Source organism: Hymenobacter sp. YIM 151858-1 (assembly GCF_025979705.1).
GTDB lineage: Bacteria > Bacteroidota > Bacteroidia > Cytophagales > Hymenobacteraceae > Solirubrum.
The window spans coordinates 115,344-230,686 of the sequence record NZ_CP110136.1 but is presented as its reverse complement, the minus strand read 5'-3'; the positions used below and the strand labels follow the sequence as shown (position 1 = coordinate 230,686).

99 protein-coding genes and 1 tRNA gene (2 of these 100 cut by a window edge) are annotated in these 115,343 nt (G+C 62.0%); 50 read left to right on the top strand and 50 right to left on the bottom strand.

The window, feature by feature from the left end; genetic code table 11:
* The 4 genes from OIS50_RS00920 to OIS50_RS00905 all read right to left on the bottom strand — a co-directional run.
* Positions 1-427, bottom strand: partial view of a serine hydrolase gene (locus OIS50_RS00920; protein ID WP_264692461.1) — the beginning only. The gene continues 851 nt to the left of window position 1, outside the view; the window shows 427 of its 1,278 coding nt (coding positions 1-427); it begins with the start codon at positions 425-427; the stop codon falls past the left edge of the window.
* 167 nt (positions 428-594) lie between these two features.
* Complete coding sequence (locus tag OIS50_RS00915; RefSeq protein WP_264692460.1) at positions 595-1,035, bottom strand: hypothetical protein; 441 nt, start codon at positions 1,033-1,035, stop codon at positions 595-597.
* Positions 1,036-1,047: 12 nt separating this feature from the next.
* Positions 1,048-1,272 carry a hypothetical protein gene (locus OIS50_RS00910; protein WP_264692459.1) on the bottom strand — a complete coding sequence of 75 codons (225 nt, stop codon included), beginning with the start codon at positions 1,270-1,272 and terminating at the stop codon, positions 1,048-1,050.
* 104 nt (positions 1,273-1,376) lie between these two features.
* Entirely contained in the window at positions 1,377-1,736 is a 360-nt protein-coding gene (locus OIS50_RS00905) for a hypothetical protein (RefSeq protein ID WP_264692458.1), read from the bottom strand.
* Between the two features lie 135 nt (positions 1,737-1,871).
* Here OIS50_RS00905 and OIS50_RS00900 point away from each other — a divergent pair, with 135 nt between their 5' ends.
* The 3 genes from OIS50_RS00900 to OIS50_RS00890 all read left to right on the top strand — a co-directional run bounded on the left by OIS50_RS00900 (position 1,872) and on the right by OIS50_RS00890 (position 5,031).
* Positions 1,872-2,657 (top strand): rhomboid family intramembrane serine protease, encoded by a 786-nt coding sequence (locus OIS50_RS00900; protein WP_264692457.1) that lies wholly within the window; start codon positions 1,872-1,874, stop codon positions 2,655-2,657.
* A 116-nt stretch (positions 2,658-2,773) separates the two neighbouring features.
* Complete coding sequence (locus OIS50_RS00895; RefSeq protein ID WP_264692456.1) at positions 2,774-3,694, top strand: T9SS type A sorting domain-containing protein; 921 nt, start codon at positions 2,774-2,776, stop codon at positions 3,692-3,694.
* Between the two features lie 245 nt (positions 3,695-3,939).
* On the top strand, positions 3,940-5,031 hold the full coding sequence (locus OIS50_RS00890; RefSeq protein WP_264692455.1) for an esterase/lipase family protein: 1,092 nt from the start codon (positions 3,940-3,942) through the stop codon (positions 5,029-5,031).
* Between the two features lie 6 nt (positions 5,032-5,037).
* Here the strand turns inward: OIS50_RS00890 and OIS50_RS00885 are convergent, their stop codons facing one another.
* From OIS50_RS00885 to OIS50_RS00875, 3 genes are all read right to left on the bottom strand, one after another.
* The gene (locus tag OIS50_RS00885; protein WP_264692454.1) at positions 5,038-5,901 is read right to left on the bottom strand and encodes a tetratricopeptide repeat protein; all 864 of its coding nucleotides are present in this window, start codon (positions 5,899-5,901) and stop codon (positions 5,038-5,040) included.
* On the bottom strand, positions 5,873-6,328 hold the full coding sequence (locus tag OIS50_RS00880) for a hypothetical protein (RefSeq protein WP_264692453.1): 456 nt from the start codon (positions 6,326-6,328) through the stop codon (positions 5,873-5,875). Before OIS50_RS00880 ends, OIS50_RS00885 begins: the two co-directional genes overlap by 29 nt.
* Positions 6,329-6,492: 164 nt before the next feature.
* Positions 6,493-8,952, bottom strand: coding sequence for a glycoside hydrolase family 31 protein (locus OIS50_RS00875; protein ID WP_264692452.1), 2,460 nt, complete (start codon positions 8,950-8,952; stop codon positions 6,493-6,495).
* A 157-nt stretch (positions 8,953-9,109) separates the two neighbouring features.
* Here OIS50_RS00875 and OIS50_RS00870 point away from each other — a divergent pair, with 157 nt between their 5' ends.
* Positions 9,110-10,141 (top strand): glycosyltransferase family 4 protein, encoded by a 1,032-nt coding sequence (locus OIS50_RS00870; RefSeq protein WP_264692451.1) that lies wholly within the window; start codon positions 9,110-9,112, stop codon positions 10,139-10,141.
* 15 nt (positions 10,142-10,156) lie between these two features.
* Positions 10,157-10,645 carry a YdeI/OmpD-associated family protein gene (locus OIS50_RS00865; protein WP_264692450.1) on the top strand — a complete coding sequence of 163 codons (489 nt, stop codon included), beginning with the start codon at positions 10,157-10,159 and terminating at the stop codon, positions 10,643-10,645.
* A gap of 279 nt (positions 10,646-10,924) precedes the next feature.
* Here the strand turns inward: OIS50_RS00865 and OIS50_RS00860 are convergent, their stop codons facing one another.
* Both OIS50_RS00860 and OIS50_RS00855 read right to left on the bottom strand, forming a co-directional pair.
* Entirely contained in the window at positions 10,925-12,982 is a 2,058-nt protein-coding gene (locus OIS50_RS00860; protein WP_264692449.1) for an alpha amylase C-terminal domain-containing protein, read from the bottom strand.
* Between the two features lie 441 nt (positions 12,983-13,423).
* Positions 13,424-15,511, bottom strand: a complete 2,088-nt coding sequence (locus tag OIS50_RS00855; protein WP_264692448.1) for an OmpA family protein — start codon at positions 15,509-15,511, stop codon at positions 13,424-13,426.
* 129 nt (positions 15,512-15,640) lie between these two features.
* On the opposite strand from OIS50_RS00855, the gene ggt reads away from it, so the two are divergent.
* The gene (ggt, locus tag OIS50_RS00850; protein ID WP_264692447.1) at positions 15,641-17,395 is read left to right on the top strand and encodes a gamma-glutamyltransferase; all 1,755 of its coding nucleotides are present in this window, start codon (positions 15,641-15,643) and stop codon (positions 17,393-17,395) included.
* A 349-nt stretch (positions 17,396-17,744) separates the two neighbouring features.
* On the opposite strand, the gene OIS50_RS00845 is transcribed toward ggt, so the two are convergent.
* Together OIS50_RS00845 and OIS50_RS00840 are read right to left on the bottom strand one after the other, a co-directional pair.
* Positions 17,745-19,226, bottom strand: a complete 1,482-nt coding sequence (locus tag OIS50_RS00845; protein ID WP_264692446.1) for a beta-lactamase family protein — start codon at positions 19,224-19,226, stop codon at positions 17,745-17,747.
* Between the two features lie 181 nt (positions 19,227-19,407).
* Complete coding sequence (locus OIS50_RS00840; protein WP_264692445.1) at positions 19,408-19,752, bottom strand: hypothetical protein; 345 nt, start codon at positions 19,750-19,752, stop codon at positions 19,408-19,410.
* Positions 19,753-19,956: 204 nt separating this feature from the next.
* Here OIS50_RS00840 and OIS50_RS00835 point away from each other — a divergent pair, with 204 nt between their 5' ends.
* Complete coding sequence (locus OIS50_RS00835) at positions 19,957-22,878, top strand: TIM-barrel domain-containing protein (protein WP_264692444.1); 2,922 nt, start codon at positions 19,957-19,959, stop codon at positions 22,876-22,878.
* A gap of 244 nt (positions 22,879-23,122) precedes the next feature.
* On the opposite strand, the gene OIS50_RS00830 is transcribed toward OIS50_RS00835, so the two are convergent.
* Positions 23,123-23,632, bottom strand: a complete 510-nt coding sequence (locus OIS50_RS00830; protein ID WP_264692443.1) for a hypothetical protein — start codon at positions 23,630-23,632, stop codon at positions 23,123-23,125.
* A gap of 308 nt (positions 23,633-23,940) precedes the next feature.
* Between OIS50_RS00830 and OIS50_RS00825 the strand changes: the two genes are divergently transcribed.
* Positions 23,941-24,396 carry a hypothetical protein gene (locus OIS50_RS00825; RefSeq protein ID WP_264692442.1) on the top strand — a complete coding sequence of 152 codons (456 nt, stop codon included), beginning with the start codon at positions 23,941-23,943 and terminating at the stop codon, positions 24,394-24,396.
* Between the two features lie 50 nt (positions 24,397-24,446).
* On the opposite strand, the gene OIS50_RS00820 is transcribed toward OIS50_RS00825, so the two are convergent.
* Positions 24,447-25,361, bottom strand: a complete 915-nt coding sequence (locus OIS50_RS00820) for a bestrophin family protein (protein ID WP_264692441.1) — start codon at positions 25,359-25,361, stop codon at positions 24,447-24,449.
* A 213-nt stretch (positions 25,362-25,574) separates the two neighbouring features.
* On the opposite strand from OIS50_RS00820, the gene chrA reads away from it, so the two are divergent.
* Positions 25,575-26,771 carry a chromate efflux transporter gene (gene chrA / locus OIS50_RS00815; protein ID WP_264692440.1) on the top strand — a complete coding sequence of 399 codons (1,197 nt, stop codon included), beginning with the start codon at positions 25,575-25,577 and terminating at the stop codon, positions 26,769-26,771.
* 68 nt (positions 26,772-26,839) lie between these two features.
* Here chrA and OIS50_RS00810 read toward each other — a convergent pair whose 3' ends face one another.
* Positions 26,840-28,849: a sensor histidine kinase gene (locus OIS50_RS00810; protein WP_264692439.1), complete on the bottom strand. Its 2,010-nt coding sequence runs from the start codon at positions 28,847-28,849 to the stop codon at positions 26,840-26,842.
* A 139-nt stretch (positions 28,850-28,988) separates the two neighbouring features.
* Here OIS50_RS00810 and OIS50_RS00805 point away from each other — a divergent pair, with 139 nt between their 5' ends.
* Positions 28,989-30,428 carry an alpha-amylase family glycosyl hydrolase gene (locus OIS50_RS00805; RefSeq protein ID WP_264692438.1) on the top strand — a complete coding sequence of 480 codons (1,440 nt, stop codon included), beginning with the start codon at positions 28,989-28,991 and terminating at the stop codon, positions 30,426-30,428.
* Between the two features lie 25 nt (positions 30,429-30,453).
* On the opposite strand, the gene OIS50_RS00800 is transcribed toward OIS50_RS00805, so the two are convergent.
* Positions 30,454-32,100, bottom strand: coding sequence for an N-acyl-D-amino-acid deacylase family protein (locus tag OIS50_RS00800; RefSeq protein WP_264692437.1), 1,647 nt, complete (start codon positions 32,098-32,100; stop codon positions 30,454-30,456).
* Positions 32,101-32,265: 165 nt separating this feature from the next.
* On the opposite strand from OIS50_RS00800, the gene OIS50_RS00795 reads away from it, so the two are divergent.
* The 3 genes from OIS50_RS00795 to proC all read left to right on the top strand — a co-directional run bounded on the left by OIS50_RS00795 (position 32,266) and on the right by proC (position 35,241).
* Entirely contained in the window at positions 32,266-33,216 is a 951-nt protein-coding gene (locus OIS50_RS00795; RefSeq protein WP_264692436.1) for an aldo/keto reductase, read from the top strand.
* A 223-nt stretch (positions 33,217-33,439) separates the two neighbouring features.
* Positions 33,440-34,165, top strand: a complete 726-nt coding sequence (locus tag OIS50_RS00790; RefSeq protein ID WP_264692435.1) for a DUF421 domain-containing protein — start codon at positions 33,440-33,442, stop codon at positions 34,163-34,165.
* Between the two features lie 257 nt (positions 34,166-34,422).
* A complete protein-coding gene (proC, locus tag OIS50_RS00785) occupies positions 34,423-35,241 on the top strand; it encodes a pyrroline-5-carboxylate reductase (protein WP_264692434.1) in 819 nt (272 codons plus the stop codon).
* 5 nt (positions 35,242-35,246) lie between these two features.
* On the opposite strand, the gene OIS50_RS00780 is transcribed toward proC, so the two are convergent.
* The 3 genes from OIS50_RS00780 to OIS50_RS00770 all read right to left on the bottom strand — a co-directional run bounded on the left by OIS50_RS00780 (position 35,247) and on the right by OIS50_RS00770 (position 37,501).
* Positions 35,247-35,924, bottom strand: a complete 678-nt coding sequence (locus tag OIS50_RS00780) for an alpha/beta hydrolase (protein WP_264692433.1) — start codon at positions 35,922-35,924, stop codon at positions 35,247-35,249.
* A 109-nt stretch (positions 35,925-36,033) separates the two neighbouring features.
* Entirely contained in the window at positions 36,034-36,435 is a 402-nt protein-coding gene (locus tag OIS50_RS00775; protein ID WP_264692432.1) for a DUF3224 domain-containing protein, read from the bottom strand.
* 148 nt (positions 36,436-36,583) lie between these two features.
* Entirely contained in the window at positions 36,584-37,501 is a 918-nt protein-coding gene (locus OIS50_RS00770) for a transglutaminase-like domain-containing protein (protein ID WP_264692431.1), read from the bottom strand.
* A 316-nt stretch (positions 37,502-37,817) separates the two neighbouring features.
* On the opposite strand from OIS50_RS00770, the gene OIS50_RS00765 reads away from it, so the two are divergent.
* Both OIS50_RS00765 and serA read left to right on the top strand, forming a co-directional pair.
* Complete coding sequence (locus tag OIS50_RS00765) at positions 37,818-38,150, top strand: hypothetical protein (protein WP_264692430.1); 333 nt, start codon at positions 37,818-37,820, stop codon at positions 38,148-38,150.
* 143 nt (positions 38,151-38,293) lie between these two features.
* The gene (serA, locus tag OIS50_RS00760; protein ID WP_264692429.1) at positions 38,294-40,201 is read left to right on the top strand and encodes a phosphoglycerate dehydrogenase; all 1,908 of its coding nucleotides are present in this window, start codon (positions 38,294-38,296) and stop codon (positions 40,199-40,201) included.
* A 181-nt stretch (positions 40,202-40,382) separates the two neighbouring features.
* On the opposite strand, the gene OIS50_RS00755 is transcribed toward serA, so the two are convergent.
* The 5 genes from OIS50_RS00755 to OIS50_RS00735 form a co-directional block, all read right to left on the bottom strand.
* A complete protein-coding gene (locus tag OIS50_RS00755) occupies positions 40,383-41,909 on the bottom strand; it encodes a PA14 domain-containing protein (RefSeq protein ID WP_264692428.1) in 1,527 nt (508 codons plus the stop codon).
* Positions 41,910-42,085: 176 nt separating this feature from the next.
* Positions 42,086-42,208 carry a hypothetical protein gene (locus OIS50_RS00750; RefSeq protein ID WP_264692427.1) on the bottom strand — a complete coding sequence of 41 codons (123 nt, stop codon included), beginning with the start codon at positions 42,206-42,208 and terminating at the stop codon, positions 42,086-42,088.
* 261 nt (positions 42,209-42,469) lie between these two features.
* On the bottom strand, positions 42,470-43,426 hold the full coding sequence (locus tag OIS50_RS00745) for a T9SS type A sorting domain-containing protein (protein ID WP_264692426.1): 957 nt from the start codon (positions 43,424-43,426) through the stop codon (positions 42,470-42,472).
* 362 nt (positions 43,427-43,788) lie between these two features.
* On the bottom strand, positions 43,789-44,598 hold the full coding sequence (locus OIS50_RS00740; RefSeq protein WP_264692425.1) for a ParA family protein: 810 nt from the start codon (positions 44,596-44,598) through the stop codon (positions 43,789-43,791).
* An 88-nt stretch (positions 44,599-44,686) separates the two neighbouring features.
* Entirely contained in the window at positions 44,687-45,367 is a 681-nt protein-coding gene (locus tag OIS50_RS00735; protein WP_264692424.1) for a metal-dependent hydrolase, read from the bottom strand.
* Between the two features lie 249 nt (positions 45,368-45,616).
* On the opposite strand from OIS50_RS00735, the gene OIS50_RS00730 reads away from it, so the two are divergent.
* Positions 45,617-47,314, top strand: coding sequence for an ABC transporter substrate-binding protein (locus tag OIS50_RS00730; RefSeq protein WP_264692423.1), 1,698 nt, complete (start codon positions 45,617-45,619; stop codon positions 47,312-47,314).
* Between the two features lie 85 nt (positions 47,315-47,399).
* Here OIS50_RS00730 and OIS50_RS00725 read toward each other — a convergent pair whose 3' ends face one another.
* From OIS50_RS00725 to OIS50_RS00715, 3 genes are all read right to left on the bottom strand, one after another.
* The gene (locus OIS50_RS00725) at positions 47,400-47,990 is read right to left on the bottom strand and encodes an urea carboxylase-associated family protein (protein WP_264692422.1); all 591 of its coding nucleotides are present in this window, start codon (positions 47,988-47,990) and stop codon (positions 47,400-47,402) included.
* A complete protein-coding gene (gene gntA / locus OIS50_RS00720) occupies positions 47,959-48,651 on the bottom strand; it encodes a guanitoxin biosynthesis heme-dependent pre-guanitoxin N-hydroxylase GntA (RefSeq protein WP_264692421.1) in 693 nt (230 codons plus the stop codon). The genes OIS50_RS00725 and gntA overlap by 32 nt, the downstream gene beginning before the upstream one ends.
* Before the next feature lie 301 nt (positions 48,652-48,952).
* The gene (locus OIS50_RS00715) at positions 48,953-49,444 is read right to left on the bottom strand and encodes a DUF6438 domain-containing protein (protein ID WP_264692420.1); all 492 of its coding nucleotides are present in this window, start codon (positions 49,442-49,444) and stop codon (positions 48,953-48,955) included.
* 301 nt (positions 49,445-49,745) lie between these two features.
* On the opposite strand from OIS50_RS00715, the gene OIS50_RS00710 reads away from it, so the two are divergent.
* The gene (locus tag OIS50_RS00710; protein WP_264692419.1) at positions 49,746-50,027 is read left to right on the top strand and encodes a hypothetical protein; all 282 of its coding nucleotides are present in this window, start codon (positions 49,746-49,748) and stop codon (positions 50,025-50,027) included.
* Between the two features lie 332 nt (positions 50,028-50,359).
* Here OIS50_RS00710 and yidC read toward each other — a convergent pair whose 3' ends face one another.
* Both yidC and OIS50_RS00700 read right to left on the bottom strand, forming a co-directional pair.
* The gene (yidC, locus tag OIS50_RS00705; protein WP_264692418.1) at positions 50,360-52,201 is read right to left on the bottom strand and encodes a membrane protein insertase YidC; all 1,842 of its coding nucleotides are present in this window, start codon (positions 52,199-52,201) and stop codon (positions 50,360-50,362) included.
* A gap of 333 nt (positions 52,202-52,534) precedes the next feature.
* Complete coding sequence (locus tag OIS50_RS00700; protein WP_264692417.1) at positions 52,535-54,193, bottom strand: CTP synthase; 1,659 nt, start codon at positions 54,191-54,193, stop codon at positions 52,535-52,537.
* 125 nt (positions 54,194-54,318) lie between these two features.
* Between OIS50_RS00700 and OIS50_RS00695 the strand changes: the two genes are divergently transcribed.
* The 5 genes from OIS50_RS00695 (at position 54,319) to lepB (ending at position 59,587) form a co-directional block, all read left to right on the top strand.
* On the top strand, positions 54,319-55,623 hold the full coding sequence (locus tag OIS50_RS00695; protein ID WP_264692416.1) for a D-alanyl-D-alanine carboxypeptidase/D-alanyl-D-alanine-endopeptidase: 1,305 nt from the start codon (positions 54,319-54,321) through the stop codon (positions 55,621-55,623).
* Between the two features lie 244 nt (positions 55,624-55,867).
* Positions 55,868-56,809, top strand: a complete 942-nt coding sequence (locus OIS50_RS00690) for a ParB/RepB/Spo0J family partition protein (protein ID WP_264692415.1) — start codon at positions 55,868-55,870, stop codon at positions 56,807-56,809.
* A gap of 65 nt (positions 56,810-56,874) precedes the next feature.
* Positions 56,875-57,495: a DUF5683 domain-containing protein gene (locus tag OIS50_RS00685; protein ID WP_264692414.1), complete on the top strand. Its 621-nt coding sequence runs from the start codon at positions 56,875-56,877 to the stop codon at positions 57,493-57,495.
* A gap of 4 nt (positions 57,496-57,499) precedes the next feature.
* Positions 57,500-58,219 carry a 4-hydroxy-tetrahydrodipicolinate reductase gene (gene dapB, locus OIS50_RS00680; RefSeq protein WP_264692413.1) on the top strand — a complete coding sequence of 240 codons (720 nt, stop codon included), beginning with the start codon at positions 57,500-57,502 and terminating at the stop codon, positions 58,217-58,219.
* A 207-nt stretch (positions 58,220-58,426) separates the two neighbouring features.
* A complete protein-coding gene (gene lepB, locus OIS50_RS00675) occupies positions 58,427-59,587 on the top strand; it encodes a signal peptidase I (protein WP_264692412.1) in 1,161 nt (386 codons plus the stop codon).
* 364 nt (positions 59,588-59,951) lie between these two features.
* Here lepB and OIS50_RS00670 read toward each other — a convergent pair whose 3' ends face one another.
* Entirely contained in the window at positions 59,952-60,614 is a 663-nt protein-coding gene (locus OIS50_RS00670; RefSeq protein WP_264692411.1) for a uracil-DNA glycosylase, read from the bottom strand.
* A gap of 128 nt (positions 60,615-60,742) precedes the next feature.
* Here OIS50_RS00670 and apaG point away from each other — a divergent pair, with 128 nt between their 5' ends.
* Both apaG and OIS50_RS00660 read left to right on the top strand, forming a co-directional pair.
* The gene (gene apaG, locus OIS50_RS00665) at positions 60,743-61,129 is read left to right on the top strand and encodes a Co2+/Mg2+ efflux protein ApaG (RefSeq protein ID WP_059072616.1); all 387 of its coding nucleotides are present in this window, start codon (positions 60,743-60,745) and stop codon (positions 61,127-61,129) included.
* Positions 61,130-61,141: 12 nt separating this feature from the next.
* Positions 61,142-61,951 (top strand): O-methyltransferase, encoded by an 810-nt coding sequence (locus OIS50_RS00660; protein ID WP_264692410.1) that lies wholly within the window; start codon positions 61,142-61,144, stop codon positions 61,949-61,951.
* A gap of 135 nt (positions 61,952-62,086) precedes the next feature.
* Here OIS50_RS00660 and kdsA read toward each other — a convergent pair whose 3' ends face one another.
* Both kdsA and OIS50_RS00650 read right to left on the bottom strand, forming a co-directional pair.
* Positions 62,087-62,914 (bottom strand): 3-deoxy-8-phosphooctulonate synthase, encoded by an 828-nt coding sequence (gene kdsA / locus OIS50_RS00655; RefSeq protein ID WP_264692409.1) that lies wholly within the window; start codon positions 62,912-62,914, stop codon positions 62,087-62,089.
* A gap of 27 nt (positions 62,915-62,941) precedes the next feature.
* The gene (locus OIS50_RS00650; RefSeq protein ID WP_264692408.1) at positions 62,942-63,553 is read right to left on the bottom strand and encodes a TPMT family class I SAM-dependent methyltransferase; all 612 of its coding nucleotides are present in this window, start codon (positions 63,551-63,553) and stop codon (positions 62,942-62,944) included.
* A 125-nt stretch (positions 63,554-63,678) separates the two neighbouring features.
* Between OIS50_RS00650 and OIS50_RS00645 the strand changes: the two genes are divergently transcribed.
* Positions 63,679-64,626, top strand: a complete 948-nt coding sequence (locus tag OIS50_RS00645) for a hypothetical protein (RefSeq protein ID WP_264692407.1) — start codon at positions 63,679-63,681, stop codon at positions 64,624-64,626.
* A gap of 118 nt (positions 64,627-64,744) precedes the next feature.
* Here OIS50_RS00645 and cphA read toward each other — a convergent pair whose 3' ends face one another.
* The 3 genes from cphA to rpsA form a co-directional block, all read right to left on the bottom strand.
* A complete protein-coding gene (gene cphA, locus OIS50_RS00640; RefSeq protein ID WP_264692406.1) occupies positions 64,745-67,390 on the bottom strand; it encodes a cyanophycin synthetase in 2,646 nt (881 codons plus the stop codon).
* Positions 67,391-68,140: 750 nt separating this feature from the next.
* Positions 68,141-68,211: transfer RNA gene (locus OIS50_RS00635), tRNA-Cys, on the bottom strand.
* 178 nt (positions 68,212-68,389) lie between these two features.
* Complete coding sequence (rpsA, locus tag OIS50_RS00630; RefSeq protein ID WP_264692405.1) at positions 68,390-70,219, bottom strand: 30S ribosomal protein S1; 1,830 nt, start codon at positions 70,217-70,219, stop codon at positions 68,390-68,392.
* Positions 70,220-70,398: 179 nt separating this feature from the next.
* Between rpsA and OIS50_RS00625 the strand changes: the two genes are divergently transcribed.
* Positions 70,399-70,941, top strand: coding sequence for a hypothetical protein (locus OIS50_RS00625; RefSeq protein WP_264692404.1), 543 nt, complete (start codon positions 70,399-70,401; stop codon positions 70,939-70,941).
* A gap of 37 nt (positions 70,942-70,978) precedes the next feature.
* On the opposite strand, the gene OIS50_RS00620 is transcribed toward OIS50_RS00625, so the two are convergent.
* Positions 70,979-72,052, bottom strand: coding sequence for a fatty acid desaturase family protein (locus OIS50_RS00620; RefSeq protein WP_264692403.1), 1,074 nt, complete (start codon positions 72,050-72,052; stop codon positions 70,979-70,981).
* A gap of 256 nt (positions 72,053-72,308) precedes the next feature.
* A complete protein-coding gene (locus OIS50_RS00615; RefSeq protein WP_264692402.1) occupies positions 72,309-73,538 on the bottom strand; it encodes a DUF3298 and DUF4163 domain-containing protein in 1,230 nt (409 codons plus the stop codon).
* Positions 73,539-73,823: 285 nt separating this feature from the next.
* Here OIS50_RS00615 and OIS50_RS00610 point away from each other — a divergent pair, with 285 nt between their 5' ends.
* Positions 73,824-74,729 (top strand): alpha/beta fold hydrolase, encoded by a 906-nt coding sequence (locus OIS50_RS00610; RefSeq protein WP_264692401.1) that lies wholly within the window; start codon positions 73,824-73,826, stop codon positions 74,727-74,729.
* A 125-nt stretch (positions 74,730-74,854) separates the two neighbouring features.
* On the opposite strand, the gene OIS50_RS00605 is transcribed toward OIS50_RS00610, so the two are convergent.
* The 5 genes from OIS50_RS00605 to tsaD form a co-directional block, all read right to left on the bottom strand.
* The gene (locus OIS50_RS00605; RefSeq protein ID WP_119443264.1) at positions 74,855-75,349 is read right to left on the bottom strand and encodes an HNH endonuclease; all 495 of its coding nucleotides are present in this window, start codon (positions 75,347-75,349) and stop codon (positions 74,855-74,857) included.
* A gap of 136 nt (positions 75,350-75,485) precedes the next feature.
* Positions 75,486-76,289 carry a C40 family peptidase gene (locus OIS50_RS00600; protein WP_264692400.1) on the bottom strand — a complete coding sequence of 268 codons (804 nt, stop codon included), beginning with the start codon at positions 76,287-76,289 and terminating at the stop codon, positions 75,486-75,488.
* A gap of 73 nt (positions 76,290-76,362) precedes the next feature.
* Positions 76,363-76,833, bottom strand: coding sequence for an SsrA-binding protein SmpB (gene smpB / locus OIS50_RS00595; RefSeq protein WP_264692399.1), 471 nt, complete (start codon positions 76,831-76,833; stop codon positions 76,363-76,365).
* A 74-nt stretch (positions 76,834-76,907) separates the two neighbouring features.
* Positions 76,908-77,315: a thioesterase family protein gene (locus tag OIS50_RS00590; RefSeq protein WP_264692398.1), complete on the bottom strand. Its 408-nt coding sequence runs from the start codon at positions 77,313-77,315 to the stop codon at positions 76,908-76,910.
* A gap of 243 nt (positions 77,316-77,558) precedes the next feature.
* Positions 77,559-78,569 carry a tRNA (adenosine(37)-N6)-threonylcarbamoyltransferase complex transferase subunit TsaD gene (gene tsaD / locus OIS50_RS00585; protein WP_264692397.1) on the bottom strand — a complete coding sequence of 337 codons (1,011 nt, stop codon included), beginning with the start codon at positions 78,567-78,569 and terminating at the stop codon, positions 77,559-77,561.
* Positions 78,570-78,722: 153 nt separating this feature from the next.
* Between tsaD and OIS50_RS00580 the strand changes: the two genes are divergently transcribed.
* The 12 genes from OIS50_RS00580 (at position 78,723) to OIS50_RS00525 (ending at position 92,533) form a co-directional block, all read left to right on the top strand.
* On the top strand, positions 78,723-83,291 hold the full coding sequence (locus tag OIS50_RS00580) for a translocation/assembly module TamB domain-containing protein (RefSeq protein WP_264692396.1): 4,569 nt from the start codon (positions 78,723-78,725) through the stop codon (positions 83,289-83,291).
* Positions 83,292-83,415: 124 nt separating this feature from the next.
* Positions 83,416-84,309, top strand: a complete 894-nt coding sequence (locus OIS50_RS00575; RefSeq protein ID WP_264692395.1) for a cell division protein FtsX — start codon at positions 83,416-83,418, stop codon at positions 84,307-84,309.
* Positions 84,310-84,338: 29 nt separating this feature from the next.
* Positions 84,339-84,728, top strand: a complete 390-nt coding sequence (locus tag OIS50_RS00570; RefSeq protein WP_264692394.1) for a four helix bundle protein — start codon at positions 84,339-84,341, stop codon at positions 84,726-84,728.
* Positions 84,729-84,781: 53 nt separating this feature from the next.
* Entirely contained in the window at positions 84,782-85,087 is a 306-nt protein-coding gene (locus OIS50_RS00565) for a DUF3098 domain-containing protein (RefSeq protein ID WP_264692393.1), read from the top strand.
* Between the two features lie 9 nt (positions 85,088-85,096).
* The gene (locus OIS50_RS00560; RefSeq protein ID WP_264692392.1) at positions 85,097-85,885 is read left to right on the top strand and encodes an undecaprenyl-diphosphate phosphatase; all 789 of its coding nucleotides are present in this window, start codon (positions 85,097-85,099) and stop codon (positions 85,883-85,885) included.
* A complete protein-coding gene (gene truB / locus OIS50_RS00555) occupies positions 85,882-86,709 on the top strand; it encodes a tRNA pseudouridine(55) synthase TruB (RefSeq protein ID WP_264692391.1) in 828 nt (275 codons plus the stop codon). Before OIS50_RS00560 ends, truB begins: the two co-directional genes overlap by 4 nt.
* A 124-nt stretch (positions 86,710-86,833) precedes the next feature.
* A complete protein-coding gene (locus tag OIS50_RS00550) occupies positions 86,834-87,787 on the top strand; it encodes a bifunctional riboflavin kinase/FAD synthetase (RefSeq protein ID WP_264692390.1) in 954 nt (317 codons plus the stop codon).
* 182 nt (positions 87,788-87,969) lie between these two features.
* Positions 87,970-88,665 carry a CoA transferase subunit A gene (locus OIS50_RS00545; RefSeq protein WP_264692389.1) on the top strand — a complete coding sequence of 232 codons (696 nt, stop codon included), beginning with the start codon at positions 87,970-87,972 and terminating at the stop codon, positions 88,663-88,665.
* A gap of 107 nt (positions 88,666-88,772) precedes the next feature.
* Entirely contained in the window at positions 88,773-89,159 is a 387-nt protein-coding gene (locus OIS50_RS00540) for a four helix bundle protein (protein ID WP_264692388.1), read from the top strand.
* Positions 89,160-89,179: 20 nt separating this feature from the next.
* Complete coding sequence (locus tag OIS50_RS00535; RefSeq protein ID WP_264692387.1) at positions 89,180-89,836, top strand: CoA transferase subunit B; 657 nt, start codon at positions 89,180-89,182, stop codon at positions 89,834-89,836.
* Between the two features lie 305 nt (positions 89,837-90,141).
* Entirely contained in the window at positions 90,142-91,782 is a 1,641-nt protein-coding gene (locus OIS50_RS00530; protein ID WP_264694435.1) for a bifunctional GNAT family N-acetyltransferase/carbon-nitrogen hydrolase family protein, read from the top strand.
* Positions 91,783-91,834: 52 nt separating this feature from the next.
* Positions 91,835-92,533: an energy transducer TonB gene (locus OIS50_RS00525; RefSeq protein WP_264692386.1), complete on the top strand. Its 699-nt coding sequence runs from the start codon at positions 91,835-91,837 to the stop codon at positions 92,531-92,533.
* A 101-nt stretch (positions 92,534-92,634) separates the two neighbouring features.
* On the opposite strand, the gene OIS50_RS00520 is transcribed toward OIS50_RS00525, so the two are convergent.
* Entirely contained in the window at positions 92,635-93,030 is a 396-nt protein-coding gene (locus tag OIS50_RS00520; RefSeq protein WP_264692385.1) for a hypothetical protein, read from the bottom strand.
* 99 nt (positions 93,031-93,129) lie between these two features.
* Entirely contained in the window at positions 93,130-93,879 is a 750-nt protein-coding gene (locus tag OIS50_RS00515; protein WP_264692384.1) for an RDD family protein, read from the bottom strand.
* A 56-nt stretch (positions 93,880-93,935) separates the two neighbouring features.
* On the opposite strand from OIS50_RS00515, the gene OIS50_RS00510 reads away from it, so the two are divergent.
* From OIS50_RS00510 to OIS50_RS00460, 11 genes are all read left to right on the top strand, one after another.
* Positions 93,936-94,958, top strand: coding sequence for a stage II sporulation protein M (locus tag OIS50_RS00510; RefSeq protein WP_264692383.1), 1,023 nt, complete (start codon positions 93,936-93,938; stop codon positions 94,956-94,958).
* A 56-nt stretch (positions 94,959-95,014) separates the two neighbouring features.
* Complete coding sequence (locus OIS50_RS00505; RefSeq protein WP_264692382.1) at positions 95,015-95,713, top strand: hypothetical protein; 699 nt, start codon at positions 95,015-95,017, stop codon at positions 95,711-95,713.
* Positions 95,701-95,901, top strand: coding sequence for a hypothetical protein (locus OIS50_RS00500; protein ID WP_264692381.1), 201 nt, complete (start codon positions 95,701-95,703; stop codon positions 95,899-95,901). Before OIS50_RS00505 ends, OIS50_RS00500 begins: the two co-directional genes overlap by 13 nt.
* Positions 95,902-95,940: 39 nt before the next feature.
* Positions 95,941-96,888 carry a DUF7847 domain-containing protein gene (locus tag OIS50_RS00495; protein WP_264692380.1) on the top strand — a complete coding sequence of 316 codons (948 nt, stop codon included), beginning with the start codon at positions 95,941-95,943 and terminating at the stop codon, positions 96,886-96,888.
* Positions 96,889-97,019: 131 nt separating this feature from the next.
* Positions 97,020-97,670 (top strand): DUF4129 domain-containing protein, encoded by a 651-nt coding sequence (locus OIS50_RS00490; RefSeq protein ID WP_264692379.1) that lies wholly within the window; start codon positions 97,020-97,022, stop codon positions 97,668-97,670.
* Positions 97,670-98,914, top strand: a complete 1,245-nt coding sequence (locus OIS50_RS00485) for a DUF4350 domain-containing protein (RefSeq protein WP_264692378.1) — start codon at positions 97,670-97,672, stop codon at positions 98,912-98,914. Before OIS50_RS00490 ends, OIS50_RS00485 begins: the two co-directional genes overlap by 1 nt.
* Positions 98,915-98,985: 71 nt before the next feature.
* Positions 98,986-100,005, top strand: coding sequence for an AAA family ATPase (locus tag OIS50_RS00480; RefSeq protein WP_413617032.1), 1,020 nt, complete (start codon positions 98,986-98,988; stop codon positions 100,003-100,005).
* Between the two features lie 153 nt (positions 100,006-100,158).
* A complete protein-coding gene (locus OIS50_RS00475; protein ID WP_264692377.1) occupies positions 100,159-101,538 on the top strand; it encodes a DUF58 domain-containing protein in 1,380 nt (459 codons plus the stop codon).
* Between the two features lie 66 nt (positions 101,539-101,604).
* Positions 101,605-103,641 (top strand): beta-N-acetylhexosaminidase, encoded by a 2,037-nt coding sequence (locus OIS50_RS00470; protein ID WP_264692376.1) that lies wholly within the window; start codon positions 101,605-101,607, stop codon positions 103,639-103,641.
* A 331-nt stretch (positions 103,642-103,972) separates the two neighbouring features.
* Positions 103,973-104,749 (top strand): hypothetical protein, encoded by a 777-nt coding sequence (locus OIS50_RS00465; protein WP_264692375.1) that lies wholly within the window; start codon positions 103,973-103,975, stop codon positions 104,747-104,749.
* An 89-nt stretch (positions 104,750-104,838) separates the two neighbouring features.
* Positions 104,839-105,456, top strand: a complete 618-nt coding sequence (locus OIS50_RS00460) for a 3'-5' exonuclease (protein ID WP_264692374.1) — start codon at positions 104,839-104,841, stop codon at positions 105,454-105,456.
* Between the two features lie 20 nt (positions 105,457-105,476).
* Here the strand turns inward: OIS50_RS00460 and OIS50_RS00455 are convergent, their stop codons facing one another.
* The 7 genes from OIS50_RS00455 to OIS50_RS00425 form a co-directional block, all read right to left on the bottom strand.
* Complete coding sequence (locus OIS50_RS00455) at positions 105,477-109,076, bottom strand: hypothetical protein (protein WP_264692373.1); 3,600 nt, start codon at positions 109,074-109,076, stop codon at positions 105,477-105,479.
* A gap of 206 nt (positions 109,077-109,282) precedes the next feature.
* Positions 109,283-112,984: a sensor histidine kinase gene (locus OIS50_RS00450; protein ID WP_264692372.1), complete on the bottom strand. Its 3,702-nt coding sequence runs from the start codon at positions 112,982-112,984 to the stop codon at positions 109,283-109,285.
* 250 nt (positions 112,985-113,234) lie between these two features.
* Positions 113,235-113,489, bottom strand: a complete 255-nt coding sequence (locus tag OIS50_RS00445) for a hypothetical protein (protein WP_264692371.1) — start codon at positions 113,487-113,489, stop codon at positions 113,235-113,237.
* 42 nt (positions 113,490-113,531) lie between these two features.
* On the bottom strand, positions 113,532-114,095 hold the full coding sequence (locus OIS50_RS00440; RefSeq protein ID WP_264692370.1) for a DUF420 domain-containing protein: 564 nt from the start codon (positions 114,093-114,095) through the stop codon (positions 113,532-113,534).
* Positions 114,082-114,714 carry an SCO family protein gene (locus OIS50_RS00435; protein ID WP_264692369.1) on the bottom strand — a complete coding sequence of 211 codons (633 nt, stop codon included), beginning with the start codon at positions 114,712-114,714 and terminating at the stop codon, positions 114,082-114,084. The genes OIS50_RS00440 and OIS50_RS00435 overlap by 14 nt, the downstream gene beginning before the upstream one ends.
* A 45-nt stretch (positions 114,715-114,759) precedes the next feature.
* Complete coding sequence (locus OIS50_RS00430) at positions 114,760-115,110, bottom strand: cytochrome C oxidase subunit IV family protein (protein WP_264692368.1); 351 nt, start codon at positions 115,108-115,110, stop codon at positions 114,760-114,762.
* Between the two features lie 87 nt (positions 115,111-115,197).
* Positions 115,198-115,343, bottom strand: partial view of a cytochrome c oxidase subunit 3 gene (locus OIS50_RS00425; RefSeq protein WP_264694432.1) — the final stretch only. The gene runs 613 nt beyond the window's last position; the window shows 146 of its 759 coding nt (coding positions 614-759); its start codon lies beyond the right edge, outside the window; its stop codon occupies positions 115,198-115,200.

Below are 115,343 nucleotides of genomic sequence, written 5' to 3'. Positions count from 1 at the left end.
GGATGTACTGCCCGATGGTGGGCCGGTAACCCAGGGCGCTGCTATCGAGCAGCACGCGGGTTTGGCCGGCAAAGGCCGAATCGATACGCAAGGGGGTTTCGCGCTCCAGTTTGGCCGCGTTCAGCCGGCGCATTTTCTGCAAGGCAACAGCTGCGGCGGGCAGCTTCACGGTGCTGGCCGGGTAAAAGTACTCGCTGGGCTTCAGCCGGTACGCGTACGATTTGAAGTGCGGCTTGCCCGCGGCATCGCGCCGAATTTGCGTGTAAATGATTTGCACGCGGTGCGCATCGGGGTTGGCCATTACGCGGCGCACGGCGGCCGTGGTGTCGCGGCGCAGCAACTGCTTGAGCGGGTTGCCCAATTGAGCCTGAGCGGCCGCCGCGGGCCAGGCTGCCAGCAACGGCAGGAGCACAAAAAACCGGTTCATCGTGCCGGAAGATACTTCATGGCGCCGATGAACCGGACCCGAGAGAGTTAATGAATTAAGGAGTTGGGAGTTTAAGAGTTATTGTCGTTTGTGGGCTAAACGCTTCAGCACAGCATTTCGCAATAACTCCTAAACTCCCAACTCGCTAACTCACCAACTCCATTCGCTTACTGATTCTGCGAGTCTTCAATGGTGCCGCCGTCGTTGGCGGAGCTGCGCGAGAGGCTGCCGTTGGCGTAGTAATCCGACTCGCCTTTGGCCTGGCTTTGGTTCTGCTTTTTCTCCGAATCCTGCCCGCCGCCTTGGTTGCGTTGGTCGGCTGAGGGCTGCCCGCCGCGGTTGGAGCTGCCTTTGGCGTTTTCGCCCGAGGCTGGCTGCTCGTTGCGGTTGTCGCGGTCGTTGCCGTGGTTGCCGCCGTGCTGGCCGGTGGTGCTGCGGTTGGCCTCGGGGCTGCCGGTGCTGCTCGGGCTGGCGCCGCCCACATGCTTGGCCTCGCTGCGGTTGATGTTGCCGTCGGGGCTGGTTTTATCGATGGGGGCCGAACCCGGCGCTACTTGCCGGTTGGCGTTCGGGTCGTTGCCCGACTGGTTTTTCGATGCGTTGCTCATGGTTGCGGTACGTTACTGATTGCCTTGGTTGGAATCGTGCCTGCCGCTGTTCACCTGCTTGGCTTCGTCGCGCACCTGCGAACCTGCGCTGGCCGGCCCGTCCTGCTTGTTCTGCTGCTCGGTGTCCTGCTGCGCGTCTTTTTTCAGGGGAAACTGGTTCTGACCGCTGTTGGCAACGCCTACTTTATCGGCGCCGCTGCTCTCCTGGTTGGTCGAATTGCCTTGTCCTTTGTTCATAGCTGTAGGGGTGGTTGGGGTAGGTTGAAAGAAACACCGGGAAGCTGTAAGCACAGCGGCCTTGTGGCCAACTAATTACAGGCTTGGCCCCGGTAGATGTTGGTTTACAGACCGGGTACTTGCCCTGGTTGGCCGGCCGAGGTGCCAGTGCCGGCCGAGGCCGTGCTGCCGCCCACATCGCCTTCGGCGGCGTTGCCGGGGTTGTGGTGCTCGGTGCTGCGGCTTACGTTGGGGCCTTTGGTTGCCTGGCCACCCACGTTGCCGCCGCTGCCGGAGTTATCGTCGGCGTTTTCGCCCGTGAGCACGCCCATCCGGTCGCCCATGCCAAAGCGGCCCTGCGGGTCGCGCTCCTGCTCGGCCGGCGACTGGCCCGAGGCTGTGGCCTGCGCGTCGTACTCGGGTCCGGCTTCGCGGGCGTTCATCTCCTGGTTGTAGGGCTCTTGCTGAATTGGATCCTGTTCCATGGTGTATTCGGTTCGGGTGGTGTGGCTCTGGCTATACGGCAGGCTGGCGCCGCGGTTCAGCCGTAGTTCGCCCCGCGGGGTTGCCAAGTTGTCGGGCTTCAGCTACTTGGCCTGCTTGTGGCGGGGCGCTTTGGCATGGAACCAGGTTCGCCTTTGGCCGAGGCCTTTGCCCGCAAAACCGACGCCGAGCTGCTCTACCTTACGCAGCACCCTAGGTCGTTTGCGCCCCAGCTGGTGCAGGCAGCCTGGGCCGAGCTGCAGCGCCGCGGCCAAGTGCCCAAGCCCGAACCTGCCCGCCCCACCCCACCCGCTACCCTGCCCGGCATTGGCGTAGTAGCCGTAACGCTGGCGCTAGCCGGCCTGAACGTGCTGGTGTACCTGCTGATGGTAGCCAGCGGCGTAGATGCCGTGCAGCCCGCCGGCCGCGACCTGATCCTGTGGGGCTCCAACTTTACGCCGCTTACCCTAGGTGGCCAGTGGTGGCGGCTGCTCACGGCCTGCGCCCTGCACGGCGGCTTGTGGCACTTGTTGCTGAATACCTATGCCCTGCTGTTTATCGGGGCTTTGCTCGAGCCGCTGGTAGGCCGCTGGCGCCTGCTGGTGCTGTATTGGCTTAGCGGCCTGGGTGGCAGCCTGGCGAGCTTGTGGTGGCACAGCGCGGGCGTAAACAGCGTAGGCGCATCGGGGGCCATTTTCGGGCTGTACGGGGCCATGCTTACGCTGGCGGCTACCAACGCGGCGCGCCTCAGCCGCTCGGCCCGGGCCGCTTTGTTTGTGCACACGGTGTACCTGGTGGGCACCAACTTCGCCAGCAACCTCAACCCCAACGTCGACCACGCGGCGCACCTAGGGGGTTTGCTGGCCGGGGCGCTGCTGGCGTGGCCGCTGCTGCAACCGCGCGCCGCCAAAACGCATCCGTAATTTATTCAACCTCAGTAACGGAGGTCATTGAGAATGTCGGGCCGAAACCAGACCTTCCGTTTACGTATATCCGCCCGAGCCCGACCGCCGCTCGCCTAGCCCAAGCCCCGCACGCTATGAAAAAACTCTTACTCTTACTCGGCCTGCTTGCTCCTGTTGCCCTGCAAGCCCAAACCCTGCCCAACAACGGCTTCGAAACCTGGACCACCACCGGCCTGCGCGAAAGCCCGAACGGCTGGTACTCGCTGGATGATTTGGTGGCCACGCAGCTGCCCATTTCCCTGGGCTTCGCCACCAAAACCACCGACCGCCACGCGGGCAACTTTGCCGTGCAGCTGCAAAGCAAGCAGGTTGCGTTTCCGGGCTTGCCCTTCACGGGGTACGTGCCCTCGGTGCTGTTCGTGGGCGCCAAAATCAACCCGCAAAACCCCGAAACGGCGGGCGGCATCCCGTTCACCAGCCGCCCGGGCAGCGTGCGTTTCTGGTACAAGCTCACGCTGGCGCCCAACGATTCGGCCGTGGCTTTGGCGGCGCTTTCGCGCGGGCCGCGCTCGGCGCAGGGCAATTTCATCGGCACCGGCGGCCTCGATTTGCCCGCTCGCAGCACCTTTGGGCAAGCCGCCTACAACATGGAGTACGCGCCCGGCACGCTCACGCCCGACACCCTGCGCCTGGGGTTTGTGGTGGGCACCGGCAGCGTTTCGGCCGGCTCCACGCTGATTGTGGATGAGGTTACGTTTGGCGCGCGGGTTACCTCCAACAAGCAATCGGCCGCACTGGCCGCAAGCCTCAGCGTGTACCCCAACCCCAGCAGCACCGGCGAGTTTGCCCTGGCCTCGCTCGATAACCCGGCCGTAGCTACGGCCCCGCTCAGCGTAACCGATGCCCTGGGCAGGGAGGTGTACCGCGAGGGCGCCGCCCCGCGCAGCCTCTACAACGGCCGGGCCCTGCGCCTGCAAAACCAACAGCCGGGCCTGTACCTGCTGCGCCTCGAAACGCCGACCGGCCTGGTTACGCGCCGTTTGGTAATTCGCTAGCGAGCCACGCGTTAGGCTGATGGGCTTTCGCTAACCCTGCTCAGGTGCAAATGACACCGAGGTGACCTAGGGTAAAGGAAACCCCGAGGCCAGCTAACAAAGGGAGCTGGCCTCGGCGTTTTTGTCATTTGGCCACCGGGGCAAACACGGCAAGCGGCTTATTCAGAGCGCTCAGATGCAAGCACTTACCCGAACGGAATATTGGCAACCCACGTACCTTTGCATGCCCTCAAGCTCCTCCGTACATGGCCAGCCTCAACCGCAGCTCTTCCGAGTATGACTCAGCCGACGATAAGCCGCGCTGGCGCCGAGCCGCATCGGCACTGCGCCGTGCCGCTACCGCCCCGCTTACCGGCGCCGAGGCATTGTACCAAACCGGCCGGAGCTACCGCCACTTTCTGCTGCCGGCCCTCAACGGCGCCATCGGCGACCAGCTCGAAGCGCGCGGCGACCACCGCGCCATTCGCCTGAGCTTCCGGCGCCAAGGCACCGATGTAGCCGTGGCCGATCTAGGCCTCACCGACGGCCTTAAGCGCACGGTGGTGTGGGTGCACGGCCTGATGGGCGACGAGCACATCTGGCAAACCGGCTCGCCCGAGGTGCCCCGCTACGGCCCGCGCCTCGAGCACGACCTGGGCGTGCGCAGCCTGTACGTGCGCTACAACTCGGGGCGCCATATTTCGCAGAACGGCCGCGAGCTGAGCCAACTGCTTACCGCGCTGGTTACGCACTGGCCCGAGGCCATATCGGAGCTGGTGCTGGTGGGCCACAGCATGGGCGGGCTGGTAATCCGGAGCGCCGGCTACTACGGGCAACAAGCGCAAGCCCCCTGGCTTAGCCAACTGCGCCAGGTGTTTTTGCTGGCTGTGCCCAACGAGGGCTCGTTCCTGGAGCAGCACAGCTTTCTGACGGCCCTGATGCTCCGCCGTTTCGATTTGCGTCTGGCGCGCCTGCTGGCCGATACCATCGACCGACGCAGCAATGGCATCCGCGACTTGCGCCACGCCCGCTTAGTTGACGAAGACTGGCTGAACCCGCACGCCGACGACCTGCTGCCCCCGCGCACCGAGGTACCGCCCCTACCCGGCGTGCAGTACCACGTGCTGGCCGCTTCGCTGCTGAAAAATGCCGAATCATGGCTAACGCAGTACTTCGGCGATGGGCTCGTAGGCAGCAACTCGGCCACGGGCAGCGTGTTCAAAACAATGCCTTCCGACCTGGGCCAGGTGCGCGTGCAGGTGTTTTCGCGGCAGCACCACGGCACCCTGCTGGCCAACCCCGAGGTGTACGAGTACCTGCGGGCGCAGCTGGCAGCTGCCCGGCCACTGCCGCAGTAAACCAACCTAGGGCGCCTGTTTGGCAACTAGTGCCTGCTCGGCCTCGTGGGCTGTAATTTGGTGCGGATAGTTGACGTAGAACAAGTTATCCTCGCTCATGCTGTAGCCCTGCTGCAGATACCGGCGTGCCTGCGCAAGGTGCTTCCTGGCGCTGCCGGTTTTGCTAAGTGCCTGCTCGGTTAGCCCTAGGTAGTAATGCGCATCGGGGTGCTGGGGGTACTGTTGCAGCGCACGCCCTAGGTAGTCGGCTGCTTTGGGCAGTTGCTTGGCCTCGTACGCCACTACGCCGAGGTAAAACAGCGAGTTGAAGTGCGGCGCAGTATTGGTTTTGCCTTGCTGCTGCGTGGCTACGTCGCGGAGCAAATCAGCTTCTGCGGCTTTCAGGTCGCCCAGCTCCAGGTGGCACAAACCGCGGTAAAACCAGTAGGTGTGGTCCATCTGGTAGCCGCCTGGCACCAGCTTTTCGGCTTGCTCGAAGTCGCGCAGAGCGGCCGGGTAGTCCTTCGTGAAGATGCAGTACAGAAAGCCGCGGTAGGCCGTCCAGGTTTTGGGGTCGAGGCTTACGGCTTTGTCTTCGAGGGCGAAGGCTTGGGCGTAGTCGCCGTTTTTAAGGTACGGAATGGCCTTCTCCTGATACGCCACGGCAATATTCGGGCAAGCGGCAATCAGGCTGTCGCAGTACACTTCCCAGTTGGGGTGGTTGTAGCCGTAGCGCTGCGCGCCATTATCAATGTAGCGCTCGATAAGCTTGGCCTGGTACGCCCGATCGAGGCACGGGTCGGCAACGGCGGTGGGCCTGGCTTCGGTCTGGCAGCTGCCCAGGCTCAGCAGGCCACCTAGGCTAAGGAGTAACGGCCACAACTTTTCCATCCCGAATGCGGAAGCTTAGCAGCGTGAGGTAGTTGGCCGGTTCGCGGTTGGCCCCGGAGGCCCGGGGCCAGTTGGGCAGCGTCTGCAGAAAGGCATAGAGCTCCTCAACCAAAGCCGGGGCGAAATGCGTCGGTCGGTAAGCCGCGTCGGTCTGGAATACTTTGGTCCAGGGCAGCCGCTTGCCTTCGCAGTCGATGGCAAAGCGAAAAGTTATCAGCCCCGAGCCGGTGTAATTGCGCTTGCGCTGCTGCAAAAAGGCCTGCGCTTGTTGTGCGAGCGTGCCCGAACTAGCCGGATACTTGCCCTTCACTTGATAGTACTGGTAAAAGGGCGCACCGCACCTAGGGTTTCGCAGGCTGGTGGTATCCATGTACTCGCCTTTGGGCAGCACTATGCGTTGGGCTGCAACCGGTGCAGCAGTCCACATCAGCGCACACAATGCTGCTGCGGATAGCCTCAGCCATTGCTTGGGCGCATCCGTATTTTGCTGTTGCAAGAGCCTGTATGGTTTAGCTTATCAGCACAACAATAAGCAAAAAGCCCTAGGTGCGGCGTCGCACCTAGGGCTTTCTTGTTCAGCGGGAGCAATACTTAGGCCGTGCGCACCACTAGCTCGGCAAAGCCGGCCGGCACTACCACTTGGGGCAGGTCCTGGCCGCCGTTGGCCGAAGGAGCTACTTCTACTTTCAGCTCCTGGCCATCGGCCGTCACGGCAAGCAGTTCGGCGCCTAGGGGCAAGCCGTGCAGCACCACGCGGCAGGTGGCCCAGCTGGGCGTCAGCTCGCCTTCGGTTTCCTGCTGCAGCTGCAGGCTGGTAGCGTTGCCGGTTACGGTGTAGCGGCGCAGCGTGTACTGGCCTTGCTGGTAGCCGTAGCCTTCGCCGCCGTCGTCGTAGAGGGTGCTGGTTTCCTTGCCGTTTTTGTAGTACACGTGCAGCGTGAGCTCGGTTACGGGCAGCTCCTCCACGTACTGCATCACGGGGCGCAGCGGAATTACGGCACCGGCGCGCACGTACAGCGGAATGCGGTCGAGGCCGGCCGAGGCCCACACTTCCGAGCCGCCGTCGCGGGCTTCGTCGGTCCACCAGTAGTACCACTGGCCTTTGGGCAGGTACATCCAGCGGCCATCCACGCCGGCTTGCGTTACGGGGCACACCAGCAGGTGGTCGCCGAGGGCAAACTCGGCCATGCGCTGGTACGTCTCGATGTCGTTTTGGTCGAGGAAAGCCAAGGGGCGCAGCATGGGCGTGCCGTGCTGCACGTACTGCCAGAATGTGGTGTACATGTAGGGCAGCAGGCGGTAGCGCAGCTCGATGAACTGGCGCGCCAGGTCGGTAAACTCCTCGCCGAACGACCAGGGCTCCTGGTCGCCGTGGTCGCCGGAGCTGTGCGTGCGGAAGAACGGGTGGAACGCCGCCAGGGCTACCCAGCGCACATACAGTTCGCCATCGGGTGTGTTGATGAAGCCGCCCACATCGGAACCGATAAACGAGAAGCCCGAAATGCTCAGGCGCTGGCACTGGATGTTGGCCAGCCAGAGGTGCTCCCAGGAAGCCACGTTGTCGCCGGTCCAGCCGGAGGAGTAGCGCTGCCCGCCCGAATAAGTGCTGCGCGTGATGGTGAAGGGCCGGTTGGGGTAGCTGAAGCGCTTCACGCCCTCGTTGGTGGCGCGGGCCATTTGCATGCCGTACACGTTGTGCGCCTTTTTGTGCGTGCAGGGGTTGCCGTCGTAGTCGAAGCGCACGTCGTCGGGGAAGGTGCCTTTCTCGAACACGGCCGGCTCGTTCATGTCGTTCCACACGCCGCGCACGCCCACGTCTTCAATCAGGCCCTTAAACAGGCCGCTCCACCACTCGCGCACCGTGGTGCGCGTGAAATCGGGGAAGTGGCACAGGCCAGGCCACACCGAGCCTTTCATCAGCGGCCCGTCGCCGCGGCGGCAGAAGTAGTCGTTCTCGAAGCCCTGCTGCCACACCGGGTACTGCGGGTCGATTTTGATGCCCGGGTCGATAATGACAATGGTCTTGAAGCCGTCGTTGGCCAGCTCCTGCACCATCTTTTTGGGCTCGGGGAAGTGCTCGGGGTGCCAGGTAAAGCAGCGGTACCCGTCCATGTAGTCGATGTCGAGGTACAGCGCGTCGCACGGAATCTGGCGCTTCCGGAATTCCTCGCCGATGCCGCGGAACAGCTTTTCGGGGTAGTAGCTCCACTTGCACTGGTGGTAACCCAGCGCCCACAGCGGCGGCAGTTCGGGCGTGCCCGTGAGGCAGTGGGTGTACTGCTGGGTTACTTCGAGCAGCGTGGGGCCGTAGATGAAGTAGAAGTTCATCTCGCCCCCGTGCGCCCAAAACGAGGTTACGTCGGCGCGCTCGGCGGCAAAGTCGAAGTAGCTCTTGAAGGAATTGTCGAAGAACAGACCGTAGGCCAGCTTTTGGTGCAGGGCCATGAAGAACGGAATGTTCTTATAGAGCGGGTCGGAGCCCTTAACGTAGCCGTAGGTATCGGAGCCCCAGTTGCAGAAGCGGTGCCCGCGCAGGTTCATGTTGGCGGGCTTGTCGCCGAGGCCGAAGTAGTGCACGCCGGGCTGCACCTGCTGGCTCATCTTCACGATGTCGTTGCCGGTCTCGTAGTCGTACTCCCAGTGGAAGCCCTTCTCGTACTCGCACAGCACCACGCCCGAGCGGTTGAGCAGGCGCACGTGCATGCCCTCTTTGCCCACAATGCAAATGAGGCGGCCCGTGGTGAGGCGGTAGTGGTCGTCCTTTTCCACAAACTCGAGCAGCGCGGGGGTTTCGCGCGGCGGCACGCCCCCTTCGAAGGCGTAGCTGAAATCGGGCGCGAAGTAGCCGTCGGTGCTGTAGCGGAAACGAATTATTTTGTCGGTGATAACCTGCACGAGCAGCACCACCCCGTTGTCGGCCGAGAAACGAAAATCGGCGGTACCCGGAACGACTTCGGCACTTACGACTTGGCCAGGCGTAAAATCCTGCTTAGCCTTTTGGGCCAAGTCGTTAATCATGTAATTGTTTTCCTGAATCGTGGTATTGTCCATGTCAGTTCAGGGTTGCGGCAAACTAGGTGAAGAAAGACGCCCGACCAGAGGACTCTGGCCGGGCTAGCCTGCAAGGTAAGCAGGTTTCGGCCGATTTATGTTGTTTGCCCACCTCCCGGGTGCTAGGTTAGCGCTGCCTCGTACACTGCTCATGCCTATGCTCAACCCCGCTTCTGCTTCTGTGCTGCTACTGGGCTGGGACGCCGCGTCCGAAGCGCTGCCGCTGGCCCACGCGCTGCCCGCTACTACAGGTGTTCAGCTATGGCTTGCCGAGCCGGTTGCGGCCGCTGCCCTGCCCGGCAATGCCACCGCCCAGCACCTAGGCGGCGCTTTGCCCCCGGCTCCCGATTTCGCCACCCTAGGTACCGCCGCCCCGGCCTACCCCTACATCGGGAGCAGCACCTACACCACGGCCCGCAGCAACCTGGCCAACGAGCAGCGAAACGGCTTTCAGGTACCCGCCACGCCCTACATCGGCAGCACGCCAACCACCGAATTGCTGGAGCGGCAACCCGCCTCCGAACCCGGCGTGCTGGAAGCCGCCGAGCTAAGCAGCCAGTACACTACCGTCGATGAGCAAGCCGACGACTTGCCCCTAGGTGCGCCGGCCGACAACGCCGCACCGGAGGCAGCCGCATCGGCCCCCGAACCCGAAACCACCCAAGCCGACGCACCCATTTTCGCTTCGGCAGTACCCGGGCAATTGGCGCCAGCTGAGGTGCCAGCCGTGGAGCCCACTCCGGAGCAGCGCAACGAGTCGGTTTCGGCGCAGCCTGAACCCCTGCTGAGCTGGGCCGCCGACCTCGACGGCATGAATTTCCGCATCATTCAGTACGCCCGCCACGCCGTGCGTTTGGCGCACAGCGCTACCTTTGATGTGGTTTTCGCGCCGGATTGGCCGGTGTGGCTGGCCGGCGTCGAAATCCGGCATATCACCCACCGCCCGCTGGTGTTGCGCGTTACGCAGCTGGCCTCCGACCGTCCGTCGCCCGTCGATAGGGGTTGGGGCGAAGCGCTGGAACGCCTGGCCCTCCCCCATGCCGACCGCGTGCTGGTGCCCGATCAGCATACCGCTGAGCGCCTGCAAGCCATGTACCGCATACCCGCCGAGCGCCTGCACGTGCAAGCCCCCGGCTCGGCCCCCGACCTTACGGCCGCCTTGGTGCTCGACCCTCGCCTTTTTGCTTAATTGTACCTTTGCCCCATGTCCAACGTACCCGCTTTCACCCCCGAACACACCTTCGACGCCCAGCTTGAACTTGATAGCGAAAGCGGCGGCGTGTTTGTGCTTATGCCCTTCGATGTAAAAGAGGTGTACGGCACCCGCGGGCAGGTGAAAGTGCTGGCAACGTTTGATGGTTTCCCGTACCAAGGCAGCCTTATGCCCCTCGGCGACGGCACGCACGTGCTGGTGGTGCCCAAGCAAGTGCGCGGTGCCATCGACAAAACCTGGGGCCACGAAGTACACGTGGAGCTTGCCCGCGACACCAACCCGCGCGTGGTGGAAGTATCCGAAGAGTTTGCCCGCGTACTGGCCGCCGAGCCCGGCGCCCGCGAGAAATTCGACCTGCTCTCCTACACCCACCAAAAAGAATACACCCGCTGGATTGAGGCTGCCAAGAGCACCGAAATCCGGTACGAACGCATGCGCAAAGCGGTGGGCATGATTAAGGCTGGTAAGAAGCGCAGCTAACCGTTCCCCACGCTGTCATTGCGAGGAGGCACGACATTCCGCGCATCAAGCGGCGTCAATCGGTCCTGGGCTAGGCACAACTCTTCACCCAGCATTAAGCGAAAACGACCTAGGGGCCGCCCGCACGAAGTAGCGCGGACTTTGTAGTCCGCGCTACTTGTTTTTCGGTTGCTGCTCACTTAGGAGTTGTGCCCAACCCAGGACCGATTGACGCCGCTTGATGCGCGGAATGTCGTGCCTCCTCGCAATGACAGCCTGAAGGAACGGTGCCCTAGGCCCCTACTTCACCCGCTGCAGCACTTGGGCGGTGCGGGTGGGCAGGTACAGGCTCAGGAACGGCGTGCCGTGCTCGTCGGGCTGGGTGAAGTGCTTGATGCCCGCTGTGATGCGCCCGAAGCCGCCGAACTGCGACTCATCGGAATCAAGAACGGGTACGTAGGTGCCGGCGGTACCGGCAAAGAAGCGGTAATCGGGCAGGCTGCGCTCGGGGTGAAAGTTGAACACAAACACCAGACTGCCGCGCTCAAAGGCCATTACTTTGTTATCCTCGTCGATGTGGAGCAGGCGGGCCGGGCCGGCATTCAAGAAACGCGTACGGCGCTCCAAGGCAATCATGGCGTGGTCGAACTGCAGCCAGGCGTGGTAGTACAGGTCGGGGTTATCGGCCAACGACCACTGCCGGCGGGCGTGGTGGTGGCTCCAGTTGTTGCCTTCACGCGGAAAGTCGACCCATTCGGGGTGCCCGAACTCGTTGCCGATAAAGTTCATGTAGGCCTCGCCGCCGGCACCTAGGGTTACCAGCCGAATCATCTTGTGCAGGGCCACGCCGCGCACGGTTTCGATGTCGGGCGAGTTGAGGCGCGACATGCTGCTGTACACCCGCGCATCGAGCAGCCAGTGCGAGAGGGTTTTGTCGCCTACTAAGGCTTGGTCGTGCGACTCGGCGTAAGCCACCGTTTTTTCGCCGGCGCGGCGGTTGCTCAGCTGGTGCCACAGGCCACCTAGGTTCCAGTCCTCGTCGCGTTGGTGCTTCAGGGTCTTGATCCAGAAATCGGGCAAACCCATACCCAGGCGGTAGTCGAAGCCAATGCCACCTTCTTTTAGGGGGCGCGCCAGGCCGGGTAAGCCGCTCATGTCTTCGGCAATCAGTAAGGCCGATTTCTTGCATTCCTTCACCAGCGCCGTAGCCAATTGCAGGTACAAAATGGCATCGTCGTCGGCTTCGGGGCCGAAGTACTGCCCGTACTCCGTGAAGGCCGTACCCTCGCCGTGGTGGTGGTACAGCATGCTGGTTACGCCATCGAACCGGAAGCCATCGAAGTGGAACTCCTCGAGCCAGTAGCGCAAGTTGCTGAGCAGGAACTGCTGTACCTCGGGCCGGCCGTAATCGAACAGCAGCGAATCCCAACCGGGGTGACGGCCCCGCTCGCCTTTGTGGAAGTACAGGTTATCGGAGCCATCGAGGTTGCCCAGGCCTTCGGCTTCGTTTTTCACGCTGTGCGAGTGCACCACGTCCATCACCACGGCCAGGCCGCGGCGGTGCGCTTCGTTTACTAGGTACTTCAGGTCTTCGGGGGTGCCGAAGCGGGCCGAGGGCGCGAAGAAGTTGGCCACGTGGTAGCCAAACGAGCCATAGTACGGGTGCTCGGCCACGGCCATCAACTGCACCACGTTGTAGCCATCGGCCTGAATGCGGGGCAGAATGTAGTCGGCAAACTCGCGCCAGGTGCCTACGCGGCCTTCTTCGAGGGCCATGCCTACGTGCGCCTCGTAAATAAGCGGCTCCTTTACGTAGTTGTTGACGCGGAACTGCTGGTCTGTCCACTGGAAGGGCTGCTCGGGGCGCCACACTTGGGCCGCAAAATCCTTGCTGTGCTCATCTTGCACCACGCGGCGCACGGTGGCGGGCAGTCGGTCGCGCGAGCCGTTGGCGGCCACTATGTGCACTTTGTAGCGTGAGCCGTGCACCAGGTTCGGAAAGGTTTGCTCGCTCAGAAATACCTCCCACACGCCATCGGCGCGGCGCGTGAGCGGGGTGTAGTGCCGGTCCCACTGGTTAAAGTCGCCCATGATGGAAACGGCTTCGGCGGCCGGCGCCCACTCCCGGAACCAATAGCCGCGGCGGCGGACATCGTAGTGCAGCCCAAACTGCTGGTGACGGCAGGCGTAGCGCGCCAAGGAGCCGCATTCGGCCTGAATTTCGGCCAGCCGCTGCTCAAAGCGCGCAAGGCGCCGCTGAATTACGTCGGCAAAAGGAGCCAGCCAGGGGTCTTGTTGCACCAAGGGCAGTTGCGGTTCGGCAGCAGTAACCGGGGCAGTAACTTCGGCAGTATCCATCAAAGCAGGCGTTTGGTTTCGGGCAAAGGTAAGCCAGCGGGGGCGGGTGAATTTGTTAAATAAATGACGCAAATAAAAAGGGCCTCACCCCCTCTCCCTCTCCGAGGGAGAGGGGGAGCCTGGCATCAACAACGATTTAGTAAGGCTGGCGCGAGTCTTAGCGCGTGAGCGCGCGACTCGTGCCAGCAGCATGGGCGGGAGTCTCCAGACTCCCGTCGCCCGCGCGGCACCTAGGGGACGGCTTACTGGCGTGAGGTGCCTGACGCTTCAGACGCCACCGGCACCTAGGCCGCGTCGTTCCCGGCACGGGAGTCCGGAGACTCCCCTCCATGCTGCGGCACGAGTCGCGCCCTGCGGGCTAAGACTCGCGCCAGGTTATGGGTTGGGGCTGCGCGGTTCCGGATGGCGGCTGTCTGCCGCCGCGCCGAGTATCACTCAGCGCTACTGCACTACCACTAGCTCCACACGGCGGTTTTTGCGGCGGTTGTACTCGTTGTCGTTGGGCGCTACGGGTTTGCTGCCGCCAAAGCCCATGGTTTGCAGGCGCGTGGCGGCAATGCCCTGCCCTACCAAGTACTGCTGCACGTGCTGCACGCGCTCTTCCGAGAGCTTTACGTTCAGCTTGGGGTCGCCTTGGTTGTCGGTGTGGCCTTCGAGGCGAATTTTTAGCTCGGGATTGTCCTTGAGCACCTGCACCAGCCGGTCGAGCTCGGGCTGCGAGGTGGGCAGCAAATCGGGCTTGCTCTGCTGAAAGAAGAGGTTGTTGAGCGCAATGCGTTGCCCGGCCGATAGCGGCGTGAGCAGAATATCGCGGCTGATTTCGGTGTACTGGGTGTTGCTCGTAAGGTCGAGCGGCTCGTTGGTGGGCAGGTAGCCGGGGGCGGTGGCGCGCACGGTGTAGGTGGCGCCGCCGGGCAAGGTCAGCTGAAACTTGCCAGCGGTAGCGGCGCGGGCTTCGCCGGCGGCGGTGCCTTTGGGCTGCAGCTCTACTTTGATATCGGCCACTATGGGCTGGTTGGTGCGGGCATCGAGGGTGCGGCCCCGCACCAGAATGGTGGCTTTGGGGCGCAGGGCAGGTGGCAGGGCCACGCGGTAGAGGTCGTAGTTGCCGCGGTCGTTGGTGCCTACCAGAAAGGCGTAATCGCCGGAGGCCGTTACCGAGAAGTAGCCGTCGTCCTGCAGGGTGTTGATGCCGGGCCCTAGGTTCAGCGGCTGGCTCCACTTCGTCCAGGTTTCGTCGAGGCGCGTGGTCACGAAAATATCGTCGCCGCCGAAGCCGGGGTGGCCGCTGGAGGCGAAGTACAGCGTGCGGCCATCGGGCGCCAGAAAGGGCGCGTAGTCGTCGCCGGGCGTGTTGATGGTGGCACCCAGGGGCTTGGGCTCGGTCCAGTCGCCGCGCGGCGTGAGGTGGCTCACGTACAGGTCGCACTTCTGGGGGTGCGTGGGCGCATCGAGGGCCAGCAGCATTACGTTGCCCGAGGCGGCCAGAAAGTAATCGGCGCGCTCGGCGCCGGGCGGCAAAGCCCGGAAGCGCACCGGCTCGGGCGTACCCCACGTGCCATCGGGCCGGCGGCGCGCCACGGAGGCGCCGCGCTCGGGCCGGCTGCTGCCATCGGGCTGGTACAGGTTCATGAGCAAGGCCGTGTTGCCGTCGGGCGTAATGCTTTCCACGGCGTTGTTGCCCTCGTTGTTGAGCGGCTTACCCAGGGGCTGCACGTCGGCGTAGCGGCCATCGGGCTGGCGCTGCGCCACAAACACGTCGAGGCTGAGGGCGGGGCCCTGGCGCACGTCGCGGGCAAAGTACAGCTGGCGGCCATCGGGGCTGACGCGGGGGTTGGTTTCGCGCACGTCGGGCTCGTTTATCACCACGCCCAGGTGTTCGCGCTGCATGGTAAGCGGCAGATCGGGCGCTAGCCGGATGCTGGCTTTGTGCCAGGCGCGCAGCCGATCGAGGCGCAGCTCGGCCTGGCGGCTGGCGTAGGGACCTAGGTCGGTGCCGTAGGTGCGCAGGGCGGTTTGCTTCCAGACTTCGGCGCCATCGATGTAGTAGCGGGCTTCGTTGCCGTGCACCAGCACGCGCAGGGTGTGCGGCTTGCCCGCGGCGTTGCCCGGCACGGCGGTGGCGGGGCGCAGCTCTTCCCACTTGCCTTTCTGCCAGCGGCCAATTACGTAGCTGCGGCCGTCGTTTTCGAGGGCGAATACGTTGCCGTTGTCGTCATCAGCAGCGCCCCAAAACAGGCCGCCGCGGCCCGCGCCCTGCTGCTGCACCGTAGCCTCGAGGGCGTAATCGGCTCCTAGGTTCAGGGGCAGGGTTTTCAGCTCGAGGCTCACGCCCTGCTGGTTGCGCACGCGGTAGGTTCCGGCCTCCAGGGCAAAGCTACCGTTGGCATCGGAGCCCACGCGCCAGCCCTGCCGGTTGTCGTCGAAAGAATCATCGAGCAACAAGTTGGGCGGCAGCGTTTGGGCCGAAGCGGCCGGCGCCAGCACGCCAAGCAAAAGCACAAAGGGCAGGCAGAAACGGTGGGGCATGGAGGCAATTAGCTTTTAGCTATTGGCTGTTAGTGGTCCGTTGCTGGCTTTCGACCTAGGCCTGACCACTGACAGCTAACAACTGACAACTAATAGCTATCCAGACACCAACAAACGTAATTTAGCTGCATGCTCCACCGCTCCTTACTTGCTCTGGGCCTGGCCGCCGTGCTGGTTGGCTCGCCCGCTTGCCAGCGCCAGCCGGCCACCCATACTGCTGCTGCCGATGCTACTGCCCTGCCAGCACCTAGGGCCGCGGCGCCCGTTACGGCCCGCCAGGCCATGGTGGTTTCGGCGCACCCCGAGGCCACGCGCATTGGCCTGGAGGTGCTGCAAAAAGGCGGCAATGCGTACGATGCGGCGGTGGCGGTGCAGTTTGCCTTGGCCGTGGCGCTGCCTGCGGCGGGCAATATTGGCGGCGGCGGCTTTGTGGTGTACCGTAATGCCGATGGCTCGGTGGGCGCGCTTGATTTTCGGGAGAAGGCGCCTTTGGCGGCCAGCAAGGATATGTACCTCGATGCCCAAGGCAACGTGCGCGCCGGCCTGAGCACGCGGGGCCACTTGGCCGCCGGTGTGCCCGGCACGGTGGCGGGTATGGTAGCGCTGCATCAGAAACTGGGTAAGCTGCCGTGGGCCGATTTGGTGCGCCCCGCCGCCGAGTTGGCTGCCCAAGGCTTGCAGCTAACGGCTAAGGAAGCCGCAGGGCTGAACTCGGTTCGGCCGCATATGCTAAGCGTGAACAAGCACGTGCCGGCCTATGCCCACCCCGAAGGCCGCCCTTGGCAAGCCGGCGACGTTATCAAGTACCCTGAGCTGGCCGCGGCCCTAGGTCGGATTCAGCAAAACGGCCGCGCGGGCTTTTACCAGGGCGAAACTGCCCGCTTGTTGTTGGCCGAAATGCAGCGCGGCGGGGGCATCATCAGCCAGGCCGACCTCGACCAATACCAACCCGCGTGGCGCGAGCCCGTGCGCGGCCGCTACCGCCAATTCGACATCATTAGCATGCCACCGCCCTCGTCGGGGGGCGTGGCCCTGCTCCAAATGCTGCAGATGCTGGAGCCCTATAACCTAGGTCGCCTGGGTTGGCACTCGACTGAGAGCGTGCATCTCATTACCGAGGCCGAGCGCCGCGTGTACGCCGACCGCGCCACCTACCTCGGCGACCCGGATTTTGGCCGGGTGCCCGTGGCGCAGCTCCTCGATGCCAAGTACCTCAAACAACGCATGCAAGGCATCACGCCCGGCGGCCCGGCCACTCCCTCATCGCAGGTAACAGCCGGCGCGGGCCTGCCCGGTTACGAGTCGGACCAGACGACCCACTACAGCATTGTGGACGCGCAGGGCAACGCCGTGAGCTGCACCACCACGCTCAACGGCGGCTACGGCTCGTTGGTGGTGGTGCAAGGTGCAGGCTTCCTGCTGAATAACGAAATGGACGATTTCTCGGTGAAAGCCGGCGTACCGAATATGTATGGCGTAATTGGCGGCACGGCCAACGCCATTCAGCCCGGCAAGCGCATGCTTTCGTCGATGACGCCCACCATCGTTACCGAAAACGGCCAGGTGCGCCTGGTAGTGGGCACGCCGGGCGGCAGCACCATCATCACCTCGGTGCTGCAGGCGGTGCTCAACGTGCTCGACTACGGCTTCGATCCGCAGCAAGCCGTGGCGGCCCCGCGCCTGCACCACCAGTGGCTCCCCGACCACATTGATGTGGAAGAAGGCGCCCTCTCCCCTGCTGCCCGCACCGAGCTGGAGCGCCGCGGCTACAAGCTAAACCCACGCAACCCCTGGGGCCGCATCGACATGATTGAGCGGCGCAAAGACGGCACGCTCGTAGGCGGCGCCGACCCGCGCGGCGACGATACGGCGGCTGGGTATTAGGCTTGTGTGCGCCCAAGTTCGGCGGAAGCATTACCCTGGCGCGAGTCTTAGCCCGCAGGGCGCGACTCGTGCCGCAGCATGGCGGGGAGTCTCTGACTCCCGTCGCGTGAACAGCGCCTAGGGAACCACTTGCTGGCGTAAGCTCCTTGACTGCTCTGGCCCCAACGGCACCTAGGCCGCGTCGTTCACGGCACGGGAGTCTGGAGACTCCCCGCCATGCTGCGGCACGAGTCGCGCCCTGCGGGCTAAGACTCGCGCCAGTGGCCAGTAGCCAGGGCAAGGTTCAGGAGGCAAAAGGCCTCACCGGCTGTCGGTGAGGCCTTTTGTTGGTACGCGTGCTTGTGCTACCTCAGTTCTTCAGGTACTCGGCGGCGGCTTTGTTCTGCGGGTTTAGCTGCAGGGCGCGGGCGTAGTTCTGGGTTGCCAGCTTTTTGTTGCCCATCTCGGCGTAGGCTTCGGCCAGGCTATCGTAGGTGTTGGCGCTGTTGGGGTACAGGCGTACGTTCAGCTGAAACACAGACAGGGCATTGGCTATTTGACCTTGCTGCATCAGCATATAGCCCCAGGTATTCACGTCGGCTTCGGTTAGCTGGTAGTTGGGGTTCTGGCGCTTGGCTTTGCGTACCTCGGCCTCGGCGTGCTGAAAACCGCGCTGGCGCAGCGTGCGGTGCAGGGTGCGGACTACGGGCGGTAAGCCGAAGCCATCGGCGGCGCGCATATCGGGGATGTAGCAAGCAGCCAGCTCGTCGATGAACCGCTCGGGGCTGGCGCCTTGCAGGTTGGTGAGCACAACAATGGCGAGGTCGTCGTGGGGGTACACGAACACGGCGGAACGGCCGCCCCCTACGGGCGCCACGGCCGGGTGCTCGGGCCGATCGACCGTGGGCCAACCTAGGGCGTAGCCGGTGAGCTTGCCGCCGAAGCTGCGCTGCGAGCCGTCGTTGAGGCGGCCGGGCGTCCAGAGCACGGGCAGGCTGGCGGGTTGCAGCAGTTTGCCTTGTTGCAGGGCAATTACCCAACGGGCCATTTCCTCGGCCGTGGAGCTCATGCCCGCTGCCGTGCGCAGCGAGGGCGGAAACACCTCGAACAAATTGCGCATCTCCTTGCCGCGACGCACCTGCCCATCGACGTACTGCGTGAAGGTGTAGCCACGGGCCATGCGAGGCAGCACATCGTGGGCGTCGCCGGCGCTGGTGCGGGGCATGCCCACTACCTCGAGCTGGCGCTGCCGAATGAACTGTGCAAAGGGCTGCCCGCTGAGCTTGTCGATGAGCTTACCCAGGAGCAGGTAGTTGGTTTGGTTGTAGGCAAAGCGCTGGCCGGCCGGGAAGTCGAGCGGTTGGGTTTGCACCTGCGCCCAGGCGGCTTTTTCGTTGTTTTCGGTTACCAACGCGTCTTCGGGCATGATATCGGGCAGGCCGGAGGTGTGCGTAAGCAGCTGCCGCACCGTAACGGGGTGCCAGGCGGCGGGCAGCTCGGGCAGGTAGCGGCCCACCGGCGCGGCCACATCGAGCTTACCGGCCTCGGCCAGCTGCATTACGGCCACGCCCACAAAGGCTTTGGTAATGGAGTTCAGGAAAAAGCGCGTTTGCCTGGTTACCGGCACCGAGTCCTGCACGTTGCTCAGGCCGTAGTTGCCCAACTTCACCACTTGCCCGTGGCGCACCACGGCCAGTTGCAGGCCAGGTATGCGCAATTGCTGCATGGCTTGCTTTACCAGCATATCAACGCTGTCGGCGGGTGCTTGGGCCTGCGCGGCGGCAGGGCTGCTCAGCAGCAGTGCAACAGCGCCACTGATTACAAAGGAGAATAAGCGGAAACGTTTTTTCACGAGGTTGGTGATAAGTAAGACTAAGGATGTAAGCTGATTTGCAGGTGCTGAAGCGCACTTGTAGCTGGGCAGATGCTTGCCGATGGCGCACAGTTGCCCTAGCCGAATAATATATTATCGGCTTAATATTCACTTAGTCTACCGGAACACCAGCTCCGTATACCAAAATCCCTAGGTGCTGCTACCGCAGCTTATCGGCCGCACTGCTAAGCGCCTGGCTGAGCTGCTGAATGTCGCCGCCCGAACCGCCGATGCTTTCGGCGGCGCGCTCGGTGTACTCGGCCAGGGTTTGCAGCGATTGGCGCACGCGGGCTTTGTCGGGCGCGGCGGTTTGCAGCAGGTCGTTGAGCCGGTCGAGCTCGGAGGCAATATCGGAGAGCTGCGTGTTGGCGGAGCGACGCAGGGCCTGTGCCCATTCGCGAATGTACTGCTGGGCTTGCGGGCCTTGTTGCAGCAGGTCGGCCGATTGCAGCGCTTGCACAGTGGCGTTTAGTTGCGGAGTATTTTCACTTCCGGATGCTTGCATAACGGCGGGTGTGGTTTGGTTGCAGAACGTACCTAAGGCGTACGCGGGACCGGCTTTATCGTTGTTACTGTTGTGGTTATGCCAGCCTGGCAGCAGCTAGGTGCGGTATCGGCAGCAAGGGCAGCCCAAAGCCTTTTTGCGCGCAACTCTGCCCAATGCTTCCCGAACACGTATTTTGCTAGCTCAAGTATTTCTGCTCTGCCAATGCCCGCGCATTTCCGCCGCCTGTTGCCCTTGCTGTTTTTGTCAGCCGCCACCGCTGCCGTGGCCCAACGCGAAGGCGGCGGCCCGCCCGCCGACGACCCGTTTCAGCGGCCCGAAGCGCCCATCAGCAGCATTGGCAACTACCAAAGCCACGCGTTGCAGGGCCGGGTGCTTACCATCCGCACCACCACCGGCGCCACCGTGCGCGTGCAGCCGTGGTTTGCGCCCGGAGCGGGCTTTAGCGGCGAGGCCTACCGCGTCGATTTTTACCCTAGCGGCTCGCCCGCACCCCGCGACTCTTCGGTAAGCCTGCGCCTGCAGCGGCCCATTACGGCATTCAGCTCGGCGCCGGGGCGCGGCCAGGCCATTACGCAGCAGCCCAAGCTGCAGCAATCGGCCAACTCGCTGCGCGTAAACCCGCAGCCCCTAGGTGGTTTGCTCGAAGTGCTGGTGCAGAAGAACCCGTTGCGCATCAGCTTTATGCGCGGCGCCGATACGCTGCTGGCCGACGCCGGCGGGCTGTATACGCGCCAGGCCAACCTGGCTACCGCTGCCGGTGGCGCGGGCGCCAGCTTCCGCCTCAGCCCCACCGAGCACCTGTACGGCACGGGCTCGCGCGCTTTGCCCGTCGACCGCCGCGGCCGCAAGCTGGCGCTTTACAACGTGGCGCACTACGCCTACCAAAACGGCGACCCGCAGCTGAATACCACCCTGCCGGTGGTGCTGTCGTCGCGCGGGTATGGCCTGTTCTTCGACAATCACGCGCCCGGCACTTTCGATCTAGGCGCTACCGAGCCCAACGTGCTGCGCTACGACGGCGAAGGCCTCGAAAACCTGACCTATTACCTGCTGGTAGGCGAAGCGCCGCGCCCCAACCAGGGCGGCACCGCCGATGTAGAGTCGCAGCCTTTTCAGCAGGTGCTCGAAGCCTACACCACCCTCACGGGCACGCAGCCGCTGCCGCCACGCTGGGCGTTGGGCCTGATTCAGAGCCGCTTTGGCTACCGCACCGAAGCCGAAACCGAAGGCATTGCCCGCAAGATGCGCGCCGGAGGTTTCCCCATTGATGGCGTGGTGCTCGACTTGTACTGGTTTGGCGGCACCAAGCGGCAGGGCGACTTTGCCTGGGACCAGCCCAACTTCCCGAACCCCGCCCGCATGATGCGCCGGCTCGACTCGGTGGGCGTGAAAACCGTGCTTATTTCGGAGCCCTACGTAATGCGCACCTCCCGCAACGATGCGCTGGTGCGCAGCCAGGGCCTGGTGGGCCGCGACAAGGCAGGTAAGCCCTACACCGTCGAGTCATTCTGGGCCGGGCCGGCCACGCTGCTCGATATGTTTCGGCCCCGCACGCGCCAGTGGATGTGGGAACAGTACGACCGCCTGAAGCGCGACGGCGTGGGCGGCTGGTGGTTCGACCTGGGCGAGCCCGAAAACCAGCCTTTTGATATGGTGTACGACGGCGGCACCACCCGCCAGATTCACAACGCCTACGGACAGGCCTGGGCCTCGATCCTGAGCGAAAACCACTACGCCAAATACCCCGAGGAGCGCCTGTTTTTGCTGGCGCGCTCGGGCTGGGCGGGCATGCAGCGGCACAGCATCTTCCCGTGGTCGGGCGACATTAACCGCTCGTGGAGCGGCTACCAGGCGCAGGTGCCCATTATGCTGGGCATGGGCCTTTCGGGCGTGGGCTATATGCACTCCGATGCGGGCGGCTTTTGCGTAGGCCCCTACGATGCCGAGCTCTACACGCGCTGGCTGCAGCACTCGGCCTTGTCGCCCATCCTCAGGCCGCACGGCGAAGGCGTGCCGCCCGAGCCCATTTACTACCCCGAGCCTTACCAAAGCATTGTGCGCCGCTACGTGCGCCTGCGCTATTCGCTGCTCCCCTACCTCTACACCCTCGCCCACGACAACACCATTACGGGTGCGCCGCTGGCCCGCCCCATGAACTACGAGCACCCCACCGACGAACGCCTGGCCAACCTCAACGACCAGTACCTGCTCGGACGTGATTTGCTGGTAGCGCCCGTAACGCAGCCCGGCCAGCGCCGCCGCAACGTGGTGCTGCCCGCCGGCACCTGGGCCGATTACCGCACCGGCACGCCCGTGCGCGGCGGCCAAACCATCGGCGCCTCGTCGCCCCTAGGAGATATTCCGCTGCTGGTGCGCGCGGGGGCGCTGCTGCCCATGGCACAAGTGGGCCCCAACACCACGCAAGCCCCCACCGATACGCTGTACGTGCGCTACTACGCGGCTCCGGGCGTCAAATTCACGGAAAGCAAGCTGTACGAAGACGACGGCAAAAATGCCCAAGCCCTTGCTGCTGAGCAGTACCGCCGCTGGGCCCTGCGCGCCAACAACACCGGCACCGAGCTGCAGCTGACGCTGGGCACCGAGCTGTACCCCGGCAAAGGCTACCCCAACGAGCCCGCCCGCCGCACCGTGCAGTGGTGGATACCTAGGGTAGCCGCCGCCCCCACCGCGGCTACGCTGAATGGGCAACCCCTGGCCTCGTCGGCGTGGCAGTACGATGCCGCCACGCGCACGCTGCGCATCAACACGCCGCAGCAGCGCGGCCAAAACGTGGAGCTGGCCCTGCGCGGTGTGCGCCTGCTGCCCACCGAAACCGCCCAACCCGACCGCTCGCCCGTGGCCTTTACCCTAGGTGCCGTAGCCGACCGCAGCACCAACGGCGGTACCGAGGTGCAGTACCAGGTGCATACGCCCGGCCAGTACGCGGTGCAAGTGCGCAACGCCGCCGGCCAGGTGGTGCGCACCCTGGCAGCCGACGGCACCAAGCCCGGCGAGCGTACCCTGCGCTGGGATACCCAAAACGACCGTAAGCAGCCCGTGCCCGCCGGCGTGTACTACTTCGAGGCCCAGGGCCAGCGCCAGCGCATTCTGGTGATGCGCTAACCGCTTAACTCCGCCAACTGCAGCAGCCCCGCCCCCGGTTACGTACCTAGGGCGGGGCTACTTGCTTTGTTGTAGCGTGGGCTTGGCTACGCCTTCCTTCGGTTTAGCCCGCGTTTGCCAGCACGACTGGTGCCGCGCGGTTTTGCCCCAACGATTTCGTTCTGGCAAACGCGGGCTAAACCGAAGGAAGGCGTAGCCAAGCCCACGCTACAGGCTCGTCCAGCACCATCATCTTAGCAATGCCCTATAATGAATCTATTAATTCAATAATATACTTATTTTTTATGGCGGGTAGTTTAGCGCATTCAATTCGAAAATTATTTAAGAATACTCTGTCAACAGGCTTGCATTGACTTAATATTAAATACAAATATGGTAGATTAAAATTGGGGTATCGAATCAATAAATTTAACATAATATCATTACTACTATATTCTATGTAATTCAATTCTTCTTCTAAGTGAACTTTCCAAAATATAAATTCTGGATTGTCCGGAAACTTATCAAGTCCATGATCGAGTATCTCCATGGCTTTTTTGCCGTATTCAACAATGTTATGCTCGCTGACTACACCTTTTTTTTCATAATATGAATAAACTCCGAAATCAAATGTTATATACCAGTATATGATCGATAGATTTAAGAATGATCCGGATATGTTTTCCCCTGATTCAATAGAATGGTTGTAACACTTTATTGCAGACTTAATATCATCAAGTAACTCAAATCTTAAGCCTTCTTGAAAAAAAGACATGGAGTAGTTCTTTGTTAAGGGTTTATTCCAGCATCTACGATCTTGCCTGCCATTGTCTCGACCCAAATTTGTCCTGCTCTAAAACGTTGCTTGACCCTCTGTATGCCTTGCCGTATTTTTTCAGGATGTATAACGGGAACCTTGCTCCCGGGATTTGATGCTACTCTATGAAACAGGGACAAGTATCGATCTACGAATGCGTCCGTGGCAGGTGGAGCGATATGCCCCTTCTTTGCTCTAAATATATAAGTCAATCTATTGTCATCGTGTAGGTATAAAAAGCCCCAATAGCCCTGCCCACTACCGGCATGAAGCAAAAAGTAAAAGAATGGCTGCGCCGCTACCTGCCCGCCGAAATACTCTCGGTGGTGGCTACGCTGGCGTGCGCGGCCTGGGCGCACTGGGCCACCGGCAACCGCATTACCACGGCACTGGCGGGCACCTGGGGCGGCAACGTGGCCTACTTCGGCTACATTTTGCTGATTGATGTGCTGTATGCCCGCCGCACCCGCCACGCCCACGGCCAGCGCTACACCGGCCGCACTTTCCTGAAAAACCTGCGGGCTTTGTTCGTAGAGTTTGGCGTGGCCGAGCTGGCCGACAGCTTCGTTATCCGGCCGGCGCTGATGTACACGTTGCCAGCCATGGTGGGCAGCCTGTCGGGTGGCATACTGCTGGCCAAGCTACTGGCCGATGTTACGTTTTACGTGCCGGCCATCATCAGCTACGAGCTCAGCAAAAAGCGCCTGCGCAAATTTCATTGAGGCAACCGCAGCGCGGAACCGAAGGCCAGCGTAGCCAACGGATTTCCGCGCTACATCAGGTAATACGGGCCGGGCTGGAGCGGCTTGGGCACGTCGGTTTCGTTGAGCAGCTGGCGCAGGTTTATTTCGATGGTGCGCGCAATGGCCGTCACGGGGGTGTCGGTGGGCTTGTTGTTGAAGGGGTCTTGCAGGTAGCGGGCGGTGCGCTCGAGCAGGAAGTACGTGGAGGCCGTGAGCAGCAGCACGGGCACCTCCCACAGCCCGATGGTTTCTACCAGACCTAGGGACAACGTCAGCAGAAACAGGTAGATAAAGTAGTACACCATCAGGCGGTAGCTCGTCGGGAAGATGGTGCTGTTGATGCGCTCGGCCGCCCCCATCGATTCGGTGAGGCGCACCAGGGTAGCATCGAGCTGAATTTGCTGAAACGAGTTGAGGAACTGGCCGTTGGCCAGCTCGCGCAGCTGCTGCACGTGCAGCGCCATCAGGGCCAGGGGCTTGTTGTTGTGCGCTTTGATGTAGGTCAGCTCGTGGTCGGTAAGCAAGTGCTGCAGGCCCTCGAGCGGATCGAGGCCGCGCAACGCCTGGCCCAGGCAGTAGGCCCAGGCAATTTGGCGGTAGGCCACGGCCTGCACCGGCGTGCGTGCGTCGGGGCCGGGCACCTGCGCTTCGGGCTTCAGAAAGCTGCTGAGCTGCAGCACCAACGAGCGGGAGTCGTTCACGATGGCGCCCCAAATGCGGCGGGCCTCCCACCACCGGTCGTACGACTGGCTGATTTTAAAAGCCAGCAGCAACGAAATCGAGCTACCCAAAATGGTGGGCAGCTGCAGCGGCACGGGCGGCAAGTACGGCCCGAATACCTCCTTAATCAACTGAAATACAATGGATATAAACAACACCCGCAGCACATCGGGCATGATGCGCCGGAAGATGTAACGGATCGGCAACCTGGTTTCGAGCAGCATAACAAACGGGCGTAAACTTGCCCTCCCTCAGGGCACCTGCAAACCGCAGGGATTAAAACGGACTTCGGCGTATAACTACGTACCCTTGGGCCTTGTTGGTGGCCCCGGCGCGGCTGCACCCGGCCAACGACACTGGTAACAAACTGATCCACAACCACTAATGCAGCCGCTTTTTCGGGAATGCATATTACTGACCGAAGCAACTCACGCCGCATGCCCCAGCCTCCCGAAGCGCGCACCTCGTTGGCCGAACTGGCTTTCCTGTTCTTACGCCTAGGTGCTACGGCGTTTGGGGGGCCGGCGGCGCACGTGGCGTTGATGGAGGAAGAAGTGGTGCGCCGTCGGCAGTGGCTTACGCAGCAGCGTTTCCTGGATTTGCTGAGCGCGGCCAACCTTATTCCGGGGCCCAACTCCACCGAGCTGGCCATTCATCTGGGCTACGAGCGGCGGGGCTGGGCCGGGTTGCTGGTGGCGGGCAGCTGCTTTATTCTGCCGGCTATGCTAATCGTGATGGCGCTGGCCTGGGTGTACGTGCGCTTTGGTACGCTGCCGGCTTTTAGCGGAGTGCTCTACGGCGTAAAACCCGTGATTGTCGCCGTGGTGGCGCAGGCGCTCTGGAGCCTGGGGCGCTCGGCGCTGCGTACCTCCGGGCTGCAGGTGCTGGCCGTAGCGGCGCTGGCCGCAAGCCTGCTCGGCGCCAACGAGCTGCTGGTGCTGTTTGCTACCGGCGCGGTGGCCGTGGCCCTGCGCTGGCCGCAACTGCCCACGCGCACCGTGCCAACAGCGTTGCCGATTTTGTTTGGGGCGGTGGCGGTGCTGGCGCTGCTGCCGTGGGCCTTGGGCCTGCGCGCTGCGCCTGCCGCCGCGGCGGCCCCGCTCAGCCCAGGTGCCCTGTTACTGGCCTTCGGCAAAATAGGCTCGGTGCTGTACGGCAGCGGCTATGTGCTGCTGGCGTTTCTGAACGCGGACCTGGTGCTGCGCTTTGGCTGGCTTACGCACGGGCAACTGCTCGATGCCGTGGTGGTGGGCCAGGTTACACCGGGGCCGGTGTTTACCACGGCTACGTTTATCGGCTACGTGCTGCTGGGGTGGCGCGGGGCGCTGGCGGCCACCGTGGGCATATTTCTGCCGGCGTTTGTGTTCGTGGCGCTAAGCATTCCGCTGCTGGCCGAGCTGCGCCGCTCGCCCGTGGCCGCGGCTTTTCTGGATGGCCTGAACGTGGCCTCGTGGGCGCTGATGGCGGCCGTATCGGTGGGGCTGGCGCGCACGGCCGTGGTTGATGCGCCCTCCCTGCTGCTGGCCGGGCTGGCGGCGGTGCTCCTGCTGCGCTACAAGGTAAACTCGGCGTGGCTGGTGCTGGGCGGTGCCGCCGCGGGCTACGCATTGCAGCACCTAGGGCTGCTGGCCTAGGGCAGCCTGGCGCGCCGATTACAGGCAAGCATTACGGGCAGTTGCCGGGCTGGGCAGGCGCGCGGCACCTAGGCCACGTGCAGATACACCCTGAACGTGGTGCCCTGCCCCACAGCGCTTTCTACCTCAAGCCGCCCGCCGGCTTGCTCTACCAGGCGCTGCACCAGGTACAGGCCCACGCCGGTGCCGGGCACGTGGTCGTGGAACCGGCGAAACAGGTGGAACAGCTCGCGCCCGTGGCGCCCTAGGTCGATGCCGAGGCCGTTATCCTGCACCACCAGTACGGGCACGCCATCGGCCACCTCCGTGCGCACCGCAATTACCGGCGGGCGGCTGGGGTCGGCGTACTTCACGGCGTTGCTGAGCAGGTTGTAGAGCACCGAGCGCAGGTTGGCGCGCACAAACACCACGGCCGAAAGGGCCGAGAAATCGAGCTGCCAGGTGGGCGGCGTGGTGCCTAGGTCTTGCACGGCCCGGATTACCTCCTCCACCAAGGGCTGCAGCAGCACGGGCTCGGGCGGCAGCTTCTCTACCTGGCGCTGCACGCGCACTACTTCGCCCAGGGCTTGCACCGTGCTTAGCAGCTGGGTCAGCGAGTCATCCACCATGGCTTGCATGCGTTCGGCGTCGGGGTCGCTGAAAGTAACGGTGCGTTTCAGCTCGGCAAAAAGGCCCGTGAGGTTTTGTACCGGCTGCTTCAGGTCGTGCGAGGCGGCGTACACAAAGGTGTCAAGCTCGCGGTTGGTGCGGGCCAGCTCGGCGTTTTGCACCTGCAGGGCCTCGCGCAGCGTGTGCTGCTCGTGCACATCGGTGCAGGTGCCAAACCACTGGCCCGTGGCCTCCGGGGCCGTGCTGCCCAGCAGGCGCGCCTGCACCAGAAACCAGCGGTACTCGCCGGTGTGGCGGCGCAGGCGGTACTCGCCCGCGAGCAGGCCCGAGGTTTGGCGCGCCTCGGCCCACTGGGCAAGGGCAGCGGTTTGGTCGTCGGGGTGCAGCAGCGTGTGCCAGGCCTGGCCGCGCAGCTGCTCCGGGGTTTGGCCGGTGTAGTCGGTGGTGCGGCCGTCGCAGTAGGTAAGCTGGCCCTGCGCATCGGCCGACCACACCAGCTGCGGAATGCTTTCCATGAGCACGCGGTACTGCGCCTCGCTGCGCTGCACCTGCTCCTGCAGCTCGCGCATGTCGGTTACGTCGGTGTTGGTACCAAACCAGCGCACAATCCGGTTGTGCTCGTCGCGGATGGGCACCGCGCGCGACAGAAACCAGCGAAAAACGCCGTCGTGGCGCCGCAGCGGAAAGGTGTCCTCCCACGGCTCGCCGGTGGCCAGGTGGCGGCGCCACACCTCGAGCACATGCCCTAGGTGCTCGGGGTGGTGCACTTTTTCCCAGCCCCAGCCGCTCATCTGCTCGAAGTTGGTACCGGTGTACTCGTACCAGCGCTGGTTGTACCAGAAAATATCGCCGGTGGCTTCGGCCATCCAGGCCAGCTGCGGAATGGCGTTGGCCAAGGTGCTGAACTCGGCCTCGCGCTGGCGCAGTTGCTCGTTGGCGACGCCCAGTTCGGCGGTGCGGGCTTGCACCACCTGCTCCAGCTCGGTGGGCGTTTTCAGCAGCAAGGCCCTGGGCAGCACCAGCACCAAGGCCCACACCGTACCCCACGAGGCCACGGCCGTGAGCAGGCGCACCAACCCGCTGAGGCGGTACACCGGCACCCAAAAAATCATGGCATCAATCAGGTGGGTGGCCCCGCACGCGAAAATGAACAAGCCGAAGGCCCAGAACAGCCGGTCGAAGGGGATGTCGCGCCGCTGCCGCACAAAGTTGATCAGCAGAAACGGAATGGTGAAGTACGCCGCCCAGATCAGCAGATCGGACAGGATGTAGAGCCAGCCGTGAAAGTCCGTCCAGCGGCCGCAGCGCCACCGCGCCGGAAAGCCCGTCGGATCGAGCAGGAGCGCAAAAAACTCTACTACCTGCCCGCCCAACGTAGCCGTAGCGGCCGGCTCGGGTGCCGGCACCAGGGCCCACATTACGAAAGCCAGCAGCACTGTTCCGGCCAAAAGCCAATAGAGGTATTTCATAAGCAAACAACCGAAAGCGCCCCCAGCCTGCCCGTAGCGGCTGAGGGTGTGCTTTAAAGGTACACTTCCAAACGATTGCTGCCAGTGCCGCGGCAGCAGGGGCGGCGGCACAACAAGCGCAACCGCGTATGTTTAGGCCATGCGTTCCGTCACCGTTCTTTCGCTGGGGCTGCTATCGGCCGCTTTGCTCGGCGCCTGCCAGCAGCGCCAACCCGAAACCTCCGCCCCCGCCAGCTGCGCCCCCACCCCGCCGCAGTACACCATTAAGCACCCCGAGTGGGCCCGCCAGGCCAGCATCTACGAGGTGAACATCCGGCAATACACGCCCGAGGGCACGTTTCGGGCCTTCGAGCAGCACCTGCCGCGCCTGCAAAAAATGGGCGTGGGCATTTTGTGGCTGATGCCGGTGCACCCCATTGGGCAGGAAAAGCGCAAGGGCAGCCTGGGCAGCTACTACTCGGTGCAGGATTACCGCGCCGTGAACCCCGAAATGGGCACCCTCGACGATTTGCGCCACCTGGTGCGGGAGGCGCACAAGCGCGGCATGCACGTAATCCTCGACTGGGTGGCCAACCACACCGCCTGGGATAGTAAGCTGGCCCAGGAGCACCCCGAGTGGTTTACGCGCAACGCGCAAGGCCAGCCCGTGCCGCCCGTAGCCGATTGGCAGGATGTAATCGACCTCGATTTCAGCAAGCCCGAGCTGCGCCGGTACATGACGGAAAGCATGGCCTACTGGGTGCGCGAGGCTGATGTCGACGGTTTCCGGTGCGACGTGGCCGGGCTGGTGCCCATGGAGTTCTGGAACAACACGCGCCAGGAGCTCGAGAAAATCAAGCCGGTGTTTATGCTGGCCGAGTGGGACGAGCTGCACAACCCGCCCTTCCTGAAACCGGGCGAGTTCGACCCCAACACCCGCATGCTCGAAAAGGCTTTTGATGCCACCTACGCCCTGCGCCTGCGCTACCTGCTCGATAGCGTAGCCCGCGGCCAGCAGCCCGTAGCGGCCATCGATACGTACCTGCAGGCCGAGCGCGCCAGGTACCCGGCCTCGGCGTACCTCATGTACTTCACCACCTCGCACGACATCAACACCTGGGACGGCACCGAGTACGAACGCCTGGGCCAAAACGCCGTGCCGCAGGCCGTGCTCACGGGCCTTCTGCCGGGCATTCCCATGGTGTACAGCGGGCAGGAGTCGGCCCTGAAAAAGCGCCTCAAGTTTTTCGACAAAGACCCCATTGCGTGGGGCAACTACCCGCTGCAGGATTTTTACACCCGCTTGCTGCAGCTGAAAAAGCGCAACCCCGCCCTGGCCAACGGCGACGCGTGCGGCCAATTCGTGCGCCTGGCCTCGCCGGCCTCGGTGTATGCCTTCGTGCGCCGCAAAGGCCCCGATGCCGTGCTGGTAGCCGTGAACATGGGCAACGAGCTGCAGGAGGTGAAAATACCCCGGCAGTGGGCGGGCAACTACCAGGATGTGTTCGTGGATCAGGCCTATACCATTGCGCCCGATGTAACGCTGCCCGTACCGCCGCACAGCTACCGCGTGCTGGAGCGCGGCAAGGCGGCTCAGTAATGTAGCCCTTTGTAGCGCCACTGCGCTACTGCTTGCCGGGGCCGTACAGCACCCGCCCGGCGCGGGTGCCTAGGTGCTTGCCTTGCACCACCGTCAGGCGGCCATTCACGAGCACGTAGTGCATGCCGGTGCTGTACTGGTGCGGCTGCTCGAAGGTGGAGCGGTCTTGCACCGTGGCGGGGTCGAACACCACGATATCGGCGGCCATGCCGGGGCGCAGCAGGCCGCGGTCGGCGAGGCCGAAGGTTTGCGCCGGTAACGACGTCATGCGGCGCACGGCTTCTTCGAGGCTGATGACGCGCAGCTCGCGCACGTAGCGGCCCAGCACGCGGGCGTTGGAGCCGTAGCCGCGGGGGTGCGGCGCCCCTTCCTGCCACACCCGCACGCTGGCATCCGAGGCCACCATGTTGAAGGGGTAGCGCATGATCTGCTGCACATCCGGCTCGCTCATGCCATGGAACACCATGCCCGCGTCGTGCTGCAGTACCAGATCCAGAATGGTGGCGGCTTCGGCGGCGGCTTTGTGCTTGCGGCCTAGGCGCTGGTTTACCTGCTCGATGCTCAGGCCCTGGTAGCTGGGTTGGGGCGGGAAGCTGGCTACCACGGCGTAGTCGTAATGCTTCAGGCCACGTTGCCGCAGGCGGCGCACCATCGCGGCTTCCACGGCGGCCCTCACGGCGGGGCGCTGCAGCCGGGCGCGCAGCGAGTCGCGGCCATCGGCCTGCACATCGTCGGGAATAATGGTGCTGAGCGAGGTAGAGCTGGCCGTGTACGGATACTGATCGATGGTAACCTCCTGGCCTGCTTGCCGGGCCTGCTCAATCAGTGCCAGGGCCTGCGGAGCGCGGCCCCAGTTCTGCTGCCCGCCGATTTTCAGGTGCGAAATCTGCACGGGCAAGTTTGCCTCGCGGCCGATCAGCAGGGCCTCCTCAATGGCCTGCAGCACGCTGTCGCCCTCGTTGCGCATGTGCGTGGCGTAGAGGCCGCGGTACTGGCCGGCCACGCGCGCCAGGCGTATCAGCTCGGGCGTGCGGGTGTAGGTGCCGGGTATGTAAATCAGCCCCGTGGAGAGGCCCATGGCGCCGGCCTGCATGGCGCGGGCTACCAGCTGCTCCATCTGCTGCAGCTCGGGCTCGGTGGCCTGGCGTTTGGCGCGACCCAGCACGGCCTTGCGCACATCGCCGTGGCCTATTAGCGAGGCCACATTTACCGACAGCTTCGCGCTATCGAGCACCTGAAAGTAGCGGCCCAGGTCGGGGCGCGAGGAGCCGCAGTTGCCGGTAATCACGGTGGTTACGCCGTCGTAAATGAAGTTGTCGGCGGTGGGTTGGCGCAGCTCGTCGTCCTCGATGTGGGTGTGCACATCGATAAACCCCGGCGCTACTACCAAGCCCTTGGCATCGATAACCGTATCGGCCGGAAAATCAGCCGGCAGGCGCCCCACGGCCACAATGCGCCCTAGGCGCACGGCCACATCGCCCCGCAACCAGGAGTTGCCGGAGCCATCGAGCACGCGCCCGTCGCGGATGATGAGTGAAGCCCTAGGTGCCTGCTGGGCCCGGGCGTTGCCGGCAGCAAAGAGGAGCAGCGCGGCCGCCGCCCCGGGCAGGCAGGCCCGGCAGCCGTAGGCAAAGCGGCGGGGCAGGAGCGCAATGGCGTTATCGAAGGGCATAGGGCCCAAGATACGGCACGGTGCGCATGGCCCGGCAACTTATCGGCGCGGCCGGCGTGGTTTGCGTATGCACAAGCCCGCCCGCTTGGCCAGCCGGTGCCGCGGCTGCTTAAACCTTGCGGTTTCCGGCGGGTTGGTACTACTTTGTTTTCCTCTGATTCGACTATGCAACAACGCGAACTAGGCCACTCGGGCCTCTCCATTGCGCCGCTGGTACTGGGCACCAACGTTTTCGGCTGGACGGCCGACGAAGCCACCTCCTTTCGGGTGCTCGATGCTTTTGTCGACGGTGGCGGCAACGCCATTGATACGGCCCACGGCTACTCGGTGTGGGTGCCGGGCCACAACGGCGGCGAGTCGGAAACCGTGATTGGCAAGTGGCTAAAGCAGCGCGGCCGCCGCGACGATATCGTGATTGCCACCAAAGTAGGCTGGGAAGTAGCCCCCGATCAGAAAGGCCTCTCCAAAGACTACATCCTGCGCACCGTGGAAGGCTCGCTTAAGCGCCTGCAAACGGATTACATCGATTTGTACCAGTCGCACAAAGACGACCCCACGGTGCCCGTATCGGAGCCGCTCGAAGCTTACGCCCAGCTTATCAAAGAGGGCAAGGTGCGCGCCATCGGGGCCTCCAACTTTTCGGCCGAGCGCCTCGCCGAAGCCCTGCAGGCCAGCGAGCAACACGGCTTGCCGCGCTACGAAAGCCTGCAGCCCCTCTACAACCTCTACGACCGCGCCGATTTCGAAACGCACCTGCTGCCCGTGTGCCAGCAGCACGGCCTGGGCGTAATTCCGTACTACGGCCTGGCCGCGGGTTTCCTTACGGGCAAGTACCGCTCCGAGGCCGATCTGCAGAAAAGCGCCCGCGGCGGCGGTGTAGGCGCTAAGTACCTCAACGAGCGCGGCCTGCGCATTCTGGCCGCGCTCGACGAAATAGCGGGCCGCCTGGGTGCCACGCCGGCCCAGGTAGCCTTGGCCTGGATTATGGCCCAACCCGGCCTCACCGCCCCCATTGCCAGCGCCACCAGCCCCGAGCAAGTGCGGGAGCTGCTCAAGTCGATGCACCTGGAGCTGAGCGGCCCGGATTTGCGCCAGCTAAACCAGGCCAGCGCCTAGGTGGGGAGGCGGCGTGCGGTGGCCGGCAGGCACCTTGCCCGGCTAGCCAAGCTCCCCTGCCGGGCGGGCCGCCGCGCCACCTAGGGCCGAGGCCCCCGGGCCAAAATGCAGCTTAACGGCAGCCGCGCGAACCGCGGCCGCGTACAAGAGCGCAGCACCGCCACACCGGTGCTGCGCTTTTTTTGCTACCGCCTGGCCACACCCGGGCTCCATAGTTGCCGCTATGCTTTTGCTTTCGTCCATCGAGCCATTCGACTGGCAGCGCGTGCTGTTGTCGGAGGAGGCTCCGCCCGCTTATCTGCTCGAAGTAGTTTTCCGCTGCTTTGTCGCCTACCTACTCACCCTCAGCGTGTTGCGCCTTACGGGGCGCCGCGGGGTGCGCCAGCTCTCGATTTTCGAGCTAAGTATCATCCTGGCCCTGGGCTCGGCCGCCGGCGACGCCATGTTTTACGACGACGTGCCCTTGCTGCACGTGGCCGTGGTGTTTGCCATGGTTGCCGGGTTGTACGCGCTGTTCAACCGCCTCACCGAAAAGCTGCCCCGCTTCAGCGATTGGCTCGAGGGCGCGCCGGTGTTGCTGATTGAGGAAGGCCGCGTGCACCTGCCCAACTTTCAGCGCCAAAACCTGACGCAGAAAGAGCTGTTCGGCGAGCTGCGCCAGCTCCAGGTAGAGCACCTGGGTCAAGTGCGACGCGCTTACATCGAGGCCACCGGCAACATCAGCGCCTATTTCTACCCACCCGACGAAGTGCAGCCCGGTTTGTCCATTTGGCCCGAGCGGCTGGGGCAGGAGCGCAAACGCATCGAAAAAACGGGCCTGCATGCTTGCTGCCGGTGCGGCTACGTGCAGCACCTAGCGCGCGGCGCCGCAGCCATTTGCCCCGAGTGCCAGGCCGATGCCTGGATACCCGCCTGCACGGCGTTGCGCCAAAGCGAACCGGCGAGCTAGCCCGGCCCCCAACGCAAAGCCCCGGCGCCGGGCGCCGGGGCTTTTCAGTATAGGCTATGCCCGCAGCTCAGAAGCGGGCAATCCTCGCGGCAAAGGTCTGGCACGGAGCGCGCTTGCACGTTACGGCAGTATTAAGATTGCACCGCAAAGCCCGGGCCGGGCTGCAACCTTCGGCGGCCGGGCTGCATTTTTACCGGGAGCCCGCGCTGTTGTGGGCCCGTTGCCATCGGCGGCACCCGTAACGGCTTTACTCCTGCATGAACAGCACCAACCCCAACATTGCCATTCTGGGCAGCGGCAACATCGGCCTTTCGCTGGCCAAAGGCCTTGTGAAAGCCGGTATGGCTGCGCCCGGCAACATTACCCTCACGCGCCGCAACACCGCTGCCCTGGCCCCGCTGGCCGCTGCCGGCTACGCCACCACCGCCGACAACCTAGGGGCCGTGCAGGGCGCCGATATCGTGGTGCTGGCCGTGCTGCCGCAGCAGCTGAATAAGCTGCTCGATGAAATAGCCCCGGCCTTGCAAAGCCGGCAGCCGCTGCTGATTTCGGTGGTATCGGGGGTGAGCTGCGCCGACATCCGCCAGCACCTGGGGCGGGCGGTGCGGGTGGTGCGCGCCATGCCCAACACGGCCATTGCCATCGGCCAATCGATGACGTGCGTGGCAGCCGACGAGGCCACCGACGAAGACCTGGCCCTGGTAGAGCGCCTGTTCGATACGGTGGGCGTGAGCATCCGCATCAACGAGGAGCTGATGACCTCGGCCACGGCCCTGTGCGCCTGCGGCATCGCGTTCTTTTTGCGCTCCATACGGGCGGCTTCGCAGGGCGGCACCGAAATCGGCTTTCATGCCCACGACGCCCTGAAAATGGCTGCCCAAACCGCCAAAGGCGCCGCCGATTTGCTGTTGCAGCTGGCCTCGCACCCCGAGCAGGAAATCGACAAAGTGACCTCGCCCAAGGGCTGCACCATTGCCGGCCTCAACGAAATGGAGCACCAGGGCTTTAGCTCGGCCATGATCAAGGGCATTAAGGTGTCGGCCGAAAAAGCAGGCAAGCTCTACAAAGAAGGCTAAGCCGCCTAGGTGCTGGGCTGCATCAGGTGGTGGGTGAGCCAGGCCGCCACGTCCTCGTCCACCTGGTCGCGGCACTCGTCGAGGCCGTGGCGGCAGCCCGGGTACAGCAGCAACTGCTTCGGCTCGCCGGAGCGGGCAAAGATGTTTTCGGAGCAGGCGGGTGGCAGTACTTCGTCGTCGGTGCCATGCAGGAGCAGCAGCGGCTTGGGGCTGAGCCTGGGCGCCAGGTTGGTGCCGTAGGTTTGGCTGCTCATGGCTACCACGGCCGTTACCTCATCGGCTACGGCGCCGGCCGAAATCACCACTGCTCCGCCAAACGAATGCCCCACCAGCGCCACCCTGCCGAGGGCACGCTGCTGCACAAGGTACTGCACGGCCATCAGCACATCGTAAACGCAGGCTTCCAGATCGTTGGGGAAGCGGTAATGCAGGCGCATCGAGGCTATGCCATGCAGCTGCAGCTGCGCCGCCAGCCGGGGGTACATGCCCCAGGCCGGGCCATCGAGGCCGCCGCCCGCGCCGCCCACCCACAGCACTACGCTGGCATAGGGGCCAGCCGCATGAAAGCGCGCCGGCATGTCGCCGGCGTTGGTATGCAGGGTTAGTTCTTCGACCCCGTGTACTTCTTGGTGCAGGGTTACTGTGCGGAGGATAAACGCGTGGGGCAGGCGCTGGCTGGGCATGTTGGCGGAGGTACCTGGTTGGCCTCCGTTGTACTGCCAGCGCCGCAAATGGGTATTGCCCAGCTGTTGCTTGCCCGGCACGGCTGCTGCACCTAGGGCGGGGCCGGGGCTACCCCTCGAAGCTGTACTCCAGCGTAATAGCGCCGGGCTTGCCTGCGGGCCGCACGCACCAGCCGTGGCCATGCAGGCCGTTGAGCTCGTGCGTACCCGAGCCGGGCACCACCGCCAAGTTGGCCTTGGTTACGCCGTCCTCGAGGCTGCCGCTGTGCTGCAGCACAAAGCTGCCGGCCCGCCCTCCTACCCGACCCACCACGCGCTCCAACCCCACCGAGCTGGCCGAGCCATCGGGGTGGTAGGTCATGAGCATTTCGAGCCGGCTTTCGCCTTCAATGTCGCCGCTGAACACCTGGGTTGCGGTGGCCCGGGCCATAGCCGGCGCATCGGCCGCTCCCTGGTAGGTTTCCTCCGACCAAGCCCCTAGCTCGAGTGTACTAACCGCACGTATATCCATGAGCTTTACCCCTTTGCTGTTGATAAACCGAAGATAATATAAGCTAAAATATATAGCTATTACCCGCTAAGTTTTTTAGCTGATTATGGCATAAATCACCCTCCGGCAACTGCTCCCGAAGCGTACTGCGGCAGCCACCCCAGCGGTGTTACTCGGCTGCGTCGCGGTAGCGGTATTGGTAGCTCACGCCGCTGTAAGGCTTGCCGTTGAGCTCGGCGTACGGAAACACAAAGTAGTTGAGCGGTTCGCCCTGCTGCGCGGGCGTCAGCACCAGGTCGCGGCCGCGGCTGAACTCCACGCGGTTTTCGTCGTGGGTGCCAAAGTAGTACGCGCGCTTATCGGGGTTCTTGGCGGCTTCGGAGGCATCGATGGGCACCCAGCCGGTTTGCTTGGTGTAGAACTCGGCCCAGCAGTGGTAGCCTTTTACCTCGCCGGTGCCGCGCTCCGGGGGCAGTGGCAGCCCGATGCTGAACCGCGCCGGGATACCTAGGGCCCGGCAGTAGCCGATAAACACCGCATGAAAATCGGTGCAGTTGCCGCGGCGCGCATCGCAGGCGTAGTAAATGTCGCCGCGGCCCCAGCCCTGCCCGCTTTTGTCGTACTGCACGGTGCCTACCACGTGCTCGTACACGGCGCGGGCTTTTTCGAGGTCGGTTTTGGCGTTGGCTTGGGCGGCCACCTCGTGCGCCCACAGCCGGATCTGGTCGTCGAGCGGTACCAGGCGGTCGGGCCCGAGCCAGCGCTTCAGCTCGGGGTCGGGCGGCGGTTTCGGCAGCTTGCGCATGGCGGCCCTGGGCAGCAGCGGGTTGATGTGCTCCTGCCGGCTTACCCGGCAGCGTAGCATCACGGTAAACTCCGCAGCCGGCGGCTGTGCCAGGCGCATGTGCAGCATGCGGTTGCCGTAGCGGCCCTCTACCAACTCGTACGGGTAAGCGGTTTCTACCTGCAGGGCCGTGATTTGCTGCGAAGCATCGGAGTGCGGCACGGGCACCCACAGCTCCAGCGCGCCACCACTGGCAGGGCTTACGGTGGTTTTGCACTCCAGCCCAAAAGTGCGCGTGCGCACCGGCTGCCCGGTTGCAGCCTGCGGCTGCGCTGCTGAACCCAGCAATGCCGACAACGCGAGTAGTATTCTTTGTACAATCAAAACAACGACAAGATAAAGGACCAGCGGCCCTGGCTGCATGTGCCCGCGCTTCGCGACAACCGATTTATTGCCTGCCGCTGCCTTGAGGCCCCACCGTATACGGGCCACAGGCGCCAGCCCGACAAATAATCAGGCGGCTTTGTAACCCCGCTTACCAAATATCGTTAAAGGCTAATCTAAAGAGGAGCTTCGCGCCGGAGCTTCTTATGTGTGAGCGTTTTTTAACCCCCTACCCATGAAAAAGTTTGTTGTTCTTGCCGCCCTGCTTGTAGGTGGTGCCTATGCTGCCAATGCCCAAACCAGCACTACCACCACTACCACCAAGCAATCGACCACGACTCCGGCCCAAACGGCACCGCAAACCCCGGTAACAACGCCCACCACCACGCCGGCTACCACCGAAACCACTACCACCACGGTAGAATCGACCACCACCGGTGGCTCGATGACCACCCAGCCCGCCGCCGGCACCACCGATGGCACCTCGGTAATGACGGCCCCGGGCGCTAAGGCCGATGCCAAAATCAAAAACAAGAAGAAGAAGTCGAAAGCCAAAATCGACGACTAAGTCGCCCTGCTTCGGCACTTCAAAGCCTAGCCCGCCGGCACTTGTTGCCGGCGGGCTTTTTTGTGCCCGCTGCTGCCTTGCCCGTTTGGCTGGCTCCGGCAGCAGTAGCGGCCTAAACGTTTCTGCCCTACCTTGCCCGCACCATGAGCAACACCGCCCCGCCGTTTCCTTACATCGTTATCGATTTCGACAGCACCTTTACGCAGGTAGAGGCGCTTGATGAGCTGGCTGATATTGCCCTGCGCGGCCGCCCCGAGCGCGAGCAGGTAGTGGCCCAGATCAAGGCCCTCACCGACGGCGGCATGGATGGCTCCGTGTCGTTCAGCGAGTCGCTGCGGCGGCGCATCGAGCTGCTGCCGGCCCGGCGCGAACACCTGCACGAGCTGGTGCAGCACCTGCGCACCAAGGTTACCGAGAGCATCCGGCGCAACCAGGCGTTTTTTCAGCAGCACGCCGACCGCGTGTACATCGTGAGCAGCGGTTTTCGCGAGTTCATCGAGCCGGTGGTGGCCGAGTTCGGCATTCCGCCCGAGCAGGTGCTGGCCAACACGTTCACCTTCGATGCCGAGGGCCGCATCACCGGTTTCGACCCCGAAAACCCGCTGAGCCAGGACGGCGGCAAAATCCTGCAACTGCACCTGCTGGGCCTCGACGACGCGCCGGTGTACGTGCTCGGCGACGGCATTACCGATTACCAGATTCGCGAGGCCGGCCTGGCCGCCCGCTTCTACGCCTTCACCGAAAACGTGGCCCGCCCGGCCGTGGTGGCCCAAGCCGATGAGGTAGTGCCTTCCTTCGACGAGTTTCTCTACCAAAACAAGTTGCCGATGACTCTCTCCTACCCCAAAAACCGCATCCGCGCGCTGCTGCTCGAAAACATCGAACCTACGGCCGAGCGCCTGTTTCGCGAGGAGGGCTACCAGGTGGAGGTGGTGCCCGGCGGCCTCGATGAGGAGGAGCTGATGGAGCGCATCGAGGGCATCAGCATCCTGGGCATCCGGTCGAAAACGCAGGTTACGCCCCGCGTACTGGAGCGCGCCAACCGCCTCATTGCCGTGGGCGCCTTTTGCATCGGCACCAACCAAATTGATTTGCTCGGCTGCATGCAGCGCGGCATTGCTGTATTCAACGCGCCTTTCTCCAACACCCGCTCGGTGGTGGAGCTGGCCCTAGGTGAAATCATCGCCCTGGCGCGCCGCCTGCCCGTGAAGTCGGAGCAAATGCACCGCGGCGTGTGGGACAAGTCGGCGCGCGGCGCGTTCGAAATCCGGGGCAAAAAGCTGGGCATTGTGGGCTACGGCAACATCGGGTCGCAGCTTTCGGTGGTGGCCGAAGCCGTGGGCATGCAGGTGCTCTACTACGACATTGCCGAAAAGCTGCAGCTCGGCAACGCCACCAAGTGCCGCACCCTGGAGGAGCTGTTGCGCCAGGCCGATGTGGTAACGCTGCACGTGGATGGCCGACCCGAAAACACCAACCTCATCGGGGCCGCTGAGTTGGCCCTGATGAAGCCCGGCGCGCTGCTGCTCAACAACGCCCGCGGCCACGTCGTCGATATCACGGCTCTGGCCGATGCCTTGCGCTCGGGGCACCTAGGCGGTGCTTCGGTGGATGTGTTTCCCTACGAGCCCAAAACCAACGACGAGCCTTTCGAAAGCCCGCTGCGCGGCTTGCCCAACGTGCTGCTTACGCCGCACGTGGGCGGCAGCACGGCCGAGGCGCAGCGCAACATTGCCGAGTTTGTGCCCGAGCGCATCATGGGCTACGTGAACACCGGCAACACCCTGCAGAGCGTGAACCTGCCCAACATTCAGCTACCGCCGCAGCAGCAGGCCCACCGCCTCATTCACATTCACCACAACGTGCCCGGCGTGCTGGCCCACATCAACAACGTGCTGGCAGCGCACGCCGTCAACATCCTGGGTCAGTACCTCAAAACCAACGAGCACATCGGCTACGTGATTACCGACGTGAACCGCGAGTACGACCAGGAGGTGATTAAAGCCCTCCGGCAGGTAGAGCAGACGATTAAGTTCCGGGTGCTGTATTAAGTCGCGGCTGTAGGGTCATTTGGGTTTCTTGACCCTCATGCCGGGCTTGTCGACCCCTAGGTCGTCGCAAGGGCTCAACATGACCGTTTCGTACTTTCCAGACATAACCTAATCCGTACTAACGCAAAGGGCTGGCTCCGAGTAGGAGCCAGCCCTTTGGTGTTCATTGGCCTAACCCGACCTAGGGCTGCTTGGCGCCCGAGGCCGAAGCTTCGTCGGCTGTTGCGGCCTCGCCGGCCGACGGCTTGCGCAATTGCAGTTGCACACGCGTAGTGTTGGCACCTACTGTCATGCGCAGGTTGTAGTCGCCGGCGGGCAGGCCCGTGAAATCGAGCGTCTGGTGGTGGGCACCGGCGTTTTTGCGGCGGTAGTCCGACACGCGCACCGGGGCGCCGTTCTGGTTGTAAAGCACCCAACCCATCGGAATTTCTTCGGGCAGCGAGTAGCGCAGCTGCACCACGCCGTTGCTGGGGTTGGGGTAAATGCTCATGTTGTACGAGCCGGTGCCTTTGAGGTCGGCCGGTGCGGCGGCCGCCACGGAGGCTACTTCGTCTTCGGTAGCTACGGCCTCCAGTTTCCACTGCTGATCGACACGCGCGCTGTAGCGCCACTGCTGCAAGCCGCCTTCGATGGAGTCTTTGGCCGTCAGGGCTTTGTTGCTGTGCTTGGCAATCAGCTTGTAGTAGCTGCCTTCGGCCGGCTCGATGCGCCACAGCTGGTTGTTGCCGCTGTAGTACGTCCAGAGGCTCATGGGCGTGCCGTTGGAGGTGGCGCTGCCCAGCACTTCGAGCACTTTGTTGCTGCCTTGCACGCCGATGCGGTAGAAGCCGTTGCCCAGGCTCTCGATGCGCCACTGCGGGGCCGTGCTGCGGCCTTCCACGGTGGGGCCGCCGGCGCCGGCTTCGGAGTAAGCGCGGCGGTTGGGGCGGCCGGGCTCAATTACCTCCAGCGGCTTGTTGCCCGCCCGCGAGGTCAGAATGTATACACCGGCCGGCAGTGCGGCCGCGGTTTCGGCCGCTTTGGCGTCGGCTTTGCTTTGCTTGGGCTTGGCCTCAGCTTTGGGGGCTTCGGGCTTCGGGGCCGCTTTGGCTACGGGTTTGGTTTCGGCTGGCTTGGCGGCTGCCGTTTTGGGAGCCGGCTTGGCAGCCGCGGGCTTCTTTACCGGCGTGGGCTGCGGTTTGGCAACCGGCGCGGCCGCTACGGCCGCGGCGGGGTTTACCGGGTCGGGCGTGGTGGGCGAGCCGAGCGGGTAAAGGTAGCTCGTGCCGATAACCTGCGCCGCCTGGCCCGGTGGCACCCACTGCAGCTGCAGGCGGGCATCGCCCTCGGAGTCGGCATACTCAATCCGGATGCTGGTTTTCTCGCCCGCAGCCAGCTCCACGTAGCCTTCACCCGCGCTGGGCTTGCGTCCATTCCAGGTGTCGAGCATTTGCTTACCGTTTACCCACACGCGTACTTCGTCCTCGGTGCGGGCCAGAAAGCGGTAACGGCCGGTGCTGGGCGCGGCCAGCAGCCCCTCCCACCGCACCGAAAAGTTATCGGTGGGCAGGCCTTCGGCGGGGGCGCCGGTGCCCCAGTTAAAGTCAATGGCTGCATCGATGCGGCGTACGCTCGGAGCGCCAGCCAGCGTGCCGTTGGCAAAGTAGCTGGCCGTAAGGCCGCTGCCGGCGCCTTGCACGGGCAATGCCGCCGGGCGGGCTATCCGCATTGCTGCGTTCCCGAACATCCGAGCTGCCCCTTCCCCTCTCATTGCGTGTGCCTCAGCGCCAACCAACCCAAACGGGCCGGCAGCAAGCCCGGCCAGTACTGTGCAGAATATCAGACTACGCATCGTGTTATGATTAAGAGTGATATTACCGGCAAAGTACCGGATAGTGCACAAAATTACGGTTTATAGCCGAGCCAGCGGCAACCTACTGGCTTGCCGCCGGGTTTGCCAACAGCGCGTGTCCTATCAAAAACCCGCATCAAGGCGCTTAAAAGCTGTTTTTCAACTGCTTTTGCCATGCGGGTAAATTTTCAGCATCCCGCTACCCAGGGTACCTCACTAAGCTGACACTCGCCATCAGAGGCTCTGGAGTGAGCATTTCCCAATAAGAAAAATTATAATTAATGTTTTTCTATCTAGGTTACCAACAGCCGGTAGCACCTCGGCCAATAGGCAACCTGGCCTAAAATACCAAGCGGGGGCCGGAAACACATAGGTGTTCCCGGCCCCCGCCAGACACAAGAATTCGTGGTCTTAGCCCCCTGGGTGGCGGGCCGGGCCTACTCTTTTAGCAGGCGCAGGGTGTGGCTGTTTTTGCCGCCGCGTATCCGCACCAAATACGTGCCCACGGGCAGGTCGCGCAAATCAATGGCCTGCATTTCGCCGCCCAGGTGTTGCTCGGTGCGTACCCACCGCCCCACCGCGTCGATAAACATAACCTCGTACTTGCCCAAGGGCAGGGTGCGCAGGTCGAGCCGGGTAGAGCGCACGGCGGGGTTAGGAAACAGCGCCAGCCCGCTGGGCGCGGTGGCCCGAATAATTTCTTCCTTGGTAGCCTGGTGCAAGTCCAGGGCGGTAAGGGCCAGGTCGTCGCCGTTGCTATCGGTGGCCAGGTCAATAATCTTCAGCTCGATGCTGGTAGTGGTGGGCCCGGTTTGAAAGTGCACTACGCGCCGGTCCCAACCGTCGCGGCCGTTGTGGCCCGAGCGCGGATCGGCCTCGTCGTACACCTGCATGTCTTTTCCTACCTGCTTGCCATCCACCTCGATGCGCAGCACCGGGTCCGACTTCAGGTCGCGCTCCGAGCTGATGGCGTTGGAGGTATAAAAGCTGAACAGGTAATCGGCATTGGGCTTCACCTCCACGCGCTGAATCCACACCGTCATGGGCAAGCCGCTGATATTGCCGTTGGAGTACAGCCAAGTGCTGGACGGCGGCACGCGGTTGGCCGGGTCGCCGGGGAAAGTACCTTGGCGCACCATGTTGTAGTAGTAAACAACGGAGCCCGTTTGCACCGATATCTTGGTATCGGGCGGGTACATGCTGGTGCCGGCATACCCCAAACCACTGCTCCAGCCGCCTAGGTCGGTTCCGGGCGGCAGTTCGGCGGCAGTGGCCGAGTGCGCCGGGTACTTGCTAAAGGTTCCGTTCTGGATCAGGTTTTGCCCCGAAGCCGAACTCTGTAAGTATCCCACCTGCCCTACCGACAGGAGGAATAACAGTAAAGCATGCTTCATAGCGGGTGGAGAAGAGGTGGGCGGGTAATAGCGAAGAGCACGAGTGCGCCACGGCGGAAAAGCAGTAGCTGTAGGGAGCCATACCTTGTACGGTTTGATGTTTTGTTTAGATAATTTAATCTTTAAATTTTATTTCATCAAGGAATAATATAACAAATACAATACCTCTACAATAAATCATAATTGCCTACTGATGAGATGCTTGATCGTGGGTTTTCGGCTAATCGGCGCACCACCAACACCCGATAATCCCAGCCGCACGCTGTCCGGCTTCGCACTCCCCGGCGCGGGTTTTTGAGGCAAAGCAAAAGGGCAGCTCCTAGGTAGGAGCTGCCCTTGCAGGCTGAAGTAGCAAATAACGTTTACGCGGCGTCGCCTTCGGCGTAAGCGGCGCCGTCCTGGGTTACGGCGTTTTTCTCCACGATTTCGCGGGCCAGGTTCAGGTAACTGATCGAGCCTTTGCTTTCGGCATCGTGCAGGATAACCGGAATACCGAAGCTCGGCGACTCCGACAGCTTTACGTTGCGCGGAATGATGGTATCGAACACCAGTTGCTGGAAGTGCAGCTTTACCTCTTCTACCACCTGGTTGGAGAGGCGCAAACGCACGTCGTACATCGTGAGCAGGATGCCCTCGATTTCCAACTGCGGGTTCAGGCGGCTCTGGATAATCTTGATGGTGTTCAGCAGCTTGCCCAGGCCCTCCAGGGCAAAGTACTCGCACTGCACCGGGATAATCACCGAGTTGGCGGCCGTGAGGGCGTTTACGGTGATCAGACCTAGGGAGGGCGAACAGTCGATGATGATGAAGTCGTACTGATCGGCCAACGCCGCCAACGCCTGCTTCATCTTTTCCTCGCGGTTGGGCAGGTTGATCATTTCCACCTCGGCCCCTACCAGGTCGATGTGCGAAGGCATCAGGTCGAGGTGAGGCAGAATATTGGTCTGCAGGATAATGTCCTGGGCGTTGATGCCGTCGACCATGCACTCGTAAATGCTGTGTTGGATGTCCTTCGGATCGAAGCCCACGCCGGAGGTGGCGTTGGCCTGCGGATCGGCATCTACCAGCAGGGTGCGGTATTCCAGCGCAGCCAACGACGCCGCGAGGTTGATGGACGAGGTGGTTTTGCCCACGCCGCCTTTCTGGTTTGCTACCGCAATAATTTTACCCATGTGTTCTGAGCTATTAGCTGTTGGCTTTTAGCTGTTAGTTTATGACGAAGTTTTCGGCCAATGGCTTGCCGCTATCGGCTGAAAGCTTTCACAAGTTAATCGTTTGGCCGATGTTCAGCAGCACCAGCTCCACACCGGCCTCCTGCGCTTTGCGCTGCGCCGCGTCGTGGTCGAGCTTAATCGGCGGAAAGGTGTCGTAGTGCATGCCCACCACGCGCTTTACGCCAAGCCACTGGGCCGCCTGCAAAGCATCGTCGATGCCCATGGTGAAGTTGTCGCCGATGGGCAGCAGGGCTACGTCGAGCTTGGTACGCTCGCCGATGAGCTTCATTTCGTAGGTGAGGGCCGTGTCGCCGGCAAAGTACAGGTTGCCTTCGGCGGTTTCGAGCACGAAGCCGCCGGCCACGCCGCCGTACGAGCCATCGGGCATGGAGGAGCTGTGCACGGCCGGCACCATCTTTACGGTACCGAAGGGCAGCTGCGCGCGGCCGCCGATGTTCATTTTGTACGGCGCCTGCAGGCCTTTCTGCTCAAACCAGCTCAGCACCTCAAACATACCTACCAGCGGGGCGTTGGTGCGCTTGCCAATTTCCTCAACTTCCGATACGTGGTCGAAGTGGCCGTGCGAGAGCAGGATAAAGTCGGCCTGGATCTGATCTACCTGTACGTCTTTGGCCAACGCGTTGGGCCGGATGAACGGATCGAACAGCAGGCGCGAGCCGCCCACCAGCAGACCAAAGCAGGAGTGTCCGTAATAGGTAAGTTCCATGCAGCGAAGTTAGCGGATAAACACGGCTGCGGCCGAGCGCAGATTTAGCCGTACTTTGCTACAAATATACACGTCTTTCCCGTTCGCGGAGCCCGTTTTTTGGCATCTGGCGGCCCTTCCGAAACCCCTTCGAAAAGAGCCAAAGCCTAGTGCCAAAGGCGCGCTCATCCGCCGGGCAACGGCCTGCTTCTGAGTTCTTTTCCTTTGCCTAAGCCAATGGCGGCTGCTAGCTCCTGGCCCCGTAAGCACTTGAACCCTCTTTTCTCCCCTCCTGCTTTATTCCGCCGCCGCCAGCACCTAGGGCGCAGCCTGGCGCTGCCGGTGCTGGCGCTGCTGAGTGCGTGCGGCGCGGCCGATAAGCCCGCCGACGAGCGGCGCGTGTTCCGCTACAACCAGCCCGAGGCCCTTACCTCGCTCGACCCGGCGTTTTCCCGCAATCAGGCCAACATTTGGGCCGTTACGCAGCTCTACAACGGCTTGGTAGAGCTGAACGACTCGCTGCGCCCCGCCCCTGCCCTGGCCCGCCGCTACGATATTTCGCCCGATGGCCGACGCTACACCTTTGTGCTGCGCCCGGGTGTGCGTTTCCACGATTCGGAGGTATTTCCGGGGGGCAAGGGCCGCGAGGTAAAGGCCCACGACGTGGTTTACTCTTTCCGCCGCATCCTCGACAAGCCCACGGCCAGCCCCGGCGGCTGGATTTTCCGGGGTAAGGTGCTCGAAAACGCCCAGGGCGAACCATCGGATACCGCCTTTGTGGCCCCCAACGACTCTACGGTGCGCATCTACCTCAAGGAGCCGTTCATTCCGTTTCTGGGTATCCTCACGATGCCCTATGCCTACGTGGTGCCGCGCGAGGCCGTGGAGCGCTACGGCAAAGACTTTCGGGAGCACCCGGTGGGCACCGGCCCTTTCGTGTTCCGGCGCTGGGACGAGGGCTCGGCCATTGTGTACCACCGCAACCCCAACTACTGGCGGCGCGATGCCAAGGGCAAGCAGCTCCCTTACCTCGACGCGGTGCAAATCAGCTTTATTTCTGACCGCAAATCGGAGTTTCTGACGTTTCAGCAGGGCAAGCTCGATTTCCTGTCGGGCATTCGGGCCGGCTCGCGCGATTTGATTTTGTACCCCAACGGCCAGCTGCGCGAAGACTTTGCGGGCAAGTTCCGCTTCGAGAAGGTGCCCTATTTGAACACCGAGTACTTAGGGATTCAGCAGGATGCCACCAACCTGCGCGGCGACGCCGACCAGCCGGCCCTGCGCGACCGGCGCGTGCGGCAGGCGCTTAACTACGCCCTCAACAAGCCCGAGCTGCTGGCTTATTTCCTCAACAACGTGGGCGTGCCGGGCCATTCGGGCTTCGTGCCGTCGTCGCTGCCGTCGTTTAGCCAGCAGGCGGTGCCGGGCTACACGTATCAGCCCGAAAAAGCCCGCCAGTTGCTGCGCGAGGCCGGTTACGGGCCCGGCAAACCGCTGCGCCTGCGCCTGAGCACCGTGGCCGACACCAAAGAAATAAGCGAGTACCTCCAGAAGAAGTGGGCCGAAGTGGGCGTGCAGGTGCAAATCGACGTGAACCAATCGGCGGCGCACCAGGAGATGGTGGACAACGGCCGGGCGGCGTTTTTTACCAAGTCGTGGCTCGGCGACTACCCCGATGCCGAGAACTACCTCGCCTTGTTTTACAGCGCTAACTTCTCGCCGGCCGGCCCCAACAAAACCCATTACAAAAACCCCGAATACGACCGCCTCTACGAGCAAGCCAAGCTGGAGCGCGACGACCGCCGCCGCTGGGAGCTGTACCAGGCCATGGACCGCCTGGTGGTGCGCGATGTGCCCGTTATTCCGCTGTACTACGACCAGGTGGTGCGCCTCACGCAAAACAACGTGCATGGCCTCACACCCAACCCCATGAACCAGCTGGTGCTGGAGCGCGTCTGGAAAGACTGACCTAGGGCAAGCCCGGATTACAAACGTCAGGGCCCGGCTGCAACTGCTGCAGCCGGGCCCTGACGTTTCGGGCACCTAGGGGCCGTTAGCCTTCTATTTGGTAGCCGATGGGCTTGAAGGCGTAGTTGTTCGACATTTCGGCCGAGCAGGCCGTCATGCCCACAATCAGGTCCATCTTGGCTTCAATTACTACGTAGTCGCCGGCGCGGCTTTTGGGGGGCAGCACGCCCACCTTGCCCGTCTCGCCGTCCACGGTTACGTGCATGAAGATGTTGAAGCAAATCGGGATGCTGTCGGGGCTGATGCCGTAGGGCTGCAGCGCCTCGCAGAGGTTACCGAAGCAGCCGCGGTGCGGGTGCTCGTGCCCGTAAATAATGCGAAACGTATCGGCCGAGCACGGCGTGAGCAGGAAATCGTGCCGGCCCACGGTGTCCTCCACCAGCTCGAACATTACGTTGCTGCGGTTCGAGTAAAACGGATGCCCGGTGGTCAGGAAGATGGTTTCGGCGTAGTCAATCGTGCGGCCCGACGAGAGGTACTCGTTGGGGTCGTGCCGGTTGTAGCACACAAAATCCGATACCTGCTCGCCCTGCAAATCAACCACGCGCAAGCGTTGGCCCTTGCGCAGCTCGAAGGCGGCACCGCTACGCGGCGGTATTACGGTCAGTTCGTCCATGTTGGCTTAAAAAGGGGCATTTCCAGGATTCGTCGTGCAGGCTGCCGGTGTACTGATGCGCTTCGGAGGCCTCGCCGAAGTTGGCCAGCATGGGGTTTACGGAGCCCGAGAAAGCTTCGTCGCGCTTCCGGATGGTTTTCTGCAGGTATTCGTAGCGGCCGTTTTCGCGCAGTTGCTCAAACTGCTGGTGCGCGTTAAACACCATGGTGGGGTACTTAAAGCGCCGCGCGGCGCGGGTGCTGCCCGGGTGCAGGCCTATCACGAAAAACGCTTCTTCTTTCAGGCTAAAGCTGAAGTCGGGCGAGGCTGGGTCGGCCACCACCCTGGGGTCGTAGCCGTAGCGGCGGGCATCGAGGTTGGAGAGCGACTGCAGCCGTTGCCAGAACAGCTGCTCGAACATGGCCTCGCTTATTTCTTCGGGGCCTTTGAACACCACGGCGGCGCTGTGGTACAGCTTATCCGACTGGCGGTAGGCATCTACGAAATCGTATACAAACTGCAGGATGTCGGCATCGTCCTTGGGGCAAGCCAAGTGGTCGACAACGTAGCAATGGAGTTGATTCCAGGTAAGGGCCGTTTTGGCCGCAACGCAAGGGAAATCTTTGTTATTGATAAACGAGAGGTATTCCCTTGATATTGCCTGGCTTTCTGCATGAGACATATCAAGTTGGTTTGTTGAACAAAATGCGGCTAATTGTCAAACACCACAGTACCTGTACGCCTACCTCGTCAGCATTGTTATTAATTGATTATATTGTATTTATTATATACAAATCTTCTTTTCGACTAACCACCACAACTTTAGGGTGAAACCCCGATTGCAGCCGTTCAAAAAATGCAACCTGCTTGCTGCGTCATTGCCCTAAAGCCGCAGGTGCCGGCCATCAGCAACCTGGCCCACTACCAAGGTTTGCTGACAACCGGCACCTACACCCGCCCCTGGGCGGTTGGGCAACCTAGGGCTAGTTTGTGGCCGCCTCGCCCGTGAGCCGCCCTATTTCGCTTTCGATGAAGTTTAGCAAGCTCATCAGCTGCGCAGGCGCTTCGGTTTCGACCTGCACGGTTTTACCGGGCTTCCCCGGCTCGTTGAGCGTCAGGAAGGTGGAGGGCATATCCGATGCGCCGCTCAGGTACTGCTCGTTCAGGCTTCGGAACTGAATGGCATTGGCCTGATTGAGCATTGCGGCCACTACCTCCGGAGCAAGCCGCAACTCGTGGGCACCCATTTTCACTACGTGCTGGTAACCAACGTACTGCACGCGGCCATCGGCAAAAATACTGGCCTCGAAGTGCGGGCACCTGCCCAGGCAAGGCCTTTTGCTGAACACGAGCACCGGCGCATTGCTCTGGGGCACGGGTGCCGGCTCAACCCGCGGCTCCTGCTCGATGGGCAGGCGCGTGGTGGGGCCGGTGGGCACCTGGGGGCTGCTTTCAACGGGCGGAGCGGTGGGCATGGGGTCGGCGTCATGCCCGCGGCCCGGGCCGGGCGTGGGTTTAGTATCGGGCGTGTGCGAAGTTGGGTAAGCCGGGCTGTTGGGGTTGGCTTCGGGCCTAGTCGGAGGCGCGGGGCTTTCGGCCGGGGCAGCCGGTACCTCGGCCCGCTTTGGAGGGGCCGTGGGCAAGGTAGGCTGCTGCGGCGTTGGCGCGGGCGCGTTGCCCCCCGGCCCTGGCGTGCCCGAAGTGGTTGGCTTGTTTGGCCCAACGGGTGGCGTGGTGCTGCCCCCTGTTGGGGTTGTAGCAGGCACGGGGTTACCGATGGTTTCATCAACCCTGGGCCGCGGCGTACGGGGCGGGCGCACCGGCGGGGTGTGCGAGGCGGGCGGTGGGGCTGTGCTGCCCGGCGTGTGCGCCGGCGGCGGAGTGGTAGGGGCTGGCGTACTCGGCGTAGGGTTGGTGCGTACGGGCGGCCTCGTGGGTGCGGGGTTATTGCGCACCGGCGGCGGGGTAGTTCTTACGGGCGGAGGCGGCGTGGTGCGTACCGGGGGCGGCGTAGTACGCCCGGGCGGCACCCTAGGTGGTGCCGTGGGCGGCGGATAGGCAGGACCTCTGGAGGGCCCTGCCGGCCCGCTAGCAACGGGGCCGGGTGCGGGGTAATCGTAGTCGTAGCCGGGTTGCGGAACCGGGGGTTGCGCGGGCGCGGCGGCCGGCGCGGCCACGTAGTAGTTCACGGTGCAGGCAGGCAGGGTGCTAATCAGCAAACCCAGGCCCAGCGTAAGTAAAGATGCACGCATAGTAGTTGTTGAGAGAAGGCGATGCCCGGGCCATTGCCAAAAGCGGACCAATACTGCAAATACCGAATATTCAGGCACAAAAAAGCCTCCCGGCTACCAACCGGGAGGCTTTTAATGCATTAGCGCAGAGCGGCCAAACTATTTTTTCTTCGACTGCTTGCGGGTATCGGCTTCGCGCTCCTGCGCGGCTTTCATTGCCTCGGCCAGGCGGGCCTGAAAGCCACCGGGCTTCTTGTCCTTGTTTTTCTCTTTGTTGGCCTGCAGCTGGGCGTGCAGCTTGTCTTCGTCGACGAAGGTGCGGGTAATGGCCTGCTGGGCAAACGTTACGATGTTCGACACGAAGTAGTACCACGTAAGGCCCGCCGGGAAGTCGTTCAGCACGAAGAAGAAAATCAGCGGCATCAGGTAGCTGTAGAACTTCATCGGGCCCTGCATGGCGGCCGGGTTCATCTGGTTGCTCTGCCAGGTCATCAGCAGCGTCGAGATGGTCATCAGCAGCGTAAACAAGCTGATGTGGTTGCCCAGGAACGGCACCATGAAGGGCAGCTTAATGGGGTCGTCGTAGGTGCTCAGGTCCTGCGCCCACAAGAACGATTCGCCGCGCAGCTCAATAGCGTTCGGGAAGAACTGGAACAGCGCAAACAGGATGGGCAGCGTAGCCAGCATGGGCAAGCAGCCGCTGAGCGGGCTGGCGCCGGTGCTCTGGTACAGCTTCATGGTTTCCTGCTGCACGGCCATCTGGTCGTCGCCGAGGCGCTCCTTAATCTGGTCGATTTCGGGCTTCAGCACGCGCATCTTGGCCTGCGACAGGTACGACTTATACACCAGCGGCCACAGGGCCAGCTTGATGATAATTACCAGCAGCACGATGATGATACCGTACGAGCTGATGTACTGCTCGAGGAAGTTGAAGACCGGAATAACCAGGAAGCGGTTTACGTACCGGAAAATACCCCAGCCCAGGTACACGTTGCGCTCGAAGTTGGGCGCTACCTTCTTCAGGATCGGGAAGGAGTTCGGACCGAAGTAGTACTGGAAGCTGGCACCGCTGGCCGACTGCACATCGGCGGCCGGAATCTGTACGGTGCTTTGCAACGTCTTCAGGAAGGTGCTGTCGGCGTTGTTTACGTTCGAGTTGAACTTGCCATTGGCAAATTCTTTGTCAGCAATCAGGCCGGCCGTAAAGAAATCGTGCTTGTGGCCGATCCATTTTACCGGGCCCGGCGCCACCTGCTCCTCGGGGTCTTCGCTGGCCTCGGCAATCGAGCCCAGATCGTCTTCGGCCAGGTAGTAGTTGATGGTGGTGTGGTTGCGGTTTTGCTTCGCGCTCTTTTCCGTCTGACGCACTTTGTCGAGCCAGGTGAGCGTCAGCGGCTCGGCCGTTACCACACCGTTCAGCCCCTGAAACTTCAGGTTGTAGGCCAGCTGGTACGAGTCGTTGTAGAGCGTGTAGGTCTGCAGAATCTGCTGGCCGGGCGCCAGCTCAGCTACAAACTGCACGCGCTGGCCTTGCTTGTTGCCCTCGGTTACGGGCTGCACGGCCGAGGGGCGGAAGTTGAGGCTCGAAAGCTTCACCTTGCGGCCATCGGCGGCGGGCACCTGCACGTCGATACCGCCGCTCTGCTTATCGAGCAGGTACAACGGGGTGCCGAAGTACGTTTTTTCGTCGTTGAGCAACACCACTTGGGGGCGGCCGCCGCGCGTGCTCAGCGAAACGGTAACCTTGCTGTTGCGCAGCTCCACGTTTTGCTCGGTGCCTTGGGCAGCGGCAGCAAATGCACCTAGGTTGCGCACCAGCGCGGCCGAGTCGAGCTGGGCAACAGCGGGGGCCGTGGTGGTATCGGGGCGGGCTGCGGCGGCAGCAACTGCTGGCTTGGCGGGTTGCTGGGCCTGCTCTTCCTTCTTCGGCGAGAAGAAGAACAGGTAAATCAGCAGCATGGCCGACATGAGCATGAGGCCGGTGGCCTGATTTCGATCCATGAATGGATTAGGTATTGGGTAAAAGGCAGTTACAGCCGGCCTCCGGCTCGCCACTGCCCAAGCGAGCCGCAAAAGTACGTGGCATTCAGCTAACTGCTAACAACCCCGTACAAACTCGGTCGGGTTCCGGGGGTTGCAACAACCGGGCGCACCTAGGGCAACCTGCCAAATTGGCTGAGAATAAGAATGATAAAGAACGTCAGGCTTCATCTGACGTCCGCTTGTCGAAGCATCTCTACCGCTTTACTAGATAGCAAAATCACTATCAGAGGAGATGCTTCGACAAGCGGACGTCAGATGAAGCATAACGTGCTATGCTTCAACTCATTTACCCTACGCTACTGCTACTTGCTGCTTGTGGTGCTGAATGGCGGCCCGCACGAAGCGCACGAACAAGGGGTGCGGGTTTTGCACGGTGCTCTTCAGTTCGGGGTGAAACTGACCGGCCACAAACCACGGGTGCTCGGGCAGCTCAATCATTTCCACCAGGCCGGTATCGGGGTTAGTGCCCGAAGCTATCATGCCAGCGGCCTCAAACTGCTGCAGAAACTCGTTGTTGAACTCGTAGCGGTGGCGGTGGCGCTCTTCGATGTGCGTGCGGCCGTAGGCCTTGGCAGCCTTCGAGCCCTTGCGCAGCTCACACACGTACGCACCTAGGCGCATGGTGCCGCCCTTTTGGGTGATGTTCTTCTGGTCGGCCATCAGGCCAATAACCGGAAACGGCGTTTCGGCGTCCATTTCGGTGGAGTTGGCGCCCTGCAGGCCCAGCACGTTGCGGGCAAACTCCACCACGGCGCACTGCATACCGAGGCAAATACCAAAGAATGGAATGCCCGACTCGCGCACGTAGCGGATGGCGGCCAGCTTGCCCTCGAAGCCCCGCTCGCCAAAACCCGGAGCTACCAGCACACCATCGGCGCCGTGCAGCATCTGCTCGGCGTTTTCGGGCGTCAGGTGCTCCGACTGAATCATGCGCACCGTCACCTTGCATTCGTTTTGCGCACCGGCGTGCACAAACGCTTCCAGAATGGATTTGTAGGCGTCGGGCAGCTCTACGTACTTGCCCACCAGGGCCACGGTTACCTCCTCGGTGGGGTTTTTCAGGCGGCCCAGGAAATCTTTCCACACTTCCAGGTCGGGGTCAGGAAAGCCGCCGGTCAGCTTCATTTTCTTGATGACGCGCTCGTCGAGCTTCTCCTTGCGCATGAGCAGCGGCACCGAGTAAATGCTGTCGGCGTCGAGCGATTCGATAACCGAGTTGACCTGCACGTTGCAGAACAAGGCAATCTTCTTGCGCATTTCGGCCGGAATAGAGTGCTCGGAGCGGCACACCAGAATATCGGGCTGCAGCCCGGCCTCGCGCAAATCGCGCACCGAGTGCTGCGTAGGCTTGGTTTTCAGCTCCTTGGCGGCCGCCAGGTACGGCAGCAGCGTGAGGTGAATTACGAGCGAATCGTGCGGGGGCAGCTCCCAGCGCAGCTGGCGCACGGCCTCCACGAAGGGCAACGACTCGATGTCGCCGATGCAGCCACCGATTTCGGTAATCACCACATCGAACTCGCCCTCTTGGCCGAGCAGCAGCATGCGCCGCTTAATCTCGTCGGTGATGTGCGGCACTACCTGCACGGTTTTGCCCAGGTAGGCACCCTCGCGCTCCTTCCGGATTACGGCATCGTAGATGCGGCCGGTGGTTACGTTGTTGGCCTGCGAGGTGGGCACGTTCAGGAACCGCTCGTAGTGCCCTAGGTCGAGATCCGTCTCGGCGCCGTCGTCGGTTACGTAGCACTCCCCGTGTTCATAGGGGTTCAGCGTGCCCGGGTCGATGTTGATGTAGGGGTCGAACTTCTGGATGGTAACCCGGAAGCCGCGGGCTTGCAGCAGCTTGGCCAGGGAGGCCGAGATGATGCCTTTGCCCAGCGAGGAGGTTACTCCGCCTGTTACGAAAATGTACTTGGCCGTCGCAGCCGGGGGGGTGAGGTGTCGGTCTGGCATAACGGGAAACAAAGGTACGGAAAGAGTTGGGGGTTGTGGCGTGCGGCGCAGGTTATTGGCGGCGTCTCGTTGGTTTGCGGCGCCAAGCCGTAGCTTAGCCCATGATGCGCCCGTTGCTTTTTCTTGTGTTTGCTTGCCTGGCCTGCGCGGCGCGGGCCCAACCAACCCAATCGGCTACCAACCCGGCCGCGTGGCTGCTGCCCGAGCTGCAGAACTCCGCCGTGCTGCGCCAGCACCACGTGGGCTTTCAGCTGACCGACGTAGCCACCGGGCAAACGCTAGCCAGCTGGCAAGCCGATAAATACTTTGTACCCGCCAGCACCCACAAGCTACTCACGCTCTACACGGCCCTGCGCATTCTGCCCGATTCGGTGCCGGCGTTGCGCTACGTAGTGCACGGCGACTCGCTCATCTTTCGCGGCACCGGCGACCCTACCCTGCTGCACGGCGACGTGCCCAGTCGCCGCGCTTACGATTTGCTGAAACGCTGGCCCGGCAAACTTTACTACGCCGAAACGCCCGCCGCCGAGCCTAAGTTTGGTCCTGGCTGGAGCTGGGATGATTACCCGTACTACTTTCAGCCCGAGCGCAGTACGTTCCCGATCTACGGCAACGTAGTGCGTTTCAAGTACCGCCAGCCCGGCCAAAAGGCCGTAACAGTGCAACCACGCTGGTTTGCCAAATACGTAAAGCCTGCCCCCACCGCGGCCACCAGCCCCGATCATGTAGGCCGCGAGCTGGAAGCCAACCGCTACACTTGGTACCCCAGCCCTAGGTCCTGGTCCGACGAGTCGCCGTTCAGGACCAGCCGCGAGCTGCTGCTTACTCTTCTTGCCGATACCCTGAAGCGGAAGGTGCGCCCTGCCCCCTGGCGCCTGCGCCCCCACGAAACACCTAGGACGTACTACAGCGTAGGCATCGATTCGCTGCTGCGACGCACCGTGCGGGTGAGCGATAACCTGCTGGCCGAGCAAACCATGCTGCTCTGCTCGAGCCAGCTCGGCCACGACAGCCTGAATGTAGCCCGCGTAATTGCTTATGCCCGCCAGCAGTGGCTGCACGATTTGCCCGATTCGCTGGCTTGGGTTGATGGCTCGGGCCTCTCGCGCCAGAACCTCACCACCCCGCGCAACCAGGTGGCCGTGCTCCTGAAACTGCACCAGCTGGTACCCGAAGCTCGCCTGTTCGATTTGCTGGCGGCCGGCGGGCGGCAAGGCACCCTGCGCCGCGTGTACCTCGACCCGGCGGGGCCGTGGCTCTGGGGCAAAACCGGTACGCTCACCAACGCGCACAACCTCTGCGGATTTTTGCGCACGCGCTCGGGGCAGCTGCTGGCCTTCAGCTTCCTGAACAACAACCACCTGGCCGAAACCGGCCCCGTGCGCAACGAGATGGAGCGCGTGCTTACGCTGGTGCGCGAGCAGTTGTAGCGCGGCCGGGCACTGCGCGCGTTTCGGGCTGTTTCCGAAGCACTTACGCTCGGTTCAAAGCTGCTCAGTCGTGTTTTTCGCGAACCGCGAGAAACAATTGTTCCACGGATAACATCCTGTATTGCAAATCGTTAAATACTTTATCCACCAATGTTCCACAAAAATTGTGGATTTCTTCCGGGGGGTTTGTGCTATTTTTGATTTCCCTTCGGCCGCCGTCTGGCCCTAGGGCCTCAGAGTGAGTATGTCAGAGAAGCACGAAGAGAAAACCGCCCAGACGCCGCTGGCCAAGCGCCGCGTGGGTGGCCTGGGCCGCGGGTTGAACGCCCTCATCGAGGGTAGCTACGAGAAAAAGAGCGAACGGCTGGTGCCGCACCCGGTTAACTCGGTAGGGTTTATTCCTACGGAGCAAATCGAGGCGAACCCCTACCAGCCACGCACGCACTTCGATCAGGAAGCGCTGCAGGAACTGGCCGAAAGCATTCGGGTACAGGGCATTATTCAGCCCATTACCGTGCGCCAAACCGGCCCCGCTGCATACCAGCTGATTTCGGGTGAGCGGCGCTTGCAGGCCTCGCGCCTCGCGGGCCTGGAGACTATTCCGGCGTACATCCGCAAGGCCGACGACCAGCAGATGCTGGAAATGGCCCTGATCGAGAACATCCAGCGCGAAAACCTCAACGCCATCGAAATTGCGCTGAGCTACCAGCGCCTGGTGAGCGAGTGCAACCTGAAGCAGGAGGAGTTGGGCGACCGGGTGGGCAAAAACCGCTCGACCGTAACCAACTACCTGCGCCTGCTGAAGCTGCCGCCCGATATCCAGATCGGCCTGCGCGACAACGTTATCAGCATGGGCCACGCCCGCGCGCTGCTGAGCGTGGAGGATGCGCAGCACCAGCTTAACCTGTTCAACCGCATTGTGGCCGAGGAGCTGTCGGTGCGCCGCATCGAGCAGCTGGTGCGCCAGGGCGTGCCGGTAGCGGCCAAGCCCAACCAGCCCCAGCCCGCCGAGGATGCGTTGCCCGTGCCGCCGGCCGAAGCCAAACGCGCCGAGCGTTTCTTGTCCGACCGCTTTGGTTCGCGCGTACAAGTGAAGCCCACAGCGCAAGGCCGCGGCGAAATTCGCATCAGCTTCGATTCGGCCGAAGACATGCACCGCATCATCAGCATACTGCAACCGGCCTAACCACGTTGAGGGTGGCACTTATGAGCAACCCATTCGCTATACGCCTATCGGTAGCCCCATTGCTTATGGCAGTGGGGCTGCTTTGTCTTTCCGCACCCGCTTCGGCCCAAACCGTAACGGCCGGCTCCGACTCGGCGCAGGTAGCGGCCGGCCCCACCGTGCCCGACTCGTTGCGCCGCCGCGAGCGGCTGCTGGGCCTGCGGGTGAGCCGCCCCACCAAAGCCCTGATACTGGCCGCGGTGCTGCCCGGCGCCGGGCAGGTGTACAACCGCAAGTACTGGAAGCTGCCGCTGGTATACGGCGCCCTAGGTGGTACCATTGCCGGGGAGCTGTTCTACCTCGACCGCTACCGCGAGTTTCGCGACGGGTACAACGCGCGCCGGGCAGGCTTACCCGATACGGGGCCGCGGTCAAGTACATTCACTACCGATGCTGGCCAGCAGCAGGCGCTTAACTTCTACCGCACCCAGCGCGACGTGTTTGTTGCCTACATTGCGGGCGCTTACGCCCTGCAAATGCTGGACGCGCTGGTGGATGCGCACCTCCACGATTTCGATGTAAGCGACGATTTAAGCTTACGCTGGCAGCCTACGGCCGTGCCCACCCCGAGCGGGCCGGCGGCCGGTGTTGCCCTTACCTTTACGCTGCGGCCCGGGCACAGCCCGGCGGTGCCGCGCCGCTTTTAGCTCTATGAAGATTCTTTTGATTGGCTATGGCAAAATGGGCCAGGCCATTGAAGCCCAGGCCATCAGCCGCGGCCACCAGATTGCCGGCATCATCGACCCCGCCCGCCCCGAAACCCAGCTTAGCCAGTTCGGCCCGGCCGAGGCCGATGTAGCCATCGAGTTTACCCACCCCGATGCCGCCTTCGAAAACGTGCAAGCCTGCCTGCAGCAGGGCCTGCCGGTGGTGTGCGGCTCCACGGGCTGGCTGCACCACTTCCCCGAGGCGCGGGCTTTGGCGCAGGATAAAGGCGGCGCGCTGTTCTACGCCTCCAACTACAGCGTGGGCGTAAACCTGTTCTTCCACTTCAACGAGTACATCGCGGCCAAAATGCACCAGTTTGGCGGCTACGATGTGCAAGTGCGCGAAATCCACCACGTGCACAAGGTCGACCAGCCGAGCGGCACGGCCCTCACGGTGGCCGAGGGCATTATGCGCCACTACCCCGAGAAGAAACGCTGGCGCAACGATCCGGCCCAGGCGCCGGAGGAGTTGGCTATCATCTCGGAGCGCCTTTCTGAAACCGTAGGCACCCACGTGGTAACCTACACCTCGCCCGTGGACGGCCTGGAGCTGAAGCACGAGGCCTACTCGCGCGAAGGCTTTGCGCACGGCGCCGTGCTGGCCGCCGAGTGGCTGCCCGGCCGCCAGGGCGTATTCGGCATGAAGGACCTGCTGGGCCTTTAGCCTCCAAGCACCTAGGGTTTGCCGCCGAGTAAATGGAACGCGTTTCGGCGCGTTCTTTTTATATCCGGCAGAAGCAAGTTTCTTCTGGCTGCAATACCGGGTTTTCGTCGGCGTTAGCGCTAATCGACGCGGAAAATCAGATATTCAGCCGCACAAATCTTTTCACTACCGACACCCAAAGGCGGCCCGGCCGCTTTGTTGTTCTCCATGGCAGTTACTTTCTGGAAGAAAAAACCGGCCGAGCAGCCCACCAAACCCAAAGGCTTCTGGCGCGAGTGGGGCGATGCCATCCTGTTTGCGGTGGTGGCGGCCACGCTCATTCGCTGGGCTACGTTTGAGGCCTACACCATCCCGACGCCCTCCATGGAGCACTCGCTGCTGGTGGGCGACTACCTGTTTGTGAGCAAGTTGCACTACGGCCCGCGCACTCCGCAAACCCCGCTGCAGGTGCCACTTACGCACCAAACGCTGTGGGGCACGGCCATCAAAAGCTACTCCGATCTGATTCAGCTGCCCTCCTACCGCCTGCCGGGCTTTTCGGAGGTAAAGCGCGGCGACGTGGTGGTGTTCAACGTGCCCTTCGAGGACCAGCACCCCGCCGATTTGCGCACCAACTACATCAAGCGCTGCGTGGCCGTGGCCGGCGACGTGCTCGAAATCAAAAACCAGGAGGTGTTCATCAACGGCAAGCCGCAGCCCACGCCGCCGCAGTCGCAGCGCCGCTACTTCCTGGATGTGCCGCAGCCCAACGACGACCTGAAAGCCGCGTTTCAGCAGCAGGGCGTGGTTGACTACTACGCCCAGGGCGGTATTCCGCAGCCCAACCCGGCCTTCAACACGCCGGTGTACATGGTTGACATGACGGCCACCACCGCGGCGTTCTTCAAGAAGCAGCCCTACGTGCGCAGCGTGGTGAACGACGCCACCGAGCCCGGCAAAGCCGAGGCCGACGTGTTCCCGAACAACCCCGACTACCCGCACAGCACGCCCGCCCCGCTCACCAACTGGAACCGCGACAACTACGGCCCGCTGCAAGTGCCCAAAAAGGGCCAGACCGTGCAGCTGACGCCGCAAAACGTGCCGCTGTACCAGAAGATTATTCAGCGCTACGAGCGCAACGAGGGCATCACGGTAGCCAACGGCCAGATTCTGCAAAACGGCAAGCCCCTGACGAGCTACACCTTCAAACAGGATTACTACTTCATGATGGGCGACAACCGCCACGACTCGCTCGACTCGCGCTACTGGGGCTTCGTGCCCGCCGACCACATCGTGGGCAAAGCCGTGCTGATCTGGATGTCCGTCGACCCGAACGCCGGCCTGGGTGGTAAAATCCGCTGGAGCCGCTTGTTTAATACCATCGACTAAGTTCAGCCATTAGGCAAAACGCGACGGCCCGGTGATTACCTCACCGGGCCGTCGCGTTTTCAAACCTGCTGTCATTGCGAGCCAAGCGAAGCAATCGGTCCTGGGCTGGGCACGACCGCTCCTCAGCGCTAAGCGAAAAACCACTTAGGGCTCGGCCGAACGAAGTAGCGCGAACTTTCCAGTTCGCGTGTTCCGGATAGTAATCTCAACCGCTTAGGTCGCTAGGTCAGGAGTTACTATCTGAGCTACGCGAGCGGGAAAGTCCGCGCTACATTTTTTCGGTTGCTGCTAGGTGAGAGGTAGTGCCCAGCCCAGGACCGATTGCTTCGTCCTTCGTCCTCGCAATGACAGCGGAGGAACGGGCCTACCACTGAATGGGCTCCAGACCTTTCTGCTGCAGGTAAGCGTTGGTTTTGCTGAAGGGCTTCGAGCCGAAGAATCCTTTATCGGCGGCGTAGGGCGAGGGGTGCGCGGCTTTCAGCACGAGGTGCTTGCGGCTGTCGATTAGCTCGGCTTTTTTCTGGGCGTAGGCCCCCCACAGGATGAACACCACGTGCTCCTTCTGCTCGGAGATGATGCGGATAACGGCATCGGTGAACTCCTCCCAGCCTTTCTTCTGGTGCGAGCCGGGCGTGGAGGCGCGTACCGTAAGCGTGGCATTCAGCAGCAGCACGCCTTGCTGGGCCCACCGGTCGAGGTTGCCGTTGTCGGGGCGCGCGATGCCCAGGTCGCTTTCCAGCTCCTTGAACACGTTGACGAGCGAAGGCGGCGACCGAACCCCAAACTGCACCGAAAAGGCCAATCCGTGGGCCTGGCCTTTGCCGTGGTACGGGTCCTGACCTAGGATAACCACCTTCACCCGCTCGAAGGGGCAGGCGTCGAAAGCATGGAAAATCTGGCCGCCCGCGGGGTATACCGTTTGCGTTTGGTACTCCTGCTTTACAAATTGAATAAGCTCCTGAAAATAGGGCTTCTCGAACTCGGGCTGCAACACCTTGCGCCAGCTTTCATCTATCTTTACGGTCATGCCTGTGGGGTGGTAAACGGATGCGACAACTTGGGCCAAACGTAGCCGGGTTGCGTACGTAAACCAAATCCGAAAGGCTGCTGTTAGCTCCTTCCATACTCACCCATTGCCGTTTCGGCCCCGCTGCCATGAACTCTACAACCACTCAGGGCGTGACGGTTAGCGTATCGACCAGCTACCTGTCCGAGTATTCGAGCCCCAACCAGGAACATTTCGTTTTTGCCTATAGAATCGACATTCGCAACCACAGCGAATACACCGTGAAGCTGCTGCGCCGCCACTGGCACATTTACGACGCCAACGGCGTGGTGCGCGAGGTGGAGGGCGAAGGCGTGGTGGGCCAGCAACCCACCCTCGAGCCCGGCGATGCGCACCAGTACGTATCGGGCTGCAACCTGAAAACCGGCATCGGCAAGATGCGCGGCACCTACCTGATGGAGCGTGTGGCCGATGGCCGTACCTTTGAGGTCGAGATACCCGAGTTTACGCTCGTGGTGCCGTTCCGCCTCAACTAAACCCGCTCCGCTTTGTCGCTACTGCCCCAGGCACTGCGCTACATCCGCTACTGGCTTCGATCGGGGAATGCACACGGGCTGCATTCCCCGTTTGTTTTTTCGGTTTACCTCGACGTGGTTTGCCACACCGGGCAATTCGCGCCTTTTCAGGCCATTGAAGCCCGTCGCCACGCACTACGCGAGGATACCCGCCGCCTGCGCATCACCGATTTTGGTGCCGGTTCGCACACGGGCGCCGGCCACGAGCGGGCCGTGCGCAGCATAGCCCGCTCGGCGGCCAAGCCGCCCAGGTTGGCGCAGCTGCTGTTTCGGTTGGTGAACCACTTGCAGCCAACTACTATTCTCGAGTTGGGCACGTCCCTAGGTCTGACTACCGCCTATTTGGCTTCGGCCAGTTCGCGGGCCCGGGTGCTCACCTTCGAAGGCTGCCCCCAAACGGCTGCCGTTGCCCGCGAAACATTCGAGCAGCTGCACCTAGGCAACGTGGAGCTGACAGAAGGCAACTTCGACGAAACGCTGCCGCAGGTCCTGGCGCAGCTGCAGCAGCCCATCGACTTCGCCTTTTTCGACGGCAACCACCGCTACGTGCCCACGCTGCGCTACTTCGAGCAGTGCCTCCCCCACCGCACCGACAACTCCGTTTTCGTGTTCGACGACATTCATTGGTCGGGCGAGATGGACCGAGCCTGGGAGGCCATCAAAGCGCACCCCGACGTGATGCTGACCATCGATTTGTTCTTTATCGGCCTGGTGTTCTTCCGGCGCAATGCGCCCAAGCAGCACTTTACCCTGCGCATTGCGGAGCGCGGCTTGGGGGTTTAGTGTAAACGCTGTCATCCTGAGCAAAGCGAAGGACCTTCTCACACAAGAACAAGACGTTATTACGTCAGCCGTTCAGGCGTGAGAAGGTCCTTCGCTTTGCTCAGGATGACGAATGCCGGATAATAGTTCTGGCACCTAGGCGCGCACCGCCTCGCGGATGCGCGTCAGGCGCTCCAGCAATGCTTCGAGGCGGTCGAGCTGCAGCATGTTGGCGCCGTCCGATTTGGCCGTGGCGGGCGTGGGGTGCGTTTCGATGAACAAGCCATCGGCGCCCACGGCAATGGCGGCGCTGGCAATGGTTTGGATGAGTTGCGGCTTGCCGCCGGTTACGCCGCTGCTTTGGTTGGGCTCCTGCAGGGAGTGCGTTACGTCCATCACCACGGGCACGCCGAAGCTTTGCATGGCCGGAATGTTGCGGTAATCCACCACCAGATCGGAGTAGCCGAACGAGTTGCCGCGGTCGGTGAGGATTACGTGCGGGTTGCCCGACTGGCGCACCTTATCCACGGCAAAGCCCATCGATTCGCCCGACAAAAACTGGCCTTTCTTGATGTTGACCACCTTGCCCGTTTCGGCCGCAGCCACCAGCAGCTCGGTTTGGCGGCACAAAAAGGCGGGTATCTGCAGCACATCCACGTACTCGGCCGCCATGGCCGCCTCCCCCGATTCGTGAATGTCGGTAACGGTGGGCACGCCGATTTCGCGGCCCACTTTCTGCAGGATGCGCAGCGCGGTTTCGTCGCCGATGCCCGTGAAGGAGTCGAGGCGCGAACGGTTGGCCTTGCGGTACGAGCCCTTAAAGATGAACGGAATCTGCAGCCGGTCGCAAATCGTGCGCACCTGCTCGGCAATGCGCAAGGCCATGTCTTCGCCTTCGATAACGCAAGGGCCGGCCATCAGGAAGAACTGGCCCGAGTTGGTATGTGCGAAGTTGGGCAGGGCAGCGGTTAGGGTATTCAGCATGTTGGTAGAGGAATGACGCCTCGGCACCTAGGCCAGGGTGTCGGCTTTTTTCTGAAGGCAGATGAACAGCTCGCGGTCGGCCCGCGGCTTAATGGAGTTGTAGGCCGTATCGAAGTAAATGAAATCGAAGTACGGCTCGAAGTAACGGCGGTACTCTTGGCGGGTACCGCCGAAGGGCGGCTCGTTGCCCGGACCTACCTGGCCATCGAAGAGTAAACCCACCAGCTTGCCGCCCGGCCGGAGCAGGTTGGCACACTGCTGGGCGTAGCGGAGGCGCAGCGCAGGATCGAGGGCGCAGAAAAATGTTTGCTCCACGATTAGGTCGTAGGGCCCTTGCAAGGCGAAGAAATCCTGAAGCAGCAGGTGCTCGGCCGGAAAATCGGGTACGCGCTGTTGCAGCGCACCTAGGGCCTCGGGCGCAATGTCGGCCACGTACACCTGCGCAAACCCTGCACGATGCAGGTACTCAGCCTCGTAGGCGCGGCCAGCACCCGGAATCAGAATGCGGCGGGCATCGCCGGGGCCCAGCTGAGCGAAGTACGCCCGAAGCGGTTCGGTCACGGCGCCGGTATCCCACTGGTCGTGGCCGGCGGCGTAGCGGGCGCTCCAATAAGCGGCGTCGAAGGGGGTTGCTGACATGCGGCGAACAACGGGTAAGCTGGGCAATAAAGTTGCTCGGCTATAATATCCGTGTATTTTTGGCGTAAAGGTAACGCTGTGGCCGGGCTAATCCCGGTGCGGTTTCATTCACTTTCCACCCCCCTATGGAACAAGAGCAAGCCCCCGAACGCCGCAACAATAATCGCGTGCTGCTGATTGTCGCGCTGTTTCTCGTGCTGCTAGGCATCAACGGTATCCTCTTCTACATGAACCAGCAAAAGAGCAAGCAGAACGAGCAGCTCGCCGCTGATATCAAAGTGAAGGACACCAAGTTGGAGGAACAGATCAAGCAGTACGAAGCCCTGAAGGCCGATTTCGAGCGCCAAAGCCAGGAGCTGCAAGGCATGGGCCTCGCCAACGACTCGCTGGAGGCCAAAATTGCCAGCGTAAATGCCGACTTGCTGAAGCTGCGCTCCTTCCGGGCGGGCTCGTTTTCGCTCGCCGACCAGAAGCGCTACCAGCAGCGCGCCCAGAACTTTGAGCGCCAGCTGCGCCAGAAGGACGACGAAATTGCCCAGCTGAAGAAGGACAACGAAATGTTGTTTACGGAAACGCAAACCCTGAAGGAGCGCCAGAACAAGCTGACCGATACGCTCGGCACCATTGCCCGCTCCAACCAGGAGCTCAGCGAAAAGGTGGCCATTGCCTCGCGCCTGCAGGCCGAAAACATTCGGGTGGGCGTGGTAAACCGCCGCAACAAGGAGGCCCAGGACGAAGACAACGAGTTCAAGGCCAAGCGCGTCGAGAAAATCAAGGTTACCTTCAACCTGTCTCGCAACGACGTGGCCCCCAAGGAAACCAAGCAGATCATGATGCGCCTGCTCGAGCCCGATGGCTCGGCCCTGTACAACCTGAGCACCGGCGGCGGCACGTTCCTGATCGACGGCAACGAAGCCTTTTACACTGCCAAGCAGGAAATCGTGTACGACAACACGCGCCAGCCCGTGCAGTTTGTATACGCCAAAGGCAACGAGTACAAAACCGGCGCCCACACCGTGGAGCTATACGCCGACGGCTACCTGATCGGCAAAACCACCTTCACGCTGAAATAGGAATCAGGGACCTAGGGTTTAGGGCTTAGTGCCCGCGCTACTCTTTCCTCCAGACTCAACGCAAAACGCCCCGCCGGAGCATCCGGCGGGGCGTTTTGCGTTGCAGCACCTAGGGCCGTTAGGCGGGTTGCTGCTGGGGTTGGCCAATGCGGGCCTGCAGCTCCTCCACCTTACCCAGGGCGCCTTTGATGTTCTCGGTGAAGATGGTGATTACCGAGCCTTCGCGGGCCGTTTGCACGGCGTACTCAATGGCATCGAGCTCGTCCTCCACGTACGAAATGGGCAGGTCGGGCTTATCCATGGTGAGGCCGCTGCGCATCAGGCGCTCAATTTCCTCGGCGGTTTTGCCGCGCAGGTCGCGGTCCTGGCGCAGCACCACCTCATCGAAGATGCGGCCGGCTGTTCGGGCGTAGTCGATGGTGTCTTCTTCGCGCCGGTCGCCGAGGCCCGATACCACGCCCACGCGGTGCGTGGCCGGCGTGGCCGCCAGAAACTCGCCGAATTTCTCGATGCCGTGCGTGTTGTGGGCGTAGTCGACAATAACCTCGAAACCTGGGAAGCGGAACACGTTCATGCGGCCCGGCGTTTTCGTGGCCGACGGCACAAACGTGCGCAGCGCCGTCTTGATGTCGTCCTTATCGAAGCCGTAGCAATAGGCCGCCAAAGCTGCTGCCAGGGCATTCTCGATGTTGAACTTGGCCCGGCCACCTAGAGTAATCGGGAAGTTCTCGGCCTGGTCGATGCGCAGCTTGTAGGTGTTTTTGTAAATCGTGATGTAGCCTTCTTCGTACACGGCCGCCACCCCGCCGGCCTCCACGTGGCTACGGATACGCGGGCTGTTTTCATCCATGCTGAACAGGGCCACTTTGCAGTCGACCCATTGCCGCATGGCGTAGGTGTAGTCGTTATCGGCGTTGAGCACGGCCCAGCCGCTCTTGCGCACTGTGCGCGGCAGCACGCCCTTCACGGCGGCCATTTCCTCTACCGTATGAATGTCGCGCATCCCTAGGTGGTCGGCGGCCACGTTGGTTACCACGGCCACGTCGCAGTACCGGAAGCCCAGGCCCGAGCGCAGCATACCGCCGCGGGCCACCTCCAGCACCGCAAAGTTTACGGTGGGGTCTTTCAGCACAAACTCGGTGCTTTGCGAGCCGGTGCAGTCGCCGCTTTGCAGCTGGCGGCCCTGTATGTAAATGCCGCTGGTGGTGGTGTGGCCCACTTTAAAGCCTTTGGAAGCTACCAAGTGAGAAAGCAGCAAAGTGGTGGTGGTTTTGCCGTTGGTGCCCGTTACCGAGAAAATGGGAATGCGCGAGGTAGCGCCCCTCGGGAAAAGCATATCCACCACGGGCGCGGCTACGTTGCGCGGCAGGCCTTCGGCGGGCGAAATGTGCATCCGGAAGCCCGGCGCGGCGTTTACCTCAATTACCGCTCCGCGCGTTTCGTTCAGCGGAATGGCAATGTCGGTCGTCAGCACGTCGATGCCGCAGATATCGAGCCCGATGATGCCGGCCACGCGTTCGGCCAACAGCACGTTGTAGGGGTCGACAAGGTCGGTGACATCGGTAGCAGTGCCGCCCGTGCTGATGTTGGCCGTGCTCTTGAGGTACAGCACCTCCCCCGCCGGCAGCACCGATTTGGGCGTCAGCTCGCGGGCCTTCAGGATTTGGTTGGTGTGCTTATCAATTTTGATTTTAGTGAGCACCTTTTCGTGGCCAATCCCACGTCGCGGGTCTTTGTTAATCTCGTCGATCAGCTCCTGAATGGTGTGCACCCCGTCGCCGGTAACGGCAGCCGGAGTACGCTTGGCCGCGGCCACCAGTTTGCCGTTGATTACGAGCAGGCGGAAATCGAAGCCCTCGATGAACTGCTCCACAATCACCGCCTCGGAGTACTGTTGCGCGGCCTTCAGGCCGGCCAGTGCCTCCTTCCAGTTCTTGATGTTGATGGTAGCGCCCTTGCCGTGGTTGCCGTCGAGCGGCTTCGTCACGATGGGGTACCCTAGGTCCTCCACGGCCTGCTTCAGCTCTTCGGCATCGTACACGGTGGTACCGCGCGGCACCGGCACGCCTGCCTCGGCCAGCAAGGCTTTCGTGCGGTTTTTGTTGCCGGCAATTTCCACGGCCGCGTGCGAGGTGTAGCTGCTGGTAGTGGCCCAAATGCGCTTTTGATTTACGCCATAGCCCAGCTGAATGATGTTGCTCTCGCGCAGCTGGATGTACGGAATGCCCCGCGAGGCCGCCTCCGCCACAATGCTGTAGGTGCTCGGCCCAAAGTATTCCTCCTCCCGGATTTCGTGCAGCTCGTCGACGATGGCGCGCACGTCGTACTTCTCCTTCCGCACCAAGGCGTTCAGCAGGTCAACGGCGGCTTCGGCCGCTACACGGCCCGCCCGCTCCTCCTGGTACTCGAACAGTACCATCTCCATGTTCTCCTCGTGCGCCGGATGCGATTTGCCCCAGCGCATGGGCATGCCGGCCATGCGCTGCAGCTCCAGCGCCACGTGCTGCACAATGTGGCCCCATGGTTCGCCGTCGGCAATTTGCTCGCGCGAGAGCGGAGGGCGCTTGGAGGCCTCGCGGGCGTCGTTGCTGCGGGGCTCCTCGAGGTTGGGCAGCAGGCGCAGCAGGCGCGTATCGAGGCCCGGCACGGCGTTGCTCCAGGTATCGGCCAGTTCTTCCAGGTCAAGTTTCAGCACGATAATCTTGGGGTGCTTCACGGACCAGTAGCTAGGCCCACGCATGGTGCGGAGGTCGACGATTTTCATAGCAGGGGGGGGATGTTGAGAGAATACAGATCGGGCGCTTCTACGGCTGAGCTTGGCTTTGGGATGTGGCCTCAGCAGTTAGTTGCGGCCTATTTTTGAGTTTTCCGCTGTTCACTGTGGCCTTCGCTTCAGCCCGGCGGCCGTTGCTCTTGCGGGCACAGCAACACGGCCACCTTTCTCAAGCTCAGGCGTTTTGTTGTGCTGGAGCTTGCGCACCGTGCACAGCTTTATTCTACGGCTCATCCTTGCCAATTGACTATAGCACAATACGCATTTTATCGCGTACAAATACGTAGCTTCTGCTCCCATTGCGGCCTCCTGCACAAAGTCTGGCATCCGTGAGCGGCAAGCCTTCGCATCCACGCCACCCAAATTTTCCTCCTCCTTTTCAGGCACTTATCAGTCGCCTTATCGGTTTACCCTCCTGAACGCGTAAGAGCGTTTTTGTTTGGAATATGGGAAAAGCCGCGGTCCACTGGCCCGTGGCTTTTTCCGTTTCATGCCCGCCGAAAATATTTCCCCGCCTGCCAATCCAGCGGCCCTCCCAGCATCGTAGGTACCCGCAGCCGACAATTGTTGGCTGCTAGGTTAGCCCAAAAGCCCCGGTTCGTTGAGCCGGGGCTTTATGCTTTTCTGGTACCTGATACTCGTACTGCCCCTGCTCCTCGGCCCTGGCGGTACCACCTAGGCGCGGCCACAAGCACAAAAAAGCCGGCCCGAGCTGTAATAGCTCGGGCCGGCTTTTAGTTGAGGTGACGAGCGGATTCGAACCGCTGTACGAGGTTTTGCAGACCTCTACCTAGCCTCTCGGTCACGTCACCTTGGTAAGACTTGGGGCCGCAAACATACGTTATCCATTTGCTTTTGCAAAGCCCGCGCCGTTGTATTTGCTCTGCAGCAGGCTAAATCGCTGGTAGCGTGCTCAAAAAAACTTGAACAAAAAAGCCCCCGACCTTTCGGCCGGGGGCTTCTCATAGGGCTGAGGTTACCAGCGGCTAATTAGCCGTTGTTTTCACCTTGCTCGTTGCCCAGCATCCGGTCGCGCAGGGCGCTCAAAGCGTCGAGGTCGCCCAGGGTCGACTTCTCGGCTTTCTTCAGATCGGCAACTTTGCCTTCGCCGGTGTTGCCACCAGCGTTGCCGCCAGCAGCAGGCTTCTTCTTCTGGAACTTGGCAGCGCGGTTGTTTTCCTCCTCTTGGCCAGCACCGTAGGTAGCAGAGTGCGACAGCACGATGCGACGGTCGTCTTTCGAGAATTCAACTACGCGGAAGTCCAGCGCCTCGCCTACTTCAGGCTGCGAGCCATCTTCTTTGGCCAGCGACTTGGGGTAAGCAAAACCTTCGATGCCGTAGGGCAGCTCCAGAACGGCGCCGCGGTCCGACTTCTCGGTGATGGTAGCCTTGTGAACCGAGCCAGGGGTGAATACCGTCTGGAAGGTATCCCAGGGGTTTTCTTCCAGCTGCTTGTGGCCCAGGGCCAGGCGGCGGTTCTGCACGTCGAGTTCGAGAACTACTACGTCCAGACGGTCACCAACCTTCACCATTTCCGAGGGGTGCTTCACCTTCTTGGTCCACGACAGGTCCGAAACGTGTACGAGGCCGTCAACACCTTCTTCCAGTTCTACGAACAGGCCGAAGTTGGTGAGGTTACGCACCAGACCGTTGTGCTTGGTACCTACAGCGTACTTGCCACCGAAGTCGGCGCGAGTCCACGGGTCTTCGGTCAGTTGCTTGATGCCCAGGCTCATCTTGCGCTCGTCGCGGTCGAGGGTCAGGATCTGAGCCTCCACTACGTCGCCCTGCTTGATGAAGTCCTGCGGGTTGCGCAGGTGCTGGCTCCACGACATTTCCGAAACGTGGATCAGGCCTTCAACGCCAGGCACAATCTCCATGAACGCACCGTAGTCGGCCACGTTCACGATGCGGCCTTGTACGCGCGAGCCGGGCTGCAGGTCTTGCGGCAACGAATCCCACGGGTGCGGGGTCAGCTGCTTCAGACCGAGCGAAATACGCTTCTTGGCTTCGTCGAAGTCCAGAACTACTACGTTCAGTTTCTGGTCGAGCTGCAGTACTTCCGACGGGTGAGCGATACGGCCCCACGAGATGTCGGTAATGTGCAGCAGGCCGTCTACGCCGCCGAGGTCGATGAACACACCGAAGTTGGTCATGTTCTTGATAACGCCCTCGAGGATCTGGCCTTTCTCCAGGTTGTTGAGGATGGCTTCGCGCTGCTTCTCCAGGTCCTTCTCGATGAGGACTTTGTGCGAAACAACCACGTTGTCGAAAGCGGCGTTGATTTTCACCACTTTCACCTCCATGCGACGACCAACATAGATGTCGAAGTCGCGGATGGGCTTCACGTCGATCTGCGAGCCGGGCAAGAAGGCTTCTACGCCGTCCAGCTCCATGATCAGACCGCCCTTGGTGCGACGCTTCACCACACCTTCCAGGATGGTGTCGTTTTCCAGTGCGTCGTAGATGGCCTTCCAAGCCTGCTTGATCTTCGCCTTCTTGCGCGACAGGATCAGCTGACCGTTGGCATCTTCCTGGTCTTCGATGAATACTTCAACTTCGTCGCCGGGCTTCAGCTCAGCCAGGTCGCGGAATTCCGAACGCGGAACCAGACCATCCGACTTAAAGCCGATGTTCACGATTACGTCGCGGTCGTTAACCGAAACTACCGTGCCTTTTACTACTTGCTCCTCCTCAACGGTGGTGAGCGTACCGGCGTACATTTCTTCGAGACGGGCGCGCTCCTCTTGCGAGTAGTTGCCACCGAAGCTGTTGGCTCCGACGTTGTCCCAGTCGAAGTTGTCTACCATTTCTGCCATGATATTGCAGTGGCCCTGGTGTACACGTCCGGCGCAGGGCCAAGCCTCCGGAACGCGTTTGTATTGATTTCCAGGGCCAAAGCCCCGTCCTGCCACCCTGGCAGGGCCGCAAAGATACGGGTTTGGGTGAGGTTTAGAAAGCTTTAGTTTTGGCAATCAACAAACTAGTATGTGCTCATATGCGCTTCTACGCAACCCGGGAGCATCTACTTTCAGTCATCGCAGCCATTGAGTCCAGATATAGTCTGAAGTATTGCGAAACCGGGCTATTCGATTCACCCGAAGCAACCAGCTATCCTTCACTTGGATTAATTCCTAAGCTTGGAATAGCTCTGAGGGACTCAGCTCATTCGCCTAATTACCTTGTCTTATCCACATCCTGCGAAGTTCAAGTACGTGCCATACCACAACGGAGCGGCGGAATCAAATATGCCGTCGACCAATTATCTAATCCCGATACCATTTCTTTCCGTCCAGGCGGCATCCATAAAGAAGGAGTGCTGATTGAAGGAACTATAAGCACAGCATACAAGGCCGAATTTTCTCAGCCAATTATCAAGTTGTTCCGAAGAGCTATAGCGCAATACTTTCAGAAGTTCGATTATGGTTGCTACATAGGAGTTCAAGCCAAATTACTAGCAGAACAAGGTTGGCGCTTAGTGCAGAGTGAAAGCCAGCCGCAAGAGTATGACCAGAAAATAAATAAGCCTCAAACGCTTTAACGTTTGAGGCTTATCAGGATTTATCAACAGTCTAATACTACGCCCGCCCCAGCTGCCGCAGGAACAGCACGTGCGACAGCACCGCCGAGCGCATGCGCGGGAATTCGTTGTAGGTCACGTTGAACTCCTCGCAGGCCTGCTTGATGATCTTGCTGATGGCCGGGTAGTGCACGTGCGAAATTTTCGGGAACAGGTGATGCTCCACCTGGAAGTTCAGGCCACCTAGGAGCCAGGTAACTACTTTGTTGTTGGTGGCGAAGTTGGCGGTGGTTTTCAGCTGGTGCACGGCCCACTCATCTTCCATTTTGTAGGTCTGGGCGTCGGGCACCGGGAAGGTGGCGGGCTCCACGGTGTGGGCCAGCTGGAACACCAGGCTGAGCGAGAAACCGGCCACGGCGGCGAAGATCAGGAAGCCGATAACCCAGGGCAGAAAGCCCACGATGTAGATGGGAATGCCCACGAAAAGCACGAGGTACAGCGCCTTAAACCCCCAGAACACTAGCTGATCCTTGGTTTCCATCTTCTTCAGCGGCACCGAGCCGATGGAGCCTTTGAAGTATTTCTGGTAGTCCATCATCACAACCCAAGCCAGGTAGAAGAGGGCGTACAGAAACCAGAAGTAGTAGTGCTGGTAGCGGTGCAGGGCGCGGCGCGGCTGGGTTTCGCTCAGGCGCAGCCAGGGCTGGGCATCGATGTCGTCATCCACGCCGTCGATGTTGGTGTACATGTGGTGGATGAGGTTGTGCTTCATGTTCCACATGAACGAGTTGCCGCCGAACACGTTCAGGGTGAAAGCGGCGGCCTGGTTGAGCCAGCCGTGCTTCGAGAACGAACCGTGGGCACCGTCGTGCATGATGTTGAAGCCGATAGCGGCCCCTACCCCACCCATCAGGATGCACTCCAGAATGGCCCAGCCCGTAGGCGGCGTGAAGAACACGAGGTGGATGTAGAGAAACAGCAGCGCGCCCGTGAGCAGGGCCGCTTTGGTGAACAGCGTGGCGTTGCCGGTAGTGGCTTTGCCCGATTCTTCGAAATAGGCGTTGACGCGGCGCTTCAGCTCATTGTGAAACGACTCTTTTTGCCGAACGGCGGCAAACTTGGGTACTGACATGCAAACGGGGAAACGGAATGGGCCGCGAAGGTACGCGCTAAAGGCCGCTGTAAACGCCAACCACCCAAAGCAGACGAATGACATTTATCATCCTGTTGCTTACAACGGCTGGGGCTTGAAGCGGACCTCTCATACGTAGATTACCGCCGCCTCGTTCCCCGATTGTGCTAAAGGTCAGGCAACTCGGCAATAGCCCAGCCAGGGCTCCGGGCTGAGAACCACCGCTCAGCAGCGGCAGGCTCCGGAGGCCAAAAACCTAAAGGACGGCTACGTCGGCGTGGGTACCTAGGGGCAGGCCCGGCTGCAAGTAGGGCCGCAGCTCGGCAAAGGGCACAAACACCCGGATTTCGCCCTGGGCGTACGAGGCTATTTCGTAGGGCACGTACACAAACACTACGCCCCCGCCGGTCAGGTAAACGTTGCGCGTAACGGGCATCTGCTCTACCATCAGCACCTCATCGAGGCGGGCGGCGGCCCCGATACCTAGGGTGCGGCGCACGGCGCGGCTGAGCACCGGCGTAAGCTGCGCCTCTGTGCCGGGCCGAAAGATGTCGGCGTAGCGCAGGGCCCGCCCGGTGCGCACATCAAAGCTGGCCACGGTGGTGCCGTAGTTGCCGTGGGCGCCGCCGGTGTAGCTGTAGTTCAGAAAGCCCAGACTAAGCACCGGCGCCTGGTTCCAGAGCACGCGCACGAGCTGCTGCTCGTCGTAGCGGAGGGCGTAGGCCGGCAGGGCGGTGGTATCGTCGGGGGCGGTGGCGCTGCGGGCTTCGGCGGCGTTGGCGCGGTAATCGGCAGCGTAATTCCGCCATTGCGCCTGCCAGTACCCGGCGAGCGTGGGCGCTGGCCGGTTGCTGAGCGTATCGCCGCGCAGCGTGCGCAGGATGTTGGCCCGAAGCTCGGCGGGGGCTTCAACCGGAAGCAAGGCCAACAGGCTGAGGTGCGCATACGGGGTTTGCGCCTGGCCGGGGTAAGCCGCTACCGAATCGGCGAAATAGCGCGCCACCATTGCTACGCTGCCCGCCGGCCGGGCCAGGCGTAAACGCACGGCCTGGCCCTTGTACGTGCCTACCAACGCGGTGCCTTGCCGGCGCAGGCGCCACACGGGGCCGTTGTTATCCGAAGCAGCTACTTCGGGGCTGATGTCTTGCAGCACCACGCTATCGGGGCTGATGGCGGCCAAGCCCACCAGCTCAAAAGGCTGCCCGTCGGGGCGGCTGTAAGAACCGTAGTAGCTGGCTATTTCGGCTTCGGTTGGGTTGGCAGGCGCGGCCGTTAGGTGCAGGGTAATGCTATCGGGGCTGCCGGGCAGCAGGCCGCGGTACTGCCGGTACCACGCGCCCGGCGAGTTGCTAAGCGCTGCCGCGGCGGGCGCTGTGGTGGGCTGTTCGGCCGAAGTGCGGGCTTCGGTTTTCTGACGCTCCTGGCAGGCTGCAAGGGTCAGTAACAGGGCATGGGCACCTAGGAAAATGGTCTGATGGCGGCTCATTGGGCCAAAGGTGGCTATTTGTTCCGAAGCTGCCGCAGCCGCAGCACTGCCCGGCACCTAGGGCCGCTGCTGCGGTTGGTGGCGGGGCTGCGGGTGTGTGCTGAAAAAAGGCGGAATAATTTTCGTCGGGAGGATCGGGCAATTTGCCGAGCGCCTCCTGAGTTTCGCCGCCAAATACCTAATGCTGCAATACTTGCGGACAGGCAGCCCCGCTAACCCTGGTATGCTTGCGGCAGTACGCAGGCAGATACCGCATAGCAACCCAATTACACAACCACACCGCATATGAGCTACCTCAAAGTAGGGCAAGATGCCCAAGGCAACCCCGTTAATATCTTCTACCAGGATTGGGGCCAGGGCGACCCCGTGGTGCTGATTCATGGCTGGCCTGCCGACCACCAAATGTGGGAGCACCAGGCCCACGCGTTGCCGCACTACGGCAAGCGGGTAATTGCCTACGACCGCCGCGGCTTCGGCAAATCGGACAAGCCCTGGGACGGCTACGATTACGACACGCTGGCCAGCGACCTTAACGCGCTGCTGGAGGGCCTGAACCTGCAGAACGTAACGCTGGTAGGCTTTTCGATGGGCGGTGGCGAAGTGGCCCGCTACATGAGCCGCTACGGCGGGGCCCGCGTAAGCAAAGTGGTGCTGGTGGCCAGCGTGTTGCCTTACCTGCTGAAAACCGACGACAACCCCGATGGCGTCGACAAAGCGACGTTCGACGACATCGTGGATAACCTGCGCAAAGACCGCCCCGCGTTTCTGCAAACCTTCGGCAAGCAGTTTTACGGCGTGGGCGTGGTAAGCCACCCCGTAAGCCAGGCCACCCTCGATTGGATGCAGATGATTTGCCTGCAGGCTACGCCGCACGCCACCGAAGCCTGCGCCCACGCCTGGGCCGAAACCGACTTCCGCCAGGATGTGCTGGCCATTCGGGTGCCCACGCTGATCATCCACGGCACCAGCGACAAAACCGTGCCCATCAAGTCCAGCTCCGATCAGCTGGCCAAGCTGCTGCCCAGCGCCACCTACATCCGCTACGATGGCGAGCCGCACGGCCTGTTTGCCACCGCCGATGGCAAAGACCGCCTTACCAAAGACCTGCTCGAATTCACGGGCGCCTCCGGCTCGCCCGTAAGCGACGACAGCCGCTACACCACGGCGCACCAGCCACTCGGCAGCCGTTAAGCCTCGGCCCCTTACTTGCCCAAAAGGCCCCGCAGCACGTAGCCGCGGGGCCTTTTTTCTGACGCCAACGCCGAGGCACCTAGGGTTTCGGCACAAAAAAACCGGGCAGCTACTGCTGCGCCGGTTCAGTTGAGGTAGGCGTGCCAGGTATGGTCGATGGTGCCGGCACTTAGCTTAAGGAAACCGGCAAGGGTTGGCTTCTTGGGTTTTTGCCGGACGGTAAGTCCAGCTTCTTCGGGGGTGCGGTGGCCTTTGGCGTGGTTGCAGCGGGCACAGGCAGTCAGCAGGTTGCCCCAACTCGAGTCGCCGCCGCGCGAACGGGGCAGCACGTGGTCGAGGGTGAGGTTTTTGGTGGAGCCGCAGTACTGGCACTCAAAGTTGTCGCGCTTCATTACGTTGTGGCGGCTCAGGGCAATGCCTTTGTAGGGCACGCGCACGTAGCGCTGCAACCGGATAATGCTTGGCTTGGGGTAGGCCATGCTGACGGTGCGCAAAAACGCCCCCTCTTTGTTGGCAATGAGTTCGGCTTTTTCGAGATACAGCAACACAAATGCCTTCTGCACGCTGCAGAGGGTAATGGCGGAGTAGTCGCCATTCAACACGAGCACTTTTTGGTCCATACACCGGGGGTCGTAAGCGTTCGGAACTAGCGGTAAGCTAGGGCTTTCCAGCCGTTTACGCAACCACCGCAGGTGCGGGTTGGTTCAAGTTGAGCTTGCCTATTATGCTTGCATTTTGCAGGGCCCGGGGCGGCACCTAGGCAGGCAGCACGCGCTTAATGAGGCGCAGCTTGTGGGTGTACTTCTGGCGTTGCTGGTTGAAGATGCCGTTGTGGTCGAGCACATCCACGCGCACCTCGCCGCTGGCGTGCAAAATCTGCTGGTCGTCGAGCAGCATGCCCACGTGAATGATGCGGCCGTCGGCGTTGTCGAAAAAGGCCAGGTCGCCGGGGCGGGTTTGGGTTACAAAGTGCACCACCTCGCCTAGATCGATTTGCTGGCGGGCATCGCGGGGGAGCTGCACGCCAATCAGCCCGAACAGCTGCTGCATCAGGCCCGAGCAATCGACGCCGAACAGCGTGCGGCCGCCCCACAGGTACGGTGCTTTCAGGAACAGTTGGCCGGCTTTCAGCAACAAGGCCGTGCGCTTGTCGGCGGGGCCCAGCGGGCCGTGGCCGTTGAGCGGGTTGGTGGCCGCGCCGTTGTAGAAATACGTTTCGGAGCCGAGGCGCAGGGTCATGCCATCAAAAAACGGCAGGCGGGCACCTAGGGTAATGGGAATACGGGTGGTGGCGTTGCTCACCATTTGCACCACATCGAGGCTGCGGGGGTGGTCTTGCGCGCTCCAGGCCGCCAGGTACTCCGCCGACACGCGCGTGTGCTGCTTCACGTCCATCCAGCCGAGGTAGTCGTCGGCGGTGGTGCGCACCTGCACCCAGTTGCCCTGCGCCTGCACAATGCTGTAGCAGTCGCCGAAAATCAGCTGCGTTACGATTTCGGCTTTGTCAGCCGGCTCGGCCCGCACCGGCACCACGCTCAGGGCGCAAATTCCGTGTTCCAAGGTGGTAATTAGAGGTAAATCAGGCCGCAAGGTACGCAAGGAAAGGCTCGGCTTGGCAGATCAATGCAGCCGATTAGTAGCGGGCGCGGTCCATTTCGCGCTTCACGTCGCGGGCTTTTATGTCCTCGCGCTTGTCGAACAGCTTTTTGCCCTTGGCCAGCGCGATTTCAACCTTAGCAAAGCCCCGCTCGCCGATAAACATACGCAGCGGAATAATGGTGAGGCCCTGCTCCTGGCTTTTGGCTTCGAGCTGGCGCATTTCCTTTTTGGTAAGCAGCAACTGCCGCGGGCGGGTGGGCTCGTGGTTGTTGTAGGTGCCTTGGGTGTACTGCGCAATGGTTACGCCGTGCAGCCACAGTGTGCCGTTGCTACCGAAGGTGCAATAGCCGTCGGTGATGTTGGCGTTGCCGTCGCGCAGGCTTTTGATTTCGGTACCGAGCAACACCATGCCGGCGGTGTACTTAACCAGAAACGAGTACTCGTACCCGGCCCGGCGGTTCTGGATGTTGATGGAGCGTGGTTTGGTGTCGTTGGCTTTTGCCATGGATGGATGTCGCGGGGGAATAGCGCAGCGGTTGCGGTGGCCGTTGCTTTACGAAAATAGAGCGGGCGCGGCGGTCATTTGGCCTCGCGCAAGGCCGAAAACCGGGCTTCGAGCTTGGCTTTGTCAACGATGCGCTGGCCGGTGCGGCCCGTGGCTACCAGCCGCTCGCCCACCCGCGCTTCTACGGTGCAGGTAAGCTCGCGGCCAACAAGGGCGGCAAAGGTAGCAGTAACCTGTACGGCTTCGCCCTCAAAGGCGGGCGCGTGGTGCTGCACCTCCAGCATGGTGCCAATGCCCTCCTCCCCTGCTTCGCGCATCTCGAGCACGAACAAGCGGCCCGCCCACTCCATTTCGCGCCCTAGGGCAAAGGTGCTCAGCACGGGGTGCACCAGCCCATTGCCAGCTTCAAAGCTGGCAAAGTCGGCAGGTACGACGGTGTAGTGATGGGTTTTCTGGGCGCCTGGGTGGAAGGGGTTGTGCATTGCCGATATTCTAGAACGTCATGCTGAGCTTGTCGAAGCACCTCTACCGCTTCGTTGTCCGGCTGTAGTGTACCAATGCTATTAACGAGTTAGCAGCTAGTTCCCCTCCTCATCTGAGGAGGGGCTAGGGGTGGTTGACTTGGCGTTTGCACGGCATCTAGAACTAGCTGCTAATCCTCGCTTTTCAACCACCCCTAGCCCCTCCTCATCTGAGGAGGGGAACTAACTGCTAACTTTAGCTTACTACGCCAGCTTCAACCTAGGGTCGGGGCTGGCAAGTTGGGAGGCAAAGTCGCCGGCCAGGTACTGGAAGTGCGCGGCCATGGCAATCATGCCGGCGTTATCGGTGCAGTACTGAAAAGCCGGGATGAACACGCGCCAGTCGTGGTTTTCGGCCAAGCGCTGCAGTTCGGCCCGCAGGCCCGAGTTGGCCGCTACGCCTCCGGCAATGGCAATGTTGGTGAGGTTGAAATCGGCGGCGGCGCGGCGCAGCTGGCGCATCAGCGTTTGCAGAATGGTGTGCTGAATGCTGGCGCAGAGGTCGGGCAGGTTTTCTTCGATGAATTTGGGGTTCTGCTGCGTTTGCTGGCGCAGGAAGTACATCACGGCCGTTTTCACGCCCGAAAACGAGAAGTCGTAGCCTGGCATTTGGTTGACCGGGAACGGGAAGCGCAACGGGTTGCCTTGCTGGGCCAATTTGTCGAGCCTAGGTCCGCCGGGGTACGGCAGGCCCAGCAGCTTGGCCGTTTTGTCGAAAGCTTCGCCGGCGGCGTCGTCCTGGGTTTGGCCAACAATTTCCATGTGCAGGGCGCTGCGCACCACCACCAATTGGGTGTGGCCGCCGCTTACGGTAAGGCACAGAAACGGAAACTCGGGCCGGGGCTCCTCGATGAAATGCGCCAGAATGTGAGCACGCATATGGTTTACGGCCAGCAGCGGCTTGCCCAGGGCCAGCGCAAAGCTTTTGGCAAACATGCCGCCCACCAGCAACGAGCCCAGCAAGCCGGGCCCTTGGGTAAACGCAACGGCATCGAGCTGTTCTTTATCCACACCGGCTTTTTGCAGCGCGGCCTGCACCACCGGCAAAATATGCTGCTGGTGGGCGCGCGAGGCCAGTTCGGGCACCACGCCGCCGTACAATTCGTGCACTTGCTGCGAGGCCACCACGTTGGCCAGAATTTTGCCCCCGGCCATTACTGCCGCGCCCGTATCGTCGCACGACGATTCAATGGCCAGAATAATTGGGTGTTCCATAGGATGATCCGCGGCTTATGTGCGGGCAGTTAGCTTTTTTTGCAGATTATCTGCCCTATCGGAGCACACAAGCATCCGTTGGGGCAGCGTTTACGTCTTGCTGCTGGGCAGTCGCGCAGCGGCTCCGCTTTCTACCACACCGCCAACAACCGCGTGCAAGTTATAAAGGCCATCCTGAAGGTGCTGCTCGGGCTCGTGCTCGTGCTTGGCCTGTTGCTGGGCGCGGCGGTGCTGGCCTTGCGGGTGCCTGCGGTGCAAACCCGGGTGGCGCAGCGGGCGGCCGAAATCCTGTCGGACAAGCTGGATCAGCCGGTTAGCATCGGGCGCGTCGACATCCGGCCCTTTACCAAAGTGGTGCTGGAGCGCGTGCAGGTGCTCGATCGGCGTGGCGGGCCGTTGTTTTACATCGGCGAGTTGGAGGCCGATGTCAGCACGTTCTCTGTTTTCTCGCCCAACAAGCTTTACCTCAGCAAAGTTACGCTTACCGAGGCCCGTTTTGCGCTGGTAACCTACCCCAACGCACCCAACGCCAAAACCAACCTCGATGAGTTCTTGGCCGCGTTCAAGCGGCTCCTGGGTGCGCCCGACACCACCAAAAAAACCAAGCCCTTCGACTTTAAGGTGGAGCGGGTGGCGCTGCGCAATGCCCGCTTTGTGCTCGACCGCCAGGACCGACCTAGGGCCTCTGAATACGGCCGCTCCATGGACTACGCGCACATGTTCGTCGACAGCATTTACGCCGACGTGTCGCAGATCTGGTTTCGGGGCGATACGCTGCACACCCGGATCGACGGGCTGCGGGCCGTCGATATTCCGTCGAAAACCCGGCTGCGCGAGCTTACGGCCGACATGACGTATGCCTCGCGGTTTTGGGAGTTTGATAAGCTGACGCTGCGCGTAGGCCGGAGCCGCCTCAGCAACTACGTGAAGTTTGAGTACAAGCACTTTCTCACTTTCACCGATTTCAACGACTCGGTGAAAGTGACGGCGCGCCTGCAGCCCAGCAGCGTGTACTCCGACGACATTGCCCAGTTTGCGCCCCAGCTCGAAAACTGGAACGAGCACGTGCTGGTATCGGGCGAGGCCAAGGGCTACGTGCGCAACTTCTCGGCCAAGAACCTGGACGTGAAGTACAGCAACGGCGGCACCCACATCATCGGCAACGTATCGGCCGAGGGCCTGCCCGAGTGGAAGGAAACCTTTGCCGAGCTGCGCCTGCGCCCCGGCACCGTGCTCAACCCGCGCGACCTGCGGCCGGTGCTGCCCGCCTCGGTGTACCCCTACTTCCAGCGCCTGGGCACGGTTAAGCTGAACGGGCATTTCCTGGGTTTCTACAACGACTTTGTAGCCAACGGCGACTTCAAGACCAACCTGGGCAACCTCACGGCCGACGTCAACCTGAAGTTCAAGACCGACCCGCGCAACTCCAGCTACGAGGGCACCGTGCGCACCGCCGGCTTTCAGCTGGGCAAGCTGCTCGGCGATGAGTCGCTGATTCGGGACCTGGCCGTGAACGGCCGCGTGGAGGGCGTAGGCTTCGACCCCGACGCGGCCCGCCTGCAGGCCAATGCCACCATTCCGCACATCTGGGTGAAGGGGTACCGCTACCAGAACATTGTGGTAACCAATGGCCGCCTTACCCGCCAGGAGTTTGAAGGCAAGGTAAACATCAACGACCCCAACCTGCAGCTGATTGGCGAAGGCAACGTGAACTGGGGCCGCGGCCGCCAGGCCTTCGACCTGGTGTCGGATGTGCGCCGTGCCAACCTGCAGGCCCTGGGTATTACCAGCGAGCCGCTGGTGGTGAGCACTCAGGCCGACGTGCGCTTCCAGGGCCTCACGCTCGATGAGCTGCTGGGCCGCATTCACCTGCGCGATACCCGCCTGAGCCTGCGCGGCCGCACCGTTTTCCTTGATACGCTGGATGTGCTGGCTACCCGCCGCGACGGCCAGCGGCTGCTGGCTATGCGCTCCGATGCCTTCCGGCTGCGGGCCCGCGGCAACTACCAGTTTTCGCAGGCCATGCGCGATGTGCAGCAGTTGGTGCAGGAATACCGCCTCAATTTCGAGGGCGACGCGGCGGCCACCGCGGCCTATTACCGCCGCAAGCGCCGCCAGGTAACGCCCGACTACGCCATCGACCTGAACCTGCAGCTCAAGCAAGCCAACCCGCTGATTCACGTGTTTCTGCCGCAGCTCACGGTCAGCGATTCGGCGCGCATCGAGGGCTCGTTCCGCAACGGCGCCACCTCCATCCTAACCCTAGGTGGCAAAGCCGGCTTTGTGCAGTACGACAGCATCCGGGCGCACAACGTGGAGTTCGACCTGCTGACCTCGAAAGCGCCCAATGCCCCCGATGTGCTGGCCCAGGCCAGCGTAACCAGCACGCGGCAAGAGCTGCCCGTCCTAGGTCGCACCGAGCAGTTTTACGCCGAAGGCGTGTGGGACCAGGACAAGATCAACTTCTCGTCGTCGGTGGCGCAAACGGGCACCACCAACCGCGCCACCATCAACGGCGCCCTCGATTTTCTGCCGAACGCCGTGCAGATCGTGTTCCGCAAATCGGGCCTGAACCTGCTGGGCCGCGAATGGACGATTGCGCAGGACGACGCCATTTTGATTGCCGGCGCCGGCCACGAAATCACCGTGCCGAACTTTTCGCTCTCCAACGGGCCGCAGCGCATCCTGGCCACCGGGCAAGTATCCGACGACCCGGCCCAAACCCTGCACCTAGAGGTAAAAGACCTGGAGCTGGCCACCCTTTCGCCGCTAACGCGCCAGAACATGCGCGGCCGCGTAAACGCCACCGGCGACGTGCGCGGCGTGTTCGGGCAGCTGGTAGCCGCCTCGCGCCTCACCGTCGACTCGCTGTATTTTGATAACGTGCTGATTGGCAACGTGTCGGGCATGTCGAACTGGGATAACCCGAGCAAGCGCCTAGGTGTCAACCTCTCGGTGGGGCGCGACCAGCTGAACGTGCTCAGCGTGGCGGGCACCATTGCCCCCGGCGCGGCGCAAGAGCAGCTCAACCTCACCGGCGCCCTCAACGATGCGCCGCTGAAGCTGGCCGAGCCCTTTTTGGCCGGCGTGCTCACCAACCTAGGGGGCACGGGCCGGGGTACCCTGCGGCTTACCGGGCCCTTCTCGGCCCCTACCCTGCGCGGCGACGTGGCTGTGCGCCAGGGCGTGTTCACGTTTCCGTACCTGAACACCACCTACACCTTCGAAGACAACATCCGCTTTTTCGAAGACCGCATGGTGTTCCGCAGCATTCGCCTGCGCGACGTGCTGGGCAACACCGGCACGCTCGACGGCACCATTTACCACCAGGGCTTCGAGAACATGCGCCTGGCTTTGCGGGCCAATTTCCGGCGCATGCAAGTGCTGAATACCACGCGCCGGCAAAACGAGTTGTACTTCGGCACGGCCTTCGCCACGGGCGAGGCCAGCGTAACGGGCCCCACCAACAACCTGGTTATCAACGTACGGGCCCGCAGCGAAGCCGGCACCCGCCTCTCGTTGCCCCTCGACAACGCCGCCACCGCCACGCAAGCCAACTACATTCAGTTCGTAAACCGCAACGTGCCGGCCGACACCACCAAGGCGACGCCCGCCCCCAAAAGCGCTGCCGTCGATTTATCGGGCATTTTGCTGAATTGCGTGTTCGACGTGACGCCCGACGCCTACATGGAGGTGATTCTGGACGAAACCACCGGCGACGTAATTCGGGGTACGGCCAGCGGGCAGCTGCGCCTGAACATCGATACGCGCGGCGACTTTAATATGTACGGCCAGCTGGAGGTGGTGCGCGGGGCTTACAACTTCACGCTGCAGGGCCTCGTGAACAAAGAATTCCAGGTGCGCCCGGGCGGCACGCTCACCTGGAACGGCAGCCCCCTCGAAGGCCAGATGGACGTAACGGCGGCCTACACCCAGCGCACTTCGCTGGCGCCCATTTTGAACGCAACCGAAGGCTCGGCCACTTTTGCCAGCGTAACGGCCATCATGCACCTCACCGGCGACATGCTGCTGCCGCGCATTCAGCTGGGTCTCGAGTTCAACGACGCGCCTACCACGCTCGAAGGGCAGCTCACCTCTTTCCTCTCCAACATCCGCAACGACGAGCAGGAGCTCAACCGGCAGGTGTTTTCGCTGCTGCTGTTCCGCCAGCTCTCGGCGCCGGGCCAGTTTGGCACCCCCGATTTGTTTGCCGGCAACAACGCCGTGCAAAATAGCCTAGGGCAAATTCTGTCGACGCAGCTGGGGCTGCTCACCTCGCAAATCGACCAGAACCTCGAAATCGACTTCAACCTCGACGGCGTAACGGCCGAAGAGCTCCGCGACCTGCAGGTGCGCCTGAGCTACAGCCTGTTGCAGGGCCGCTTGCGCGTTACGCGCTCGGGCGGCATTACCAACAACACCAACGGCACCTCCGTGAACCCGGCCCAAAACTCGCTCATCGGCGACATCGGGCTGGAGTATTTTCTGCGCGCCGATGGCAAGTTTAGGGTGCGCCTGCGCTACGAAACCACCCCGCGCGACATCGGCGACCAGGCCCAGTTTGCCAACCAGCAACGGGCGGGCCTTTCGGTGGTGCACACCGAGCAGTTCGACAACTTAACTGAGCTCTTTGCCCGCAAGCGCCTGCGCCGCCGCGAGGAGGCCCGCCGCAAAGCCCGCGAGCAGCTTATCATCGACGACGACCCGCGCACGGCCCTGTGATGCAATGAGCAGTTATCAATGCTCAGTTGGCCGCTGAACTTCGCCTACTGCCTTCGGGCGGTTAACCCGGGTGGCTTGCTGCTCATTGCTCATTGTTCACTGATCATTGTACTTTTGCCCACCGATGCCGCAGTTCCGCCCCGCCCGTAAGAAAAAACTAGGGTCTTACCCGCACACCATGGTGGTGTTCAGCATCACGTTGGCGTTGCTGGTAATCGGGTTGTTTGGGCTGCTGCTGGTGCACGCGCACAAGCTTTCGGAAGCCGTGAAGGAAAACCTGGAGGTGCAGGTGTACCTCGAGCGCAACCTGCCCGAAACCCAGCTGCTGCGCCTGCAGCGCACGTTTGCGCAAAAGCCCTACATCGCCTACCGCAACGAGCAGGCGCAGGTGCGTTTCTTGTCGAAGGAAGAAGGCGCGCGGCAGTTTGTGGAGCTGACCGGCGAGGAGTTTCAGCAGTTTCTGGGCGACAATCCCCTGCGCGACGCCTACATTCTCAAGATCAACCCGCAGTTTGCCGATTCGGTACAGCTGCGCCGCATCAGCCAGGATTTGCGCCAGCAGCAAGGCGTGTACGAGGTTACCTACGTGCAGGGCCTCATCAGCTCCATCAACCAGAACGTGCGCAAAGTGAGCCTGCTACTGTTGGGCTTTGCGCTGCTGCTCACGTTTGTGGTGGTGGTGCTCATCAACAATACCATCAAGCTGGCCTTGTTCTCGCAGCGTTTTCTAATCCGCTCCATGCAGCTGGTGGGCGCCACGCCCTGGTTTATCCAAGGGCCGTTTTTGCGCCGCGCCACCTGGCAGGGCTTTGTAAGCGGCACCATTGCTGCCTTGCTGCTGCTGGCCTTGCTGCAATCGGCGTACCTGCAGCTGGATGAGCTGCGCCTGCTGCGCGATGAGCGCTTGATTGCCGCCGTGCTGGTGGCGCTGGTGCTGCTGGGCTGCGTAATTGGTTTTTTCAGTTCGTACCGGGCCGTGCGCAAATACCTGCGCATGTCGCTCGATGATTTGTACTGATTCGGATGAGCAGATGAGTGGCTGAGCAGATGGACAGATTTGCCTCGTTGGACAAGGCCGGCACCAAAGCCGAATTTACCGCAGCGTTGCGTCAGCTAACTAAAGACCTGGCTTTGCGCGTAATTCGCTTGCACCGCCAACTGCCAGCCACCGAAGAATCACGCGTTATTGGCCGCCAACTGCTGCGCTCGGCTACTTCGGTTGGAGCCAATTACCGAGCTTTGTGCCGGGCCCGTTCCGAGAAAGAGCACTTCGCCAAACTCAGCATTTGCATTGAAGAAGCCGACGAAACCCTTTTTTGGCTCGAATTGCTCGGCGAAGCCGAGATTGTGCCGGCCAGCCGCTTGCACGAATTGCATCACGATTACAGCCGGGTTGTGGCCATTTTAACCACCGCCCGCAAAACCGCTTCTCGTTGAGCCAGCTATTCTTCGGCTCATTTACTCATCCACTCAACTACTCATCCGCTCATATGTCCTCCCGCTTCGCCTTTGGGCCCCGCAACTACCGCCTGATGTTTATCGGGCTGGCATTGCTGGCCGCTGGTTTTATCACGATGAGCCTCGACACGGCCGATTACGGCGAGGGCTTCCTGGGCCTTACCCTAGGTCCGCTGTTGCTGGCAGCTGGCTTCACGGTCGAGTTTTTTGCCATCATGGCAAAATCGTCGTCGGGTGCGGCTACCCCCACGCAGCCTGCCAACACCAGTGCCACCACGCCGAACGCCGCTCCGGCTGCCCCGGCCGAACCGGCACGGCCTACGTTTCAGCGCCGCTAGTTTCTACGGATGAGTTATTGGCACGCCCTCCTGCTGGCTATCGTGGAGGGTCTTACGGAGTTTTTGCCTGTTTCCAGCACCGGGCACATGGTTATCGTGGCCAATTTGCTCGGCATCGGGCAGTTGCCCTTCACCGAAACCTTTATTACCAGCATTCAGCTCGGGGCAATTCTGTCGGTGGTGGTGCTGTACTGGCGCCGCTTTCTGCAGAGCTTCGATTTTTACCTGAAACTCGCCGTGGCGTTTCTGCCCTTCGGCATTTTGGGCTTTTTGCTGAAGGATGTTATTGCCGACCTGCTGAAAAGCGTAACGGTGGTAGCTACCTCGCTGGTGGTAGGCGGCCTCGTGCTGCTGTTCATCGACCGTATTTTTAAAGACCCCGGCAAGCAGATTACCACGCCCAGCTACGCCAAAGCCCTGAAGGTGGGCCTGTTTCAGTGCCTGGCGTTGGTGCCGGGCGTGTCGCGTTCGGCGGCTACCATCGTGGGCGGCCTGGCGCAAGGCTTCGACCGCCGCTCGGCGGCCGACTTCTCGTTTCTGCTGGCCGTGCCTACCATGACGGTAATTACCGCCTACGAGCTGTACAAAACCTACAAGCTGAACCCGTTGCAGGCCGCCGACATTAAGGTGCTGCTGTTCGGCAACGCGGTGGCGTTTGTGGTGGCGCTGCTGGCCGTAAAGTCGTTTGTGGCATTTGTGAGCCGCTACGGCTTCCGGGCGTTTGGCATTTACCGCATCATCGTCGGGGGCATTATTCTGACGATGATCGGATTGGGCATCAACCTGCAACTGCTATGAACCAGCACAAGCCCCAGCGCCGCTCCCAGGCCCCGCAGCCCGAAATGGACCCCGGCGAAGTTTTGCTCGTCGATAAACCCCTGCGCTGGACGTCCTTCGATGTGGTGAAGAAGGTGAAGTACGCCCTCAAGCCCCGCAAAATCGGGCACGCCGGCACGCTCGACCCCTTGGCCACGGGCCTGCTGATTTTGTGCACCGGCAAGAAAACCAAGAGCATCGACCAGATTCAGGCCCAGGAAAAGGAGTACACCGGCATTTTCCGCCTGGGTCAGACCACGCCTTCGTTTGACCTGGAAACGCCCGTGGATGCTGAAAAGCCTTGGGAGCACATCACGCAGGACAACCTGCTGGCAGCCGCAGCTAAGCTTACCGGCTCAATCGAGCAGACGCCCCCGCTGTTTTCGGCCGTGAAGATCAACGGCGAGCGGGCCTACGAGGTAGCCCGCCGCGGCGACACCGCCGAGATTAAGAGCAAGGTGGTTGAGATTAAGGCCTTTGAGCTAACCAAAACCGACGGGCCCAACGTGCATTTCCGCATTGTGTGCTCCAAGGGCACCTACGTGCGCAGCTTGGCCCGCGACTTTGGCGAGCTGCTGGGCTGCGGCGCGCACCTGACCCAGCTGGTGCGCACACGCATCGGCGAGTACCGCCTCGAAAACGCCCTGAGCATGGCTACCATTGAGGCCATGCGCCCGCCCCGCCCCGCGGGCGAGGCCGAGCGCCCGCGCCGCCAGCGCGAGCCGCGCCCCGAGCGCCGGGCCGGGCTGGAGCACTACGACGCCACCCACGGCCCGGCGCCCGAGCAACCCGAGCCGCAAGCCTAAGCGCCATTTGCGCCCTGCCGCCGTACAAAGGGCTGCATCTTCTATTACTGATTGATTGCGGATGCTTACGACCGGCGGGCTACCTGCTGCGTACGCAGCATTACCCGTATAAATTTTGCCATTCATGCATGTTGTTCGCGACCCCGCCGCGTTTCCGCGCTTAACCAACGCTGTGGTTACCAGCGGCACCTTCGACGGCGTGCACCTAGGGCATCAGAAAATTCTGCAGCGGCTGCAGGAGGTGGCGCGGCAATCCGACGGGCCCAGCGTGGTTATCACCTACTGGCCGCATCCGCGCCTGGTGCTGGCCCCGCCCCTGGCGCACCCCGAGCCGCTGAAACTGCACTTGCTGAACACGCTGGAGGAGCGCATCGAAAAGCTGGCTTCGCACGGCGTGGATTATCTGCTGATCGTGCCGTTTACCCGCGAGTTTGCCGAGTGGACCTCGGAGCAGTACATCCGCGAGCTGCTGCTCGAAACCGTGGGCGCCAAAAAGCTGGTTATCGGCTACGACCACCGGTTCGGCAAAAACCGCGAAGGCAGCTTTGAGTACCTGCAGGCGCACGCGGCCCAATACGGGCTGGAGGTAGAGGAAATACCGCGCGAAGACGTGGACGCCGTGGGCGTAAGCAGCACGCGCATTCGGCGGGCGCTGGAAGCCGGCGACATTGCCACCGCCAACCGCTACCTCGGCTACGACTACCCCTACACCGGCACGGTGGTGCGCGGCCAGCAGTTGGGCCGCACCATTGGCTACCCCACGGCCAACATTAAGTGCGAGGAGCCCTTGAAGCAGGTGCCCGGCCGCGGCGTGTACGCCGTAATGGCCACCACCGCCGACGGCGCCCACCACGCCGCCATGCTGAACATTGGCGTGCGGCCCACCGTGGGCGGCGACCTGGCCGAAACCGTGGAAGCGCACCTGCTCGATTTTGATGGCGACCTGTACGACCAGCCCCTGACGGTGCAGTTTGTGGCCCGCCTGCGCGACGAGCAGAAGTTTAACGGCCTCGATGCCCTGAAAGCCCAACTCGGAAACGACGCCGAGGAGGCCCGGCGCCACCTCATCAGCGGCTAACGCGGCTTGGGGCACCTAGGCGGCCTTGCCGTGCCCCAGGTGCCAGTGCCCTTTGCTTGCCCCGGCACCTAGGGATTTCACCGCTCGGCGCCGGCCTTCGTACACGCAACTCCCCGCCCGGCACTGCGCATGCTCGGCGGGGAGTTGCTATTTTGGCGCCACCAAACTCCCACCCGATTTCTATGATCAACAAAGTAGTGGCCGATGCCCAGGCCGCGCTGCAGGGCATCACCGACGGCATGACGCTCATGCTCGGCGGCTTTGGCCTGTGCGGCATCCCCGAGAACAGCATCCAGGAGCTGCTTCGCCTAGGTGTCAAAAACCTCACCTGCATCAGCAACAACGCCGGCGTCGATGACTTTGGCATTGGCCTGCTGCTGCAACAGCGCCAGGTGAAAAAGATGATTTCGAGCTACGTGGGCGAAAACGCCGAGTTCGAGCGCCAGCTGCTGTCGGGCGAGCTGGAGGTTGAGCTGATTCCGCAGGGCACGCTGGCCGAGCGCTGCCGCGCGGGCGGCGCCGGCATTCCGGCCTTTTACACCCCGGCCGGCTACGGCACCGAGGTGGGCGAAGGCAAGGAGTCGCGCGAATTCAACGGCAAGATGTACCTGCTCGAAACCGCCCTGCACGCCGATTTTGCCTTCGTGAAGGCCTGGAAGGGCGACACCGCCGGCAACCTCATTTACAAAGGCACCGCGCGCAACTTCAACCCCATGATGGCCGCCGCGGGCAAAATCACGGTTGCCGAAGTGGAGGAGCTGGTACCCGCCGGCGAGCTAGACCCCAACCAGATTCATACGCCCGGCATCTACGTGCAGCGCATCTACCAGGGCCAGCGCTACGAGAAGCGCATTGAGCAAAGGACTATTAGGGCTTAGGGATTAGGTATTAGAGTTTAGATTTTGTCGGTCTGGGGCCAGCGTTTCCGTACAACGATTTCGCTTAGCACTAACATCTAATCCCTAAATACTAAGCCCTAATTCTCATGCTCAATTACCGTTCTTTACAGATATGGCAGCGTAGCCATCAGCTTACCCTCACGACGTATGCAAGCACGCAAGCCTTTCCGCGCGAAGAACTGTTTGGGCTCGTGAGTCAGCTGCGACGAGCAGCCGCATCGGTGCCGGCAAACATTGCTGAAGGGTGCGGGCGCGGTTCCGATGCCGAGCTGGCGCGCTTTCTCACCATTGCGGCCGGCTCGGCCAGCGAACTTGATTACCACTTTCTGCTGGCTTACGAGTTGGGATATCTCACCTCCGAAACCTGGCAGCAGATTGCTGAAGAGCTAACTGCGATTCGCAAGATGCTTAGCCAATTCATTCAAACTTTGAAAAAGCGTATGGCGACGCCGGCTTCCTCAACCAAGCCCTAAGTCCCTAAGCCCTAAAACCTATGTTAGACAAACACGGCATTGCCAAGCGCATTGCCAAAGAAGTGAAAGACGGCTACTACGTAAACCTCGGCATTGGTATTCCGACGCTGGTAGCCAACTACATACCCGCGGGCGTGCAGGTGGTGCTGCAGTCGGAGAACGGGCTGCTGGGCATGGGCCCCTTCCCTGCCGAAGACCAGGTAGACCCCGACCTCATCAACGCCGGTAAGCAAACCATTACCACGCTGCCGGGCTCCAGCATTTTCTCCTCGGCCGAGTCGTTTGGCATGATCCGCGGCGAACACGTCGACCTGACCATTTTGGGCGCCATGGAGGTGTCGGAGCGCGGCGACATTGCCAACTGGAAGATTCCCGGCAAAATGGTGAAGGGCATGGGCGGCGCCATGGATTTGGTGGCCTCGGCCAAAAACATCATCGTGGCCATGCAGCACGTAGCCAAAGACGGCTCGAGCAAACTGCTGCCCGATTGCACGCTGCCCATCACGGGCCTGCGCTGCGTGAAAAAGATCGTGACGGAGCTGGCCGTAATCGACGTGACGCCCGATGGCTTTGTGCTGCGCGAGCGGGCCCCGGGCGTATCGGTGGAGCAAATTCAGGCGGCTACCGCCGGCAAGCTGGTGGTGCCCGAGGGCGGCGTACCCGAAATGGCGCTGTAGCCCCGCGGCTGCCGCCTACCGAAAAGCTTCGCTTGGCCTGAGCCGGGCGAAGCTTTTTGTTTTGGCCCTTGGGTACGGGGTGCGGCCGCGCCACCTAGGGTTTGCACGAAGCCAGCCCGCTGCGGAACACCTGGCCCCTCGGCTACGTTGCTACATATTGCCCCCGCGCGGCCGCCAACTCTCTACTTTTGCGGCACGCGTTTCATCATTTCGCTACCATGGCTTCGAGTTCTTCTGCTAAATCAAACGGCCAAGCCAAAAAGGCCGATAAGAAACCTGCTGCACCCGCGGCGGCTGCCACGCCCATGGCCCCCGAAGAGGGCCAGGCCCCGCAGCCGCACAAGCTGGTGCTGCGCACGCTCCGCAAATCGGACTACAAAGCCGTGCGCGACATCATGGACAAGGTGTACTCCAACATGGAGGGCGCCTGGGCCCAGGACGAATACAATGCCCTGATCCGGAAATTTCCGGAAGGCCAGATCTGCATCGAAGACAACGGCCTGGTAATAGCTGCGGCCCTGGCCATCATCGTGCAGTACTCCGACTTCGGCGACCGACACACCTACGCCAAAATTACCGGCAACGGCAAGTTCGACACGCACAACCCCGACGGCGACACGCTGTACGGCGTGGATGTGTTCGTGGACCCCGCGTACCGCAACCTGCGCCTAGGTCGGCGCCTGTACGATGCGCGCAAGGAGCTGTGCGAAAACCTGAACCTGCGCGCGATGGTGGCTGGCGGCCGCATTCCGGGCTACGCCAAGTACGCCGACGAACTGACGCCGGCCAAGTACGTGGAGATGGTGCGCAACAAGGAGTTGACCGACCCCATCCTCACCTTCCAGCTATCCAACGAGTTTCACGTGCGCAAAATCATCCGCGGCTACCTGCCCTACGACTCCGAGTCGAAGGCCTACGCCACGCTGCTGGAGTGGATTAACGTGTACTACGACGAGGACGCCGAGAAGCTCATCGGCAACGTGAAGAGCAACGTGCGCATCGGCATTGTGCAGTGGCAGATGCGCGGTACCCGCTCGCTCGAAGACCTGTTTCAGCAGATCGAGTTTTTCGTGGATACCGTGTCGGGCTACAAAGCCGACTGCGTGATGTTCCCGGAGTTCTTCAACGCCCCCTTGATGGCCCTCACCAACGAAGACACGCCTTCGGTAGCCATCCGGGCCATGGCGGCCTTCACCGAGCCCATCAAAACCAAGATGATGGAGCTGGCCCTGAGCTACAACATCAACATCATTGCCGGCTCGATGCCGCTGTACCAGGACGGCAAGCTGCACAATGTGGCCTACCTGTGCCGCCGCGACGGCACCGTAGACGAGCAGTACAAGCTGCACGTTACGCCCGACGAGGCCTCGTACTGGGGCATGCGCGGCGGCGACAAGCTGAAGTGCTTTGATACCGACTTCGGTAAAATCGGCATTCTGGTGTGCTACGACGTGGAGTTTCCGGAACTCTCGCGCATGCTTTCCGACGAAGGCATGAAGATTCTGTTCGTGCCGTTCTGGACGGATACCAAGAATGCCTACCAGCGCGTGCGCCTGTGCGCCCAGGCCCGCGCCATCGAAAACGAGTGCTACGTGGCCATTACCGGCTCGGTGGGCAACCTACCGCGCGTAGAGAACATGGACATCCAGTACTCGCAGTCGGCCGTGTTCAGCCCCAGCGACTTTGCCTTCCCGCACGACGCCATCGTGGCCGAAGCCACGCCCAACACCGAGATGACGCTCATTGCCGACCTCGACCTGGATTTGCTGAAGGACCTGAACACCAGCGGCGCCGTACGCAACCTGCGCGACCGGCGCAAGGACCTGTACTCGGTAAGCTGGGTGGTGAAGAAAACCGAACGCGACGACGAGTTGCTCGGCCAAGGCGAAGACCGCCTGCCCGTGCGGCCCGGCCGCAAAAACAAATTGCAGCACACGGCGGGCTAAGCTTGCCAACCGCAAAGGGCCGCGTAATTTGCGGCCCTTTTTGTGTCTGATTATGTCGCGTTATCTCCTGTTCCTTGTGGCATGGCTGCCAGGACTAGCCTTGGCCCAATCACCGGCAGAGCAAAACGTTAAAACCAAATTCGAGCGCGGCCGCTTGGTTAATGGCCGCCCAAAAGGCGAATGGCAGTATTTCGACGTCGACGGCAAGCTGGACCTAGGCATCGACTACGATAGCGGGCGGATAACGTACGTGCGGCCTGATTCGGCGGTGCACATGTTGCGCCTTGCTGATGAATGGGTGTTGGCTCGCCCCAGCCGCCCGCCCCACTTGTTGGGCAGCCACGACCGGTACGCTACCGCCATCTGCAGGGAATTGCGTTACCCTATAATAGCCCTACGCACACAAACCCAAGGCACAGTGCGGCTGGCGTTTACCGTTACTCGTACGGGCGAGGTAACCGATGCTCAAATAGAAGCTACGCCTAGCCGGGAGCTTGCCCAGGAAGTACTGCGCGCACTGGCAACACAGCAAGATACCTGGTTACCAGCCGTCCATCAAGACCGTGCGCACGATGCTCGTTTGTTTATTCTGGTTCACTTTCAGTACCAGAACGCCTTCAATGCGCCCAAGAAAAACCACGTTGACTTGGCCCATACCGGAATCACCACGAGCACACCCGTAACGGCCCGTGCAGATGAAGCTCAGCAGCCCGGGCGCTTTTTGGAGCTGGTTGTGCAGAACGTGCGCTGAGCCCTTGGCCTAGTTAGCAACCAAACACAGCTGTTTACAAAACGCCCCTGCCAGTTGTTGGCAGGGGCGTTTTGCGTGTTGGGTACCTAGGGACTAAGAGCTTAGCTCTCGGAGCCCAAGTGCGGGTTTTCGGGCTCGTTGGTTTCCCAGTTGCGGGTGCCGCTCTGCCGGAAACGGGCGTCGCCGTGGCGCGTATCGTCGGGCTCGGGCGGGGTTTCCTGGCCGTAGTACGGCTGAAAGTTCTGCGGATCGGTAGAAGCCTGGCTTTGCGGCTGGGCGTTTTCGGGCTTGCCAAAGTCGCCGTAGTTGGGTGCCTGCTGGTGCGGGGCCTGCAGGCCGGGGTTGGCCGTTTGGCCCGGTATGCCCTCGGGCTGGTTGGCTACCTCGGCGCCGCGGCGCAGGTTTTCGGGCTGCGGGCTGAGGTTGGGCGATTCGGCGGGCGAATTGTCCTTTACGAAATCGAATTTATCGTTGTCGTTTCTATTGTCGGTGTTCATGGCGGTTGCAGGGTTGGGTTTACCCTCCTGCTACGGCCAAACGGCCCGGGAGTTGGCGCTGCCGTCCTCAACCACCTAGGCGCCTGCCCGTTGCGCGGCTTAGTGTGCAGCGGCCTGCGAGGCCAGGTAGCCGTAGTCGCGCAGCACCACCAGCAGAAATTCGTGGTTGGGCATGGTGGTTTCGATGCCGGTGAGGGTGCGCACGCGCTGGGCCACATCGTCGAGAATGTGGTAGGCGCCGCGTTTTTCGCTTTGCGTAACCAGCTCCTGGATCAGGCGCACGTCGTGGTCGGCCAAGGAGGCTACTTGCGGAAAGGTAACGCGGTAATTGGAGTCGTAGTCGGAGCCGAACAGGGAGTTATCGGCGGTGGTTTGGCGGCGGTTGAGGCGCACCACGGCCGTGCCGGCTGCCATGTCGCCGAGGCGCTGCCCGCGGCCGCTGCCCAAAATGCACGCAATGGCCACAATGCCGTAGAACATGCTGACATCGACAATGCGCAGCACCCAGCGCAGCAGGTACTGCGTGAAGCGCGCCGGCGTGCCGTTGAGGCTAATCACGCGCACCTTCATGATGCGCTTGCCGATGCTCTGGCCCTGCCACAGCGCCTCCGACACCAGGTGGTACACAAACAACGGCAGCACCACTACCGCAATTACGACGACGCCCACCAGCACCTCGTTGCGGCTGGTTTCCACATCAAACACCCCGAACAGCAGCGTCAGCCACAGAATAACCCAGCCGGCCTGCACCACGCCGTCGAGCAAAGTGGCGGCAATACGCTCGCCGATGGAGGCGGTTTCGTACTCGAGCGTAACGTTTTGGGTGGTGGGGATGCGCAACTGAGCCATGGGCGGCAAACTATTATTGGAGAATACTTTCAAAAATATAATCTTCCTGACACGATTTGCGCCCGCCGCTTACGGCCGGGCGTTTCTTTATGCGCGAAGCTGTATTCATCCGACGCAATCAGGAGCGGTGGCACTCTTACGAACACACGCCGGCCGGCACGCCCGAGGAGTTGGCCGAGCGGTTTGTGGCCCTCACCGACGACCTGGCGTACGCCCGCACGTTTTACCCCTCGGCGCCCGTTACCGAGCACCTCAACCAGCTGGCGGCCCGCTTTCATGAGCAACTGTACCGCCGCCGCAGCACCCGCCGCCAGCCCCTGGGCACGTTTTGGCGCCTCGAGTTGCCCCTGCTGATGGTGCGCTACTGGCGCACCATGCTGCTGGCCCTAGGTCTGTTTCTGCTGTTTGCGGGCCTGGGGGCCCTCTCGGCCGCCGAAGACGACAGCTTTGTGCGCCTGATTCTGGGCGACGCCTACGTGAACTCGACGCTCGAAAACATCCGGCGCGGGCGCCCCACCGACGTGTACGGTACCTCCCCCGAGGTATCCATGTTTCTGTACATCGCCTTCAACAACGTGCGGGTGGCCTTGCTCACGTTTGCCTTTGGGGTGATGGGCGGCGTGGGCACGCTGTTTCTGCTTTTCCGCAACGCCGTGATGGTGGGCAGCTTTCAGTACTTCTTCATCGAGCAAGGCGTGGGGCTGAAATCGGCCATGGCCATTTGGGTGCACGGCACCATCGAAATCAGCTGCATAATATTGGCCGCCGGGGCCGGGCTGGTGCTCGGCAACAGCTTGCTTTTTCCGGGCAGCTACCCGCGGGGCGAGGCCCTGCGCCGCGGCGCCCGCGACGGTATGCGCTTAATGGCGGGCCTGGTGCCGCTGATTGTGGTGGCCGCGTTTCTCGAAGGCTTTGTAACGCGCCTGGCGCCGCGCCACCCGCTGGCCGTTAGTTTGCCCGTTATCGGCCTCTCGTTGGTGCTGGTGGTGGGCTACTTTGTGGTGTACCCGTGGTGGGTGTACCGCCGCACCACGCGCCTAGGTCTGGCCCTGCCCGACACCGACGAGGAGGCTCCCTGATGTTGCCCCGCCCGCCGTTTCGCTGCTCTCCTGCTTACCTCCCCCGTTAGTTTTTTATGTCTACGCTTACCCAGGCGCCCACGGCCGCACCGCCCTTTAGCCACCCCGCCGACTTTTACCAGGTGCGCGACTTCGGCCAGAAGTGGGAGGCCACGGCCCAGCTGCTGCGCCTGCACTACCGCGAGCTGCTGGGGGCGCTGGTGCGCTACACCGGCCTTTATATGCTTATCGGGGCGCTGTTTCAGGTGGCCGGCGAGCATTTGGTGGGCACCGATGGCGCCATGCTGTACCCCATCGGCACGGTGTTTTATTGGATTGGCTCCTTTGTAGGCACCGGCGTCGTGTACGGCTTTTTGCGGGCCCGCATGCATGCCCTCGACGAGCCCGAGGCCCGCTACTCGCCCGATCAGATCTGGGATTTCGTGAGCGGGCTGGGCTCGTTTTTCGGCAGCTACCTCATCTTCGGCGCCCTGGTGGTGCTGGGCTTTTTGTGCCTGCTGATTCCGGGCTTTTACCTGTGGCCGGCGTTTACCTTGCTGCCCGGCGTGGTGCTGCTCGAAGACCACGAAGAGCCGTTGTCGCGCTGCTTCCGGCTGATTGAGCGGTGCTGGTGGCCCACGTTCGGGCTGGTGCTGCTGACGGCGCTGCTGAGCATAGGGGTTATTCAGGTGCCCCAAACGCTGCTGCAAAGCCTGGGGGCGGCGCTGGAAATCGATCCGTCGGGCTGGCCTGGGTGCTGCCCGTGCGCCTGCTGATTTCGGGCCTGCAGTTTTTGCTGCAGCCGGTTACGGCTATCCTTCTGGCATTTAACTACTTTAGCATAGTAGAGAGCAAAGAAAGCCCGGGCCTCAGCTGGCGGGCATCGCGCATTGGCCTTGCCCCGGCGGCCGGCGGCCCACCCACCGACCTAGGCGCCACTGCCGAGGGCGAATACCAGCTGTAGCCTCCAGTTCGCATTCTCAACAACCACTACCATAGCCGCATGCCAACCTCTACCCTAGCGCCACGCACCGAGTCGGAGCGCACGTTTACCACCCCGCAGGACTTTTACCGCCGCCGCGACTTCGGCCAGAAGTTCGAGGCCACCTTTGCTTTTTTGGGCAAGCACGGCGGCAACCTCTACCGCGTGTTGCTGGTGCCCATGGTGGTAACCATGGCCGCCATGGCAGGGCTGTTTTTCTCGGTGCTGAGCAGCGCCTTCGCGGGTGGCAGCCCTTCCTCGGTGCAGGTAATGATGATGCCTGCCTACATAGGCCTGGTGATTATTGCCATGCTGGCCATGCTGGCCACCTACACCATGATGTATGCCTTCGTGAAGCGCCGCATGGAAAGCCCCGATGCCACCGCGCCGCTAACCGCTGCCGAGGTGTGGGCCGAGGCCCGGCCCCACATGCTGCCGCTGGTAGGCTACGGCATTGTGGCCGGCATTTGCGTGGCACTGGGCTTCATGCTGCTTATTATTCCGGGAGTGTACCTCACCATGGCCATGTACCTGCTGCCCTGCGTGATTGTGTTTGAGGGGGCCGACCTAGGCCAGACGCTGAGCCGCTGCGTGGGCTTGATTCGCGGCAAGTGGTGGTCCACGTTCGGGCTGATGTTTGTGGGCGGCCTCGGCGTGGGCATTTTGTCGGCTGCTGTGGGCGGCGTGATAGGCCTGGTACTCGGCTTTATGGGTTTCTTCAGCTCCGATGAGTTTGGCAGCGCGGGCTTTGCCCTCATCCAAAGCGTACAAATGGCCCTCAACATGGCTTTGTACCCCGTGCTGTTTCTGCTGCTGATGTTCCAGTACTTCAACCTGGTTGAGCGCCGCGACGGCGTGAGCCTGCAGTGGCGCGTGCAGGAAATAGGCCAGATGCCCCAGCCCGGCACCGGCCCCACCCCTGCCGACGACACCCTCTTCCGCCCCAGCTACGGCGACCCTACCGTTTGATGCTCCCCTTTTCGCGTCGATTTACCTGCCTCCTAGGTAGCCTGGCAATTGGTTTGTTATGGGGGCAGCTGGCTGTAGCTGCCCCGGCGCCGGGTCAGCCCCAAGCACCTGGGCCACCGGCCGTTGCCACGGTGCAGCAAGCACCCGCGCCGGCTTCGGTGCGCCACTTTGCTGCCGCTGAGCTGCAGCGCCTGCAAGCCGACGACGACCTGCAGTACCACGAGGCCCCACCGCCTACCAACCCGATCAGCCGCTGGTGGCAAAACCTGATGCGCCGCCTGTTTGAGGCCCTGCCCGAAGGCAGCGGCGCGGTATTTTGGCGCGTGCTGGCCTACGGCGCGGCGGCCGTGGCCCTGGTGCTCATCGTAATGCAGCTGCTCAACCTTCGGCTTTCCGATTGGCTGCGCGGGCGCGGGCGCAACATTGCCGTGCCCTACGCAACCGAAGCCGACGACGTGCACGAGCAAACCTTGCCCCAACGCCTGCAACAGGCCGAGGAGCAAGGCCAGTGGCGCCTGGCCACGCGCCTCGGTTACTTGCTGGTGCTGAAGGCCCTTACCGACCGCGGACTGATTACCTGGACGCCCGACAAAACCAACCACCACTACCAGGCCGAGTTGCAAGCCAATGCGGCCCGGCTGGCGCCCGTTTTTGCTTCCGTTACGCACCAGTTTGAGTACGTGTGGTACGGCGAGCTGGAGTTGGAGGCCGCGCCCTACGAGCAGGTGCGCGCCATGCGCCAGGCCTTTCTTACCGACCTCCATAACCGCCGCGCCGCCTAATGCTTCGTTCTATTCGTTGGCCGCTTACGGTGTTAGGAGTGCTGGCGGGCATTTGGTTGCTGATAGCTTACAACCAGCCCAAACAGCTCGACTGGACACCCTCGTACCGCAACGACCACAAAAAGCCCCTAGGTACCTACGCCACCTTCCGGCTGCTGCCAACCCTTACCAAAGCCCCGGTGCGCCCCACCCGCGAGTCGCCTTACGTGGCCCTGCAGGATTCGGCCGATACGCCGCCGGCTGTGTATTTCTTGGCGCAGCAAACCTTTCAGCCCGGCCCCGCCGATGAGCAAGCCATTACGCGCTACCTGCAACGTGGCGGCACCGTGTGGGTAGCGGCCGAGCGGTTTCTTACCTCGGCCGCTACCGACAGCCTCTGGCAAGTACCGGCCACCCTCGATGTACCTTTCGATTTAGCTGCCAACGTTAAAGACACCGTACGCTTCAGGTTGTTGGCGCCAGCGTTGCGCCAACGCAGCGCGGCCCTTCCTGCCCGCGTGGTGGGTACCTACTTTGCCCAGGATAGCCTAGGTCGCTTGCGGGCTGCTTCGGGCGGGCATGCGGGGCGCACCTCGGGCGGTACCGTACTCGCCACCGACAACCAGCAGCACCCGGTGCTGGTGCACGTATCGGTGGGCCGCGGGCACTTGTATTTGTGCGCGGTGCCGGCTTTGCTCAGCAACTACGGCGTGCTGCACGGCCGCAATGCCGACTTCGTGGCCGGGGCCCTGAGCTATTTGCCGCAAGGGCCGGTGCTCTGGGACGAGTTTTACACCCAAGGGCGCGAGGGCGACGATTCGCTGCTGCGCGTGGTGCACACCAGTCCGGCGCTTACCTGGGCCTGGAATGGCCTGCTCATCGGGGGGCTGCTGTTTGCGCTCCTGGGTGCGCGCCGCCGCCAGCGCCCCGTGCCTACGCTGCGCCCCTTGCCCAACACCAGCCTGCAGTTTGTGCGCACGGTGGCCAACGTGTACCGCCAGGGCCGCAACCACCACAGCTTAGCCGCCCTGCGCATCCGCTTGTTCTTCGACTACCTGCGCACCCGCTTTCAGGAGCCCGTGCCGCTTACCATCGATGCCGACTACCCGCGCCGCCTGAGTTTGCGCACCGGCATTCCGGTTGATGAAGTAACGGCGCTGCTGGCCCGCCTGAATAATTGGCTTGATGCCGACCACGTTTCCGAAACCGAGCTGCACAAGCTGTATCAACTGCTAACCAACTTTCAGCAACGCGCCGAGCGCTAATTGCTTGGTTTAACCTCTATCAACTACATGCCGCCCGCCCTGCCCTAGGTGCCGCGGCCACTTCTTACCGCATGGAACCCTCCACCAACCATACTCCGCACCCCACCAACGCAACGGCCGACATGCCCTTCGGCACCCGCACCGACCTCAGCCAGCTTGCGGGCACCACCGAGGCCGTGCGCCGCGAGGTAAGCCGCGTACTCGTAGGCCAACACGACCTGGTAGAGCTGCTGCTGGTAGCGTTGCTGGCCGATGGCCACGTGCTGCTCGAAGGCGTGCCCGGCGTTGCCAAAACGCTTACCGCCAAGCTGCTGGCCCGCACGCTATCGGTGCCGTTTGGCCGCATCCAGTTTACGCCCGACCTCATGCCCTCCGATGTGCTCGGCACCTCGGTGTACGTGCCGGCGCGCGGCAGCTTCGAGTTTCGCCAGGGCCCCATCTTCTCGAGCGTGGTGCTGATCGACGAGATTAACCGCGCCCCGGCCAAAACCCAGTCGGCCTTGTTCGAGGTAATGGAGGAGCGCCACATTACCCACGACGGCCACACCCACCGCCTGGGGGAGCCTTTTATGGTGCTAGCCACCCAAAACCCGGTGGAGCAAGAAGGCACGTACCGCCTGCCCGAAGCCCAGCTCGACCGTTTCCTGTTCAAAGTACTCGTACCCTACCCCACCGAAGCCGAGGAAATCCTGATTCTGCAGGGCCACCACGCCGGTTCGGGCGGCTTGCCGCTCGATGCGGTGCAGGCCGTGGTTACGCCCGAGCAGCTGCACGCGCTGCGCCGCCAGGTGCGCCAGCAGCACGTCGAGCCTAGGTTGTTTGAGTACGTAGCCAGGCTGGTGGGCCTCACGCGCACGCACAAGTCGCTGCACCTAGGGGCCTCGCCGCGCGCCTCCATTGCCCTGCTGAACGGCGCCAAAGCCCTGGCCGCCCTGCGCGGCCGCGACTTCGTAACGCCCGAAGACATTCAGCACCTGGCCGCGCCGGTGCTGCGCCACCGCATTCAGCTGACGCCCGAGCGCGAGCTGGAGGGCCTCGGCCCCGACGACGTGGTGCGGCAGTTGCTGCAACAAGTGGAGGTGCCGCGGTAAGCCGCGTAGGCAGCCGGCAAAAAGAACGTCATGTCGAGCTTGTCGAGACATCTCGCGTGCTGACGCCGGATAGCAACCCCGACCCTCCGCTTTTTCTTTTCCGCACCTAGGCCCTAGGTGCATTACTCCCTGCCGCACGCGCCCTCGTTGCCGATGCCTGCTCCCACTTCCTTCTTCCGCAATCTGGTGGCCTCGTTGCTGCTGCCGCCGCGCTTTTTTGCCGCGTGGGCCGCGGTAGTTACGCTGCTGATTGTGGCGCACTTCTGGCCCGTGCTGGTGGCGCCGGCGCAAATCCTGGCCGTTGCCCTCACGCTTTTCACCCTCCTCGACCTAGGGCTGCTCTACGCCTTGGGCCGCGGCGAAGGCGTGTTTGCGCGGCGGATACTCGGCCGGCGCCTCTCCAACGGCGACGACAACGACGTGCAGGTAATAGTCGAAAACCACTACCCCTTTGCCGCGCGCCTCGATGTGGTAGACGATGTGCCCGTGCAGTTTCAGCGCCGCGACTTGCTGTTTCCGCTGCGGCTGGCCGGCGGCACCGCCACCACGCTGCGCTACCAGCTGCGGCCCACGCGCCGCGGCGAGTACGTGTTCGGCCAAACCAACGTGCTGGCCCGCTCGCCGCTGGGCCTGGTGCAACGCCGCTACCGTTTCGGCGAGGCCGACGAGACGGTAGCCGTGTATCCTTCGTTTTTGCAGATGCGGCGTTACGAGCTGCTGGCCCTCAGCAACCGCCTTACCGAAGTTGGCGTGAAGCGCATTCGCCGCGTGGGCCAAAGCATGGAGTTCGACCACATTCGCCCCTACGCCCTCGGCGACGACCCGCGCACCATCAACTGGAAAGCCACCGCCCGCCGCCCCAGCCAGGCCGGCGACCAGTTGCTCGTGAATCACCACGAGGACGAGCGCGCCCAGCAGGTGTACTGCGTTATCGATAAAGGCCGCGTGATGCGCATGCCCTTCGAGCAGCTGGCCTTGCTCGATTACGCCATCAACGCCTCGCTGGTGCTCAGCAACATTGCCCTCATCAAGCACGACCGCGCTGGCCTCATCACCTTCGCCCACGAGCCCGGCGACGTGGTGCCCGCCGACCGCCGCCGGGGCCAGCTGCCGCGCCTGCTGGAGGTGCTGTATCGGCAACAAACGCGCTTCCTAGAGTCCGACTTCGAGCGACTGGCTGCCTTGGTACAGCGGCAGGTAAAGCAGCGCAGCCTGCTGGTGCTGTTCACCAACTTCGAGAGCCTGCACGGCCTGCAGCGCCAGTTGCCTTACCTGCGCCGCTTGGCTAGCCGGCACCTGCTGCTGGTAGTGTTCTTCGAGAACACCGAGCTGCGCAGCGTGCTCGAAACCCCGGCCAGCAGCACCGAGGAACTGTACAACCAAACCGTAGCCGAAAAATTTGTGCAGGACAAGCGCCGCATGGTGCTGGAACTGCAGCGCTACGGCATTCAGGCTTTGCTCACGGCCCCGCAAAATCTCACGGCCAACACCATCAACCGGTACCTGGAGTTTAAGTCGAGGGGCATGATATAAGCAGTGCCCGAAGCTAAACGGCAAAGAAATTGCGCCTGCTTGGGCGCTTCGCCGTAAACTCGCCCTATGCTTCGTTCGCTTCTGCTTCTGCTCCTCTTGCCGCTTGCCACTTTTGCTCAACCTACCGATACCCGCCAGCTTCTGCCCGTGCCTGCCCAGGTTAGCTGGGGCAAGGCCTCGTTGGCACCTAGGGCGCTGCTGAAACCGCAGCTCGACGGACCCGACGACGCCCAGCTGCGCGCCGCCGTGGGCCGCACGCTCGACCGCCTGCACCGCAACGGCACAGGTTCAGCTAATGCCCTGCCCCTACAAATCCGGTACGGCAAGCTCGGCCGCATGGAGCTGTTCGATGAGGAGCGCTACAGCCTGCGCGTAACGCCCAACGGCATTACCATTGATGCGCCCACCTCCCTAGGTGTGCTGCGCGCCTTGGCTACGCTGGAGCAGCTGCCGCAAGGCGACGCCAAGCGCAGCTACCTGCCCGAGGTAGAGATACAAGACCAACCGCGCTTTCCGTGGCGCGGCCTGCTGATTGATCCGGCGCGTCACTTTATGCCCGTGTCGGTTATCAAGCGCAACCTCGATGCCATGGCCGCCGTGAAGCTGAACGTGTTGCACTGGCACCTCAGCGACGACCAAGGCTTTCGGGTGGAAAGCAAAGTACTGCCGAAGCTGCACCAGGTAGGCGGCGCCAACGGCTACTACACCCAAGAGCAGGTGCGCGAGGTGCTGCAGTACGCGCAAGCCCGCGGCATTCGGGTGATTCCGGAGTTTGATGTGCCGGGCCACGCCACAGCCTGGCTGGCCGCTTACCCCGAGTTGGCCTCCAACGACTCCACCTACGGCGTATCGCCGCGCTGGGGCGTGCTCAACATCGCCATGGACCCTACCAAGGAGTCGACTTACGAGCTGCTCGACAAGCTGTTTGCCGAAATGACGGCCTTGTTCCCCGACCCGTATTTCCACATCGGCGGCGACGAGAACGACGGCCGGCAGTGGCGCCGCAACCCGCGCATTGCCCAGTACATGCGCGAGCGAGGCATGGTAAAGCGCGACGGCTCGGTGGATAAGCATGCCCTACAAACGGCCTTTAACCGGCGCGTGCTGACGATGCTAACGAAATACCAGAAGCGCATGGTGGGTTGGGATGAAATCCTGGGCCCCGGGTTGCCGGCCGATGCGGTAATTCAGAGCTGGCGCGGCAAAAAAGGCCTGTACGAAGCCGCCAAGGCCGGACACCAAGCCATTTTGTCGAATGGCTATTACATCGATCTGTACCTCACGGCGGCATCGCACTACGCCCCCGACCCAATACCTGCTGATGCTCCGCTAACCGACGAAGAGAAAAAGCGCATCCTGGGTGGCGAGGCTACCATGTGGTCGGAGTTTGCCGATTCGGTCATCTACGATTCGCGGGTGTGGCCGCGCACAGCGGCGGTGGCCGAACGGTTGTGGTCGCCGGCAACGGTTACCAACGTACCCGATATGTACCGGCGCCTAGGTGCCGTGTCAGCGCAGCTCGAAGGCCTAGGTCTGCAGCACCGCCGCGCCCCCGAGCAGCTATTGGCTATGATGGCCGCCGGCTACGATGCGGCGCCGCTGCGCACGCTAGCTAATGCGCTAGAGCCCGTAAAGGAGTACAAGCGACACTTCCAAGGCTTCAAGTACACTACCCAAACGCCGCTCAACCGCTTGGTTGATGCCGCGCCGGCCGAATCGGAAGTGGTGCGGCAGTTTGGGGCTACGCTCGACAGCCTGCTCTCCTACCCGCGTGCCCTGACCACGCAGCTACCCCACACCCCCGAAACCCGCCGACAGCTGGCTCGGCTGCGCACGCAGCTAAAGCAGTGGCAACAGAACGATGGGAAGGTGCAGCCGCTGCTGCAAGCCAACGCCAGCCTGCGCGAGTACGCTCCTCTGTCAACGCAGCTCACCGTGGTGGCTACCCTAATGCTGCAGCGCCTCGAGCAGCTCGAGAAAGGCAAACCAGCTTCGGCCGAGTGGCTGGCCGCTGCCCAGAAGCAGCTGGAGCAAGCCAAGAAACCAGCCGGCCAAACCGAGCTGCCGTTGGCCGAAGTGGTACGCAAGGCTATTACGCGCTAAGCAGCCTGAACAACAGTAGCCCGGTGTAGCGCGGGCTTCAGCCCGCGTTTGATTGAACGATGCCGTTGTACTTTCTATGTTCAACGACGCCGTTTAAGCAAGCTCGGACTACAAAGTCCGCGCTACAGCACACCACCTAGGGCAACGCAAAGCGCTGAGTTGCGGTACAGGTGAGTGTTCTTTTCCTCTCTCCATGCCTTGCTCCCTTCGCCATTTACTATTTGCACTGCTTTCATGCGGCGGTTTACTTGCCTGCCAACGAGGTCAGCAGGAAGCCGAACGCAACCCTGCTTCAACTGCCGAATCGGTCACGCCGGCTGCTGTGGAGGCTTTGGCCCGTGAGTTTGGCCCCATGCTGCGCGGGGTGTGGGTTAAAGAAACCTACATGGCGGAAGTAGCCCGCACCCGCTCGCCGTTGCAAGCCGCTGCGACTCTGCAGGGCATAGCGGCCCTGCGCATCGACCCAGCTGCTCGCACGGGCGACAGCCTTCGCGTGGCGCTCAACCTAAACAACCACGAAGCCGGCAACCTCTCGCTCTATTTTCGCCCAACGGCCAACAATACCGGCCTGCTCACCGATTACCGCGACGCCGAGAAGCCTGATGACGCTTTCGAGCTAGCCTACGAGAAGCGCTTAGCCGACACCACCCTGCTGCTAAACCGCTACAGCAAAAGCGGCCGGCAATTGGCGTCGGAGCGATACATCCGGCTGCAGCGCAACGCCGCTGCCGCAGGCGCCGAGGCCAACGCTGTGCAACGCTTCGTACACCAGCAGCTACTAGCCGGCACCTACGCAGCCACCGACTCGGCCGGGCGCTGCAGCCAGGTGCGCCTAGGTGCCGATGGGAGTGTGCGTGGCCTGGGGCGCTACCGCAGCTACCAGGCCGCTACCGATTTCGCTGAAACCTACGCCAACAACCTCGATTACGTGCTGCTCGATGCTGGCACGCCGCGCCGCCGTCGGTTGGCCTACATCAGCACTCCCGACACGGTACGCCTGTACGCCCTGCGCCTGCAAGGAGCCGACTTACAGCGCGGCCGCTTGCTCTACACCTTGGTGCGGCCGCGGCCCACGGTAGCTGCCGGCCAAAAAGCGCCGCTGCCCTAGGGCTGTTGCGGCCACAGAGTGCGTAATTGCATGCCGTTTTTCGGGCCTAGCCCCGAGGCATCATTTACCACCCAGTTTACCGCGCGGCCATGCAGAAACGCCTCCTCCAGGACCTCCAGGAGCTCAACTTCACCGCCATCGACTTCGAGACGGCGTACGAGAAGCGCGACAGCGCCTGCTCCATTGGCATTGTGCAGGTGCGCGGCGGCAACATCGTGGCGCGCGAGCAGCACCTCATCCGGCCGCCCGAGCTGCGCGTGTCGGGCATCAACTACAGCATTCATCGCATTTCGGCCGAGCAGCTGCGCCCCGCCGCTACGTTGCTGCAGCTGTGGCCCGCCATCGAGCATTATATGCAGGGCCAGTTGGTAGTGGCGCACAATGCCTCTTTCGATGTAAGCGTGCTGCAGCATAGCCTGGCCACGCACCAGCTGCCCATGCCCGAGTTCTTCAGCATGTGCTCGATTAAGCTGTGCAAGGAGGCTTTTCCGCACATCGGGCGCAGCAAGCTGAGCGAGCTGTCGGCCCATTTCGGCATCGAGCTAAACCACCACGACAGCCTTTCCGACGCCCTGGCCTGCGCCGAGCTAACGCTGCGCGCCCTGCGCACCGGTCACCCGTTCGATTTCTGCTTTAAGCAGCGCGACATCACCAAGAAAGTAGGCAAGCAGCCGGCAGTACGACGCCCAAGTTACTGGCGCTACTGAGCACCTAGGAAGTAAGTTTTTCAAAACAGCACCGAGGCCTGCATGCGCCCGGTGTGAATGCTGCGCAGGCCATCGGGTTTGCGGCCGTCGTAGCTGATGGTGATGTTGAGGCCGTTGCTGAGGCGCTGCTCCAGGTTTATCGTCCAGGTTACGTTGTTGCCGGGGCGCAGGGCCTGCAGTATTTCGAGGCCCACCACGGAGGCTTCGGAAGCTTGGTCGCCGCTGTAGGCCACGCGCACGTAGCGGCTGGCAGCCGTAACGGTGCGCTTGTTTACCTGGCTGATGCGCGTTTCAACCCCCAACTCATCGAAAGCACCGCGGGCGCCGGTTTCGGGGCCGAACACGTTTTCCTTGGTGGTGTGCTGGTAGGTGCCCGTGAAGCGCCATGTGCCCGAGGGCTGGTAGCTTAGCTCGGGCGCCACCTCGTACTGCCGGATGCGGAAGTTGCGCGTGAGCAGGTAGGTGCTGCTGTTTTCGCGGATGCTGCGCGTGGCCGTGAGGCGCGAGGTAAACGATTGCGCCAAGGTGCGGCGCAGCAGCATGCTTTGGCTGGCTAGGTTGCGCGTATCGGTGCCGGTGGTGAGCAGCGTTTTCTGCTGATTCTGCAGCACCGTCAGCTCGGCCCCGAATACCGGATTGGAGCGATTGAAGTACAGCGTGTTGCGCAGCAGCTTATTCAGCGAAAGCAACTGCTCGTCGTTGGTTTGGTAGGCAAACGGGTTCAAGCGCGCCGACAGCGACTTATCGGTGGTGCGCCGATCGAGGTTGATGCTGCTGACGTTGCTGAAGCGCGCCGCCACGGCCTGCCAGCCCCGGCCCTCGCGCCACGCCCTAGGTGCGCCCAGCAGCAGGCGGTAGCCAAAGCGGTTGGTGAAGGCCGTTACGTAGGTATCGGTAAACAAAAACACCTTGATGTGCGTGCGGAACACGGCATCGGGCGTAGCGGCCTCCAGAAACTCCTCTTTGTCCTGGCGGCCGTTGTTGTTCAGGTCGCCGGCGTAGTAGTGCGTGCCTTGCCCCTGCTGCCCGGCTGGCACCGGTATGAACACGTAGTCGCGCTTCGGCTCGCGGCCGGTGGCTACGTTGTACGTCAGCTCGGAGCGCACCTGCCCTTGCAGCAGCGAGGCGTTCCAGGCCAACTGACCTAGGGCCGTGCGTTGGCGGGCGCTGTCGCGGGCCAACAGGTCGCGGTAGGTGGCCAGCAGGCTCAGGTCCTGGTTTTGGCCGATGCGCGTGGTAAGCTGCCCCTGCCAGGTTTGGGCGGTGCCGCGCAGCTGCAGGGCGGTTTGCTCGGCGTTGGGCGCACGGTCGCGGCGGTAGGTGTAATCGAGGCGGTATTTGGTGCGGGCGCTGTCCTGGCTTTGCACAAACACGGCGTGCTCGTCGAAGTAGTTGGCCGACGACAACGAATCGCCCGAAGGCAGCGCCACGCGGTTTTTGTCGAAGCGGTAAGCGTAGCCGGGCACCACCGGGCCACGGGTGTAGCGCACGACGCCTTCGCCGCGCGTCCAGCTGGAGCGCCGCCGGCCTGCTTCGGCACCTAGCAAAAACAACGAGCTGCGCAGCTCCACGTCGCCTACGCGCTGGGCAGCCTCCAGCCAGTGCTGCACGCCGCTTACCTCGCCCGCCCGGTAGCGCCGGCTCACGCGGTAGCCAAAGTGGTTGTTCAGGTCCTTGGTGGCGCCCACCGCAAAGTTGAAGATGTTGTCTTCGCGCGAAAGCCGGCCGCCAATGGCGTTGCTCTGCTGGGTGGCGCCGGTGCTCCAGTTGCGGTCGAACTCTATGTCGCGGTACCGGTCGATGGGCGAAAAGCGCCGGCTGGTGTACTCGTAATCCATGGAGGAGCGCAGGCGGTAGTTGCGCAGCCCCGGCAACGCCAAAGGCTTGTCCTGCACCGCGTAGCCCACGCGCATGGAGTGGCCCTTATCCGACTGCGGCGAGAAGCGGTTCAGGTCGAGGTCCGACGAGGCCACATCCACGAACACCGAAGTAGTCGAATCAACCCGCAAGGTGGCGCCGGCCGAAATCAGTTGCTTTTCGAGCGGTGTGGGCAGCAGGCGCTCGGGCCGGTAGCGCCCCCTAGGTACCCCGCCGATGGGCGGCACATACTCGTACACGCGGCCGTTGGCGTTGGTTTTTTCGGGGTCGGTGCTCAGCACGTAGTCGGCGTTGCCCTCGCCCACATCGGTAAAGCGCACGTTGTACACGCTGCGCGTCGAGTCGGTCAGCAGCTCAAAAATCCAACGTTGCTCGCCGGTGGCCGGGTCGCGGTAGCGCACGCGGTTGTACTGCACCTGGCGGCGGTCGTAGGTGGCCGAATCGGCGCCGGGCGTGGCGGCAATGCTCACGTTGTCGGGCAGGCGGCGCAAAAAGTCGCGGTCGTCGTCGTCGAGCGTGAGGTTGGGCGAGTTGTCGGGGTTGTCGGCCTCGCGGTAGTAATTGGCGTGTAGCTGCAGGCGCCCGGCCTCTTGGTAGTGGCTGAGGTGGTAGAGCGAGCGGGCGTAATTGAAATCGGAGTACTCGTAATCGACGCGAATGCGCGAGTTACGCGTGATGAGGTGGCGCGGCGAAAACGTGAGCTCGGCCGTGTTGTAGTCGATTACATAGTCGTTATCGAAACCGCGCACCAGCAGGCGGCCATCGAGGTACACGCGCTCGGAGTTGGCCAGAATAATGATGAATTGCTCGCCGTTGGGCCCGCGCAGGCGGTACGGCCCCTGCACGTTCTCGATGGGGTCGACGGTAGTGCTGGCAAACTTGCCCTTGGCCACGCCCGCCGCCACGTTGGTGGAGCTGCGCCAACCGGGCCGCTGCTGAAACTGCGCCTCGGCCGCCGCGCCTTGCACGTTTTTATAGAAGCGCAGAAAGTAATCGGGCTTGTTGCGCAGCACCACGTCGCCGGCCGTAAGCGCCCAATTCGGGTGCGTCAGGGTAATGTAAATGCGGTCGAACTCCTGCAGCTGCTGCGTGTTGCCCTCGGGCTGAAACGGCACGTTCTGGTCGCTGATGGCCGCCGTCAGCCCGATTTTCTCGGTTAGCTTGCCTTCAAGCTGTAGGTTCAGCGCCGAATTGACGAATACGTTCTGGGCATTGCCGAACGAAACGCCGCGCGTGAGGTTACCCGTTTTGTTGATGCCCGGCGTGGCCAATATCTGCTCCTGCTGACCTAGGCCCGCGTACCCCATAAACGGGCGGTTGTTGAAGCTGATGGTATCCATCTGCTCCCTAGGTCGGCGTGCTACCGGCGCACCTAGGCGCATGGGCAGCACGCGGTAGCACACCAGCACCGAGTCGGGCCGATTGGTGGGCAGGCGCAAATCGGGCTCGTTGGGCTCGGGCGCGGCAATGCGGCTGCTCGGCCACAGGATGCGGTACCGGTCGGTGGTGCGGTCGTACGCCACCGCTCGGCCCGGCACTGAAACGGATACGGACGACGGCACCACTGTTAGCGAATCGGTCAGCCGAAACTCGGTGGTATCGCGGTTGGCGGGTACCCGCACCCACACGCACCTGCGCGACGACATTACCTCGGGCCGCTGTTGCGCACGCGCCCACACGCTGCCTGCTAGCAATGCCAGCAGCAAAAAGCAGCGTAAGTAGCAGCGTATCAGTGGCAACATAGAAAGCTCGCGGCGGAGCGGCGGCAACCCAAAGGCGAAGTAACGTACGGCACGCAAACGTAGCGTGGCCCGATAAAAATCCTGTAGCGCTGAGTGATACTCGGCGCGGCGGCCAACAGCCGCCCTGCGGAACTGCGCACTACCGGGCCCAAACGGCGCGGCCCCGCATTGGCGCCTGCGGCGCCAGCGCCGAGCACCGCGCAGCGCTACACCCCGGCGGCCTGCGGCAGCTCAATGAAGAAAGTAGTACCTAGGCCCTCCGTCGTCTCAAACCAGATTTTACCGCCCGCACTCTCGATGCCGCGCCGGGCCACGGCCAAACCAATGCCCGAGCCTTTCTCCTTGGTAGTAAAGTTAGGCTTGAACACGTTGTCGCGCACGTCGTCGGCAATGCCGCTGCCGTTATCCTCGATGCTGATGCGCACCAACCCCGGCGCGGGCAGTTGCACGCGCGCCACCACCTCCGGTTTTCGCTCTTCCGGCACCGCTTGCAGGGCATTCAGCAACAGGTTGTTGAAGGTGCGCACAATCAGGCTTTCATCGGCGTACACCACCGCGTCTTCGGCGCCGGGCTCCACCTCCATGCGCACGTGCTGGTGCAAAGCCACGCAGCGCCGCAGCACCGAGGCAATACCCAGGCGCTCGGGGCGCATGGCCGGCAGGTTGGTGAAGTTGGAGAATGACGTGGCAATGTCGGTTAGCACATCAATCTGCGTGATGAGCGTTTGCGAGATGCGCCCCATCATTTCCTCGATGTTGTCGCGCTTTTCGGCCAAGGCACGCTGCAAGAACTGCAGGCTCAGCTTCATGGGCGTGAGCGGGTTCTTGATTTCGTGGGCTACCTGCCGGGCCATTTCGCGCCACGCGGCTTCTTTCTCCTGCATGGCCAGCTCCTGCTTGCTGTCTTCGAGCTTGTGCAGCATGGTGTTGTACTCGCGCACCAGCAAGCCAATTTCGTCGTTCGACTCGTAAGCCAGCGGCTCGTTTTGCCCCGTAAGCGTGGTGTGGCGCAGCTTTTCGGTAATCAGCTTAAGTGGCTGTGTGAGCACGCGCGTGGCCACAAACGTGAGGAACAGGAACAAGATGAACATCACGGTGAAGATGTTCAGGATGGTCGTCGTCAGCTCCGTCAGCTTGGTGTTCAGCTCCTTTTCCGAGTCGAAGAACGGAATGCCCACGTAGCCCAGCACCGCGCCCCCACCCGGGCCCGCCGTTTGGGCGCGCAGCGGCAAATACAGCGTATTGAAAGACAACGAGCCGGCGCGCTCGTTTACCAGAATGCGCGGTTGCCCTCGCTCGGCTAAGGCTGCCACGGCTTCGGGGTTCATCAGCTCACTTACCAACCCGGCCTCGAAAATCAGCGGCTGGCTGCTTACCAGCAGCTGGCCTTTGGCGTCGTAGAGGTTCAGGTCGGCCTCGGTTAGCGTCGATACGTTTTCGGCCAGCTCGGTTAGGCGTTCGTGACCTTCGGGCTCGGTTAGCAGGTCGCGGTTTTTGAGCAAGGTAGCCTGCGCCAGCTGGCCGCGGCGCTCGTAGGTGCGGCGCAAATCGCGCTTGTAGGTGTCGGTAAACAGGCTGGCCGTGGCTAAGCTCACCACCAAAAGCGTTACCAGAATACCGATGTTGAGAAACAGCTGGATTTTAGCGCTGAACGTAGCGCGCAGCAGCTGCGGATGCCGCCCGCGCACCACCAGCACCACCACCCCGGCCAGTACCCCGCCAATGGTGTGCAGCAAAAACCAGAACGAGAAGTTGGCCAGCCATTCGGCCACGGCATACGTGGGCGTCGAAACCACTACGGTGCGGTTTTGCGGCCCCTTTACGCCCAGGTGGTGGCCACCATTCAGCACCACGCCAGCGGTGTACAGGCGCTCATCGTGCAGCACCGGCACGGGCAGGTTGTTCACGTAGTCAAAATCCCCCTCGCTGTACACCAGCCGGTCGTACTCGTAGCCGGCGTAGCTCAGCTCGTTACCGAGGCCCGGCTGAAAGTACTTCTGATCGACCAGCAACTCGGGCACTACGCTGTTGGCCGTCAGCTTTTTCAGCGTGAGCTGCAGCATTACGGTAGCCACGTTGCCAGCTACGGTGGGCACCGGCACAAACGCCACGTACCGGCGCGTATCGAACGAACCCGCGGGGTTGAGCAGGTACAGGTTGGGCAGGTCCGTCGGAATGGCTTGCTGCAGCAAATAAGGGCGCAGAGCCGGCAGCCTGGGTGTGCTGGCTGGTTCGTCCATCGGAATGCCGTTGGCGTCGAACAGCGTCACCTTCACCTCGTACTTGTCGAAGTACCCGCGCAAGTAGTACTTGGCTATGCGCTGACGCACCAACTCCTGATCGGCAAACGGCGAGGCGAGGCGCGTCCGGATGATGGGGTCGGCGGCAATGTCGCGCGCGCGCTCAACCAGCATAAACTCCCCTTGCAGGTCGTTATCCACCAACAGGTTGCCGGCCAGGCGCTGCTTGCTCAAAATCAGCTGATCCTTGAAGTGCTGGTACAGCGCCAACGAGCCCAGGCTGGAGCTTAGGCCCAGCATCAGAAACACGAACACGTACACGCGGTACGGCAGCACCCCCGACAGCAGCCGCAGCGACGAAATGCGCAGCAGCAAAAAGAACAGCAGCGTGAGCCCCAGCAGCACCAGCGCCGGCTCGCCTAGGGCAAAACCAACCGGCAGAATAAGCAGGGCCGGCACGCCTACCAGCAGCAAGTGTATTGGTTTGGGCTGCGGGCGCACCACGGCCATATACAACTGCGTGAGCAGCCAAAAGCCAAAGCAATAACTGCCGGTGTGCAGCACAATGGCGGCGCAAAGCAGGAGTTTGAACCGGGAGAACTGAATGCTCTGCGTTACATCGAGCACCAGCTGCGAGTTGGTAGCCGTGCTTAGGTAAAAGTGGTACAGCAGCAGCAACAGGCTGTAAAATGCCAGAAAGATGAGTACCGCCGCGCCCAGGCGCTTGGGCTGCCCCTCCAGCCTGCGCATATAGCGCAGCAGGCCGTAGCGCCGAAACAGCAGCAGCGCGTACCACGCCACCACCAGCAGCAACGAGGCGTTTATCAGCAAATCGCCCAACGACGGCGACACCCACGAAGCCGCGTACACTTTCGGGTCGAACAACGGCAACTCGATAAACGAAAACGGCAGGTTGAATTGCAGCAGCACAGCGCGCAGCAATACCAAAGGCAGCACCACAGCCATAGCCCCAAGCCAGGCCTGGCGGCGCCCAAACAGCTCGTGCCCCATCAGCAAGGCGGCTGCCACATACAGCCCAACACCTAGGAGCAGCAGCCCCAGCGGCAGGTATTTGCCCGTAACGGGGTTGGGTTGCCGGCTCTGTACCGAAAACAAGTAGTGTCCTTCGTGCGAGTAGAGCTTGGGCAGCCGGTCGTTTTGCTCGGCGCCGGGCAGCAGCTCCACATCCGAGCCTTTGAACAGTGCCAGATCGGGCCCTTCGCGCAAATAGCGGTTGCTGATGCCGTATTGCCGCTGCAGCGGAATGTAGGTGAGAATGGTAAAGTTGCCCGCCGGGCGCCGCACGGCCAGGTACGTACCAAAACGCATGCGCACCAGCTTGTCGCGAAACGGCTGGGCTACGTTTTGCACATCTGGCCGAATGGTGTGGTCGGACCAGTACAGCAATTGTGTGCCCCGAAATACGAACGTTGGGTACGTGGCGCCCTGCAGTGTGGCAAAGCTGCTCTGGCCGCGCACCAGCTGCACGGCCAAACTTTCGGCCTCGCGCTCGGCCCGCTCTTCAGCCCCAGAAAGCAGTTGCTGAAGCCGCGCCATGTCGGCCTCCATCAGCACGCCCGGCGCCGTGAAGTAGTTGCTCAGGAAAGCTCCCGTAAAACAGAGCAAAGCCGCCAGCAGCAGCACCAGCGGTGAAAAGCGCTTCGTCACTAAAGAAGTTCTGGGTATAACCGTGGCAAGATTAGAAACTTACCTAGGATTCGGCGGGCTAGTAAGCAAAAATGCCGCCAGTAGGCGGCATTTGCGTGCAAAGCACTCGATGACTCAACGTTGTTGGTTAGCCCTAGGTGAGTTTTTCCGGCAGGACGCCGGCCACCTGGGCCACACTTTGCCCTAGGTAACTGCGCGCTTCGGCAGGCCAGGCGCATAATGGCACCTAGGGGCCACCACAAGCAAAGTACTAAGCTGCTTGCTGACGCTTCCGGCGCACGTTGCGGTACCAGAAAAAACCAACCAAACCGCCCATCACGTACGGAGCCGCCATCATGTACAGGATGCCTTTGTTCAGCCCCGATATGTCGTAACCGTCTTTGTCGGTACGCGCCGACTCGACGTTGTTCTTGCAGAGCGTGCACTGGGCGTAGATCGTCTGGGGCGCGAGGCTCAGCAGCAGCACGAACAAAACCGGCAATACAGCAAACAATACCTTTTTCATACCTCTTTCAACAGCTTCCAGAAAGTGAAGTTCCGCCCCGCGCTAGTGTACGTAGTAAGGCGCTATCATGAAGTATACGATTACGCCCGTAACCGATACATACAGCCAGATGGGGTATGTCCAGCGTGCAATTTTGCGGTGCTTGGCAAACTGGTTGCTGATGGCAAAATACAGCGTAAACAACACCAGCCCTACCGTTACGGCCGCCAGCAAAATGTGCGTGAGCAGCACGAAGTAGTAGATGTACCGAACAACTCCTTCGCCACCAAAGCGGGTGGTTGCGGCTTGGGAATGGTACACCACATACGACACCAGGAAAACGGACCCCAGCAGAAAAGCCGTGCCCATCATGGCCCGGTGCTTGGCTACATCCTTATTCCGGATGAAGTAATAACCCAGCATCAGGCACACAGCCGTTAGCGAATTCAGCCCCGCATTAACGGCGGGCAAAAAGCTCACGTCGGCCCCCTCGATGCGAAAGACCTGCGGAAAATAGTAAAGCACCGCTACTGCTATCGGGATGATAGCGCCCAGTGCAAGCATTACCACTTTGTACCCGCGCGGCATTACGGGTCCGGCTGCTACGCCAGGGTTAGTCGTGGTCATAGGTGTAAAGCAAAATGCGAATTTCGGTCATCAGTCGATCCACGTCTTTCGGATCAAGGCCATCGTACACGCCCCGTATATGCTTGTCGCGGTCTACCAGCACCAAGCGCGGGCTATTCACTAAACCACCCGACGAGCTGATGGTTGCCGGCCCGGCATCGGCAAGCTTGTAAGACTCCATTGCCAGGCGCGCAACGCTATCCTTGGCTCCGGTAAGAAAATACCACTTACCCGCAATGGCGCCGTACTGCTCGGCATATTTCGCCAGCGCCGCGACGGAATCGCGCTCCGGATCAACGCTGAACGACAGCAGTTTGAGGCGCGGCTCTTTCCTGAACTTCTCCTGCACCCGCTGCAATTGGCTGTTCAACCTAGGGCAGACATCAGCACAGTTGGTAGCGAAAAAACTAGCCACGTACACATTTCCCTCCAGGTTCTTTGCCGTGACCAACTGCCCCGATTGGTTTTGAAGGCGAAAATAACCCACCCGATGAAAAACCGTATCGCGCTGCCACTTCCCTCCTACTTGCGTCGAGTCGACACGAAGCGGATAGAAAGTGCGCAGCGCGAAATGGTTGGTACCGAAGCTGTAAAGAAACAGGAATGCCAGTACCGGCAAGAGCAGAAGGAGGCCCAGTATTAAGACTTTCTGGGGCCTCATGCCTTATTTGTAAGCGTTGAAGATGGCTTCGCCAACGAAGCTACCTTCAGAAACCAGAGCCACCAACAGCCAGATGAGCAGGGCCATCGGAATCAGGATCGACCAGATCAGGCCCTTGGTTTCGTGGCGCAAGTGCATAAACTCGGCAACGATGAAGAAGGCCTTGAAGATGGTCAGGATGATGAAGATCGAGTTGCGAAGCGTGGAAGCAGGCATGATGAATGCCAGCAAAAATTCGAAGGCAGTGATACCAACAATCCACAACAAAGCACGCAGAATCGGCTTCACATTGGGCTTGCCGTGTACCGCGTGACCTTCGGCGTTGTAATCGTGTTCGGGAGCGTGCTGAGCCATGATTATGACAGAGGTTAAACAGCCAGATGGCTAAATGGTTGATGTTCGACGAACATGCAGCCATCTAGCCATCCAACTATTAAGCAATTAGATCAGGTAGAAGAAGGTAAAGACGAATACCCACACCAGGTCTACAAAGTGCCAGTACAGGCCAATCTTCTCAACCATTTCGTAGTGGCCACGCTTGTGGAAAGTACCGTTGGTAGTCGCGATGAAAGCGTATACCAGCAAGC

Bases quoted from the DNA above. Each gene is read 5' to 3' on its own strand.
- OIS50_RS00820 (WP_264692441.1), bottom strand. From the start codon at position 25,361: ATGCTGCTCGAAACCAGGTTGCCGATCCGTTACATCTTCCGGCGCATC.
- OIS50_RS00575 (WP_264692395.1), top strand. From the start codon at position 83,416: ATGCCGCAGTTCCGCCCCGCCCGTAAGAAAAAACTAGGGTCTTACCCG.
- OIS50_RS00515 (WP_264692384.1), bottom strand. From the start codon at position 93,879: ATGGCTCAGTTGCGCATCCCCACCACCCAAAACGTTACGCTCGAGTAC.
- OIS50_RS00495 (WP_264692380.1), top strand. From the start codon at position 95,941: ATGCCAACCTCTACCCTAGCGCCACGCACCGAGTCGGAGCGCACGTTT.
- OIS50_RS00620 (WP_264692403.1), bottom strand. From the start codon at position 72,052: ATGTCAGTACCCAAGTTTGCCGCCGTTCGGCAAAAAGAGTCGTTTCAC.
- OIS50_RS00470 (WP_264692376.1), top strand. From the start codon at position 101,605: ATGCTTCGTTCGCTTCTGCTTCTGCTCCTCTTGCCGCTTGCCACTTTT.
- OIS50_RS00610 (WP_264692401.1), top strand. From the start codon at position 73,824: ATGAGCTACCTCAAAGTAGGGCAAGATGCCCAAGGCAACCCCGTTAAT.
- OIS50_RS00570 (WP_264692394.1), top strand. From the start codon at position 84,339: ATGGACAGATTTGCCTCGTTGGACAAGGCCGGCACCAAAGCCGAATTT.
- OIS50_RS00740 (WP_264692425.1), bottom strand. From the start codon at position 44,598: ATGGGTAAAATTATTGCGGTAGCAAACCAGAAAGGCGGCGTGGGCAAA.
- OIS50_RS00670 (WP_264692411.1), bottom strand. From the start codon at position 60,614: ATGACCGTAAAGATAGATGAAAGCTGGCGCAAGGTGTTGCAGCCCGAG.
- OIS50_RS00880 (WP_264692453.1), bottom strand. From the start codon at position 6,328: ATGTGGACTGCTGCACCGGTTGCAGCCCAACGCATAGTGCTGCCCAAA.
- OIS50_RS00445 (WP_264692371.1), bottom strand. From the start codon at position 113,489: ATGAAAAAGGTATTGTTTGCTGTATTGCCGGTTTTGTTCGTGCTGCTG.
- cphA (WP_264692406.1), bottom strand. From the start codon at position 67,390: ATGAAAATCGTCGACCTCCGCACCATGCGTGGGCCTAGCTACTGGTCC.
- tsaD (WP_264692397.1), bottom strand. From the start codon at position 78,569: ATGGAACACCCAATTATTCTGGCCATTGAATCGTCGTGCGACGATACG.
- OIS50_RS00790 (WP_264692435.1), top strand. From the start codon at position 33,440: ATGCTTTTGCTTTCGTCCATCGAGCCATTCGACTGGCAGCGCGTGCTG.
- OIS50_RS00875 (WP_264692452.1), bottom strand. From the start codon at position 8,952: ATGGACAATACCACGATTCAGGAAAACAATTACATGATTAACGACTTG.
- chrA (WP_264692440.1), top strand. From the start codon at position 25,575: ATGCCCCAGCCTCCCGAAGCGCGCACCTCGTTGGCCGAACTGGCTTTC.
- OIS50_RS00690 (WP_264692415.1), top strand. From the start codon at position 55,868: ATGTCAGAGAAGCACGAAGAGAAAACCGCCCAGACGCCGCTGGCCAAG.
- gntA (WP_264692421.1), bottom strand. From the start codon at position 48,651: ATGTCTCATGCAGAAAGCCAGGCAATATCAAGGGAATACCTCTCGTTT.
- OIS50_RS00805 (WP_264692438.1), top strand. From the start codon at position 28,989: ATGCGTTCCGTCACCGTTCTTTCGCTGGGGCTGCTATCGGCCGCTTTG.
- OIS50_RS00900 (WP_264692457.1), top strand. From the start codon at position 1,872: ATGGAACCAGGTTCGCCTTTGGCCGAGGCCTTTGCCCGCAAAACCGAC.
- OIS50_RS00530 (WP_264694435.1), top strand. From the start codon at position 90,142: ATGGCCCCCGAAGAGGGCCAGGCCCCGCAGCCGCACAAGCTGGTGCTG.
- serA (WP_264692429.1), top strand. From the start codon at position 38,294: ATGAGCAACACCGCCCCGCCGTTTCCTTACATCGTTATCGATTTCGAC.
- OIS50_RS00560 (WP_264692392.1), top strand. From the start codon at position 85,097: ATGAGTTATTGGCACGCCCTCCTGCTGGCTATCGTGGAGGGTCTTACG.
- OIS50_RS00525 (WP_264692386.1), top strand. From the start codon at position 91,835: ATGTCGCGTTATCTCCTGTTCCTTGTGGCATGGCTGCCAGGACTAGCC.
- OIS50_RS00830 (WP_264692443.1), bottom strand. From the start codon at position 23,632: ATGTCTTTTTTTCAAGAAGGCTTAAGATTTGAGTTACTTGATGATATT.
- ggt (WP_264692447.1), top strand. From the start codon at position 15,641: ATGCTCCACCGCTCCTTACTTGCTCTGGGCCTGGCCGCCGTGCTGGTT.
- OIS50_RS00865 (WP_264692450.1), top strand. From the start codon at position 10,157: ATGTCCAACGTACCCGCTTTCACCCCCGAACACACCTTCGACGCCCAG.
- OIS50_RS00750 (WP_264692427.1), bottom strand. From the start codon at position 42,208: ATGGCAAAAGCAGTTGAAAAACAGCTTTTAAGCGCCTTGATGCGGGTT.
- OIS50_RS00485 (WP_264692378.1), top strand. From the start codon at position 97,670: ATGCTTCGTTCTATTCGTTGGCCGCTTACGGTGTTAGGAGTGCTGGCG.
- OIS50_RS00735 (WP_264692424.1), bottom strand. From the start codon at position 45,367: ATGGAACTTACCTATTACGGACACTCCTGCTTTGGTCTGCTGGTGGGC.
- OIS50_RS00840 (WP_264692445.1), bottom strand. From the start codon at position 19,752: ATGCAAGCATCCGGAAGTGAAAATACTCCGCAACTAAACGCCACTGTG.
- kdsA (WP_264692409.1), bottom strand. From the start codon at position 62,914: ATGCTGAATACCCTAACCGCTGCCCTGCCCAACTTCGCACATACCAAC.
- OIS50_RS00685 (WP_264692414.1), top strand. From the start codon at position 56,875: ATGGCAGTGGGGCTGCTTTGTCTTTCCGCACCCGCTTCGGCCCAAACC.
- OIS50_RS00455 (WP_264692373.1), bottom strand. From the start codon at position 109,076: ATGTTGCCACTGATACGCTGCTACTTACGCTGCTTTTTGCTGCTGGCA.
- OIS50_RS00800 (WP_264692437.1), bottom strand. From the start codon at position 32,100: ATGCCCTTCGATAACGCCATTGCGCTCCTGCCCCGCCGCTTTGCCTAC.
- yidC (WP_264692418.1), bottom strand. From the start codon at position 52,201: ATGGATCGAAATCAGGCCACCGGCCTCATGCTCATGTCGGCCATGCTG.
- OIS50_RS00895 (WP_264692456.1), top strand. From the start codon at position 2,774: ATGAAAAAACTCTTACTCTTACTCGGCCTGCTTGCTCCTGTTGCCCTG.
- OIS50_RS00710 (WP_264692419.1), top strand. From the start codon at position 49,746: ATGGTTTCATCAACCCTGGGCCGCGGCGTACGGGGCGGGCGCACCGGC.
- OIS50_RS00535 (WP_264692387.1), top strand. From the start codon at position 89,180: ATGTTAGACAAACACGGCATTGCCAAGCGCATTGCCAAAGAAGTGAAA.
- OIS50_RS00505 (WP_264692382.1), top strand. From the start codon at position 95,015: ATGTCTACGCTTACCCAGGCGCCCACGGCCGCACCGCCCTTTAGCCAC.
- OIS50_RS00905 (WP_264692458.1), bottom strand. From the start codon at position 1,736: ATGGAACAGGATCCAATTCAGCAAGAGCCCTACAACCAGGAGATGAAC.
- proC (WP_264692434.1), top strand. From the start codon at position 34,423: ATGAACAGCACCAACCCCAACATTGCCATTCTGGGCAGCGGCAACATC.
- OIS50_RS00825 (WP_264692442.1), top strand. From the start codon at position 23,941: ATGAAGCAAAAAGTAAAAGAATGGCTGCGCCGCTACCTGCCCGCCGAA.
- OIS50_RS00605 (WP_119443264.1), bottom strand. From the start codon at position 75,349: ATGGACCAAAAAGTGCTCGTGTTGAATGGCGACTACTCCGCCATTACC.
- OIS50_RS00715 (WP_264692420.1), bottom strand. From the start codon at position 49,444: ATGCCCACCGCTCCGCCCGTTGAAAGCAGCCCCCAGGTGCCCACCGGC.
- OIS50_RS00755 (WP_264692428.1), bottom strand. From the start codon at position 41,909: ATGCGGATAGCCCGCCCGGCGGCATTGCCCGTGCAAGGCGCCGGCAGC.
- OIS50_RS00810 (WP_264692439.1), bottom strand. From the start codon at position 28,849: ATGAAATACCTCTATTGGCTTTTGGCCGGAACAGTGCTGCTGGCTTTC.
- OIS50_RS00915 (WP_264692460.1), bottom strand. From the start codon at position 1,035: ATGAGCAACGCATCGAAAAACCAGTCGGGCAACGACCCGAACGCCAAC.
- OIS50_RS00460 (WP_264692374.1), top strand. From the start codon at position 104,839: ATGCAGAAACGCCTCCTCCAGGACCTCCAGGAGCTCAACTTCACCGCC.
- OIS50_RS00775 (WP_264692432.1), bottom strand. From the start codon at position 36,435: ATGGATATACGTGCGGTTAGTACACTCGAGCTAGGGGCTTGGTCGGAG.
- truB (WP_264692391.1), top strand. From the start codon at position 85,882: ATGAACCAGCACAAGCCCCAGCGCCGCTCCCAGGCCCCGCAGCCCGAA.
- OIS50_RS00745 (WP_264692426.1), bottom strand. From the start codon at position 43,426: ATGAAGCATGCTTTACTGTTATTCCTCCTGTCGGTAGGGCAGGTGGGA.
- OIS50_RS00590 (WP_264692398.1), bottom strand. From the start codon at position 77,315: ATGCACAACCCCTTCCACCCAGGCGCCCAGAAAACCCATCACTACACC.
- OIS50_RS00860 (WP_264692449.1), bottom strand. From the start codon at position 12,982: ATGGATACTGCCGAAGTTACTGCCCCGGTTACTGCTGCCGAACCGCAA.
- smpB (WP_264692399.1), bottom strand. From the start codon at position 76,833: ATGGCAAAAGCCAACGACACCAAACCACGCTCCATCAACATCCAGAAC.
- OIS50_RS00700 (WP_264692417.1), bottom strand. From the start codon at position 54,193: ATGCCAGACCGACACCTCACCCCCCCGGCTGCGACGGCCAAGTACATT.
- OIS50_RS00855 (WP_264692448.1), bottom strand. From the start codon at position 15,511: ATGCCCCACCGTTTCTGCCTGCCCTTTGTGCTTTTGCTTGGCGTGCTG.
- OIS50_RS00765 (WP_264692430.1), top strand. From the start codon at position 37,818: ATGAAAAAGTTTGTTGTTCTTGCCGCCCTGCTTGTAGGTGGTGCCTAT.
- OIS50_RS00520 (WP_264692385.1), bottom strand. From the start codon at position 93,030: ATGAACACCGACAATAGAAACGACAACGATAAATTCGATTTCGTAAAG.
- OIS50_RS00540 (WP_264692388.1), top strand. From the start codon at position 88,773: ATGCTCAATTACCGTTCTTTACAGATATGGCAGCGTAGCCATCAGCTT.
- OIS50_RS00645 (WP_264692407.1), top strand. From the start codon at position 63,679: ATGGAACAAGAGCAAGCCCCCGAACGCCGCAACAATAATCGCGTGCTG.
- OIS50_RS00910 (WP_264692459.1), bottom strand. From the start codon at position 1,272: ATGAACAAAGGACAAGGCAATTCGACCAACCAGGAGAGCAGCGGCGCC.
- OIS50_RS00475 (WP_264692377.1), top strand. From the start codon at position 100,159: ATGCCTGCTCCCACTTCCTTCTTCCGCAATCTGGTGGCCTCGTTGCTG.
- OIS50_RS00625 (WP_264692404.1), top strand. From the start codon at position 70,399: ATGCGCTTCTACGCAACCCGGGAGCATCTACTTTCAGTCATCGCAGCC.
- OIS50_RS00440 (WP_264692370.1), bottom strand. From the start codon at position 114,095: ATGACCACGACTAACCCTGGCGTAGCAGCCGGACCCGTAATGCCGCGC.
- OIS50_RS00780 (WP_264692433.1), bottom strand. From the start codon at position 35,924: ATGCCCAGCCAGCGCCTGCCCCACGCGTTTATCCTCCGCACAGTAACC.
- OIS50_RS00545 (WP_264692389.1), top strand. From the start codon at position 87,970: ATGATCAACAAAGTAGTGGCCGATGCCCAGGCCGCGCTGCAGGGCATC.
- OIS50_RS00835 (WP_264692444.1), top strand. From the start codon at position 19,957: ATGCCCGCGCATTTCCGCCGCCTGTTGCCCTTGCTGTTTTTGTCAGCC.
- OIS50_RS00565 (WP_264692393.1), top strand. From the start codon at position 84,782: ATGTCCTCCCGCTTCGCCTTTGGGCCCCGCAACTACCGCCTGATGTTT.
- rpsA (WP_264692405.1), bottom strand. From the start codon at position 70,219: ATGGCAGAAATGGTAGACAACTTCGACTGGGACAACGTCGGAGCCAAC.
- apaG (WP_059072616.1), top strand. From the start codon at position 60,743: ATGAACTCTACAACCACTCAGGGCGTGACGGTTAGCGTATCGACCAGC.
- OIS50_RS00725 (WP_264692422.1), bottom strand. From the start codon at position 47,990: ATGGACGAACTGACCGTAATACCGCCGCGTAGCGGTGCCGCCTTCGAG.
- OIS50_RS00430 (WP_264692368.1), bottom strand. From the start codon at position 115,110: ATGGCTCAGCACGCTCCCGAACACGATTACAACGCCGAAGGTCACGCG.
- OIS50_RS00870 (WP_264692451.1), top strand. From the start codon at position 9,110: ATGCTCAACCCCGCTTCTGCTTCTGTGCTGCTACTGGGCTGGGACGCC.
- OIS50_RS00890 (WP_264692455.1), top strand. From the start codon at position 3,940: ATGGCCAGCCTCAACCGCAGCTCTTCCGAGTATGACTCAGCCGACGAT.
- lepB (WP_264692412.1), top strand. From the start codon at position 58,427: ATGGCAGTTACTTTCTGGAAGAAAAAACCGGCCGAGCAGCCCACCAAA.
- OIS50_RS00480 (WP_413617032.1), top strand. From the start codon at position 98,986: ATGGAACCCTCCACCAACCATACTCCGCACCCCACCAACGCAACGGCC.
- OIS50_RS00650 (WP_264692408.1), bottom strand. From the start codon at position 63,553: ATGTCAGCAACCCCCTTCGACGCCGCTTATTGGAGCGCCCGCTACGCC.
- OIS50_RS00550 (WP_264692390.1), top strand. From the start codon at position 86,834: ATGCATGTTGTTCGCGACCCCGCCGCGTTTCCGCGCTTAACCAACGCT.
- OIS50_RS00885 (WP_264692454.1), bottom strand. From the start codon at position 5,901: ATGGAAAAGTTGTGGCCGTTACTCCTTAGCCTAGGTGGCCTGCTGAGC.
- OIS50_RS00615 (WP_264692402.1), bottom strand. From the start codon at position 73,538: ATGAGCCGCCATCAGACCATTTTCCTAGGTGCCCATGCCCTGTTACTG.
- dapB (WP_264692413.1), top strand. From the start codon at position 57,500: ATGAAGATTCTTTTGATTGGCTATGGCAAAATGGGCCAGGCCATTGAA.
- OIS50_RS00795 (WP_264692436.1), top strand. From the start codon at position 32,266: ATGCAACAACGCGAACTAGGCCACTCGGGCCTCTCCATTGCGCCGCTG.